Source organism: Klebsiella sp. Ech2A (assembly GCF_030078455.1).
GTDB lineage: Bacteria > Pseudomonadota > Gammaproteobacteria > Enterobacterales > Enterobacteriaceae > Klebsiella > Klebsiella terrigena.
Genome location: NZ_JAQGFU010000006.1, coordinates 1 through 83,947, shown reverse-complemented (window position 1 = coordinate 83,947; position 83,947 = coordinate 1). Strand labels below are relative to the sequence as shown.

General features: G+C 57.7%; 74 protein-coding genes and 4 tRNA genes. 27 read left to right on the top strand and 51 right to left on the bottom strand.

Annotated features, from left to right (window positions below; all coding sequences use genetic code 11):
* The coding region (locus tag PFH44_RS03135) for a DeoR/GlpR family DNA-binding transcription regulator (RefSeq protein ID WP_283824264.1) at positions 1–503 on the top strand (503 nt) is incomplete at its 5' end.
* 125 nt (positions 504–628) lie between these two features.
* Here PFH44_RS03135 and fdhF read toward each other — a convergent pair.
* Entirely contained in the window at positions 629–2,776 is a 2,148-nt protein-coding gene (fdhF, locus tag PFH44_RS03130; protein ID WP_283824263.1) for a formate dehydrogenase subunit alpha, read from the bottom strand.
* Between the two features lie 273 nt (positions 2,777–3,049).
* Here fdhF and PFH44_RS03125 point away from each other — a divergent pair, with 273 nt between their 5' ends.
* The gene (locus tag PFH44_RS03125) at positions 3,050–3,781 is read left to right on the top strand and encodes a response regulator (RefSeq protein WP_283824262.1); all 732 of its coding nucleotides are present in this window, start codon (positions 3,050–3,052) and stop codon (positions 3,779–3,781) included.
* A 53-nt stretch (positions 3,782–3,834) separates the two neighbouring features.
* On the opposite strand, the gene PFH44_RS03120 is transcribed toward PFH44_RS03125, so the two are convergent.
* The 3 genes from PFH44_RS03120 to PFH44_RS03110 are packed head-to-tail and all read right to left on the bottom strand — an operon-like array spanning position 3,835 to position 7,331.
* Positions 3,835–4,776, bottom strand: coding sequence for an ABC transporter substrate-binding protein (locus PFH44_RS03120; RefSeq protein WP_045853416.1), 942 nt, complete (start codon positions 4,774–4,776; stop codon positions 3,835–3,837).
* Positions 4,777–4,812: 36 nt separating this feature from the next.
* Entirely contained in the window at positions 4,813–5,814 is a 1,002-nt protein-coding gene (locus tag PFH44_RS03115) for an ABC transporter permease subunit (protein ID WP_041143647.1), read from the bottom strand.
* Complete coding sequence (locus tag PFH44_RS03110) at positions 5,811–7,331, bottom strand: sugar ABC transporter ATP-binding protein (protein WP_045853415.1); 1,521 nt, start codon at positions 7,329–7,331, stop codon at positions 5,811–5,813. Before PFH44_RS03110 ends, PFH44_RS03115 begins: the two co-directional genes overlap by 4 nt.
* Positions 7,332–7,516: 185 nt before the next feature.
* Between PFH44_RS03110 and PFH44_RS03105 the strand changes: the two genes are divergently transcribed.
* Entirely contained in the window at positions 7,517–10,090 is a 2,574-nt protein-coding gene (locus tag PFH44_RS03105) for an ATP-binding protein (protein WP_283824261.1), read from the top strand.
* A gap of 83 nt (positions 10,091–10,173) precedes the next feature.
* Positions 10,174–10,524 (top strand): DDRRRQL repeat protein YjdP, encoded by a 351-nt coding sequence (yjdP, locus tag PFH44_RS03100; protein WP_283824260.1) that lies wholly within the window; start codon positions 10,174–10,176, stop codon positions 10,522–10,524.
* Positions 10,525–10,546: 22 nt separating this feature from the next.
* Here the strand turns inward: yjdP and phnP are convergent, their stop codons facing one another.
* The 13 genes from phnP to PFH44_RS03035 form a co-directional block, all read right to left on the bottom strand.
* On the bottom strand, positions 10,547–11,305 hold the full coding sequence (gene phnP, locus PFH44_RS03095) for a phosphonate metabolism protein PhnP (RefSeq protein ID WP_283824259.1): 759 nt from the start codon (positions 11,303–11,305) through the stop codon (positions 10,547–10,549).
* Between the two features lie 9 nt (positions 11,306–11,314).
* On the bottom strand, positions 11,315–11,749 hold the full coding sequence (gene phnO / locus PFH44_RS03090; protein WP_045853411.1) for an aminoalkylphosphonate N-acetyltransferase: 435 nt from the start codon (positions 11,747–11,749) through the stop codon (positions 11,315–11,317).
* Positions 11,736–12,302 (bottom strand): ribose 1,5-bisphosphokinase, encoded by a 567-nt coding sequence (phnN, locus tag PFH44_RS03085; RefSeq protein ID WP_045853410.1) that lies wholly within the window; start codon positions 12,300–12,302, stop codon positions 11,736–11,738. Before phnN ends, phnO begins: the two co-directional genes overlap by 14 nt.
* On the bottom strand, positions 12,302–13,438 hold the full coding sequence (phnM, locus tag PFH44_RS03080; protein ID WP_045853409.1) for an alpha-D-ribose 1-methylphosphonate 5-triphosphate diphosphatase: 1,137 nt from the start codon (positions 13,436–13,438) through the stop codon (positions 12,302–12,304). The genes phnN and phnM overlap by 1 nt, the downstream gene beginning before the upstream one ends.
* A complete protein-coding gene (gene phnL, locus PFH44_RS03075; RefSeq protein WP_045853408.1) occupies positions 13,435–14,121 on the bottom strand; it encodes a phosphonate C-P lyase system protein PhnL in 687 nt (228 codons plus the stop codon). Before phnL ends, phnM begins: the two co-directional genes overlap by 4 nt.
* Before the next feature lie 85 nt (positions 14,122–14,206).
* Positions 14,207–14,965 (bottom strand): phosphonate C-P lyase system protein PhnK, encoded by a 759-nt coding sequence (phnK, locus tag PFH44_RS03070; RefSeq protein WP_041143662.1) that lies wholly within the window; start codon positions 14,963–14,965, stop codon positions 14,207–14,209.
* Entirely contained in the window at positions 14,962–15,810 is an 849-nt protein-coding gene (locus tag PFH44_RS03065; RefSeq protein WP_041143663.1) for an alpha-D-ribose 1-methylphosphonate 5-phosphate C-P-lyase PhnJ, read from the bottom strand. The genes phnK and PFH44_RS03065 overlap by 4 nt, the downstream gene beginning before the upstream one ends.
* Entirely contained in the window at positions 15,803–16,867 is a 1,065-nt protein-coding gene (locus tag PFH44_RS03060; RefSeq protein ID WP_283824258.1) for a carbon-phosphorus lyase complex subunit, read from the bottom strand. Before PFH44_RS03060 ends, PFH44_RS03065 begins: the two co-directional genes overlap by 8 nt.
* The gene (gene phnH, locus PFH44_RS03055) at positions 16,867–17,451 is read right to left on the bottom strand and encodes a phosphonate C-P lyase system protein PhnH (RefSeq protein ID WP_041143665.1); all 585 of its coding nucleotides are present in this window, start codon (positions 17,449–17,451) and stop codon (positions 16,867–16,869) included. The genes PFH44_RS03060 and phnH overlap by 1 nt, the downstream gene beginning before the upstream one ends.
* A complete protein-coding gene (phnG, locus tag PFH44_RS03050) occupies positions 17,448–17,900 on the bottom strand; it encodes a phosphonate C-P lyase system protein PhnG (RefSeq protein WP_283824257.1) in 453 nt (150 codons plus the stop codon). The genes phnH and phnG overlap by 4 nt, the downstream gene beginning before the upstream one ends.
* A complete protein-coding gene (gene phnF, locus PFH44_RS03045; protein WP_041143667.1) occupies positions 17,901–18,626 on the bottom strand; it encodes a phosphonate metabolism transcriptional regulator PhnF in 726 nt (241 codons plus the stop codon).
* A 161-nt stretch (positions 18,627–18,787) separates the two neighbouring features.
* Positions 18,788–19,222 (bottom strand): VOC family metalloprotein YjdN, encoded by a 435-nt coding sequence (yjdN, locus tag PFH44_RS03040; RefSeq protein WP_045853405.1) that lies wholly within the window; start codon positions 19,220–19,222, stop codon positions 18,788–18,790.
* Between the two features lie 231 nt (positions 19,223–19,453).
* Positions 19,454–19,789, bottom strand: a complete 336-nt coding sequence (locus PFH44_RS03035; RefSeq protein WP_041143668.1) for a zinc ribbon domain-containing protein YjdM — start codon at positions 19,787–19,789, stop codon at positions 19,454–19,456.
* Between the two features lie 542 nt (positions 19,790–20,331).
* On the opposite strand from PFH44_RS03035, the gene proP reads away from it, so the two are divergent.
* Positions 20,332–21,834 (top strand): glycine betaine/L-proline transporter ProP, encoded by a 1,503-nt coding sequence (proP, locus tag PFH44_RS03030; RefSeq protein ID WP_045853404.1) that lies wholly within the window; start codon positions 20,332–20,334, stop codon positions 21,832–21,834.
* A gap of 65 nt (positions 21,835–21,899) precedes the next feature.
* Here proP and melR read toward each other — a convergent pair whose 3' ends face one another.
* Entirely contained in the window at positions 21,900–22,838 is a 939-nt protein-coding gene (melR, locus tag PFH44_RS03025) for a transcriptional regulator MelR (protein WP_283824256.1), read from the bottom strand.
* Positions 22,839–23,078: 240 nt separating this feature from the next.
* Between melR and melA the strand changes: the two genes are divergently transcribed.
* The 3 genes from melA (at position 23,079) to PFH44_RS03010 (ending at position 26,187) form a co-directional block, all read left to right on the top strand.
* On the top strand, positions 23,079–24,425 hold the full coding sequence (gene melA / locus PFH44_RS03020) for an alpha-glucosidase/alpha-galactosidase (protein WP_045853400.1): 1,347 nt from the start codon (positions 23,079–23,081) through the stop codon (positions 24,423–24,425).
* A gap of 424 nt (positions 24,426–24,849) precedes the next feature.
* Complete coding sequence (gene parM / locus PFH44_RS03015) at positions 24,850–25,806, top strand: plasmid segregation protein ParM domain-containing protein (protein WP_045853399.1); 957 nt, start codon at positions 24,850–24,852, stop codon at positions 25,804–25,806.
* A gap of 9 nt (positions 25,807–25,815) precedes the next feature.
* Entirely contained in the window at positions 25,816–26,187 is a 372-nt protein-coding gene (locus PFH44_RS03010) for a plasmid partitioning/stability family protein (protein WP_283824255.1), read from the top strand.
* A gap of 101 nt (positions 26,188–26,288) precedes the next feature.
* Here the strand turns inward: PFH44_RS03010 and cbpM are convergent, their stop codons facing one another.
* The 3 genes from cbpM to PFH44_RS02995 all read right to left on the bottom strand — a co-directional run bounded on the left by cbpM (position 26,289) and on the right by PFH44_RS02995 (position 28,313).
* A complete protein-coding gene (gene cbpM / locus PFH44_RS03005; RefSeq protein WP_041143674.1) occupies positions 26,289–26,594 on the bottom strand; it encodes a chaperone modulator CbpM in 306 nt (101 codons plus the stop codon).
* Positions 26,594–27,511 (bottom strand): curved DNA-binding protein, encoded by a 918-nt coding sequence (gene cbpA / locus PFH44_RS03000; protein ID WP_283824254.1) that lies wholly within the window; start codon positions 27,509–27,511, stop codon positions 26,594–26,596. Before cbpA ends, cbpM begins: the two co-directional genes overlap by 1 nt.
* 139 nt (positions 27,512–27,650) lie before the next feature.
* Positions 27,651–28,313, bottom strand: coding sequence for a TerC family protein (locus tag PFH44_RS02995; protein ID WP_283824253.1), 663 nt, complete (start codon positions 28,311–28,313; stop codon positions 27,651–27,653).
* Positions 28,314–28,548: 235 nt separating this feature from the next.
* Between PFH44_RS02995 and PFH44_RS02990 the strand changes: the two genes are divergently transcribed.
* Positions 28,549–29,340, top strand: coding sequence for a DsbA family protein (locus PFH44_RS02990; protein ID WP_283824252.1), 792 nt, complete (start codon positions 28,549–28,551; stop codon positions 29,338–29,340).
* 119 nt (positions 29,341–29,459) lie between these two features.
* Here PFH44_RS02990 and PFH44_RS02985 read toward each other — a convergent pair whose 3' ends face one another.
* From PFH44_RS02985 to PFH44_RS02935, 11 genes are all read right to left on the bottom strand, one after another.
* A complete protein-coding gene (locus PFH44_RS02985) occupies positions 29,460–31,475 on the bottom strand; it encodes a TonB-dependent copper receptor (RefSeq protein ID WP_463671532.1) in 2,016 nt (671 codons plus the stop codon).
* A 132-nt stretch (positions 31,476–31,607) separates the two neighbouring features.
* Positions 31,608–32,048, bottom strand: coding sequence for a DUF2946 domain-containing protein (locus tag PFH44_RS02980; protein WP_283824250.1), 441 nt, complete (start codon positions 32,046–32,048; stop codon positions 31,608–31,610).
* Between the two features lie 104 nt (positions 32,049–32,152).
* On the bottom strand, positions 32,153–33,160 hold the full coding sequence (locus PFH44_RS02975; protein WP_283824249.1) for a FecCD family ABC transporter permease: 1,008 nt from the start codon (positions 33,158–33,160) through the stop codon (positions 32,153–32,155).
* Between the two features lie 2 nt (positions 33,161–33,162).
* On the bottom strand, positions 33,163–33,912 hold the full coding sequence (locus tag PFH44_RS02970; RefSeq protein WP_283824248.1) for a class I SAM-dependent methyltransferase: 750 nt from the start codon (positions 33,910–33,912) through the stop codon (positions 33,163–33,165).
* Positions 33,909–34,856, bottom strand: a complete 948-nt coding sequence (locus tag PFH44_RS02965; protein ID WP_283824247.1) for an ABC transporter substrate-binding protein — start codon at positions 34,854–34,856, stop codon at positions 33,909–33,911. The genes PFH44_RS02970 and PFH44_RS02965 overlap by 4 nt, the downstream gene beginning before the upstream one ends.
* Positions 34,856–36,943: a TonB-dependent siderophore receptor gene (locus PFH44_RS02960; RefSeq protein ID WP_283824246.1), complete on the bottom strand. Its 2,088-nt coding sequence runs from the start codon at positions 36,941–36,943 to the stop codon at positions 34,856–34,858. Before PFH44_RS02960 ends, PFH44_RS02965 begins: the two co-directional genes overlap by 1 nt.
* A 684-nt stretch (positions 36,944–37,627) precedes the next feature.
* Positions 37,628–41,785, bottom strand: a complete 4,158-nt coding sequence (locus PFH44_RS02955) for a non-ribosomal peptide synthetase (protein ID WP_283824245.1) — start codon at positions 41,783–41,785, stop codon at positions 37,628–37,630.
* A complete protein-coding gene (locus tag PFH44_RS02950) occupies positions 41,782–45,591 on the bottom strand; it encodes an AMP-binding protein (RefSeq protein ID WP_283824244.1) in 3,810 nt (1,269 codons plus the stop codon). Before PFH44_RS02950 ends, PFH44_RS02955 begins: the two co-directional genes overlap by 4 nt.
* Position 45,592: 1 nt before the next feature.
* Positions 45,593–46,045: a toxin-activating lysine-acyltransferase gene (locus tag PFH44_RS02945; RefSeq protein ID WP_283824243.1), complete on the bottom strand. Its 453-nt coding sequence runs from the start codon at positions 46,043–46,045 to the stop codon at positions 45,593–45,595.
* 18 nt (positions 46,046–46,063) lie between these two features.
* Positions 46,064–47,593: a hypothetical protein gene (locus PFH44_RS02940; protein ID WP_283824242.1), complete on the bottom strand. Its 1,530-nt coding sequence runs from the start codon at positions 47,591–47,593 to the stop codon at positions 46,064–46,066.
* Positions 47,594–48,085: 492 nt separating this feature from the next.
* Positions 48,086–48,331 (bottom strand): bacteriocin, encoded by a 246-nt coding sequence (locus PFH44_RS02935; protein ID WP_123709929.1) that lies wholly within the window; start codon positions 48,329–48,331, stop codon positions 48,086–48,088.
* 435 nt (positions 48,332–48,766) lie between these two features.
* Here PFH44_RS02935 and PFH44_RS02930 point away from each other — a divergent pair, with 435 nt between their 5' ends.
* The gene (locus PFH44_RS02930) at positions 48,767–49,099 is read left to right on the top strand and encodes a hypothetical protein (RefSeq protein ID WP_283824241.1); all 333 of its coding nucleotides are present in this window, start codon (positions 48,767–48,769) and stop codon (positions 49,097–49,099) included.
* A 545-nt stretch (positions 49,100–49,644) separates the two neighbouring features.
* Here the strand turns inward: PFH44_RS02930 and PFH44_RS02925 are convergent.
* The 7 genes from PFH44_RS02925 to aspA all read right to left on the bottom strand — a co-directional run bounded on the left by PFH44_RS02925 (position 49,645) and on the right by aspA (position 57,659).
* Positions 49,645–49,720: transfer RNA gene (locus PFH44_RS02925), tRNA-Phe, on the bottom strand.
* A 115-nt stretch (positions 49,721–49,835) separates the two neighbouring features.
* A complete protein-coding gene (locus PFH44_RS02920) occupies positions 49,836–51,923 on the bottom strand; it encodes a DUF1176 domain-containing protein (protein ID WP_283824240.1) in 2,088 nt (695 codons plus the stop codon).
* Between the two features lie 68 nt (positions 51,924–51,991).
* Positions 51,992–52,567 (bottom strand): transcriptional regulator, encoded by a 576-nt coding sequence (locus PFH44_RS02915; RefSeq protein WP_045853507.1) that lies wholly within the window; start codon positions 52,565–52,567, stop codon positions 51,992–51,994.
* 35 nt (positions 52,568–52,602) lie between these two features.
* Positions 52,603–54,411: a protein-disulfide reductase DsbD gene (locus tag PFH44_RS02910; protein WP_283824239.1), complete on the bottom strand. Its 1,809-nt coding sequence runs from the start codon at positions 54,409–54,411 to the stop codon at positions 52,603–52,605.
* Complete coding sequence (gene cutA / locus PFH44_RS02905; protein ID WP_041143683.1) at positions 54,387–54,710, bottom strand: divalent cation tolerance protein CutA; 324 nt, start codon at positions 54,708–54,710, stop codon at positions 54,387–54,389. Before cutA ends, PFH44_RS02910 begins: the two co-directional genes overlap by 25 nt.
* 94 nt (positions 54,711–54,804) lie before the next feature.
* Complete coding sequence (locus PFH44_RS02900; RefSeq protein ID WP_045853385.1) at positions 54,805–56,106, bottom strand: anaerobic C4-dicarboxylate transporter; 1,302 nt, start codon at positions 56,104–56,106, stop codon at positions 54,805–54,807.
* Positions 56,107–56,222: 116 nt separating this feature from the next.
* A complete protein-coding gene (gene aspA, locus PFH44_RS02895) occupies positions 56,223–57,659 on the bottom strand; it encodes an aspartate ammonia-lyase (protein ID WP_045853384.1) in 1,437 nt (478 codons plus the stop codon).
* A gap of 339 nt (positions 57,660–57,998) precedes the next feature.
* Between aspA and PFH44_RS02890 the strand changes: the two genes are divergently transcribed.
* The gene (locus tag PFH44_RS02890) at positions 57,999–58,469 is read left to right on the top strand and encodes an FxsA family protein (RefSeq protein ID WP_045853506.1); all 471 of its coding nucleotides are present in this window, start codon (positions 57,999–58,001) and stop codon (positions 58,467–58,469) included.
* Positions 58,470–58,539: 70 nt separating this feature from the next.
* On the opposite strand, the gene yjeH is transcribed toward PFH44_RS02890, so the two are convergent.
* The gene (gene yjeH / locus PFH44_RS02885) at positions 58,540–59,802 is read right to left on the bottom strand and encodes an L-methionine/branched-chain amino acid transporter (RefSeq protein WP_283824238.1); all 1,263 of its coding nucleotides are present in this window, start codon (positions 59,800–59,802) and stop codon (positions 58,540–58,542) included.
* Positions 59,803–60,032: 230 nt separating this feature from the next.
* On the opposite strand from yjeH, the gene PFH44_RS02880 reads away from it, so the two are divergent.
* The 3 genes from PFH44_RS02880 to PFH44_RS02870 all read left to right on the top strand — a co-directional run bounded on the left by PFH44_RS02880 (position 60,033) and on the right by PFH44_RS02870 (position 62,504).
* Positions 60,033–60,326 carry a co-chaperone GroES gene (locus tag PFH44_RS02880; RefSeq protein ID WP_003855929.1) on the top strand — a complete coding sequence of 98 codons (294 nt, stop codon included), beginning with the start codon at positions 60,033–60,035 and terminating at the stop codon, positions 60,324–60,326.
* Between the two features lie 44 nt (positions 60,327–60,370).
* The gene (gene groL / locus PFH44_RS02875; RefSeq protein WP_045853382.1) at positions 60,371–62,017 is read left to right on the top strand and encodes a chaperonin GroEL; all 1,647 of its coding nucleotides are present in this window, start codon (positions 60,371–60,373) and stop codon (positions 62,015–62,017) included.
* Positions 62,018–62,150: 133 nt separating this feature from the next.
* Positions 62,151–62,504, top strand: coding sequence for a DUF4156 domain-containing protein (locus PFH44_RS02870; RefSeq protein WP_041143690.1), 354 nt, complete (start codon positions 62,151–62,153; stop codon positions 62,502–62,504).
* 44 nt (positions 62,505–62,548) lie between these two features.
* Here PFH44_RS02870 and epmB read toward each other — a convergent pair whose 3' ends face one another.
* A complete protein-coding gene (gene epmB, locus PFH44_RS02865; protein ID WP_283824237.1) occupies positions 62,549–63,577 on the bottom strand; it encodes an EF-P beta-lysylation protein EpmB in 1,029 nt (342 codons plus the stop codon).
* A 40-nt stretch (positions 63,578–63,617) separates the two neighbouring features.
* Between epmB and efp the strand changes: the two genes are divergently transcribed.
* From efp to sugE, 4 genes are all read left to right on the top strand, one after another.
* Positions 63,618–64,184, top strand: coding sequence for an elongation factor P (gene efp, locus PFH44_RS02860; protein WP_041143692.1), 567 nt, complete (start codon positions 63,618–63,620; stop codon positions 64,182–64,184).
* 77 nt (positions 64,185–64,261) lie between these two features.
* Positions 64,262–64,393 (top strand): entericidin A/B family lipoprotein, encoded by a 132-nt coding sequence (locus PFH44_RS02855; RefSeq protein ID WP_041143693.1) that lies wholly within the window; start codon positions 64,262–64,264, stop codon positions 64,391–64,393.
* A gap of 147 nt (positions 64,394–64,540) precedes the next feature.
* A complete protein-coding gene (ecnB, locus tag PFH44_RS02850) occupies positions 64,541–64,687 on the top strand; it encodes a lipoprotein toxin entericidin B (RefSeq protein WP_004097935.1) in 147 nt (48 codons plus the stop codon).
* A 139-nt stretch (positions 64,688–64,826) separates the two neighbouring features.
* A complete protein-coding gene (gene sugE, locus PFH44_RS02845; protein WP_041143694.1) occupies positions 64,827–65,144 on the top strand; it encodes a quaternary ammonium compound efflux SMR transporter SugE in 318 nt (105 codons plus the stop codon).
* Here the strand turns inward: sugE and PFH44_RS02840 are convergent.
* The 5 genes from PFH44_RS02840 to frdA all read right to left on the bottom strand — a co-directional run bounded on the left by PFH44_RS02840 (position 65,141) and on the right by frdA (position 69,076).
* On the bottom strand, positions 65,141–65,671 hold the full coding sequence (locus PFH44_RS02840) for a lipocalin family protein (protein WP_283824236.1): 531 nt from the start codon (positions 65,669–65,671) through the stop codon (positions 65,141–65,143). The two genes, sugE and PFH44_RS02840, sit on opposite strands and share 4 nt — an antisense overlap.
* Before the next feature lie 111 nt (positions 65,672–65,782).
* Positions 65,783–66,142, bottom strand: coding sequence for a fumarate reductase subunit FrdD (gene frdD, locus PFH44_RS02835; RefSeq protein WP_045853378.1), 360 nt, complete (start codon positions 66,140–66,142; stop codon positions 65,783–65,785).
* Positions 66,143–66,152: 10 nt separating this feature from the next.
* A complete protein-coding gene (frdC, locus tag PFH44_RS02830) occupies positions 66,153–66,548 on the bottom strand; it encodes a fumarate reductase subunit FrdC (RefSeq protein ID WP_283824235.1) in 396 nt (131 codons plus the stop codon).
* A gap of 10 nt (positions 66,549–66,558) precedes the next feature.
* A complete protein-coding gene (frdB, locus tag PFH44_RS02825; protein ID WP_045853376.1) occupies positions 66,559–67,293 on the bottom strand; it encodes a fumarate reductase iron-sulfur protein in 735 nt (244 codons plus the stop codon).
* A complete protein-coding gene (frdA, locus tag PFH44_RS02820; RefSeq protein ID WP_283824234.1) occupies positions 67,286–69,076 on the bottom strand; it encodes a fumarate reductase (quinol) flavoprotein subunit in 1,791 nt (596 codons plus the stop codon). The genes frdB and frdA overlap by 8 nt, the downstream gene beginning before the upstream one ends.
* A 273-nt stretch (positions 69,077–69,349) precedes the next feature.
* Here frdA and epmA point away from each other — a divergent pair, with 273 nt between their 5' ends.
* Positions 69,350–70,327, top strand: coding sequence for an elongation factor P--(R)-beta-lysine ligase (gene epmA / locus PFH44_RS02815; protein WP_045853374.1), 978 nt, complete (start codon positions 69,350–69,352; stop codon positions 70,325–70,327).
* 81 nt (positions 70,328–70,408) lie between these two features.
* On the opposite strand, the gene mscM is transcribed toward epmA, so the two are convergent.
* From mscM to rsgA, 3 genes are all read right to left on the bottom strand, one after another.
* A complete protein-coding gene (gene mscM, locus PFH44_RS02810) occupies positions 70,409–73,735 on the bottom strand; it encodes a miniconductance mechanosensitive channel MscM (protein WP_045853373.1) in 3,327 nt (1,108 codons plus the stop codon).
* 23 nt (positions 73,736–73,758) lie between these two features.
* The gene (gene asd / locus PFH44_RS02805; RefSeq protein ID WP_283824233.1) at positions 73,759–74,685 is read right to left on the bottom strand and encodes an archaetidylserine decarboxylase; all 927 of its coding nucleotides are present in this window, start codon (positions 74,683–74,685) and stop codon (positions 73,759–73,761) included.
* Positions 74,686–74,891: 206 nt separating this feature from the next.
* Positions 74,892–75,953, bottom strand: a complete 1,062-nt coding sequence (gene rsgA, locus PFH44_RS02800) for a small ribosomal subunit biogenesis GTPase RsgA (RefSeq protein ID WP_045853371.1) — start codon at positions 75,951–75,953, stop codon at positions 74,892–74,894.
* A 94-nt stretch (positions 75,954–76,047) separates the two neighbouring features.
* Between rsgA and orn the strand changes: the two genes are divergently transcribed.
* Entirely contained in the window at positions 76,048–76,593 is a 546-nt protein-coding gene (orn, locus tag PFH44_RS02795; protein ID WP_041143704.1) for an oligoribonuclease, read from the top strand.
* A 52-nt stretch (positions 76,594–76,645) separates the two neighbouring features.
* Here the strand turns inward: orn and PFH44_RS02790 are convergent, their stop codons facing one another.
* Entirely contained in the window at positions 76,646–77,377 is a 732-nt protein-coding gene (locus PFH44_RS02790) for a transporter substrate-binding domain-containing protein (RefSeq protein WP_133601097.1), read from the bottom strand.
* 287 nt (positions 77,378–77,664) lie between these two features.
* Here PFH44_RS02790 and PFH44_RS02785 point away from each other — a divergent pair.
* The 3 genes from PFH44_RS02785 to PFH44_RS02775 all read left to right on the top strand — a co-directional run bounded on the left by PFH44_RS02785 (position 77,665) and on the right by PFH44_RS02775 (position 78,001).
* Positions 77,665–77,740: transfer RNA gene (locus PFH44_RS02785), tRNA-Gly, on the top strand.
* 86 nt (positions 77,741–77,826) lie between these two features.
* Positions 77,827–77,902 (top strand) — tRNA-Gly (locus PFH44_RS02780).
* Positions 77,903–77,925: 23 nt separating this feature from the next.
* Positions 77,926–78,001: transfer RNA gene (locus PFH44_RS02775), tRNA-Gly, on the top strand.
* A 271-nt stretch (positions 78,002–78,272) separates the two neighbouring features.
* Here PFH44_RS02775 and queG read toward each other — a convergent pair.
* Complete coding sequence (gene queG / locus PFH44_RS02770; RefSeq protein ID WP_045853369.1) at positions 78,273–79,412, bottom strand: tRNA epoxyqueuosine(34) reductase QueG; 1,140 nt, start codon at positions 79,410–79,412, stop codon at positions 78,273–78,275.
* Between the two features lie 13 nt (positions 79,413–79,425).
* Between queG and nnr the strand changes: the two genes are divergently transcribed.
* From nnr to mutL, 4 genes are all read left to right on the top strand, one after another.
* Positions 79,426–80,937 carry a bifunctional ADP-dependent NAD(P)H-hydrate dehydratase/NAD(P)H-hydrate epimerase gene (nnr, locus tag PFH44_RS02765; RefSeq protein ID WP_283824232.1) on the top strand — a complete coding sequence of 504 codons (1,512 nt, stop codon included), beginning with the start codon at positions 79,426–79,428 and terminating at the stop codon, positions 80,935–80,937.
* On the top strand, positions 80,930–81,388 hold the full coding sequence (tsaE, locus tag PFH44_RS02760) for a tRNA (adenosine(37)-N6)-threonylcarbamoyltransferase complex ATPase subunit type 1 TsaE (protein WP_041143708.1): 459 nt from the start codon (positions 80,930–80,932) through the stop codon (positions 81,386–81,388). Before nnr ends, tsaE begins: the two co-directional genes overlap by 8 nt.
* An 11-nt stretch (positions 81,389–81,399) precedes the next feature.
* Positions 81,400–82,737, top strand: coding sequence for an N-acetylmuramoyl-L-alanine amidase AmiB (gene amiB / locus PFH44_RS02755; protein WP_283824231.1), 1,338 nt, complete (start codon positions 81,400–81,402; stop codon positions 82,735–82,737).
* 10 nt (positions 82,738–82,747) lie between these two features.
* Positions 82,748–83,947, top strand: a 1,200-nt coding sequence (mutL, locus tag PFH44_RS02750; RefSeq protein WP_283824230.1) for a DNA mismatch repair endonuclease MutL, incomplete at its 3' end; no start/stop codon positions are given.

Sequence of the window (83,947 nt, the reverse complement as noted above, 5' to 3'; positions counted from 1 at the left end):
CAAGGCTGGTCAAGCCCGGCGGCTGCATTTTTACCGATCCCGGCCCCACTAACCTGGCGATGGCCGAGGCGCTGCCCGCCGAGCTGGCGCTGACAGTGGTGACGAACTCGCCGGAAATAGCCGCCGTATTGCTAAAAAAACCGCTCTATGACGTGGTTATCCTCGGCGGACAGATACAGCGGGCGTCCGGGGGATGCGTCGGCACCTCGGCGGTGGCGCAGCTGCAGGGGATTCTCTTTGACCAGGGGTTTATCGGCGGCTGCGCGATGGCGCCGGAGTCCGGCCTAACGGGATTTGACTACGCGGACTGCGAATTTAAGAAAGCGGTTATCAGGCAGTGTAGCGAAATTATCGTTGGCCTGACGTCTGACAAGATCCCGGCGGTGGCCCGCTTTGTGGTGGTTGAAAGCGGCGCTATCGATGTGCTGGTAGTGGAAGAAAACGTCAGCCGCGAGTACAGCGCCACGTTTCGCGAGCACGACATCCGCATTTATACGGTGTAATGGCCGGCCGGCGGCGGATGAAATCCGCGTTCTTCTGAGGGCGTTCTTCGCAGGCGGTGACGCATTCCCGACGACCCCGCCACCGGGCAGGGCTTTGACGCCGCTACCCGGGAACGCGGTCTGACTTAGCCCATCGCGCTTTCGCGCAGGCGGGCTTTTAGCTTACTGTACTCATCGATGACGTACCGTTCGGCGGCGCGCTGGTCGGCAATCCGCTCAACGTTAACCGCGCAGTACTTGTACTCCGGCGTTTTGGTTATCGGGCTCAGGTTCTCGGTCACCAGCTCGTTGCAGGCGCCAATCCACCACTGGTAGGTCATATAGACCGCCCCCTTATTCGGCCGATCGCTAACCTGCGCGCGGGTGATGATGCGGCCCTTACGCGAGTTAACCCACACCAGCGCCTCATCCTCGATACCCAGACGCGCGGCGTCGGCGGTATTGATTTGCGCATAGCCCGGCTCGTCCGCCAGCGCCGCCAGCGCCGCACAGTTACCGGTCATCGAGCGGCACGAGTAGTGGCCGACTTCACGCACCGTTGAGAGCACCATCGGATATTCCCCGGTGAGTCTGTCGATCGGCGCAACCCAGTCGCAGGTGTAGAACTGCGCCAGCCCGTTGGGGGTAGCGAATTTCTCTTTGAACAGATAAGAGGTCCCCTGGTCGGCGGCGGATTCGTCGCGGCACGGCCACATGATGTAGCCCAGCTCGCCCATCTTCTCGTAGGTGGCGCCGTAAAAGTCCGGACACAGATGGCGCAGCTCGTCCCAGATCTCCTGGGTGTTGCTGTAGCGCATCGGGTAGCCCATCCGGGTGGCGATCTCGCTGATAATCTGCCAGTCGGTTTTCAGATCCCACTGCGGCTCCACCGCCTTAAAGAAGCGCTGGAAGCCACGGTCCGCTGCGGTATAGACGCCTTCATGCTCGCCCCACGAGGTGGAGGGCAGGATGACGTCCGCCGCCGCCGCGGTTTTGGTCATGAAAATATCCTGCACGATAACCAGCTCAAGCTCTTCAAAGGCTTTACGCACCGCCGAAAGCTCGGCATCGGTCTGCAGCGGGTCCTCGCCCATAATATAGGCCGCCCGCACTTCGCCGTGCGCCGCCCGGTGCGGCAGCTCGCTGATGCGGTAGCCGGCGTGCGCCGGCAGGCTCTCCACGCCCCAGGCTTTGGCAAACTTCTCCCGGTTTTCCGGGAACTTAACGTACTGGTAGCCCGGATAGGTATCCGGCAGGGCGCCCATATCGCAGGCGCCCTGGACGTTGTTCTGCCCGCGCACCGGGTTGACCCCGACGCCCGGTCTGCCGAGGTTGCCGGTCATGATCGCCAGGCTGGTCAGCGAGCGCACGGTTTCCACGCCCTGATAGAACTGGGTGACGCCCATGCCCCACAGGATGGCCGCGGATTTGGCGCTGGCGTACATCCGGGCGCAGGCGCGGATCTCCTGAGCGCTGACGCCGGTTATCTCTTCCACCGACTCCGGCGTATAGCCTTCAACAATTTTGCGATACTCCCCGAAGCCTTCCGAGCGGCTGGCGACGAAGGATTTATCGTAGAGATCCTCTTCAATAATGACGTGGCCGATGGCGTTGAGCAGGGCAATGTTGGAGCCGTTTTTCAACGCAATATGCATATCGGCAATGCGCGCGGTTTCAATTTTGCGCGGATCGCAGACGATAATCTTCGCCCCGTTGCGTTTGGCGTTAATCACGTGATTCGCCACGATAGGGTGCGAATCGGCCGGGTTATAGCCGAAGATAAACACGAGATCGGTATTATCAATCTCGGTGATGGCATTGCTCATAGCGCCGTTACCGACCGACTGGTGCAGACCTGCAACCGATGGGCCGTGTCAGACGCGAGCGCAGCAGTCGACGTTATTGGTGCCAATAACGGCGCGTGCGAATTTTTGCATCACATAGTTGGTTTCATTCCCGGTGCCGCGGGAGGAGCCGGTGGTCTGGATGGCATCCGGGCCGTATTTGGCCTTAATCGCGCTGAGGCGCGTGGCAACGTAGTCGAGGGCCTCATCCCAGGAGACGGACTCCAGCCTGCCGCCGCGCTGGCGGCGGATCATCGGGGTTTTCAGGCGCGGGGTGAGGATCTGGGTATCGTTAATAAAGTCCCAGCCGTAGTAGCCCTTCAGGCACAGGGTTCCCTGGTTGGTTTTCCCCTGTGCCGCCTCAGCCCGGACGATTTTACCGTTATCGACCACCAGGTTGATTTTGCAACCTGATGCGCAATACGGACAAACCGTGACGACTTTTTTCATCGGTCTTGCTCCCGTTAATCAGTTGGCGCATATGCGCTATCACGCCGTCACTATGCATCTTCTATGCCATATTTTCATTGTGGGTATTTCCCGATAATACGCCGGTTTTTTGGGCGAAGTGCTGACGAAAAGCAGGGCGTCGTCAGTTTTGACGTGTCGAAGCGGGCGGAGTTGTGACATGGGTTGAAGAAACGCTATCCGGCAATGGATTTGTCGGTGGTGGTTTGCTGAATTAATCAGACAGAGATCATCCCCGGCGGGCAGAGGCAAGCTATGAAACCGGTCATTTTGGTTGTTGATGACGACAGCGCAATCTGCGAACTGCTGTGCGACGTGCTCAGCGCGCACGTTTTTGACGTGCTGGTGTGCCAAACCGGCGGCGAAGCGCTGGCGGTAGCGGAGCAGCGGGCGGATGTTTCCCTCGTCCTGCTGGACATGATTTTGCCCGATACCAACGGTCTGCTGGTGCTGCAGCAGCTGCAGCGCAGCAGACCCGAGCTGCCGGTGGTGATGCTGACCGGCCTCGGGAGCGAAGCCGACGTCGTGGTGGGGCTGGAGATGGGTGCCGACGACTATATCGGCAAGCCGTTTAACTCCCGGGTGGTGGTGGCGCGGGTGAAAGCGGTGCTCAGGCGCAGCGGCGCGCTGGCGGCGGAGAGCAGCAGCGGCGGCGGTGCGGGACTCATTTTTAACGGCTGGCGGCTGGACACCGGACGCTGTGAGCTGTTTAACCCCCAGCAGCAGCCGGTGCCGCTGACCCAGGGCGAGTACGGCCTGCTGCTGGCGCTGGCGCAGAACGCCCGGCGGGTGCTGAACCGCGAACAGCTGCTGACGTTGACCCACAGCGAGAGCATTGAGGTGTTTGACCGGACGATTGACGTGCTGATCATGCGCCTGCGGCGCAAGATTGAGCTTAATCCGCATCAGCCGGCGCTGATCAAAACCATGCGCGGCTTGGGCTATGTGTTCGCCGCGGACGTTATCCACGGCGATAAGGCGGCGTAGCCGCGAAGGGGCTAACCCCGGAGGCTTCCCGGGATTAGCCTGACCGATGGCGTCTACTTCACGGTCCAGCCTTTATAGGTACCAATGTTGTTTTTATCGATCATCGTCACCGGGATCAGCACCGGTGCCGTTGGCGCCGGTTTGCCCTGCAGGATGTCGTAGCCAATCTCTACCGCCTTCGCCGCCATCACCTGCGGATCCTGGGCCGGGGTGGCGACAAACAGCGAATTCTTACGCTTCAACGCTTCTTCCCCGTCCGGACTGCCGTCGACGCCGACGATAAAGAACTCGTTGCGCTGGGCCTGTTTGGCCGCCAGGTCCGCGCCGATAGCGGTCGGGTCGTTAATCGCGAATACGCCGTCGATTTTCGGATTGGCGGCCAGCAGCGAGGTCATAATTTCCAGGCCGCCTTCGCGGCTGCCCTTGGCGTTCTGGTTATACGACAGCACTTTGATATCCGGGTGGCGCTTGAACTCCGTCTGGCAGCCTTCGACGCGGTTCTGCACCGCAGAAACCGGCGGCCCGTTGATAATCACCACGTTGCCTTTCCCTTTCAGGCGGTCGGTGATGTATTTACAGGCCATTTCGCCCGCCTGGGTGTTATCGGAGGTAATGGTGGCGTCCGCGCCTTCGGCGGCCACGTCCACCGCCACCACCACGATGCCCGCGTCTTTCGCCCGCTTCACCGCCGGGCCGATGCCCTTGGAGTCGGCGGCGTTAAGGATAATCATGTCGACCTTCGCGGCGATAAAGTTATCGATCTGCGCCACCTGCTGACCGAGATCGTAGCCGCTGGAAACCAGCGTCACTTTGACGCCATCCCCGGCCAGCTTGCGGGCTTCCAGCTCGGCGCCTTTGGTTATCTGGACGAAGAACGGGTTGGCCAGATCGCCGACCGTCACGCCGATAGATTTGAGTTCTTTAGCCTGGGTGAACGGCGCTGCGGCAAGCAGCGTGCCGGCACAGAGCGCGATCGCTAACGGTTTCAAACGCATATTGTCTTCCTCACTCGTAGGGTATTGGTATTGTTGTTATGCACTTTGATGGTGTCGGGTACGGTATTTGTCGATCAGTACCGCAATGATGATCACCGCCCCTTTGATCACCAGTTGCCAGAAATAGGAGACGCCCATCAGCGTCATGCCGTTATTGAGGGTGGCGATAATCAGCGCCCCCACCAGGGTACCGGTGATGGTGCCGATACCGCCGACGAAGCTGGTGCCGCCGAGGATCACCGCGGCGATGGCGTCCAGCTCATAGCCCACGCCGAGGTTGCCGTTGGCGCTGTAGAGCCGCGAAGCGCTCATCACCCCGCCCAGCCCCGAGAGCAGCCCGCTCATGCCGTAGACGAACAGCAGCACCAGCCAGACCTTGATGCCGGTGAGCCTGGCGGCCTGCATATTGCCGCCCACGGCGTAGATGTGCACGCCGAGCGTGGTGCGGCGCAGAATGAACCAGCACACCGCGATCACCGCCAGGGCGATCACCACCAGCCACGGCACCGGCCCGAGGTAATCGTTGCCGATCCATTCGAAGCTGATATCGGAGTTAATCACCGTGGTGCCGTCCGCCAGCAGATAGGCGGCCCCGCGCAGCGCCGTATAGGTGCCTAGCGTAACGATAAACGGCGGCAGCCCGGCGAAGGCGACCAGCGCGCCGTTAAACAGCCCCAGCAGCAGCCCGAGCATCAGCGCCGCCGGAATGGAGAGCAGGGAGAGCTCCGGCATCAGCGAGACCACCATCGCCGCCACCGCGGTGGTGCCGAGGATAGACCCCACCGACAGGTCGATCCCGCCGGTCAAAATGATAAAGGTCATGCCCGCCGCGAGCACGATGTTGATGGAGGCCTGGCGGGTAATGTTTAGCAGGTTGCTCTCGGTAAAGAAGTTCGGCGCGATAAAGCCAAATACCGCGACGATCAGGATTAGAATCGGCAGGATGCCGACCGTTTGCATCAAATCGCCCATCAGCATTTTTTTCGCCGACGCTGATTTTGCCACCGGCCGGGCGGCGGTCTCTTTTTGCGTTGTCATGGTTGTTCCGCCTTAAGGTGAGAGTCGTTAACGCCGGTGGCCAGCGTCATAATGCTTTCCTGGCCGATCTCGCCGGCCTGCAGTTCGCCGACGATAGCGCCTTCGCGCATCACGTAGACCCGGTCGCTCATGCCGACCACTTCCGGTAATTCGCTGGAGATCATCAGAATGGCCACGCCCTGACGCGCCATCTGGTTCATGATGCGGTAAATTTCGCTTTTGGCGCCGACGTCGACGCCGCGCGTCGGTTCATCGAGGATCAGAATGCGCGGGCCGATCGCCACCCAGCGGGAGATCAGCAGCTTTTGCTGGTTGCCGCCGGAAAGGCCGCCCGCCCGCACCTGCGAATGCGGGACGCGAATATTGAGCAGCGAGATGGCGTCATCGGAGATGGTCTGCGCCTTCTTGCGGTTGAGCATCCCCCAGCTGGCGTCGCGCTCCAGCGTCGCCATGGTGATATTTTCCTGCGCCGCCAGCTCGAGAAACAGCCCCTGCTCCTTGCGGTTCTCGGTAAGGAAGCCGATGCCGAGATCGATGGCTTCGCGCGGCGAGTGGATAACCACCGGCTCGCCGTCGACTTCAATCACGCCGCCGCTCGCCTTGCGCACGCCGAAAACCAGCTGCGCCAGCTCGGAGCGGCCGGCGCCGACCAGCCCGGCGAGGCCGACGATCTCCCCGGCGTGCACCACCAGGCTGCTCGGCTTCACCTTGCTGCCGTCGGTCAAATCCTGCACCCGCAGGCGCGGCTGGCCGAGGGGGATATCGCGCTCTTTATTGAACAGATCGCTGAGCGGGCGGCCCACCATCATGCGCACCAGCTCGGAGGCGTTGAGCCTGTCGCGGGTCAGGCTGCCGACGTACTGGCCGTCGCGCAGGACGCTGACGCGATCGGACAGCTCATAAACTTCCGCCATGCGGTGGCTGATATAGATAATCGCCATGCCCTCGTCGCGCAGGCGCAGAATCAGCTCAAACAGGCGCTGGGTTTCACGCGAAGAGAGGGCGGCGGTCGGTTCATCCATCACCAGAATTCGGCTGTTACGGTGCAGGGCGCGGGCGATCTCCACCTGCTGCTGCTCGGCGATGGTCAGCTTCATCACCCGATCGCTGGCCTTAAACTGGGCGCCAAGACGGTCAATCACCGCCTGGGCCTGGCTGTGCATCTCTTTGCGCTGCACCAGCCCGCCGCGCGCCAGCTCGCTGCCGAGGAAAATATTTTCGGCGACGGTGAGGTTGGGCGCCAGCTGCATCTCCTGATAAATCAGCGTGATGCCTGCCGCCAGCGCGTCTTTTGGCCCTTTGATGGCGTGCGGTTTACCGTCGATCAGGATCTCGCCGCTGGTGGCGGTATAGGCGCCGGCGAGGATCTTCATCAGCGTGCTTTTTCCGGCGCCGTTCTCGCCCATCAGGGCGTGGATCTCGCCCGGCCAAACCGTCAGATCGACGCCTTTCAGCGCATAAAATTTGCCAAAGGCTTTGGCAATGTTGCGCATGGATAGTACCGGCGTTGCTGGCATACAGGGTCTCCTGCGAGAGCGGTCGATAGCAGCAGTGGACCACGGATTGATAAATGCAAAATGTCAGAAGCCGTTCATATTTGTCATATTGATGAATAGTTAATCTTGATCACAATTACGCAACGTTACTCTCCCCGTTGCCGCCGCCAGCCGCCAGGATAAACAAAAATAGCGCGGAGCCGACCATGCCATCCCATCGTTATCCGTTTTTCACCAGCGCCCGCGGACGCCTGCTGTCGTTTAACCTGCTGATGGTGGCGGTGACGCTGATGGTCGCCGGGGTGGCGATACTGGGTTTTCGCCACGCCAGCCTGCTGCAGGAGCAGGTACAGCGGCAGACGCTGGACGATATGACCGGCAGTATGAACCTGGCCCGCGATACCGCCAACGTCGCCACCGCGGCGGTTCGGCTCTCGCAGGTGGTGGGCGCGCTGGAGTATAAAAGCGAGGCCGAGCGCCTGCTGGAGACGCAGCAGGCGCTGAAGCACTCGCTGTCCCAGCTTGCCGCCGCGCCGCTGGCGCAGCAGGAGCTGACGCTGGTCGCCAGCATTACTCGCCGCAGCAACGAGCTGCAGCAGAGCGTAGGCGGAATGCTGGTGCGCGGCCAGCGGCGCCATCTGCAGCGCTATGAGCTGCTCAGCTCGCTGTATCAAAATCAGAGCTATCTGCTCCATCTGCAGGATCTTAGCGATCGGCCCGGCGCGCCGGCGATCGCTCCACAGCGGCTGGTGGAGATGGATCGGCTGATTACCGCCGCCATCCACACCTCAACGCCGCGTTCGATAGTGCAGCAGCTGGATGAGGTGATGGGCTTCCTGCCGTCGACCAGCGCCGACCCGACGCAGGCTGCGATCCTCGCGGATTTTAAGGCCGAGCTTGCCCGGCTGGAGCCGCTGTCAGCCCAGCTGGAGGAGAGCGATCTGGCGATCGGCTGGTATATGTTCCATATCAAGGCGCTGGTGGCGCTGCTGAACAGCGATATTAATCAGTATGTCGCCAGAGTGGCGCAGGCGTCGGAGCTGCGGGCGGCGCAAAGCCATCAGGAGCTGCGCTCCATCAGCATGTTTATTCTGCTGTCGGCGCTGCTGGCGCTGGCGATCACCGGCTGCGCCGGCTGGTATATCTACCGCAATCTTGGCTCCAACCTGACCGCTATTTCACGCGCCATGTCGCGGCTGGCCCACGGCGAGAACCACGTCTCGGTGCCCGCGCTGCAGCGGCGCGATGAGCTGGGCGAGCTGGCGCGCGCCTTCAACGTCTTCGCCCGCAATACCGCCTCGCTGGCCCACACGTCCCAGCTGCTGAAGGAGAAAAGCACCCTGCTGGAGACTACCTTTCACGCGATGCGCGACGGCTTTGCCCTGTTTGATAATCAGGGGCAGCTGGTGGTGTGGAATCCGCAGTATCCGCTGCTGCTCGGGCTGGCGGCACAGGAGCTGCAGCGCGGCATGCACTACCAGCAGCTGCTGAGCCGGGCGGCGCCCCTGGCGGAGCACGTGCGGGCCAACCTCGCTTCACCGCTGCCGAAGCCGCAGGAGCTGCAGCTGGCGAACGACCGGACGATTGAGCTGCGCTTCAGCCCGGTGCCGGGGCGCGGTCTGGTCAACGTGGTGCTCGATCGCACCGAGCGCAAGGGGCTGGAGCAGGCGCTGGTCCATAGCCAGAAAATGAAGGCCGTCGGCCAGCTGACCGGCGGCCTGGCGCATGATTTTAATAACCTGCTGGCGGTGATAATCGGCAGCCTTGAGCTGGTTCAGCCCCACGAGGGCGACGCGGCGCGCATCTCCAGGGCGCGCAAGGCCGCCGAACGCGGCGCGCTGCTGACCCAGCGGCTGCTGGCCTTCTCGCGCAAGCAGTCGCTGCACCCGCACGCCGTTGAGATGAAGCCGCTGCTGGAGAACCTCGGCGAACTGATGCGCCACTCTCTGCCCGCGGCGCTGAGCCTCGAGATTGAGGCGCAGTCCCCCGCCTGGCCGGCGTGGATTGACGTTGGCCAGCTGGAAAACGCCATCATCAACCTGGTGATGAACGCGCGGGACGCGATGGAGGGGCGGCCCGGGGTGATAAGAATACGCAGCTGGAACCAGCGCGTGGCGCGCAGCGACGGGCGGCGGCAGGATATGGTGGCGCTGGAGGTGGTCGACCACGGCTGCGGGATGTCGCTGGAGGTGAAAGCGCAGGTCTTTGAGCCCTTCTTTACTACCAAACAGACCGGCAGCGGCAGCGGCCTCGGGCTGTCGATGGTGTATGGCTTTGTGCGCCAGTCCGGGGGAAGGGTGGCAATTGAGAGCGCGCCGGGTCAGGGGACGACGGTGCGCCTGCAGCTGCCGCGCGCGGCGGTACAGGCGACGGCCAGCGGGCTGCTGCCCGAGGCCGAGCAGGAAACTGGCGCCGAGCGGCTGGCGCTGGTGCTTGAGGATGAAGCGGACGTGCGCCAGACCCTGTGCGAGCAGCTGCACCAGCTTGGCTGGCTGACGCTGGAAACCGCCAGCGGCGAGCAGGCGCTACAGATGCTCGAGGCTTCGCCGGATATCGCGCTGCTGATAAGCGATCTGATGCTGCCGGGAAGGCTGAGCGGCGCGGAGGTCATTAACGAAACGCAGCGCCGCTTCCCGACGGTGGCGCTGCTGCTGATCAGCGGTCAGGATCTGCGTCCGGCGCATAATCCCGCGCTGCCGGACGTCGAGCTGCTGCGTAAGCCCTTCACCCGCGCCCAGCTGCAGCAGGCGCTGCGGAGCGCCGTGGTTGCGCCCCGCTAGCGGCATCTAATTGAGATTCCTCCGCTACTCGTAGCGGCGGGCGTTGATTACCGTAGGCCCAGCCCCCCGAAGAGACTGGCCCTATGAAACGCTATTTGACCGCTTTGATCCTCTGCACCCTGTCGCTGGGCAGCCAGCTTGCGCACGCCGATCTTATTGACGACGCCATCGGCAATATTCAGCAGGCGATTAGCGACGCTTACCGCCCTGGCGATAACCGCTCCGATGACGACGATCGCTATAGCGACGGCCGCGATGATGACGGGCGCTATCAGGAGAGTCGTCAGCAAAGCCGCGATCGCCAGCGGCAGTACGACGATCGGCTGCGTCAGCTGGACGATCGCCGCCGACAGCTTGACGATCGCCAGCGCCAGCTGGATCAGGATCGTCGGCAGCTGGAAAACGATCGCCGTCGGCTGGACGACGACTACTGATCCTGCCCCGTTTGCGCGATGCCTAATCCAGCACGATCTCCATACCGTCATAGCCCGCTTCGAACCCCGGCGGCAGGGCGTTGTCCATCATCCAGGCATCAAACCGGTGGTCGATATGGGTGAGAATGACCTGCGGGCAGCCCACGATCAGGTTGATGGCCCGCACCGTATTTAAATCGCAGTGGTTGCGCGGAGTTTGCGGACGCGGCTCGTGGCTGCAGTCGATAATCATCGCCTGCGGCTGGTTATTCAGCAGGAACTTCAGCGTCTTCTCCGGCAGCCCGGCGGTATCCGACAGCCACGCCACGCGGCTGTGCGCCGACTCCAGCAGATAGCCGAACGTCAGCCTGGAATGGTTTAGCGGCAGCGGGGTCACCCTTAGCCCCTGCAGCTCGAACATCACAAAGGGCGCAACGGTATGGCTAAAATCCAGCAGCCCGGGATGCTTAAATAGATCGTCACAGCCCGCTTCGTCCGGCGGACCAAAAACCGGGATCCGCGCCCCCACGCCCCAGCGTAGCGGGAACAGCCCCTGGACATGATCCATATGGTAGTGGGTGAGCAAGATCTGCTGAAAGGTCCCGGCGGGCCAGCGCTCCATCAGGTCCGGAAGGCCGGCGTCCAGCAGGGTTACGGCGTGGTTGAACTTCACCGCCGCGCTGCAGGGGCGGCGGCGGTGGGCCTCATCAGCGCGGGCGCGGCGACAGGCGGCGCAGTCGCAGCCGAAGACCGGCACCAGCTGGGCGCCGCCGGTGCCGGTTAAGCGGATAGTCAGGCTCATACCTCCTCCTCACAGCGCTTTTTTAAAACGAAGATGACTTTGTGCGTACCCTTCGCGCAGATAGAAGCGGTGGGCGTCGGGGCGAGCTTTCCCGCTGGAGAGCTCAACCATGGTGGCGCCGCGGCTGCGGGCTTCCTGCTCGGCCCACGCCAGCAGCGCCTGGCCCACCTGCAGACCGCGCATTTGCGGCAGAACCACCAGCTCCTGTACTTCGCCGATCCAGGCGTTGAAATTGAGCGGAAACTGCAGCTGGAGCCCAATGAGCCCGACGGTTTCGCCATCCACCTCCGCCAGCTGATAGCGCAGGGTGGGATTTTGCAGGTTCATGGCAAAGCCGCGGGCGAAAGCGTCGCGATCGTAGGTTTTTTGCTTTAATTCGCAAATTAACGCATAGACGGCGGGGCTGTCGTCGAGGGTCGCCTCGCGTAGCTTACAGGTCGGCATGCTGGTGCTCGCGCTGGCGGTGAGTACGAATCAGCGAGACCAGGGTGTCCACCGACTGCGGCAGCGTACCGTCGTTATTTAAGGTCAGGCAGTCCGTTGGCGCGTAGCGCGCGGCGCGCTCAAGCCGCTGGGCGATCTCCGTTTCGTTCTCCCGGCCGCGCTGCTGCAGACGCTGGCGCAGCACGTCCGGCGTGACCTGCAGGCAGATAGGCAGCAGGGCGTCGGCGTAGCGCGCCCGGGCCTGCGCCAGATGCGCGCGGGAGCCGTTGGCCACCACGTCGAAACCGGCGTGCAGCCAGAGGTCAATTTCGATGCCAATGCCGTAGTAATTGTTATTGGCGTGCCAGCTCAGCGCAAACAGCTGGCGCTCGGCGCGGCTAAAAAACTCCTGCTTGCTGAGGGCGATATGGTTTTCGCTCCCGGCGTTAAAGGGGCGCGTAATATAGCGATGCGCAACCAGCAGCTGCGAGTGCTCGCGCTGGCGGAGCGCCGCCAGCAGGCTATCTTTTCCTGAGCCGGAAGGCCCCACCAGCCAAATCAGTTTCCCCGACATTAGAAGACCCTCTTTCCTTGACGCCAGACGTGGTCGATATGCACATGCTCCCCGCGGCGATGGGCCAGCACGAGGTCGGCGCGTTTACCTTCGGCAATGGCCCCGCGGTCGCCTAGACCCAGCGCCTGCGCCGGATTTTTGCTCACCAGGCGAATCGCCTGCGGCAGCGTGAAGCGGTTGCCGTCGTCATCGGCGATGCGGAAGGCGGCATCCAGCAGGCTGGCGGGGTAGTAGTCGGATGAGAGAATATCCAGCAGATTGTCGGCCGCCAGCCGGTGGGCGGCGACGTTGCCGGAGTGCGAGCCGCCGCGCACGATGTTCGGTGCCCCCATCAGCACGTTCATGCCGTGCTGACGCGAGGCCTCCGCGGCGGCTAAGGTGGTGGGAAATTCGGCGATTACGCTGCCAAGCTGATGCGATTCGACGACGTGCTCGCGGGTGGCGTCATCGTGGCTGGCGAGGGCAATCTTACGCTCGCGGCAGATGGCGGCGATGGTTTCGCGGTTCGGCTGCGACCAGGTCGCCGCCAGCGCCATCTGCTCCTCTTCGAAGCGGTCCATCTCTTCGTTGGTCAGATGATATTTCCCCTGGTAGTAATCGCGGTACTTGCTGCGGTCGGCGTACTGGCGCTGGCCCGGAGAGTGGTCCATCAGGGAGACCATGCTCACCGGCTCGCGGCCAACCAGCTTCTCAAACAGCGGCAGGGTGGTGTGGTGCGGCAGCTCGCAGCGCAGGTGCAGGCGGTGTTCGGCGCGGTTAACGCCGCGCTTTTGCGTCTCCTCGATGGCGTTGATCATCTTTTCCAGATTCTCCAGCCGGTCGCCGCCGTCGCGGACGTCGCCGATGGCCACCGCATCCAGCACGGTGGTGATCCCGCTGGCGATCATCAGCGCATCGTGGCTGCTCATCGCCGAGTGGGCGGGCCAGTCAACCTTCGGGCGCGGGGTAAAAAACTTGTCCAGATTATCGGTATGCAGCTCGATGAGCCCCGGCAGCAGCCAGCCGCCCTCGCCGTCGATCGCCTGCGGCAGCTGGCTCTGGCTTTCGGCAAACGCGTAAATCATGCCCTCCTGCACCTCCAGCGAGCCGTTCACCACTTCATCTTCGAGAACCAGTTTTACGTTATTGATAATCATGCTGTTATTCCCATCGGATGCAGCCGGTCGGCCACCAGGTTGCGTATCGTTTCATCATGGAAAATGCCGACGATAGCCGCGCCGCGCGCTTTAGCCTCGTTAATCAGCTCCACCACCGCGGCGCTGTTTTTGGCGTCGAGGGAGGCGGTAGGCTCGTCGAGCAGGAGGATCGGATAGTCAACGGCGAAGCCGCGGGCGATGTTGACCCGCTGCTGCTCGCCGCCGGAGAAGGTGGACGGGGCAAGGTGCCACAGGCGTTCCGGGACGTTCAGGCGCGTCAGCAGGCGCGCGGCCTTGGCGGCGCACGCTTCGCGCGGGATGCCGAGATCCAGCAGCGGCTGCATCACCACTTCCAGCGCAGAAATGCGCGGAATGACGCGTAGAAACTGGCTCACCCAGCCGATGGTGGTTTTACGCACCTCCAGCACCTTGCGCGCCGGAGCGCTCACCAGGTCGACCCACTCCTCGCCGTGGCGGACGTGAATATGCCCGGTATCCGGCAGGTAGTTGGCGTACAGCGAGCGCAGCAGGGTGGATTTACCGCTGCCGGAGTGGCCGTGCAGCACCACGCACTCTCCGGCGTTAACCGTTAGCGAAGCGTCGGCGAGCACCGGCAGGCGGACGCCGTTTTGCTGATGCAGGACAAAGGTTTTATGTACGTTTTCAACGCGGATGGCGTTCATTTGTTGCCTCATAGTGCCTGAGTTTTCCCGGCGGCGACGCGACGCGCCCGTCCGGGCTACCTGACCCAGCGAATGGGGTCGCGGGCTAGTTCTGCAAGACCGACGACACCAGCAGCTGGGTATAGGGATGGTGCGGATCGTCGAGTACCCGGTCGGTTAAACCACTTTCCACCACCTGACCCTGCTTCATCACCAGCAGGCGGTGAGCCAGCAGGCGCGCGACGCCGAGATCGTGGGTGACAATCACCACCGCGAGGTTCAGCTCCACCACCAGGCCGCGCAGCAGGTCGAGCAGGCGCGCCTGCACCGACACGTCCAGTCCGCCGGTGGGTTCATCCATAAACACCAGCTTCGGCTGGGTGACGAGATTGCGGGCGATCTGCAGGCGCTGCTGCATGCCGCCGGAAAAGGTGGTCGGCAGGTCGTCGATGCGCGACGCCGGGATCTCCACCTCTTCCAGCCAGCGTCCGGCGGTGGCGCGAATATTGCCGTAATGGCGCGCGCCGGTGGCCATCAGCCGTTCGCCGATATTGCCCCCCGCTGAGACCTGGCGGCGCAGGCCGTCCATCGGGTGCTGGTGCACCACGCCCCACTCGGTGCGCAGCAGGCGGCGGCGATCCGCTTCGCTCATCGCGTACAGCGAGCGGCTGTGGTACAGCACTTCGCCCTGCTGCGGCGCGAGGCGCGCGGAGATGGCCTTCAGCAGGGTGGTTTTGCCGGAGCCGGACTCGCCGACGATGCCCAGCACTTCTCCCGGGAACAGCTCAAAGGAGACGTCGCTGAAGCCTTTGCCCGGCGCGTAGAGGTGGGTCAGGTTATTGACCGCAAGTAACGGTTGGCTCATTTTTGTTGCGCCTCGCTCTGTTGGCGGCAGTAGTCGGTATCGGAGCAGACAAACATGCGTTTGCCGCTGTCATCCAGCACCACTTCATCAAGATAGCTGTGGCGCGAGCCGCAGATGGCGCAGGGCTCATCCCACTCCTGGACGGTGAACGGATGATCGTCAAAATCGAGGCTTTCCACCGGCGTATAGGGCGGGACCGCGTAGATGCGCTTTTCGCGCCCGGCGCCGAACAGCTGCAGCGCCGGCATCATGTGCATTTTCGGGTTATCGAATTTCGGGATTGGCGACGGGTCCATCACGTAGCGGCCGTTGACCTTCACCGGGTAGGCGTAGGTGGTCGCAATGTGGCCGAAGCGGGCGATATCTTCATACAGCTTGACCTGCATTACGCCGTACTCTTCCAGCGCGTGCATGGTGCGGGTTTCGGTTTCGCGCGGCTCGATAAAGCGCAGCGGTTCCGGGATCGGCACCTGGAAAATCAGGATCTGATCTTCCGTCAGCGGCGTTTCCGGGATCCGGTGGCGGGTCTGGATCAGCGTCGCGTCTTCGGTGCGCTCGGTGGTGGCGACGCCGGTCACGCGGGTGAAGAACTGGCGAATCGATACCGCGTTGGTGGTGTCGTCGGCGCCCTGGTCAATCACCTTCAGCACGTCGTTCTCGCCGATCACGCTGGCGGTCAGCTGGATACCGCCGGTCCCCCAGCCGTAGGGCATCGGCATTTCGCGGCCGCCGAACGGCACCTGATAGCCGGGGATGGCGACGGCTTTCAGAATGGCGCGGCGGATCATGCGCTTGGTTTGCTCATCAAGATAGGCGAAGTTATAGCCGGAGAGGGTATTAGCCACGTTCGTTCTCCCGTTGCAGGCGTTTCAGCAGCGCCAGTTCGGCCTGGAAATCGACATAGTGGGGCAGCTTAAGGTGCGACACGAAGCCCGCGGCCTCGACGTTATCGGCATGGGCCAGCACAAACTCTTCGTCCTGCGCCGGGCCGGCCGCCTCCTCGCCGTAGTCCGGCGCCTGGAGCGCGCGGTCAACCAGCGCCATCGCCATCGCTTTGCGCTCGCTCATGCCGAAGGTCAGGCCGTAGCCGCGGGTGAAGTGCGGGGGCTCGTCTTGCGGGGCAACGAAGCCGTTGACCATTTCGCATTCGGTCATCAGCAGCTCGCCAATATTGACCGCAAAGCCCAGCTCCTCCGGAACGATCTCTACCGCCACGTAGCCGCTGCGTATTTCGCCGGCAAACGGGTGGTTGCGGCCGTAGCCGCGCTGGGTCGAGTAGGCCAGCGCCAGCAGATAGCCTTCGTCGCCGCGCACCAGCTGCTGCAGGCGCGATGAGCGCGAGCAGGGGTAAACCGGCGGGCTGCGGGTAATATCGTCAGGCTCGGCGAGGGTCTGCTGCTCTGCTTTCGCCAGCCCCTGCTGGACCAGCAGGTTAAAGACGTGCGGTGTGGCTTCCGGCGGCTGCTCGGCGGTTTTCAGAGCCGGCGCCTCGCCGTTGGCCAGCAGGGTAAAATCGAGCAGGCGGTGGGTGTAATCGTAGGTCGGGCCGAGCATCTGGCCGCCGGGAATATCTTTATAGACCGCCGAAATGCGCCGCTCCAGACGCATTTCGGCGGTATTTACCGGCTCACTCACCGCCAGCCGCTGCAGGGTGGTGCGGTAGGCGCGGAGTAAAAAAATGGCCTCGACGCTGTCGCCGCTGGCCTGCTTGAGCGCCAGCGCCGCCAGCTCGCGATCGGCGATGCCGCCTTCGGTCATCACCCGGTCAACCGCCAGGTTCAGCTGCTGGGTAATCTGTTCAACGCTAATTTCAGGAAGCCGTCCATCGCCTCGTCGTTTGTGTTCCTGAAGGGCGTGAGCGGCGACTATCGCCTTCTCACCGCCTTTGACGGCAACGTACATTAGCAAACCTCCACGTGGGTGGTGCGCGGGATGGCCAGCAGACGTTCTCCACAGGTGAGGATCAGGTCAATGCCTAAGGGGAACGGGTGCGGGCGCTCGGTCAGCTCATCAATGATGCAGTCCGGCAGCTGCGGGGCGATCATCCGCTCTTCGGCAATGCCGGCGCCGGTCAGACGCAGCATGCGCCCGCCGCTGAGGCTCGGGAGCTGGACGATCAGCGTTACGCCGGTTTCCGGAGCGACAACGGTGCCGGCGGAGAGCTCGTTGAGCTGTTCGGCGCTGATGCGCTCGTTGGTGACGGCGAAGACCGCCTGCTGCGGCTGCTCAACCAGCGGCGCGCCGGTATGAAAGCGCAGGTTCTGGCCGACAAGGTCGTTATGCAGCGCGGCGGTAAACCAGACCGGCGTGTCGCGATCGGCAAGGGTCAGCAGGAGGCTGGTAGAGGCGACGTTCAGCGGCTGCCAGCCGTGCTGAAGCTGCTGCAGGGAGACGATCACCCCCGGCTCGCTCATGGCCTTCAGCAGGCGACGAAAGCTGTGTTGGGCATCCTGCGCCGGTAGGGTAAAGGCGGTTTGTAAGGTCATGCGTTATCTCCGCGAACCAGAGTAAAGAAGTCGACCCGGCTGGCGTTGACCTCGGCGCGTCGGGCTTCAATGCGCGCGCTTCGTTGTTCTTCCAGCGGGGTAATCAGGGTTTTCATTAAGGAATGAAAGTGGTGTGGCGACTGCATCAGGGCGTCGATGGCCGCGCAGCGTTCGGCATGGGGGCGATCGCGCCCCAGTATCCAGCTGTAGCCGAGCGTGCCGTCGGCGAGGCGGATCGCCGCCCGGGTCAGAGTGGCGTCACCGGCGAAGAAACGATCGCCGATGCCCCCCATGCGCGCCTGGAGCTGCACGAGGCCGGTCTCCGGAGCGCGAATGGATTCGTACTGCGGCGCCAGCTGCAGGGTCTGCATCCGCGCCAGAAGCTCCTGCGGTTCACTGTGGGCCAGCACGGACATCCAGCGCTGGCGGGTTGCGGTATCAAAGTGCATTCAGTGCTCCATGGTGAATTCGATCATGTCCGCCCGGGTCAGGCTGACGGAGTACTCCGTCGCGTTCTGCTCGCCGGGACGGTGGTTGAGGGTTCTTACGCACAGCAGCGGCGCCATGTTGGGGATCCCCAGAATGTTGCTCTCTTTGGCCTGCGCGCGGCGGGCGCTGATTTTGGTGCGCGCGCGGGTAAGCTCGACGTCCAGCTGCTGGCGCAGAAAATCGTGCAGTGAGCCCTGGCTGAAGGTTTGCAGCGCGGGCCAGAAGCGCAGGTCGGTGAAGTAGTGGTCGATCAGGCACAGCGCGACGCCGTTCACCCGGCGCAGGGTGCGCAGATGGATGACGTTATCGCCTTCGTTGATCGCAAAGGCCTCGGCGACGTGGCTGCTGGCCGGGCGCAGCACCGACAGCAGCTTTTCGCTGGTCGGATGGCTTCCCTGCTCGAGTAGGTTCTGGCTGAAGCGCGCCTGGGCGTTCAGCGGATAGTCGATCGGCCGCATCAGCACCAGCACGCCGACGCCCTGACGGCGCTGAACCCAGCCGCGTTCAACCAGCTGGTCTATCGCCCGGCGCAGGGTATGGCGGTTGACCTCAAAGCGGGTGGCCAGCTGCTGCTCCGCGGGCAAATAGTCGCCGCAGCGGTAGTGGTGACGAAGCTCTTGCTCAAGCCTGGCGGCAATTTCCTGATACCGGGTAGGATAACTGGTCGGATGTCTGGATAAGTACATGTCAGTCGAGCCTCACTAAGCAGAAGAAGGGATTTCCCTCTGAGAGTGGCCCGATCCTGACCTGTTTTTGTTACATTTCGGTTAAAACATAATGACCGCAGGATGAAGAGTTAGCGCCAGGGCGATGACAGGGCGGGAGAGCCCGCCCGGAGGGGGAGGCGTTAAGGCTGCTTGACGACGTTCACCATCCACGGGATGCCGAAGCGATCGAAAACTTTGCCAAAGCCGTGGGCCCAGAAGGTTTCCTGCCAGGCCATTTCGATACGTCCTTCTGCGGCGAGGCTGTCAAACCAGCGTTTACCTTCATCCAGGTCCTGAGTATCCAGCACCAGCGTGAAGCCGGCATAGCGTTCGCTGTCGCTGGTGGGGCTATCGCCCAGCATCAGCTCGCTGCCCGCCACGCGCAGGCTGGCGTGGGCGATGCAGTCGGCGGCGAGATGCTGACCGGAGGGGCAGCCGTCCTCGGCGTCCTGCATATTCTGCGGCATCTCGCCGTAGGTGATCTGGTGGACAAGCTCTGCGCCCAGGGCCTGCTGGTAGAACGCGATGGCCGCAGCGCAGTTGCCGCCGAAGGCGATATAGGGGCTTAAAGACATAGTCATGACCTCAGATAACGATTGACCCATTAAGCGTAGAGGGTGCCAGGCGATTTAAGCCAGGCGGCGGCGTCAGTCAGGAGGTGGATGAGGACAATATCTGACCTGCGCCAGCAGTTCTCGCCGATGAGGCGGGAAATAGGGGGACGATGGCGCGAGGATATGTTCGTTCATTTTCCCGACCGGCGGCTGTGGTCGGGAAAATAACGATTCAGCGAAAAGGAAATAGCGTTAGTTCTTTTTGACGAACTCGGATTTGAGCTTCATCTGACCAAAACCATCAATTTTGCAGTCGATGTTATGATCGCCTTCTACCAGGCGGATATTCTTCACTTTAGTGCCGATTTTCAGCATAGAAGAGCTGCCTTTAACCTTCAGATCTTTAATCACGGTGACGCTATCGCCGTCGACGAGTAAATTGCCGTTGGCATCTTTCACCGTCAGCGCATCATTATCTTCAGCCGGCTCGGCATTGTTCCATTCATGGGCGCATTCCGGGCAGATAAACATGCCGTTGTCTTCATAGGTGTACTCAGAATGGCATTTAGGACACTGTGGGAGTTGCATGACGTTCCTCATGATTACTGTATAAAACAGGCCGTTGGCCCGTTAAAAGGCGGCTGATAGCCGAAAGTGATTGCTATTATAGCGCAATGGCGGCCATTTGTCGGCCACTTTTTCCTATAGTACCGCGGCGGGAATATTCTCTTTTTCGAGCAAAATTCAGCAATATTCGATGTGCTGCCGGAGGCGGGATATCCAAAAATAAATCACTGCCTGTGCATATTCATTGAACTTATTAATGCCGCCTGGCTCTGTAATATGGCGAACAAATTTTCGTGAAGTTGATCCCAAATTTAAACGCTGTTAGGGTAAAAAGGCGAGTTGGTAAATTCATCAGGTTTATTCGTCGCCCCATTTATTGATTAATTTACGCCAGAGCAGGCGTCAACAGGTTCGGTTGTACGGACTGTCAGCAGACAGTGCAGGCAAACCTGCTACGCTTGAAAAGAGGAGCCCGGCAATTGGCCGCTCCCGACGCACAACGCAAACGGTATTGCCGTTTGGCGGAGAACCGTGCGCTCACGGCGAAGCTTTAGAGGAAAAATATGCTTAAAAGGAAAAAAGTAAAGCCAATCACTCTGCGGGATGTGACCATCATTGACGATGGCAAGCTGAAAAAAGCGATCACCGCAGCGTCGCTGGGTAATGCGATGGAGTGGTTCGATTTCGGCGTGTACGGCTTCGTGGCCTACGCCTTAGGTAAAGTCTTCTTCCCCGATGCCGATCCCAGCGTGCAGATGATTGCCGCGCTAGGGACATTCTCCGTTCCGTTCCTGATTCGTCCGCTAGGCGGCCTGTTCTTCGGCATGCTCGGCGATAAGTACGGTCGACAAAAGATTCTGGCGATAACCATCGTTATCATGTCGATAAGTACCTTCTGTATTGGTCTTATTCCGTCGTACGCCTCGATTGGCATCTGGGCACCGATTCTGCTGCTGCTGTGTAAGATGGCGCAGGGCTTCTCGGTGGGCGGAGAGTACACCGGCGCGTCGATCTTCGTCGCCGAATACTCGCCTGACCGTAAGCGCGGCTTTATGGGCAGCTGGCTGGACTTCGGTTCCATTGCCGGGTTTGTCCTCGGCGCGGGCGTGGTGGTGCTGATTTCAAGCATCGTCGGTGAGGAAAACTTCCTCAGCTGGGGCTGGCGCCTGCCGTTCTTCCTCGCGCTGCCGTTAGGGCTTATCGGCCTCTATCTGCGTCACGCCCTGGAAGAGACTCCGGCGTTCCAGCAGCACGTTGACACCCTTGAGCAGGGCGATCGCGAAGGGCTGCAGGAAGGGCCTAAGGTCTCGTTCAGAGAGATTGCCACCAAGCACTGGCGTAGCCTGCTGACCTGTATCGGTCTGGTGATTTCCACCAACGTGACCTACTACATGCTGCTGACCTATATGCCGAGCTACCTGTCGCATAACCTGCACTACTCGGAAGATCACGGGGTGCTGATTATTATCGCGATTATGGTCGGGATGCTGTTTGTGCAGCCGGTTATCGGGATGCTCAGCGACCGCTTCGGCCGTCGTCCGTTTATCCTGATTGGTAGCGTGGCGCTGTTCTCGCTGTCGATTCCGGCCTTTATCATGATTAACAGCGACGTTATCGGCCTGATTTTCGGCGGTCTGCTGCTGCTGGCGGTGGTGCTTAACTGCTTTATCGGGGTTATGGCTTCTTCGCTGCCGGCGATGTTCCCGACCCATATCCGCTTCAGCGCGCTGGCCAGCGCCTTCAACATCTCGGTGCTGGTTGCCGGTCTGACGCCAACTCTGGCGGCCTGGCTGGTGGAAACCACGCAGAACCTGATGATGCCGGCCTACTATCTGATGGTGATTGCGGTGATTGGCCTGATGACCGGCCTGACGATGAAGGAGACGGCGAACCGTCCGCTGAAAGGGGCGACGCCTGCGGCTTCGGATATCCAGGAAGCGAAAGAGATCCTCGGCGAGCACTACGATAACATCGAAAACAAAATCGAAGATATCGATCAGGAAATTGCCGATTTGCAGGAAAAACGTTCCCGTCTGGTGGATCAGCACCCGCGAATTAACGACTGATTCATTCGCCTGCAATGTGAAAAATGCCGCCGGGGGCCTCCTCCGGCGGCATTTTTTATGGCCGTTTAGGTCTCATTCGGCGGCAGGCTTTGCCGGCGCTGCTGGCTGAGCCGGCGGTACTGCTGCGGCGGCATGCCGACGTACTTGCTAAAGGTGCTGTAGAAGCGGCTGCTGGAACGAAAGCCGGCGGTCAGGGCGATATCAAGGATGGTTTTGTCGGTATCGCTGAGCAGGGCGCGGACGTGGTTAATGCGCATGGCGGTGATGTACTGCTTCATGGTCTGCTGCATCACCCGTTGAAAAATGCCCATCGCGTAGTTGGGGTTGAGCTTAACGTGTTCGGCAACCGCATCGACGGTCAGCGCCCGATCGTAGTGCGCGGCGATAAATTCGAGCATCTGGCTGACGTAAAACTGCGCATGCCGCGAGACGCTGTGCTTGTGCGTGCGCGAGGTTTTGTTGACCAGAATCGGCTGCCAGCCGGAGAGGCTAAAGCGCTTGAGCATCAGGGCGATCTCTTCGATAGCCAGCTGGCGGATCTGCTCGTTGTCGCTGGCGAGCTCCTGCTGCCAGCGCTGGACTTCAAAGACGCTGAGCTGCTGCGCCGCGAGGGATTTAATGACCATGCCGTGGGTGACGTTATTGATAAGCTCCCGGTCCAGCGGCCAGGACAAAAACAGATGCATCGGCAGGTTAAAGATGGCCATCTGCCGGCAGCTGCCGGGACGGGTGAGCTGATGCGGCGTACAGGCCCAGAACAGGCTGATATAGCCCTGCCTGATGTTCACCACCTCGTTGTTAATCAGATACTCCACGTCGCCGTCGAAGGGGACGTTAACCTCTACCTGACCGTGCCAGTGGCTGGTGGTCATGGCGTGCGGGGTGCGCAGCTCGATATCCATGCGCTGATACTCCGAATAGAGCGCCAGCGGGCTGCGGGTATTTTGCTCGTCGCTGCTGCTCATATGCGGGTCGGGAGGCTGCGGCGTAAGGTTTTTTTCCATAGGGCTTCGGATTCCTGAATCGTCATAGCTGCTGTTTTTTGCACCGATATACGCCTATCTTAGCGGATTCAACCGCCCGTTTTCTCTGCTTTTTCGCCATTTTATTCCCGAAATCTCAGATTTTGTGGTCGGTAACGGTCGATCTGAGTTTCCGGGAATGCTCCGTCGGGAAGAGGGCAGCGCGCGGCGCGTCCGGCGTGCCACTCTGCGGGTGTCTAATGACTTAACGGAGAGAGCACTATGTCTGCCCCAAAAATTACCTTTATCGGCGCCGGCTCAACGGTTTTCGTTAAAAATATTCTCGGCGACGTTTTTCAACGCCCGGCGCTGAGATCGGCCCATATCGCGCTGATGGATATCGACGCCAACCGGCTAGAAGAGTCGCATATCGTGGTGCAAAAGCTGATGGACTCGGTTGGCGCTCACGGAGAAATTAGCTGCCATCGCGACCAGAAAGCCGCGCTGATGGACGCGGATTTTGTGGTGGTCGCTTTCCAGATCGGCGGCTATCAGCCGTGTACGGTAACCGATTTTGAGGTCTGCAAGCTGCACGGGCTGGAGCAGACCATCGCCGATACGCTCGGGCCGGGCGGGATCATGCGGGCGCTGCGGACGATTCCGCACCTGTGGCGCATCTGTGACGATATGACCGAGGTCTGCCCGAACGCGACGATGCTGAACTACGTCAACCCGATGGCGATGAACAGCTGGGCGATGTACGCGCGCTATCCGCATATCAAGCAGGTCGGCCTGTGCCATTCCGTGCAGGGAACGGCGGAAGAGCTGGCGCACGACCTCGACCTCGACCCGGCGGATCTGCGCTACCGCTGCGCCGGGATTAACCACATGGCGTTCTACCTGTCGCTGGAGAAAAAGACGGGGGACGGCAGCTACGTCAGCATCTATCCGGATATGCTGCAGGCCTTTGCCGAAGGGCGCGCGCCGAAGCACCGCGAGAACTCGCGCTGCCAGAATATCGTTCGCTATGAGATGTTCAAAAAGCTGGGCTACTTCGTGACGGAATCGTCGGAGCACTTCGCGGAATATACCCCGTGGTTTATCAAGCCGGGGCGTGAAGACCTGATCGCCCGTTACCAGGTGCCGCTGGACGAATATCCGAAGCGCTGCGTGGAGCAGGTGGCGAACTGGCATAAAGAGCTGGAGACGTATAAAACCAGCGATCGCATCGACATTAAGCCCTCGCGGGAATATGCCAGCACGATTATGAACGCGATCTGGACCGGCGAGCCGAGCGTGGTGTACGGCAACGTGCGCAACGACGGGCTGATCGACAACCTGCCGCAGGGGTGCTGCGTGGAGGTCGCCTGCCTGGTGGACGCCAACGGTATTCAGCCCACTAAAGTTGGCAGGCTGCCCGCGCACCTGGCGGCGATGATGCAAACCAACATCAACGTTCAGACCCTGCTGACCGAGGCGATCCTCAGCGAAAACCGCGATTACGTCTACTACGCGACGATGATGGATCCGCACACTGCGGCGGTGCTGGGAATCGAGGAGATCTATGCGCTGGTGGACGATTTGATTGCCAGCCACGGCGAGTGGCTGCCGGAGTGGGTCCGGCGTTAATACCGCCTCCGCCGTCGGGCCGCCCGGCCCGACGATATCCGCCGCGATGTCATTTTCCTCGACCTCTGCCCGACATCCTGAACGCGCCGCGGCATCATAAAAGATGCCGCGGCGCGCTATGGCCGACGCCGCCGCTGATGATAAAACCCGTGGATTTTGCGTGAGCGTAGGCGAAAATTAGATGACTTAGCGCGGGTTTTTCCTTCATTTTTCGACAAAAAGCGTAAGAAAGTTATCTCTGATAATTATCTATTTGTTCTCAATTTATTCTCTTTTTTAAGTCTTTGATTTTTATTTTATCTTATTTGTCTCTTTTATTTCTCGGAATTGTCTCTTTTTTGCGCTATTGCGCGGTCGTTTTACGCTTGCTACTCTTTTGTAGTCTTATTTTTTCTCTTATTTGTCGCAGAGACGGAGCGATACGATGCGCATTTTTATCGATGATGGTTCAACCAATATCAAAATGCTGTGGGAACAAGATGGTGAAACATTGACCCATATCAGCCCGAACAGCTTCAAGCGTGGATGGTCTGCCACCTTCGGTACCGGGAAGCCCTATAACTACACCGTGGATGAGGAGAAGTACTCCTTCGATCTGATTACGCCGGATGCGTTACCGACCAACAATATCGAATGGCAGTACAGCCCGCTGAACTCCATCGCCGTGCATCACGCGCTGCTGACCAGCGGTATTGAGCCGCAGGATGTGGAGATCGTGGTGACGCTGCCGCTGACCGAGTTTTACGACGAAGATGCCCAGTACCGCCTCGACAATATCGAACGCAAGAAAAAGAGCCTCCGCCGCGCGGTCAAACTGAACAAAGGCGAAGTGTTCAATATCACCAAAGTCACCGTGCGTCCGGAGTCTATCCCGGCCGGTATCAGCCTGTGTGATGAGCTTAAACCGTCACACTCCGTGCTGATTGTCGACCTGGGCGGTACCACGCTGGATATCTCCATGGTGGCCGGTCAGATGACCTCGGTTTCGCGCATTTTTGGCGACCCGAAGCTGGGCGTGTCGCTGGTGACCGATGCCGTGAAGCTGGCGCTGGCCAGAGCGAATACCGATACCTCCAGCTACAACGTCGATCAGATCATCATTAACCGCGATGACGATGCCTATTTAGCCGACAACATCAACGATCCGGATGCGGTCTCCGATGTGAAAAAGGTGATTGCCGGAAGCATCGAGCGCCTCACCACGCGCGTGCTGACGACCATTGATAGCTTTAAGGGCTATTCTCACGTGATTGTGATTGGCGGCGGCGCGCCGCTGGTGGCGGACGCCATCCGCGCGCGGGTTGGCCTGCGCGACGATCGCTTTGTGGTTGCTGACGAACCGCAGTTTGCGCTGGTTCGCGGTCTGAAAATCATAGGCTAAGGAGCGGGTATGACTCTGGAACGCAGAAAAGTTCTGATTTACCTGCGCCCGGATATCAGCGCCAGCGAGCGCTTTGCCGATGCCAAAATTGAGGCCCACCATCGTGGCGATCGCGGCGAAATGTCGCGTACTGCGTTGCTGGCCGGCCTCGCGCTGGGGGAAATTGACGGCCGCTTGCCGTCAATGCTGGCGGCTTTACTGGCGGAAGATACCCGGCCGGAGATGTTGCGTACGATGCTGGCATCATTTCTGGAAATTCAGCCCGCAGCCGCGGTCTCTGCGCCGAGCGTTGCGCCTGCGTCACCGGCACCGGCGGCTGAAGAGGTGAAGGAGACGGAGAGCATTTCCGCCCGTAATCTTGCCGGCTCGCTGCCGGATTAGGCGCCCGCTTTCGCGGAGAGCGGCTTAACGCCTTAGTCGGGCGGCGAGAGAAGTTCATTTCGTCGCCCGACTCAGCCTGGCGCAGGCCGGGAATGGGCGGATCAGCTGTGGGTCAGAAAGCGCGCCAGCTGCTGGTGCAGCAGCCGGTTTTCGCGGGTCAGGCGCGCGTTCTCATCCAGCAGCGTCAGCGCCACGGCGATGCCGGGCCAGTCCAGCTCCAGCTCGCGGCGCAGGCGCACCGCGCGGTGCATTATCGTTACCGCGCTGTCATCGAACAGCCAGACCTCGGTTTGCGGCTGGCGCGGTTCAATCATCCCCAGACCGACAATTTCGCTAAGCTCGTCCTCAGAAATACCGGTGTGCAGACAAAACTCGGTGATTGAGAACGTCACTGTCATCTTAGCCATTATGCTTTCCCCCATGTTTTACGCGGCTCAAAGCTCGCCTCTGCTTCCGCGAGCTGCTGCCAGAGCGCGCTGGCTTTTTCATTTGGTTTCGGCGGCATAACGATTTTTATTACCGCAAACAGGTCGCCGGTGGCGGTTTTGCTCGCCAGCCCCTTGCCTTTGATCCGCAGGCGTTGCCCCGGCTGGCTGCCTGGGGGGATTGTCAGCAGGATGCTCTCTTTGAGGGTGGGGACCGTCACCTTTGTGCCGAGCGCGGCTTCCCACGGGGCCAGCGGCAGGACGATTTCCAGGTTATGGCCCACGATATCGAACAGCGGATGCGGGGCCAGATGGATAACCAGCCACAGGTCGCCATTCGGGCCGCCGTTCTCGCCCGGCGTACCCTGGCCCTTCAGGCGGATGCGTTGGCCGTCGCTGACGCCGGCGGGGATTTTTACGTTCAGCGTTTTAGGCGTCTCGCTCTCGACCATGCCGAAAATGTTATACACCGGCAGCCTGTAGCTGATGGTTCTGTTCTGCTCGGCGAGCGTCTCTTCGAGGAACATCGCGACTTCGATTTCTAAATCGTGGCCGCGTGCGGCCTGCTGGCGCCGGGCGTGGTGCGCCTGCTGGCCAAACATCGATGAGAAGATGTCGTCGAAGTCCTGCTGGCTGTAGTTCTGCTCGTGGGAGGCCTGCTGTTGGCCAAAGTGCGGGTCGTTGCGGTGCTGCCAGAGCTCGTCGTATTCGGCACGGCGCTGCTCATCTTTCAGCACCTCCCAGGCTTCGGCAAGATCTTTAAACTGGGCTTCAGCATCGCTCTCTTTGCTGACGTCGGGGTGATATTTACGAGCCAGGCGACGGTAGGCGGTCTTAATGGTTTTGAGATCGTCCGTTGGCTTAACCCCTAAAATGGCATAATAATCCTTTAATTCCATATCGTTATCTCATCTTTACAGAATGGGGTGGTAACAACTTTCCCATTAAGCTTAGGGCAAATGAGCAGGCGCGTGAGAGGAATGTGCCTGAAACTTGACGCCGTCGGGATCGACGGCGAAAGAGGGGGTGGCGGGTGGCCTAACGTCGGCGCAGCCCGGCGGCGATGACCAGCGCGGCACCGGCGGCCCCGGCGATGGTCGGGAGCGCGTCCGGCGCCACGGGGAACAGGCGAATAATGGTCGGATCGGTGACCAGCATGGCGCCGGCAATCCAGCCGATGAGCGCGCCGCCCAGCAGGACGACGGGCGGAAAACGATTCAATATCGCCAGCACCAGCTTACTGCCCGCGACGATGATCGGAATGCTGATCAGCACCCCCAGCGCCACCAGCAGCAGGTGGCCTTTGCCGGCGGCGGCCACGGCCAGGACGTTATCGAGGGACATAATGACGTCCGCCACCGTGATGGTGACGGCGGTGCGCCACAGGCTGCCGGAACTGCTGACCTCTTCGTTCTCCTCCTGATTGGCGACCAGCTTGATGCCAATCCACAGCAACAGCAGCGCGCCGACGATTTTTAGCCACGGTAAGGAGAGCAGATAGATGGCCACGGCCAGCAGCAGCACGCGGGCCACGATGGCGCCAAAGGTGCCGATAACGATCGCTCTGGTGCGCAGGTGCGGCGGCAGCTTGCGGCAGGCCATGGCAATCACCACCGCGTTATCGCCGCCAAGCAGCAGGTCGATAGCGATGATTTGCAGCAAAATGACGGTAAAATCCCACTGAATAACTAGCTCGTTCATGCCTGACTCATCTAACCGGGAATACGCCCTTCCCAAGGGTAAAAGGAGGGAAAAGGGTACCCCCGTTCGTCCGCGTTGACCACCGTTAGGGAGCATATGAACGGCGGCGCGGCTGCCCAGGATTGAAAAATAAAGTTACGAATCAATGCATCGCCCGATGATTATTCGCCGGTAAAGGATGCTACTTTGTCTCAACAGACTTACCTGCCATTTACCTATCGCAAGGATCATTCTCATGTCCGGCTCTAAAAAAATAGTCACCATCGCCTTGATTAGCGCCACGCTGCTTCCGGCCCTGGCTATGGCGGCTGACGCCCCCGCTGCCACCTTTACGCCGGAGCAGGAAGCCCGTATCGGCAAGATTGCGGCGGATTATTTAGTCGCCCATCCGGAGGTGCTGCTGCAGGCAAGCCAGAAGCTGCAGCAGATTCAGCAGGAGCAGCAGGCCAGCGCCGCGACCCAGGCGGTGATTAAGAATCAGGCCGCGCTGACCCAGGATAAAAATACGCCGACCTACGGACCGGCGGATGGCAAGGTCACGGTGATCGAATTCTTTGATTATCAGTGCATTTACTGTAGCCGTCTGGCGCCCGTGATGGAGCAGGTGATTAAGGAAAATCCGCAGACCCGTTTTGCCTTTAAAGAGTGGCCTATTTTCGGCAGCCGCTGGGAAACGTCGCTGACCGCGGCGAAAACCGGGATGCAGATTTATCAGCAGCTGGGGGCGAAAGCCTACCTGACCTACCACAACGGGATTTATGCCACCGGTCATAACGAGGGCAAGCTGACGGCGGCGGATATTCAGCAGCAGGTGAAGAAGGTCAACTTCGACGCGAAGAAGGCCGCGGACGTTGAGCCAGCGCTTGAGGCGACTAACGAGCTGGCGCAGGCCATCGGCCTAAGCGGCACGCCGGGCGTTATCGTGATGCCGACGACCGGCGCCACGGAGGCGAATATTACCGTCTTCCCGGGCCTGGCGGATAAAGACTCGCTGGATGCGGCGATTAAGAAAGCCGGCGGTAGCTGATTGCCGGGCGTGGATGAGGTTAATAAACCCCGGATGACCGGGGTTTATTAGCGCTGAGACTCGCTGGCGGGATAGCGGACGCGGCACGGTTTTCCCGGCCCGTAAGGGCCGGTAGCCTGTCAGAACGTGACGTTCAGCTTGCCCCAGAACGTTCTTCCTGGTTCGTTTACCGACGTATTTGCTGAGTAGCCAAAGCTGCTGTTCCCGGCCAGATTTAAATGCTCGCTGTAGGCCTTGTCGAACAGGTTATCCACGCCCGCGCTCAGCTTAACCGACTTGTTGACCCGATACGCCGCGTTAGCTGAAAAGACCGCAAAACCGGCGCTGTTGGCAAAATCCTTGCCGACGACGTTGCCTTCGTTGATGGCGACGCGATGCTGGCTGCTAACCATACGCAGCAGCCCGGTGCTGCTCCAGTCGCCGCGTTCCCAGGTGAGCCCCAGCCGCGCCTCCAGCGGCGGGATTTGCGGTAGCGGCTGATGGTCAGCGGTATTTTGGCCCCATGAATAGGCCAGGCTGGCGTCGGCTTTCCAGGCGTCGCTGAGCTGGTAGCTGGCGCCGGCTTCGCCGCCCATAATGGTGGCATTCACGTTATCGACCTGGCTGATATAGGCGTTGCTGGGGTCATAGCGGAAGAGAATAAAATCGTTCACCCGCCCAACATAGGCCGACACCCAGCCGTTAAGCCGCTCCCCTTTGTACTGCGCGCCGATATCAATCTGCGTCGTTTTTTCCGTTTTGACCTTATCAAAGGCGTCGCTCGAGCCGTCCGGTCCGTAGGTTGGCGAGAACAGCTCCCAGTAATCGGGGAAACGCTCGGTGTAGCCGATACCTGCATAGAACATGACCGGCATCCGCGCCAGGTTGTGCTCGAAGCGGGCAAAACCGGCGGGCAGCGTATCGGTTCGCTCCGCGGACCCCGTGCCGCTAAAGTTGTCGACCAGCACCCGATCCAGCCGCGCGCCGCTGACCACCTTACTCTGTTCCGTGGCGTTCCACGTCAGCTCGCTGAACAGACCGTAATCATGGAAACGGGCGTCTTTCGCCCAGCCGTCGTCGCCCTTGCTGCGGTGGGTATTGAGCTGCGTATCGGCGCCGCTGCGTAGCTCAAAATCAGACCACAGCCAGGTCCCCATCATCCTGCCGCCTACGGTTCTGCGGTCCAGCTCCATCGCCATCGGCATGCTCATATTCATCGAGGAGTCGGAATCCATCCCGCCCCCCATGCCGCCCATCCCGCCGGACATATCCATACCCGACATGCCGCCGCCGGGCGAGCGCAGGGAGTAGTTGTCCATGACATGATCGGCGTAGTTGTAATAGATATTGGCTTCGAACTTGTCGAAGACCTCGCCAATATTGGACTTTTCGACGCGCATGCCGAGGCTTTCGCGTTTGAAGCGGGAGCCATCCATGCTGCGCCCGGCGTAGCGGGCTTCGCCATCCCCTTTGCCTGCCGTGAGCTCGGCCAGCGTATCTTTGTCCGGCGTCCAGCCAAGCGCCATATCGCCGTTCCACTTATCCCATTTTGCCGGGACGCGATCGCCATTCCCGTCCTTGTAGTCATCCGCGCGCGATTTATTCCCCGTCAGGCGCAGGTAGCCCAGCTCGCTCCCCAGGCTGAGGTCCGCATTCTCATCCCAGCGGTTATTTGAACCGGCCAACAGGCTGGCCGTGCCCTGAATGCCAGGCTTGTCGAAACGAGGCGGCTCGCGGTCAAAGCGCAGGGTTCCGGCTGAATTTCCCGCTCCCCACAGTACGGTTTCCGGCCCTTTAATCAGCGTCAGGAGATCGTAGCTTTCAGGGGAAATATAGGAGCTGGGCGCGTCCATGCGCGCCGGGCAGGCGCCCAGCATTTCGCCATTATTGGTCAGGATGCGCAGGCGCGATCCGAACATGCCGCGGAAAACGGGATCGCCGTTGGTCCCGCCGTTACGAATCTGCGAAAAGCCGGGGATCGTTTTCAGGTAATCGGAGCCATCGCTGGCGGGGACCGGCTGACGCGGCGTTTTGGGCGAGGTGACGATCTCCAGCGGAGAGGAGACCGGCGCCGTGACGATCATGACGGCGTCATCTTGCATCGTATCCTGATGGTGCTGTTCATCCGCGGACGCCGCGTTTGCATGCAGCGTCATCAGGATCAGAGAGGCGAGCGGAGTGCGCCCGAGAGTAAGTTTTTTCATTACATGGCCTGCTGTTTTTCTGGCGTAGCAATACCCTGCCCATCGGGTGAGGGGCAAAAGCTGCGCAATATCGGTTATTAGTGATTAAACGAAGCGAGAAAAACCGCAGGGGGGCGCGCGGGCGCGCTGGGGCGTCCAGGCGCGGAAAATAGGCGCGCAGGCGATCGGAATTAGCGGCGTACTGACCACAAAAAGCAGCAGCAGCCAGAGCAGCATCGCCAGCAGTAGCTGGACAAACGGCAGATGGACCAGCAGCTGACAGTAGCCGCAGGCGATCTCCTCCATCGGCGACATCGCCTGACCGGACATCATCTGGTGATCCATGGCGGCAGTTTCTTCGCAGCGTGACGGCATCGGCATGTCATGGTGCATACCCGGCATGGACATGGAAGAGATGGCGGAGGAGTGCTGGCAGGCGGCCTGGCGGGCAATGGACTTCGAGATGACGGGGGCAACGAACAGCATCGCGATGGCAAGCAGCGCCAGCCATGCAGCGATGGGATAAGTTCGTGTGCGTTCGTGCAAAATGCAGCCAGATGTCAGAGTAATTTGACTGAGTGTATCTCATTCGCATTTTGAATGTTACAAAAATCCAGGACGCTTATTGCGCGGCTGCTCTGCGCCGCCGGCTATCGCGACGTACGGGCGATCAGAAAAAGAAATACCGGCACCCCGAGCATCGCCGTCAGGATGCCGACGGGGAGTTCGCGCGGCGTAAACAGCGTGCGGGCGAGGGTATCGGCCAGAACGCTAAAGATAGCACCGCACAGCATGGACGCCGGCAGCAGCGCGCGATGGCGGTATCCAATGAACATGCGGGCGATATGTGGCACGGTCAGCCCAATAAAACCGATAGCCCCACAGCAGGCGACAACCACCGCCGTTAACAGGGTCAGCAGGCAGTACATCGCCAGCTTGATAGTACCGACCTCCACGCCGAGCGACACCGCCGTCGCGCTGCCGAACGTCAGGACATCCAGCTCTATTGCCCGCCACCAGCAGATGAGAAATATCGGCAGCAGCGCCGTAGTGCAAAGCGCTACCTGCAGCCAGGATGCCTGAGCGAAGCTCCCCAGCAGCCAGAACATCACGCCTCGCGTGGTATCGGCATCCGTTTTCCAGAGGGTAATCAACGACGTGGCCGCAGAGAGCAGCTGCGTCACGGCGACGCCGGTCAGCACAAAGCGGCTGGACTGGCCGGATAGCGATTTACGCGCCATCAGCAGCACCAGAGAAAAAGCCAGCATGGCGCCGCAGAAAGCGCCGACAGGCACCGCGGCCCAGCCCACGCTGAGGCCGAGCGCAATGACCAGCACCGCCCCGAAGCCCGCGCCGGATGAAATGCCCAGCACCCAAGGGTCGGCAAGAGGATTGCGGGTCAGCGACTGGAGAACCGTCCCGGCCAGCGCCAGCGCCGCACCGGCGAGGGCCGCCAGCAGAGTCCGCGGTATGCGCAGCGACCAGACGATTCTTTGATGAAGCGTTCCCGCCGTATCGCTATGCCAGTAGCCAGCCAGCACGGCGTGCGCCACCTCCTGCATGGAGAAGGTCACCGGGCCATACATTACGGCAATGCACAGGGCCAGCAGCAGCGCCGGAAGCAGCATGGCGAGACGCAAAGCGGGGGAACGCAGCATGATTATTTCCAGCCGGCGACGATATAGTCATCGAGGAATTGCCAGAGCGTGCCGGTTTCCGTAAAACCGGCCTGACGCAGGGCGGCAAGCTGGAATTCTACCGTGGTGGCCAGCGGCGTCGGGCGGTCGGCAAAAATGGCGGCGCGCGCATCGATGACCTCGGCCAGCTCGGGATAGCGGCTGGCCGCGGTAAACCAGCTGTCCCAGTCCTGCACGCCGGCGGCCCATGCCTTTTCCTGGGTGCTGTCGTCATGAGTCCTGGCAAGCAGCGCCTGACGCGGGTTACGCTGGTCAAAGCGCTGGTGGTCGGCGTTCATGAACATCCCACCTTCATCCAGCAGGTTAAAGACGTTGCGATAAAGCGCTACCTGCTGCTCCGGCAGCAGCCAGTGGATGGCGGTGCTGGAAACCACGGCCTGGGGTTTACTGGCGATGACGCTGAAGCAATCTGCGGCTGCCATATCGCCGCTGAAGAACTGAATGCGCCCCCGGTATTCCGCCAGCGCTTCTTTAGCCAGCGTCATCAGCAGCGGATCGAGGTCAATAGCCGTGACGGTTGCCGCCGGAAAACGTTGCAGAAGACGCAGGCTGAACGAGCCCGGGCCGCAGGCCAGATCCACCACGTGGAAGGCTTCTCCATAGCTCATCGCCAGCACATCCAGCGCGGCGTTATAACGTGCTTCACGGTGGGCGATGTAGGCGCTTTGTTGTTGATCCCAGTTCTTGAGTAATTCGCGGGCGGGAAAGGTCATGGTTGTTCCTTAGCGTGTATTTGCGTGACAAGCCGATGTAGGGCCAGAACCGAACGCGCGGAGGCGTCCATGTCATAGCCGGGTAAGATGATGTAACGCTTTGCTTTCACCGCCTTCATGCCGGCGGTGAGCGGGTGATGCTCAAGAAAATCAATTTTGCTGCGGGCGCTGTCGCCGGCTCCGCCTCTGCGCAGGTCGCCAAGAATCAGGTAGTCAGGATCTCGTTCGGCGACGACTTCCCAGTTCATGGCGGGCCACAGCTCCTTGCTATCGGAAAAGATGTTTTGGCTGCCAATGGTCCGGGTTAATAGCTCCGCCGCGCCATGACCGCCGGCCACGTAAGGGGTCGCCGTCCCGGAGTACCACCACATCAGCGTTCTCGGCGGCAGCGTTATGCGGCTGTCGGCGGCAACCCGCCGCTTCAGCTCAGCGATCAGCACCTCGGCGCGCGGCTCTACGGCATAAATACGCGCAATATTGCGCAGCTCGGCATAGATGCTGGCGAAGGTGGCGGACGCAGGGGAAGCGCTTTGCAGGCCATTGCACATCCCTTCGATCAGCCAGCTTTTGATTCCCCATTCGGCCATCCTTTCACGACCGGCGGTTTCCGGGCTGTTAAACCAGTAGTAGCTGCCGGAATAGATAAAATCGGGCCGGGAGGCCAGCAGGGCTTCCGCCGACCAGGGTGCATCATCGAGACGGGCGGTTAGCGGTTTGTACCAGGGAGACGGCGCGGTATCTTCATCCGGCCGATAGCCGACGGCGCTGATAATGGCATCGCCCAGACGCAGTGCGAGCATGTTTTCCATCGCGGTCGGCATATAGACCACGGTCCGCTGTGGGGCTCGTTCAAACGTCCAGGCGTGCCCGCAGTTTTGCAAGGTCACGGGATGGGCAAAGCTGGCAGAGGCTGCCAGCAGGGCGAGGGCGGCAAGGCGTCTCATCAGAAGCGCATATTGATATAGGCTTCATAGGTGCGGCCTGGTGCAATCATCTCCTGTCCGGCATAGGTTCGCTGCCAGGTGTAGAATCGATCCGTCAGGTTGCGCACGCGGGTGCCCACGATGACGTCCTTCAGCACGGCATAATCGGCGTTCAGGTCGAGAGTGGTGTAATCACCCATTTTGTTGGTGTTGGCGTCATCGTTATAGCTGCTGCCCACATAGTGGAGCTGCGCGCCGAGGCCCAGCCTGTCGGTCGGCATATAGCGCCCGGCAATATTTGCCGTCCACTCCGGAACGTAGCGCGGCCGGTTGCCGGAAAGGTCCTGCGCACCCTGTTTGAAATCGTCGAAGCGGGCGTGGGTATAGGCGGCATTACCTGTCAGCGTGACGTTATCCAGCGGCTTAAGCGACCCGCTCAATTCGATGCCGCGAGAGGTCTGCTTGCCAACCGCGTTCCAGACCTCCGCCTGGGTTGCCGACTGCTGGTAAAGATTCTTTTTCTGCAGATCGTAAACGGCGAGCTTTATTGCGCCGCGGGCGAACGTCCCCTTTACGCCCGCTTCGTACTGCCGAACGTCGGTAAGGGGCAGCGACGTCTGTTCGGGGCTGATAAAGAAGATATCGCTGCCGGGTTCTTTACCCGTTGCGTAGTTGGCATACAGCGTCCAGCTATCGTTAATGGCCCAGCTCGGCCCCAGGCCAAAGCTTATGAAGCTATAGTTCCGAGCACGGGTTTGATTATCCTGCTGATAGTGCCAGTGCGTGTCCAGATTGGTGTAGCGTGCCTGGCTTAGCAGGGCGACGGCGTCGGTGATATTCAGGTTGTCTTCCAGCAGCAGGGCGTACTGGTTCTGGGTTATGTGGCGGACGGGCGAGCGCATCCTGCCGCCGGCGCCGGTGCGGAAATCACCGGCAGCCGGGTCGGTCAGGAGAACATCTTCCCCGCCCGGAAAACCGTTGGAATAGTACTGGAACTCACGCTTTGAAAAATCGACGCCGGCGGTCACGCGGTTGGCGAATGACGCAATCGGGCGATCCCAGGTGACCATGGTCCGGTTGCCCGTCAGCTTGTCATCGTGCGCAAGATCGCCATAAGAATCGCGGGTCACGTAGCCTGCTTTCTGCGCCGGATAGTAGCGCTCAACGTTCTGCCATTCGCGGAAGCCTTTGTAATAGTAGAACTGGTTTTCAAAGGTTAAATCAGGCGTCGCGTACCAGGACTGGGTCGACTGGAACGAGGTCGCCTGGCTGCGGATATGCGCATCCTGAAGGTTGTTGTAGTTCAGGTGACGTAAATCGCGATCGACTTTGCCGTTGATCACCGGCGTGCCGAAGTAGGGATTGCGCATGTCCGTTAAGCTACGGTCGATATCAAAGGTTATCTGGGTGTTAGCGGTCGGCGTCAGCAGAAGCTGCGCGCTGACGCGCTCCGGACGGCTGCGCTCTTTCTCAACCTGGGTGCCGGTACTGGACGCGCTGACGTCCACGCGGCCGGCGGCCATCCCCTCAACCAGCGTGCCGCCCGCGCCGATATGGGCGCGATGGCTGTTATAGCTTGACCAGCTATAGTCGGCCTCCACCGGCTGGCGGCCGAAGGTGGCTTTGCGTGAAGTCAGGTTGACGCTGCCGCCAGCGGAGCTCAGGCCGTTCAGAACCGAGCCGGTGCCGTAGAGGATGTCGACGTTTTCGTAATGCACCGGATCGGCTATTTGAATCGTGCTGCCGGGTACCGCCACGCCGTTTAGCAGCCAAGAGACGCTCGAGAAGCCGCGCAGCGAAACGCTGTTTGAGAGCGTTGGCGAGCTGGTGCCGGACATTCCCGGCGCGCTCTCGACGACTTCGGTGAGGGTCCGTTTGCCCTGTGCCTGGATAGTTTTCGCGCTGAGGGTTTCCGTATGGCGCGGCGTCTGTTTATCGCTCAGGCCGAGGCGAGAGGCCGAACCGGATGAGAGAAGCGCCGAATCGGCCAGGGCGGCATCGTCGGACGCACCGCTACCGGTGACCACCAGGGTTTCATCTGCGGCATAAGTCAGAGGTGCAATGTTTACTGCGACTGCGAGAGCCAGCAAAGAGGGCTTAAGTTTCATCGTTCGCCATTAAATTATTAAATGTTATGTTATAACGTAACATTTAATGTGAGAGAAAAAAAGTAGGTCAATGCGATTGGGTGGGGAGGGGGCTTTTGAGGCAGCTTTATGAAAAGTGCACGGTGGCTGCAGTTGCGAGGATGTTCCGCGCCGGACGTGCGGGCTTGTTTAACACGGTTGCGTTTAGCGGTGCAGGGCTCGGAATCATTTCCACGATTAACATTCTGTTTGCTATGAGTTCCAGTTTTTCTGTGTATTTGTTGGGTGAATAGCCGCAGACGCTTTAAAAGCGTCAGTGGCTATCCCTCGGTTATTAATAATAATGTAACGGTCCGATCGGCTGAGGAAATGTGGAAGGGCCGTGCGCTATGATAATGTAGGTAATATTCAGCCATGCAATTACGCTATTGATATGTGCTTCTTATATTACGCTAGTCCTTTTTCTAAGGAATAATTAATCGTTAATGTCAGGTGTTGTACTTTTCCGATAGCAGAAAAATGCAACAAGTAAGGTTGAAAAAATAACAGACTGAATTAATGTTGCAGTAAACCTCTTTTCTTCGGGATAACAGAGTGAAAAAATATATCCACTAGCGAGTAGTAAGTGAAAAACGAATAAAACCAGCATTGCCATAGTTTCATTTTTACCCTTTAGTATTGTTGTTTCATTTCTTCTTCATCAATTTATTCACGAAATGCAGATGTTGATAAGGTGTCAAGTATTTCGTGCAATTTCTGCTGAAGCCCGGAGTTATTTAGGATACTGTAATGGTTTTCCTTGCACCAGTGAACCTGAACGTTACATGAAGATTGCTTTTTCCATCTTTGTATAAGATCGGGATGTTTACTCCGCCGATTTTCACTTAGCCACAACGTTAATGGAATCGAGAGTTCGGGAAGAGTCCCTGCATTTTCTGTAAGTTCGAACGATCCTTTTATCGCGCGACAAAAAGCTACGGCATGCTCAAGATTAATTTTATCGCCAACAATTGACTGATTCCTGACGTAGTATTCCCTGACTTCGTCAGTAAAGCTGTTTTGGGTATCCTTTGCTTTACGCTGACACAAATCACGTGCAATTCCCAGGGAGTCAAAAAGGTTCAGGTAGCACTGCGCAATGCTGAAGCGGCGTTTTTCCAACGGATTAGAAGAAGGCAGGGGACTGTCGATGGCGATAGCATGAGCAAAAGGTGAGCCTTGTTCTGAAGCCAGTGCGGCCATATGAACTGCGAGCTGTCCGCCTAATGACCAGCCAGCGATTATGGCTGTGCCGCGCTCATTTCTCGATATGGAAGCCAGATGGGAGACTGCCAACTGATACAGGGACAGTGCATCGTGGGCCTCATACTCCGCCAGACATGGGCTGGCGATTGTTATGACATTAGCCCGGGAACCCAGCTTTTTGATTAAGCTGGAATACTGATGGACGTGGCCCCCTGCGCCGTGGACCAAATAAAGTGTAGCCAGTGAAGGCTGGTTCACTATTTCTGACGGCATTGACAGCGCCAGTGGTCGATTTTGGTGGATACGTTCAACCAGCGACGAAAGCTGCTGATAACCGAGTATCTCCGCCAGCGACAACTCAACGTCCAGTGTTCGCTTAATTCTTCCCTGTAATATGATCCCTGAGAGTGAGCACCCACCGTTATCAAAAAAACTGGCGTGTAGATTAATCTGGTCCGGAGAACAATCCAGGACCTCTGCCAGTAACCTTCGCAGGTTCAATAGCTTGGGTGTGGCAACAGCATCGAGAAGAGGACGGGCCTGATGCGTTGCTATAACCTGAGATAACTGTGAGCGATCGAGCTTACCATTACGTGAAAGCGGGATACGTTCCAGGATATGGTAGTGGGCTGGGGCCATGTAAGCGGGTAAGAGAGCCATCAAATGTTTCCGTATCTGCTCTTCTGCATAATTGATAGATTTTCCCATCGACGTCAGCGTGATATAGGCGTCCAAATGACGGGTATTATTGCCATTGCTGTGACAAACAACGCAGGCTTCTGCAACCAGTTCGCTGCTTTTGAGTGCGGATTCGATTTCGCCCAGTTCAATACGATAACCCTGTACTTTTACCTGCTGGTCTTCGCGTCCGAGAAATTCGATGTAGCCGCTGCGGTGCCAGCGGCCACGATCGCCCGTACGATACAGGCGTTTGCCAGACTCTGGGCAGAGCACAAAGCTCCTGTCGGTGGCCGGCCGATCGCGCCAGTATTCCCGGGCAACACCTGCGCCGCCGATAAAAATACCACCGGTTACGCCATAACCGCATGGTGCCAGTTCTTCATTCAGTACCCACATGCTTTGGTTAGGCAGTGCAATGCCATAAGGGATGGCATTTCTGTATTGTGTATCTCGCGTCAGAGGATAGTGTATTGACCAGATGGCACCCTCGGTTGCGCCGCCAAGACTGATGATGGTCGAATTAGGGAATAACCTATGAGCTTGTACGACCAATTGCGGCGAAATGCGATCCCCACTTAGCCATATCTGCTTTAATCCAGGTAAGGATATGATGTTTTTCTGCTCGCAATATTGCACCAGCATCTGCAAAACAGCGGGAACTGAATTCCAAATGCTAATTTGCCGTTGTCGTATCTCGTTCAACCATGCAGCCGGCTCTCGAGATGATATCGTTGGCAGGGTAACTACCGTGGCGCCAGCGAGCCAACTACCGAACAGATCGTAAACTGAGAGATCGAAAGACAAATCAGCGATGGCTAATACATTATCCTGAGGTGAAACATTAAAAATCCGGTTCATTGTTAGTAGGGTATTGGCGATAGCTCCGTGCTCAACTGCAACGCCTTTAGGCGTTCCCGTCGTCCCCGACGTATATATAACATAGGCCAGGTCGTCAGTATTCCCTGGGGTGAAATGAAATTCATCGCGCTGGTAAGCCGTGGAAAAAATCGTTTTCAGAGCCTGAGTGCGAAGCCCGGACGGGTAGCGGGAATGCGAAGATGAGGCGTTATTCAGGACGCAGTCGCAGCCTGAGAGATGGAGAATGTCTGCGGCGCGTTTATTAGGTAGCCCATCGGTCAGTGGCAGATAAGCGCGTCTGGCTAAAATGATACCCAGCGTGGCGATAGCCTGCTGAGCACCGCGAGGAATATCGATAGCAATCAGTGCTTGTCGGGTCGTGTGTATTTTCAGCCACTGCGCAATTATGCTGGCGCGCTTTAGCAGTTCGTCATAACGCCACACGCGAGCCCCTTCAGTCAGTGCAGGCAGGGCTGCATATTTCTCACCCGCATGCCATAACCACTGCGCTAAGTTCTGGTGAAGAAATTGCGGCATCTCCGTTCCCACGGAAAGAGTATGAAGTTGTAGGGTATCGTTAGCAGCTGACAGGATATATCGGTCAACGGGTTGTTGTGGATTGTGAGCTATTTGTTGAAGTAGCAGGGCATAGCTCTCCGCCAGGGCTCTAATACGCTGAGGTGCGAATAATCTATTATTGTATTGCCATTCCAACTGAATCCCCTCTGCGGTGGAGATGACTTCCAGCACCAGGTCAAACTTAGGTGGAACGTAACTTCTCGGTAGTGCTGAAACTTGTGCTGAGCCAAAATGCAGTTCATTAGTTTTCCGATGCTGGCAGACAAACATAATCTGGAAAATGGGATGAAACTTACCGCGAGCAGGTCTAAGTTGCTCTATCAGAAAAGAAAATGGCAATCCCTGATGTTTAAACGAACGCGCGAATTTACAGATACTCTTTTGTAATAACGTACAAAAGCTCTCATCAGAGTTGATTTGGAACTGCCAGGCAACGGTATTGACGAAACTACCTATAGCGGTGTTTAACCCGGGATCGCTCCTGTTGGCGACCGGACTCCCTATGACCACTCGTTCAGAGCCAGATTCTCTGGCGATCAGTAAAGCAAAGGCCGTATGTAGAAGGGTAAACAGCGATGTACCGGTACGCCGGGAAAGCTGTGTCAACGACTGCTGTAATGCCTCTGCCATGGATGCCCTGACGATATTCTCCGTTTTGTTCGCTGAACTGATGGCGATATCGTATTCCAGAGAGTGTTTTGCTGGTGCGTGATGGAGCTCATCACGCCAGAATTTGAGGCTGTCGGCGACATTCCCGACGGTAAAAAAAGGATCCTCTAGAAAACGAAAGAATGCGTGGCTGCTGTCGGAACGGGTGACCCCCTCTCTGGAGTTGTAGTTACAGCTGAGTTCATCGAGCAGTAAATTGGCTGTCCAGCCATCTACGACGCAGTGATGAAAGGTCAAAAACAAACAGTGATGTTGTTCGCTTTTCTTCAGAATCAGACAACGTAGCGGCAGTTCACCACTGAGGTCGAACGGAACACTGCATTGTGCCTTCAGGGCTTCTGTTACCCTTTTTTTCTGTTCCTCTTTATCAGCGGTGCTAATGTCTTCCTGATGTACTTCAATAGTGACAGAATTGGGATTGGCGATGTCGACAGAGATCTCTGCGTCATTCAGCCGGTAAAGACCACGAAGCGCGACATGGCGTTTAAACAGTGTTTCCAGAGCAGAAAACAAACGTTCCGGTTCAAAGTGGCCGACGATCTCTCTGGCTATCGGGATATTATACACGGCGCTGTTTTTGGTAAAATTCTCATATAGCCACAAATATTGTCCAGCATAACGGCTAACGCTATAACCTGATTTTTTTATCCTGGGCTGGACAGATTTTGTTGGTGCACAGGTGGAAAGGAATTTGGTGATATCCGACTGTGCCGCACTGATTTCGGCACCCTCTATATTTTCGATCTCCGGCCGTTCAGGTGATAACCTGCCGAATTTGGCACCTTTTTTCGCCATGTCTATAAGTTTGACCAAACCAATCATCACACTCATGAAATTAATCCTTTTTCTTTTATACCAGAGACTGTGAACACGGATTCTGTCTGACTGCGAGCGGAAACCTTGTTAAGCCAGTCAGAGAGCTCGCAGAGTTGCATTCCGGGGTTCTTTGCCTGTGCAGTAGCGAAAGCGGTATGATTGTCGATATTTTCAGCATCTTCAATACCTGCGCTTTTTAGCACGCAGCAGCTGAGTTGTTCGTAGGCGGTATCAAACCGGATGTGTGGGAAAAATCCCAGCTGGATACTGAGAGCGATTAATTCGGTTATACCCTCATTAATTTTCAGAAGATGAGGGCCCGCCTTTTGTATTAATTGTACCCTTTCGTTTTGGTAACCGTGTAACAGGTCCTGATCCAGTCTGCCGCTAATTCCTGCGTCGTGCAGGATAATTATTTGCTGAACCCGGCCTGACAGCATGAACAACAGGGAAGGTAGGGAATGGAGCCAGGCTGCATATTGCGATGGTACTTCCGGTACGTTGAAAACGGCAGAGGCCAGAGGCTGACCTTTTGTCAGGCGAATCTCATTTTCCGATGAGATAATTCGAACTTCATCCCCGGTGGCAATGCGGTCCAATAAATACCTTTCATCCGTTCCGTCAGGTTTCTGGATAAAGATCGTAGGGGGAAAGGGGGTATTAATAACAGTGGTCAGACAGCGGCTAATGGCACAGCGTATGTCCAGGTGGCGTTGACTAAGTCCGTAACGAGAGTGAGCCAGTTGAGCCAGGTGGTGATAAAATACCGTAAGCTGCGGATTTTCAAAAATATCGCGCATATTCAAATCAAGCCGGCAGACGCTGTTTAAAGTATTAATAATTTTGATGGCTTGAAGTGATTCTCCTCCGAGAGAGAAAAAGTCTCCTTCATCGCTGCCCAATGTTTTCATCCATGTGTCATGTACCAGGGACCTGAAAGTTGCTGGAGGTAGCTCGCTTTCTTGCGTAAGTCCGGGGGGGTGCCTTTCAAGAGTCCGGTAATCAATCTTGCCGTTAGCCAGCTTTACCAGCGGCATATGATGATAGACAAAATGTTTTGGTATGTGAGAATTGGGCAGTTTTCCGTACAAAGTGTGTCGCACTGACCCATCCAGCGGATGCGGGCTATGATAATGCGCGATAAGCGCGACGCCTGTATCAGTGCTGTTGGACAGCACGGCGACTTCGACAATATTCGGTAGCTTAGCGATGCAACTTTCTGTCTCGCTCATATTGACACGCTGGCCGGCAATTTTTGTTTCTCGCACCTTTCGTCCCAGAAAAAGTAACTGCCGGTCGTTACCCATACAGGCAATGTCTCCGGTGCGATAAGCAGGAATTTTTTGCTTATTAACTTCAAGCAACACGAATTTTTCGGCTGTTAGCTTCGGTTGGTTCAGGTATCCCATACTGACGGTAGGCCCGGCTATTAGTAGTTCCCCGGTATTACCGAGAGGGACGGGTATGAGGTTTTCACCAACGATAGCGGTAAGGATGCCATCGAGAGGGGTACCAATCGTAATAGGAGTATCGTCGTTTTTGGCTTCCGCTGTTGTTACTACTACCGTTGCCTCAGTTGGGCCGTAGGAGTTGATCAATCTTCTACCACTCGGATTGTGTAAAAACCAGAGTGACCGGGCACGTTCCGAAAGGCTTTCTCCGCCAACTATCACAGTCGTTATGGTTGGCGGTAACTGTAACTTGCTACCGAGCGCAAACAGCATTTCGTTAAAGTAGGCTGTAGGAATATCAAGCAGGTTGATGCGATGCGTTTCGCAAAAGTTAAACAACGCCGAAAAATTATACACTGTTGCATCAGGCGGGATGTACAGGCTGGCACCCGATGCGAGTGTTACGAAGATTTCCTCTATGCTGGCATCAAAAAAGAACGGAGCGAACTGTAATACACGCTCGGATGGAGTGAAGCCGTAGCGTTCAATTGCCGCGGAAATAAAAGCATTCAGCGAATGCCTACTGCACATCACACCTTTAGGGGCACTGGTGGAGCCTGACGTAAACATGATATAGCCGATCCCTGGCGGCAGTTTTGTGTAATTATCGGGTTCCCGGTGCCGATAAATAGTTAATAACGGATTATCGAATTCCAGTTTCTGCCAGTGGGTTAAGCTATTGAGGAGATTCTTGTGTTTAAACGTCTGTCCGGTGATTAAAATTGCATCGTTGAATTGTTCGAGAAAACGCCGATATTCCACATCATCGGCTCCAGAGTTCAAATTAACGAATGGTATATTCAGTCGCAGTGAGGCTAGCATGCAGATGATGGCTTCCGGACTTTTAGGCCAATCAATTAAAACCACCGTATTTGGCGTAATTAGCGCGCCTAAGCTCTCGGAGCAGGTAATGATATACTGCTGCAACTGTGCATAGGATATCTGGCTAAGCGACGCCGAAGTGTGTTCTGGTGTACAGATGGCAAGGAGTTCCGGAGCATGATTTACGGTATGTTCAATACAATGGAGAACATCACTGACCTCACTATTGCTTAGGTTACCACTGAGTGAAAGTGCAAAGTGCTCTCTTAACTGCTGAAGAGAAGTGCTCCCTTTCTTTGCATGCAGCAACCTGTAAAGCTTCTGTATTGCCTGACAGTGCTGGATAAGGTTCGCCCGATCGTAAAGCCCTGAGTCAGCGTCAATTTCAAAACGAAGCATTTCATTATCAATATCTGGACGAATATTAAAGACCAAATCATGAGCGTTCCCGGATCGCAAGTTGCGCACCAGACTATGTTGCTCCGATGAAAACGAGGTTACAGATTCGAAGGGAATAATATTCACGACGATATTAAATAATGGTGACAGGTTGAAGTGGCTCCGCAGATTTTTTATTTCTTCATAACGAAAGTCCTGATGCTTCTTGATCTGTTTGAGTTCACGTTCAATTTCGCACGCCAGCTGCCGGCCAGTGGTATTTTCATCCAGAGTGAGCGTCAGCGGAAGGACATTGGTTTTACATATCAGCGCATGTCGCATAAGATGCCCTGTACGTGCCATCATTGGGATACCGATGACCTGTGATTTTTCCCCTGAGCATAAATACATATATACCATCACGGTCGCAATGAGTTCCGTTAACCACGATGGCTGGTTATCTTCTGAAGAAAATAATCCCGTAGGGCACGCAAAAGAATCTGCATAACGAATTACACGTCCCGAGGACATATTTTGGCGAGCAAGTGTTGTCGGATCGGGTAGGCGAGGAACAATGCTTTGCCAGAACTGTTTGTCCGACTTATAGTTTACAGACTCGCGGTAATCCGACTCTACCCTTAACAGAGGGTCTATTGCCGAAAGTAGGGTCACATCAGTTTGAATTGATAGCTGACACCGGTAGGCCTCCGCGACCTGATGAATAAACAGATAGGTACCATACCCATCAAGCAGAATATGATGACTACAGAAATACCATAGGACATGGTTTTCTCCCAGAATGATAATTTTCTGTCTGAACAATGGAGGATTGCTCAGAGAGAATGGGAGTTCCGCATCTTGCTCCATCATCATTATAGCATTGAATATACCGTCGTCGTTATGTGATAGATCCACCGTTTCCAATGGAAAATCGCATGAAGAGTCATATTGATAAGGAATGCCATTATTCTCTGCGAATCCAAAGTTCAGTGTTGGGTTTTGGCTTATGACCATAGAAATAGCGCGTTTTAGGCGGTCTATTTCTATAGGGTGAATGATTTCAACATATTCTGATATATTATAGGTGGACTTGTTTTCGCCGATTTTGCTACCATAGTAAAAACCAGATTGTGAATCCAGTAATTTATTTTTTATCATTTTTTCACCCAAGCTACACTTTTCTGTTTTTTTTCATTGTCATCAATTTGCCCGATTTTTTAGCGCGCCAGACAATGTGGTTGCTTTCAATAAATGGTGATACATCTTTCAAATAATCCATACACAATCTGGCGCTTCCTGGCTGGCAGCAAAAATCCAGAATACAAAGCGTACCTCCTTCATTCCATTCGGATGTATGGGGTAAGAATAAAGGGTCGTAAATAAGACGATTCAGCGTATCATTCCTGAACCACGCCCAGGTTATATATCCTATGGGATTTTCTTTATGGTCGAATAACACTTTGAACTGGTTAAGATTAATGGCTTTGTGGGTCCACAGCTGAAGCGTTTTAACATGGTAGAGGCTGTAATTATTGTTCATTAACATACAACTGACGGCAAAGCCAAGATTTTCAAACTGGCTAAATTTATTTTTACCATTCTGACTTTCTGTAATAAAGCTCACAAAATATCCTCAAGTTTATTATTTCAGAATTTGTAACGCCAAACGTTCGAAGCGAATCTGGTATGTATGTAGTCGTTCAGAAATTGCCTCAGGTTCACCTTGCCAACTTGCAATCTCCTGGCTGATGGCCCCACGACTCATAAAAGCGCGGGAAGCCAGCTTCCTGGCAACAGTACGCTTCATCGCTTTTCGTAACTCTTGAGCTGTTTTCCCCTGTGACAGATATTTATGAAGGTAATCTGTGTAAAGCTGATGGAATGTCAGCGAAAACCGTTCTCCTGCAGTTTTGGGGTTCTTTTCTGGTGCGGCATTTGATGAATCATCTATCAGTTGATGTAGCAGGGAGATGGCAGGGTGCTCATGCCCGTAGGACAGGCCCAGGCGCTGAGTGAACATACCCGCTGAGAGGTCGAATATGCGTTGTAAACGATCGGCCAGGGCAACCATTTCGTCGTTAAGATGAAGAGAATGTAAAAATTCTTTGTCAAAACCCACCGTTCCCAGATTCTCCAGAAAGCAGGTTTTTCTGTATGCGAGACTGAAAGACTTATCGATGGCTTGTTGTGCAGTGGCGAGAAATCCAGCACCAAACAGGAACTTAGCTAGGTAAAAACTGAGATCCTGAACACCTTGCAGCAGTAGTGGCGCATCTTCGCTCAATTTATTGTACTGGACGTAACTGCTACCGGCTTCACGACGCTCGACAGGGAAAACGCTGCGTACGCCATGGAAATCGAGTAACCGGCCCTGTATGTCGCAATTGGAAGGTGAAGTCATCATGACTAAATGTCGGCTGCGGCACCAGGCTATCTGCGTGGCAAGTCGTTGTGCTAATTCACAAAGTCCATACAGAGCACGCTCGTCCTGCTTCAGAGCTGCCCATTGTTCATCTTCAAACTTAGCAGGACGTGGTAACAATGAGGGGGCTATCGCGATTTGCTTTTCAACCCGCGCACTGTCTGTTTGCTGTAAGCGCATGTCGGCATGAGGCTGATAATAGGGGGCCCGGCAAAAATGTGCAGGGCGCACTACTGATTCGCGAACCAGCAAGACTCGATGGGAATGGACCGATGATGAAACCGATGTCGTTTTGCTGGCGAGAGCAATTTTAGTTAGCAAGATTGCCTTGTTTGGCACCACGCCATATGGCAGAAGTTTAGCTAATAAGCCACCCCAAATAGCTTCCAGCACTGCGCCAGTCAACGTCAACTCACCGTCGACCTGTTTGGCTCCTTGGCCAACAAGTGCGTTGGCCCCGATACCTTTAACTTGCCAGCGACCATCGAAGCCGCAGCGTGCCCCCCCGCCGTTAAACGAAATTGCGTCACCGCCGTAGCGTTCGGCATAAAATATTTTTTCGTCGTTCAATATAGGGACGCGAGCGTCAAAAACTGAATGCCGTTGGTTCTCCGGTATAAGGTAACTCGTCGCCTGTATGACTTCCTTCAGTTGAGCGTTATCTAAATTATTAGTCCAGAGCAGCCGGGTAGTCACTTTTTTTGCGATGAAAGGGACCAGACATTCGGTAAGAGCTGATAGATTTTTCATTTTATTTTATATCCGTTCAGGAATATCTGATGTTATCTGGGTTTTGTATGTATATAGCGATCCTAACGCTGATGCGATAATGCCACTAGTGGTCTACTATTCATTTTCGGCGGCTTATAATTGTATTCACAGATAAAATATATGCCTGTATAAAGTAGAATAAGAGCCTATCCTATTAGGACTATTTTATTTGCCATTTTGGCCCTGGACACTGCTCAAAATCCCCACGTACTAGATGTACGCTCCGGTTTCTGCGCGCTGTCGGTGTTCAAACTGGCTACGCCAATAACTCCGGCCAGGATAGGCGCTAACATCTTTTTGTTGATTATCCGGTAAAAGTTAGATCATTTATTTCTTGAGAACAAGAATAATCCACCACCAAAAATCAAGGTGGAAATGATTGATTGAATGACCGGTTTTATTAACCCCTTTTCTTCATTGAAATAAATATTAACTAGTAGTGTGAGAATAAAAAGAATCAGGCTTGTCAGACTAATTCTGAGTATTGTTATTCCACCAACATGTCCCAGCATAACCTGCTGCTCCCCCAACTGTACCAAGGATTCCTCCGCCCACCCAACCAGCAACAGTACCGAAGACAGGCAGCGTCATAGTGCCGGTTGCCATCCCGGCAACTGCACCGGCAATACCAACGCTCACTGCAGACTGTCCAAGTCCATTAAGGGTGCATTCAGCACCAGCAATGGTATTTATTTCCTCAATAGCCAATTCTCTCATGCGCTATTTCCCTTGTTAATTATTTGTCTTTTCTACCTATACCCAATAAACCTGTATGTTGAGGTTTATTGGGTGTAGGGAACATATGAATTACTATTACCTACAGCGTCGCCATACGACTCGCTGATTTTGTTCCTCAGATATGATGTATTAGTCATTCAGCATATTGATAATACAGGCCGAGAATATACTATTTATCCGTAAGTAGCATACGAACCACTGATATCTCCTTTAAAGATGAATGCTTCTCATTTATCCCTTTGATTAAAAAATTGTCATATTTAACATGCATAGTCAATGGTTAATTTTTAATGAGCTTTATGTTTATAACTTAAATAAATCCAAACTATAGTTTTGATATAGATGTATATGCTGTTATTGTGTTCTTAAAAAGAGTATTTGGCAGATGATGACTGTCGAATAAAGAATAAAATTATGAAAATTAAAAATAATATGAAGATATCAGACAAATATTTCAAAATAAAAACTCTCGGGCAATACCCCGCTTGGGGTGAAAGGAATAAAAAAATAAGTACGAAACCGCTTCGGTTGATCGTTCGCGCTATTTTTTTCATTCATCCCATAAATATCTTTGCTGTAGTTTCTTACTTCATCATTGTTCATTTTTATTTCTGCCCGTCAGTGTCTTATACATGGCGCAAACGGGGCTGGAATCGGAGAGGTGTTATGTTTAACGCGACCTGTATCGTTTCCGATGGCGGAGGGTTTGCTCTATATATCAAGGGGAAAGCGAGCTCCAGTCATTGATAAATCTAGCTGGAATGAGGGCGATGATATACGATCTTATCTACCCGGAAAAGAAGAGGGGAAAGGGCGGTGGATATATGGATCCCGGATTTAATATATAAATCAACAGAATGGGTATTCCACCGTTTTGATTCAAACTGTCTGAAAATGTAGTCTGGTACATGGGTTTACCAGCTGCCCGGCGCTGAATGAGGACGATGAAGAGTATCTGATCTGGTCGGCACTCTCTGGTTCAACAGCAACTTACTGTTTCCGGCCTGCAATTTTAGCTGTTTCAGCACCGTGACCGCCTGTTTTGACAGCGGCACCAGATGCGGCGTTGGTTTCTTTTACCGAGTTCTTTTTAACGTTTCAGGGCGTTCTGAGACACCATTAAATTGAATTTTGTGCCCGGCTCGGACTAACGCCGAAGGCGTTGAACGGCGCGCCTGTCGCGCCGGCCCCGAAGGGGTGAGCCGCTAGCGGCGAATAATCGAACGCAGTTTGATGGAGAGTCCGGCTGCAGAAACGCAAAAACCCGCCTTTTGGGCGGGTTCTCTGAATAGTGGTGCCCGGACTCGGAATCGAACCAAGGACACGGGGATTTTCAATCCCCTGCTCTACCGACTGAGCTATCCGGGCAACGGGGCGAATTAAACCGTAATCCACCCCGCGCGTCAACCACATTTCTTGAATTTCCTGCCGATTGCTTAACTTTACGGCAGTTTTGCATCAAAAGCCGCGTTTTGGCCATAATTCACATCATCCCGTTGTCGCCCTGACGGATTTTCCAGCCGCTGACCGCAGAGATGACGTGGCGTAAACCGGAAAGGGTATAGTCGCCGATCACCTCTTCGTCTTCGCGCGGGGAGCTGATGGTAATCTCCGCATCGACGCCGTGGCGGTAGGTCCCGTGGTGGCTAAAAATCGTGCCGATGAAGCATTTATCGTTCAGCCAGACGGGAATATAGGCCACCGTTTCATAGATATAGTTTGAGGGGACGCCGCTGTAGTAGTTATCCGCATCGTCGGAGGAGGTGCCGGGAGGAATGGGGCAAATCGGCGCGTCGCTATCGGTTTGCGGCTTATCTTTCAGCAGGGTACCCTGCATAACCTCCAGCGACTTGAGTAAATCCGCCTTATCTTTGGCATTCAGCGCCGGGGTTAACGGCTGGTCTTTCTCCGGCGAGCTGATGGTATTCAGCGTGTAGCGGTAGCGAATTGTCACCGCGGGGGTCCTGTCCGTCGGGCTGAAGGGACGCAGCAGATACAGATTATCCTCGCCGAACTGGCCGTTGTACCAAAGCGCATACACCTGACCGTTAATTCTGACCCACTGGCTCCACTGGTTGGCCCCGCGCCCGTTGAGGGAGTACAGCGCGCCGGGTACGCCGGCGTCAAAATCATCGTCGTCATCGCTATCGCTGCCGTTGACGCTATCAAAGGTGTCATCGCCGCGTTTTAAGACCCCGGTATAGCTGAACAATCCGGTTCCGCCGACGTAGCTGTCGATAATCAAATCGCGCCTGCCGTCGTTATCGAGGTCGATAAGCGTAAAGCTGACCTTGCCATTTTCTGAATCAGCGCTGATATCGGAATGGAGAAACGCCTGCCACTCATCGTCGCTGATATCGGCGGAAGGCTTGTTTGTTGACACTAAGGTATCGTCGGCATAGGTCAGCGTAAAGTTGGTGACGTGTCCGGTGAGCGGGAACTGCTCGGCGATCTTATTTAGCTCCAGCTCCGGGTTGGCCTTTTGCTCTTTCAGCACGGCGCTATACAGCGCCTTGAGCGCGAGATTATCGGCATCTTTCTGCTGCTTAGGACGCACCTGGCTGACGAAGGTCGGCAGCATCCAGGTCCCGCCGGGGGTAATTTCGCGGCACATGCCGGTGGTATATTTCAGGCTCTGGACGAACGCTTTGCCGTCCCAGACCCGCTCCTCCCCGCTCACGCAGTCGGCGATGCCGCGGCCCTTGTTGAAGAACGCAATGACGCCATCGGCATAGCTGGAGGCATCGGTGGAGATCGGCTGAGGTTTAGCCTGCGGGGCGCTGTCCACCACCCACATGGCGTAACCGTCGTTATAGGCGGCTCGCCAGCACAGCGCCTGGATAAGCCAATGGCTTTTATCGATGGCGGTGGCGGTGATTTGTCGTTCCTGGGCGGGAATATCTTTGTTTTGCCAGTCGTCACAGCGGCTATTCAGCAGCGGGACCAGCTCCGGGAGGAAGCGCTGGCGCTGTTTGGCGGTCAGCGGTTCGGGCTGGGCGTTGTGGAGCGTTGGGGCGGCGATAATCTCCGGGGCGGGCAGCGCGTTCAGCGTATTGCTATCGTCGGCATCGCCTTTGCGCAGCAGCGCATCCGCAGTGCCCAGGCGCTGCTGAAATTCGTCGATCTTGAGAAATACCGCGCTGCTGCCCGCGCTGGAGAGCGTCTTGCGCTCCCCGTTGAGCGAAATCTCAATGCGGCTTTCATGCTCCAGGGCCTGGATCAGCGCGGCCGTTTGCGTGCTGTCGAAGCGGAAGTGGCTGTCGTCTTTGGCATCCAGCGTCCCGCGATCCTGATTGTCGATCAGCAGGCGCACGGTGGCGTCAGGGGGAATATCGCGATCGGTCTGGGCAAAGGTCACCTGGCCGCTCACCCGCTGATCCGGGCCGGCGCTGCGGGTCAGCAGGACGCTGACTTCACCGAGGTTGACGCCGTAGCCCGCGGCCCGGCAGGTGCCGGTATTATCACAGGCGACTTCCCAGTCTTTATACGCGAAAGAAAAACCCTGTACGGGAGCCGCCAGTAGCGATATCGGATATAGCCCGATGATGGCAACCCAAAGGAGAGAACGCATATAAAACCCTGTCAGCATGTCGGTGAGAGGGAAATTATATGCGCGAAGGATCGGTTAAGATATCGGAATCAGGTTAACGCGCCGCCCATTCGACACTGGGCAAAACGCAGGATGTCTTCCGCCAGGCGCTGGGCGGTGTCGACGTCGGCCTGGCTGCGCTTCACCAGCAGGCGGCTCAGACAGCCCTCGATGATAAGCTCCATCTGTTTGGCGACCATCGCCGGATCGTCCACTTCCAGCTGGGTCAGCAGCTCGTGCGTATAGGCGAGCGAAGCCTGCTTCTGCTGTTCAGCCAGCTGATGAATCGGGTGCTGTGCATCCGGATAGAAAGTACAGGCCGCAATAAACAGGCAGCCGGGATAGCGGTGATTGCTCACGCACCGGGTCAGCGCCGCATAGCGCGCCAGCAGCTTTTGCTCCGCCGTTAGCGTCTCGTCCAGCAGCAGCTGGCGACGCCATGTATCAACCTGATGGCTGAGATAGCGGAGGGCGTCATACAGGAGCGCTTCGCGGTCTGGCCAGAAGCGCTTGAGGTCATCGATCGGATAAGCAACGCGCTCGGCGACCATCTCCAGCGTGGTGTTAGCAATACCTTCGATTTCAAGAATTTGTATGGCTTCACCCAGAACATCTTCACGTTGCACGGTTTTCTCCTCCATTTTACCTCCTAAAGTGTCGCTCACGGTTGCCGATCGCGCAAATGAGCGCTGAATGCCGCGGCATCCATAAAGCCGGTGACGCGCTGCGCGGGCTGCTCCTCTCCCTGCGCATTAAAGAACAGAATCGTCGGCAGGCCGAGCACCCGCAGATGCTTCAGCAGGGCGACGTCCTGCGCGCTGTTCTTTGTGACGTCTACCTGCAACAGAACGGTATCTTTCAGGGCCTGTTGCACTTCCGGTGTGCTAAAGGTGTATTTTTCGAACTCTTTACAGGCCACGCACCAGTCAGCGTACAAATCTAGCATAACCGGCCGGCCTTTAGCCTGCGCCAGCGCCCGATCGAGCTCATCGACGGTGCTGACGCGGGTAAACGCCAGGTGCGCCTGCTGCTGCGCCGTCGGCGCGCTGAACGCCCAGTCCTGCAGCGGACGAACGCTCACCAGCGCGGCGGCCAGCAGCACGATCTGCATGATGCGCTGCCACGGACGCGTGGTGCCAAGGGAGGTGATAAAGGCCCAGCTAAAGAAGGCCACCGCCAGCAGCGACCACAGGCGTAGCCCCCATACCTCGCTCAGGATACGCTCCAGTAAAAACACCGGCAGCGCCAGGATGACAAAACCGAACGCGGTCTTCACATGGGCCATCCACGGGCCGCTCTTCGGCAGCAGACGGTTGCCAAACACGGTGACCAGAATCAGCGGTAGCCCCATGCCCAGCGCGTAGAGATACAGCGTGCCGCCGCCCAGCCACAGGTTACCGCTTTGCGCGATGTACAGCAGAATCGCGCTCAGCGGCGCCGTTGTACAGGGCGAGCAGATAAGCCCGGCGATGGCGCCCATGGCAAACACGCCGCCGGCGGAACCGCCCCGTTGGGTATTGCTCATCAGCGTCAGGCGCGTCTGCAAGGATGACGGCAGCTGCAGGGTAAACAGGCCAAACATCGACAGCGCCAGCAGAATAAAGACCGCCGACAGGCCGATCAGCACGTACGGATGCTGCAGCGCCGCCTGGAACTGCAGGCCCGCGGCGGCGGCCACCATACCCAGCGCGGTATAGGTCAGCGCCATCCCCTGGACATAGATAAACGCCAGCAGCAGCGCGCGGGCGGTGGACAGCTGGCGTTCGCCCCCGAGCACGATACCCGAGATCAGCGGATACATCGGCAGCACGCAGGGCGTAAACGCGATACCGATACCAATTAATAGCGCCCAGAGCGCGGAGAACGGAAGCTGGCTGCCATCCGTCGCGGCTGCGGGCCGCTCTGGTGCGGGGGTCGCAGCCGGCGGCCGTTCCGCGAGCGCCAGCGCCGGACGCGGTTCTACCGGGAGCGGCGGGTTAAGCTTCGGCGCGCCAGCGACGGGAAGCGCCGGGCGCCCGGGAGCCTGCTCGTCGCTGGAGAGCGCCAGCGCCGCGCTGAGCGGCACCACTTTAGTTTCCGGCGGATAGCAGAAGCCGGCGTCGGCGCAGCCCTGCCAGGTCACGGTCAGCGTGGCCCCTTTGGCGGCCTGGGTGAGCGTAACCGGCACGGTTAGCCGCTGGCGATAAATCTCACTTTTGCCGTAAAACTCATCGTCGTGCCATTCGCCGGACGGCAGAGATGGCTCAAGGAAAGCGGCGTCTGCGGCGCTGAGCTTGATCTGTTTGCGGTAGAGATAGTAACCCTCCTTGATTTGCCAGGTTAGGTTTATCTCGTGCTGGCTCTGCTGAAAATCAAAGGCAAAAGCCTGGTCAGCAGGCACAAAATTTGAGCGGCCGGGAGTATCAAATAGCCCGGCGAATGCGGATGTACTGCAGAGCAGCAGAATCAGCGTAATGATGCGTTGAGCCATGAGAGGTAATCAGTGTCTCCGTGAGTGACGGGTAAAACCAGTAATTCGGGGGTTTGATACGGGTGATGGGACTTCAGGCACTCCAGCAGCGCCTGCTGATGGGCGCGGTCGGTTTTCAGCAGCATCTGCACCTCATACTCCTGCTCCAGCTTGCCTTCCCAGTAGTAGAGGGAGGTCGCGCCCGGCAGGAGAGTGGCGCAGGCGGCCAGCTTTTCTGCCAGCACTTTGGCCGCTAAATCCTGGGCGGTCGCTTCATCCGGCGCGGTGCAGAGTACAACAACGGCATCAGGCGTAGTCATCGTGAACCTCGTATCAGCGAAAAGAGGCACTATAGCACGCAAGATGCGGGGGATTAATCAAACGGGCCACGATGTGGCCCGAATTTAAGCAGTTTTACAGCACGATGCCGCCGATGATGAACCCCAAAATAACGCACAGGGTAATGGCGATCACCCCGGGGATCAGGAAGGCGTGGTTGAAGACGTATTTGCCGATGCGGGTAGAGCCGGTGTCATCCATTTCGACCGCCGCCAGCAGCGTCGGGTAGGTCGGCAGGACGAACAGCGCGGAGACCGCGGCAAAAGAGGCAATGGCGGTCAGTGGACTCACGCCAAGCAGCAGCGCCGCGGGCATCAGCGCCTTGGTGGTAGCGGCCTGGGAGTAGAGCAGGGTTGCGGCGAAGAACAGCACTACCGCCAGCAGCCACGGGTAGTTGTGCAGCAGATCGCCCGCCACCGCCTGGATATCAGAGATATGTGCCTTCACGAAGGTATCGCCCAGCCAGGCAACGCCCAGCACGCAGACGCAGGCGCTCATCCCGGATTTAAAGGTGCTGGCGTTGAGCACTTCGCTGGTATCGATCTTACAGGTGATGCTAATCAGCGTGGCGATGGTCAGCATGAAGACCACGATCGCTTCGTTGCGCGGCAGTACCGGGTTCTGAATCAGCCCGACGGTATCGCTGATGGCGGTAGCGTAGAACATGACCGCGACGATCCCGATCAGGAACAGCAGCACGGAGCGTTTGGCGTGCGGCTTCAGCTGGAACACCTGGCTTCCGCGCAGTTTGACTTCCCCTTTTGCCAGTCGCTCCTGGTAAACCGGGTCATCTTTCAGCTCGCAGCCGAGGAAGTTACACACCACGGCGGTGATCATCACGGCAATCAGCGTCACCGGAATACAGATAGCCAGCAGCGTCAGGTAGCTGACGCCCAGCGGCTCCAGAATGCCGGCGAAAAACACCACCGCGGCGGAAATTGGCGAGGCGGTAATCGCAATCTGCGAGGCCACGACGGCAATCGACAGCGGGCGGGAGGGGCGAATGCCCTGTTCCTTCGCCACTTCGGTGATCACCGGCAGAGTTGAGAAGGCGGTATGGCCGGTTCCCGCGAGGACCGTCATAAACCAGGTGACCAGCGGGGCGAGAAAAGTGATGTACTTCGGATGACGGCGCAGCAGGCGCTCTGCAAGGCTGACCAGGTAGTCCATGCCGCCGGCAACCTGCATGGCGGCAATCGCGGCGATGACCGCCATGATGATCTCAATGACGTCGAAGGGGATCGCGCCGGGCTTGATTTGAAAGATTAAGGTCAGGACGAGGACGCCCAGACCCCCGGCGAAGCCGATACCGATACCGCCCAGCCTGGCACCCAGGTAAATAGCCAGCAGGACAATGACGAGCTCTGCACCAAACATATGTTCCTTCCTTGTTTTTTAACAAGTTGATATTGAATTGTTGTGATTTCGTAAACCCAGAAAAGCAAAAAGGCATGTCATTGCTGACATGCCTTCGTTGAGTTTAACCTGAAAGCTTACTGTTCGCTTTCATCGGTAAAACGCTTTGCTTTATAGGCCGGGTGCATCAGGTTGTGCGGAGAGAAAATATCGTCCAGCTCCGCTTCGGTGAGCAAACCTCGTTCCAGCACCACTTCCCGCACGCTCTTACCGGTTTCGGCGCAAATCTTGCCGACGATATCGCCATTGTGGTGGCCGATAAACGGGTTGAGGTAGGTGACGATGCCGATGGAGTTGTACACATAGCTTTCGCACACCGCTTTGTTAGCGGTAATGCCGTTTACGCATTTTTCCAGCAGGTTGTAGCAGGCGTTGGTCAGGATATGAATGGACTCGAACAGCGCCTGGCCGATAACCGGCTCCATCACGTTCAGCTGCAGCTGGCCGGCTTCGGAGGCCATGGTGACGGTGGTGTCGTTGCCGATCACCTTGAAGCACACCTGGTTGACGACTTCCGGCACCACCGGGTTAACCTTGGCCGGCATGATGGATGAACCCGCCTGCAGCTCCGGCAGGTTGATTTCGTTCAGACCAGCGCGCGGGCCGGAAGAGAGCAGGCGCAGGTCGTTACAGATTTTAGACAGCTTCACCGCCAGGCGTTTCAGCGAGCTATGCACCATGACGTAGGCGCCGCAGTCGGAGGTGGCTTCAATCAGGTCTTCCGCCGGAACAACCGGCAGGCTGCTGACTTCCGCGAGTTTTTGTACCGCCAGCTGCTGATAGCCGTCCGGGGTATTCAGGCGCGTGCCGATGGCGGTGGCGCCGAGGTTCACTTCCAGCAGCAGCTCTGCGGTACGCAGAATGCATTTTGTTTCTTCGTTCAGCAGAACGTTGAAGGCGTGGAACTCCTGGCCGAGGGTCATCGGTACCGCATCCTGCAGCTGGGTACGACCCATTTTCAGGACGTCCTGGAACTCAACGGCTTTGCTCTGGAAGCCTTCGCCCAGCTGGTTAATAGCGTCGGTTAATTTCAGCAGGGAGGCATACACCGCGATGCGGAAACCGGTCGGGTAGGCATCGTTAGTGGACTGACATTTGTTAACGTGATCGTTGGGGTTCAGGTACTGGTATTCGCCTTTCTGGTGGCCCATCAGCTCAAGGCCGATGTTCGCCAGCACCTCGTTGGTGTTCATGTTGACGGAAGTACCCGCGCCACCCTGGAACACGTCAACCGGGAACTGATCCATGCACTTGCCGTTATTCAGCACTTCATCACATGCGGCAATAATGGTATTCGCGACGCCTTTAGGAATGGTTTGCAGCTCTTTGTTGGCCATGGCTGCGGCCTTTTTCACCATCACCATGCCGCGTACAAACTCGGGAATATCGCTGATTTTGCTATTGCTGATGTAGAAGTTTTCAATCGCTCTCAGAGTATGAACGCCGTAGTAGGCGTCAGCTGGAACTTCCCTGGTACCCAACAGATCTTCTTCGATACGAATGTTGTTTAACATGTGAACCTTCTTTTTCAAGCTGCCAATGAATTCACCAAATACGCAGAATTTATAGGGTTTAGCGCATTTTCTCGCCGAAGATTATTTCCTTAATCGGCCTGGTGCCCACGATCATATGCTGATGATAGCGAATATCAGTAATCTTGATCACTTATTATGTAGTGGGGTCTATAAGAATTATTAATCTGTGAAATGAGTCACCGCTTTGCAGTTCTTGAAAAAAATAAGCGTTTCCGCTGATTGAAAAGTCCCGCGTTAGCCCAATATTGATGGGATGCGAATAGCACATCTTATAGCTGCGGGTGCCGATAGCGGCGCACGCTAATGAAGGAGACGCCGGTGCGTTGGATTCCGTTTTTTGCCTTTTTTTTATACGTTTACGTTGAAATCTCGATCTTTATCCAGGTTTCCCATGTCCTGGGCGTGCTGCTGACGCTGATTTTAGTGATCTTCAGCTCGGTGGTCGGGATGTCGCTGGTGCGCAACCAGGGTTTCAAAAACCTGATGCTGATGCAGCAAAAAATGGCGGCCGGCGAAAGCCCGGCGGCGGAAATGATCAAAAGCGTATCGCTGATTATTGCCGGCCTGCTGCTGCTGATACCGGGCTTCTTTACCGACTTCCTCGGCCTGCTTCTGCTGCTGCCGCCGGTGCAAAAACACCTGACCCTCAAGCTGATGCCGCATCTGCGCTTTAGCCGGATGCCGGGCGGCGGGTTCAGCGCCGGAACCGGGGGCGGCGATACCTTTGATGGTGAGTATCAGCGTAAAGATGATGAGCGCGACCGTCTGGACCACAAAGACGATCGCTAATCCAGCCAGCCCGGCAGCCGCCGGGCGCGTGGAGTGACAGGCCGGATACGCGCAGCGCGTTCCGGCTTTTTTATTGGCGAGCGCCCGGGGTTTCGCTCAGCGACCGGCGCCGGGGTAAAAGCAGCCACAGCGCCGCCAGCACCACCAGCGCGTACAGGCTTTTCCAGCCGACCATCGCCAGTAGCAGTAGGCACAGCAGGCTGCCGATCGCCGCCAGCACCCGATAGCGCCCCTGCAGCAGCCGGCAGCCCGCCAGCATACACAGCAGATAAATCATAATAAAAATGCCGTTGGCGTAGACGATCAGCGCGTCGAGGTTGATATCGAGCCAGTAAATGCACAGGGTGCTGATGACGCAGCAGGCCAGCACCGCATTGAGCGCGTTGCGCGGGATTTGCCGGGCCGACAGGCGGGCGAGACGGCTCTCAGGCCTGTACTGCGCCTGCGACCAGACCAGGCGGGCAAAACTTTGAATATAGATATTGAGGCTGGCGAAGCAGGCGAGGTAGCCAATGACGCAGGCGACCCACAGCGCCTGGACGCCGAACAGGCGCACCACGATATCAGGCAGCGACGCGGCGGCGGCAATGTCCTCGCCGAAGGCGTGAAAATGCAGCACCAGCACGGTGCAGGCCCAGTAGACCGTACCGGCCAGCAGCAGGCCAATCATCAGCGCGCGCGGAAAATCGCGCTCCGGGGATTTAAATTCCGAAGCCAGGTGGGCAAAGGCCTCGAGGCCGACAAAGCACCAGAACATGACCGACAGCGCGGCAAAAAGCTGCGAGCGATCGACATCCTGCGGCGCCGGGAAGGGGATGTGCGCCGGATCGATACCGCCGCGCCACCAGATAGCGACAATCAGGGCAACAATCAGGATCGCCACCAGCGTTTGCAGATTGGCGCTGGAGCTGGCTCCGCGCGAACCCACCCACCAGATAATGGCCAGCGTCCCCAGTTCGGCGAGCAGCAGCTGGCCGTCGTGCCAGCCAAACAGGGCCTGGCTGAAGCCGGTGGCGATATGCAACGCGGCGGGTAATCCCACCGGGATGACCGACAAAAACAGCCAGCCGGTCACGCGCTCCATGCGGGGGCCGAACGCCATATTGACGAAATGCGCCACGCCGCCGGCGCTGGGATAGTGGCGGCCGAGTACGGCAAAGACGATGGCTATCGGGAAAACCAGCAGGATCAGCGCCGGCCACGCCCACAGGCTGTTATCGCCCGCAACCAGCGCGGCCAGAGCGGGAACGGCGAAGACGCCGGTGCCCAGTAATGATGTGGAGAGGAGGCCCACTCCCTGAGCCAGACCTAACTCCTGCTTCAAACCACCCATGATGCAACCCTGTCTCGGACAAAACCCGAATGGTACCACAATCGTTTTTGCTTATGACGTCCGGGCGACGCGCCGGGAGTGTGCGCCCGGGCACGCGAAAAAACTTTTTTTCAATTGGCCCCTTGAAGCGGTAAAACTCCATCCCCATCTCTCAGGTCACTAGCCGGAAAACCGTATACGGGCCGGTGTCATCCATAACTGATAATGACTTTCTCAAAGGAGAGCTATCAATGAGTATTCGTCCGTTACATGATCGTGTGATCGTCAAACGTAAAGAAGTTGAAACCAAATCTGCTGGCGGCATCGTTCTGACCGGTTCTGCGGCAGCCAAATCAACTCGTGGCGAAATCATCGCTGTCGGTAAGGGCCGCATCCTGGAAAACGGAACCGTGCAGCCGCTGGACGTGAAAGTGGGCGATATCGTCATTTTCAACGACGGCTACGGCGTGAAATCTGAAAAGATCGACAATGAAGAAGTGTTGATCATGTCCGAAAGCGACATCCTGGCAATTGTTGAAGCCTAATCTGCGAACGACACTGAACATACGAATTTAAGGGAAAGATTAAAATGGCAGCTAAAGACGTAAAATTCGGTAACGACGCTCGTGTGAAAATGCTGCGCGGCGTAAACGTACTGGCAGATGCAGTTAAAGTGACCCTGGGCCCGAAAGGCCGTAACGTGGTCCTGGACAAATCCTTCGGTGCGCCGACTATCACCAAAGACGGCGTTTCCGTCGCGCGTGAAATCGAGCTGGAAGACAAGTTCGAAAACATGGGCGCCCAGATGGTGAAAGAAGTTGCCTCTAAAGCGAACGACGCTGCAGGCGACGGTACCACCACCGCAACCGTACTGGCTCAGGCGATCATCGCTGAAGGCCTGAAAGCCGTTGCTGCGGGCATGAACCCGATGGATCTGAAACGTGGTATCGACAAAGCCGTCGTTGCTGCCGTTGAAGAGCTGAAATCCCTGTCCGTACCGTGCTCCGACTCTAAAGCGATTGCTCAGGTTGGTACCATCTCCGCTAACTCCGACGAAACCGTAGGTAAACTGATCGCTGAAGCGATGGATAAAGTCGGTAAAGAAGGCGTGATCACCGTTGAAGACGGTACCGGTCTGGAAGACGAACTGGACGTGGTTGAAGGTATGCAGTTCGACCGCGGCTACCTCTCCCCGTACTTCATCAACAAGCCGGAAACCGGTGCCGTTGAGCTGGAAAGCCCGTTCATCCTGCTGGCTGACAAAAAAGTTTCCAACATCCGCGAAATGCTGCCGGTTCTGGAAGCCGTAGCGAAAGCCGGCAAACCGCTGGTTATCATCGCTGAAGACGTGGAAGGCGAAGCGCTGGCAACGCTGGTGGTTAACACCATGCGCGGCATCGTTAAAGTGGCTGCGGTTAAAGCACCGGGCTTCGGCGACCGTCGTAAAGCTATGCTGCAGGACATCGCGACTCTGACCGGCGGTACCGTTATCTCTGAAGAGATCGGTATGGAGCTGGAAAAAGCGACTCTGGAAGACCTGGGTCAGGCAAAACGCGTTGTGATCAACAAAGACACCACCACCATCATCGATGGCGTGGGTGAAGAAGGCGCTATCCAGGGCCGCGTGACTCAGATCCGTAAGCAGATCGAAGAAGCGACTTCTGACTACGACCGTGAAAAACTGCAGGAACGCGTTGCTAAACTGGCAGGCGGCGTTGCGGTTATCAAAGTCGGTGCAGCTACCGAAGTTGAAATGAAAGAGAAGAAAGCGCGCGTTGACGATGCCCTGCACGCGACCCGTGCTGCGGTAGAAGAAGGCGTGGTTGCCGGTGGTGGCGTCGCGCTGGTGCGCGTTGCGGCTAAACTGGCTGGCCTGACTGCTCAGAACGAAGATCAGAACGTCGGTATCAAAGTTGCGCTGCGCGCAATGGAAGCTCCGCTGCGTCAGATCGTTTCCAACGCCGGTGAAGAACCGTCTGTGGTAACTAACAACGTAAAAGCGGGCGAAGGTAACTACGGTTACAACGCGGCGACTGAAGAATACGGCAACATGATCGACTTCGGTATCCTCGACCCAACTAAAGTAACCCGTTCTGCTCTGCAGTACGCGGCCTCCGTTGCTGGTCTGATGATCACTACCGAGTGCATGGTTACCGATCTGCCGAAAAGCGACGCAGCTGATTTAGGCGCTGCTGGCGGCATGGGCGGTATGGGTGGCATGGGCGGCATGATGTAATCATGTGCTCTACCCCTTAGAAACAAAGAAACCCCCGGGCAGAAATGCTCGGGGGTTTTTCTTTTTTCCGGCTTTTTAGTATAAGGTGTACATCCGGGCCAGCGCGTCCAGCTCATTGATCATGGGGAATAACATGCAGGTAAGATATTTAGCAGGGATTGTCGGCGCAGCACTACTGTTAGCGGGTTGCAGTTCCAGCAACGAACTGAGCTCAGGCGGGCAGAGCGTACGCTTTGTTGAAGATAAGCCGGGTGCGGATTGCCAGCTGTTGGGAACCGCTAGCGGCAAGCAGAGCAACTGGCTCTCCGGGCAGAACGGCGGTGAGGGTGGCTCTATGCGCGGCGCGGCTAATGCGCTGCGTAACCAGGCTGCAGCAATGGGCGGCAACGTGATTTACGGCGTCAGCAGCCCGACGCAGAACCTGCTGTCGAGCTTTGTGCCGACCGATAGCGAAATGAACGGTCAGGTCTATAAGTGCCCGAACTGATCGCTTTCCCCTCTCTCCGGTGGGGAGAGGGGAAAGAACGCTAGCTAGCTCTGTCGTAGCTGCAAATCCAGCGGCGTCTTGCTCGGCTCTCCGCCGATTTCTCGCGCCAGCTTCGGTACCATATAGCCTGATACCAGCGTCAGCAGCTCGCGCATGATGGCCCGGGCTTCTTCATCTTCGACCATAAAGTGGGCCGCACCCTGGACCTTATCCAGCACGTGCAGGTAATACGGCATCACCCCCGCATCAAATAGCGCATTGCTCAAATTAGCCAGCGTCTGCGCGCTATCGTTGACCCCACGCAGCAGTACGCTTTGGTTCAGCAGGGTGACGCCAGCGAGGCGTAAACGCGCCATCGCTGCGCGAAACTCAGCGTCGATTTCATTGGCGTGGTTGATATGGTTCACCAGCAGTATCTGCAGCGAAGAGCGGGTGAAACGCGCCGCCAGCGCCTCGGTGATGCGCGCCGGGATGACGATGGGCAGCCGGCTGTGAATACGCAGACGCTTGACGTGCGGGATAGCTTCCAGCTGGGTGAGCAGCCAGTCGAGTTCATGATCTTTCGCCATCAGCGGGTCGCCGCCGGAAAAAATAATCTCATCGAGCTGCGGATGGGCGGAAATATAGTCCATCGCCGCCTGCCAGTTGCGCTTATTGCCCTGGTTATCGGCGTAAGGGAAGTGTCTGCGGAAGCAATAACGACAATTTACCGCGCAGCCGCCTTTAACCAGCAGCAGCGCGCGGTTGGCGTATTTATGCAGCAGTCCGGGCACCACGCTGTGCTGTTCCTCCAGCGGATCGGTGGAAAAACCGGGGGAGGCGATAAACTCTTCTTGCGAAGTAAGTACTTGACGCAGAAGAGGATCGTTAGGATTTCCTCGCTCCATACGGGCGATAAAAGCCCGGGGAACGCGCAGCGCAAAGAGGCGCTTCGCATCGCGCCCCGCCAATAGGTTTGCATCAGCGTCTACATTTAAAAGATGCAGCAGTTCATCAGGACTGGTCACAACATCGGCAAGTTGCGTTAACCAATCTTCTCTGGATGGGGTATTTAGGGTTACAATATGCGCCATTTTGTGGCTTAGCTACCAATTAACAATTTCAGAGGGCCTTATGGCGACTTACTATAGCAACGATTTTCGTGCTGGTCTTAAAATCATGATGGACGGCGAACCTTATGCCGTTGAAGCGAGTGAATTCGTAAAACCGGGAAAAGGCCAGGCTTTCGCCCGCGTTAAGCTGCGCCGCCTGCTGACCGGCACCCGCGTAGAGAAAACCTTCAAATCTACCGACTCCGCTGAAGGCGCAGACGTTGTAGATATGAACCTGACTTACCTGTACAACGACGGTGAGTTCTACCACTTCATGAACAACTCCACCTTCGAACAGCTGGCCGCTGACGAGAAAGCCGTTGGTGAAAGCGCTAAATGGCTGCTGGATCAGGCTGAGTGCATCGTGACTCTGTGGAACGGTCAGCCTATCTCCGTGACTCCGCCGAACTTCGTTGAGCTGGAAATCGTTGAAACCGATCCGGGTCTGAAAGGCGACACCGCGGGTACCGGCGGTAAACCGGCAACCCTGACCACTGGCGCAGTGGTTAAAGTTCCGCTGTTTGTACAGATTGGTGAAGTGATTAAAGTGGATACCCGCTCTGGCGAATACGTATCCCGCGTGAAGTAATTCACGTCTCTGACGGTTGGCGCAGCGCGCTGCTGCGCCCCCTATAGCGCGCAAGGTATCGATAGCAGGCAGGGAAGATGAACAACACCTTAAAGCTTGTGGTATTGCTGCTGCTCAGCGGCGCCCTGCTGGCCGGCTGTCATACGGTCCACGGCGTGGGTGAAGATATCCGCAGCCTGGGGCACGCCATCTCTCACGCCGCCAGCTAAGCACCGCTTTCCCCCTCTTCTGATTCCTGTCTCCCGACGTCGCGCATCGCTTTTTGTCTTAAAAAACGCTGAGATCCCTTCATCCCGGGTCAGTTTGTCTATGCTTATAGGGCACGATAACTAAAACTGGTAAATAAGGATGACATTATGGTGAAAAAAGCGATTGCAGCGTTCTTTACGGTTTTGGCTCTTTCCTCTGTGCTGACCGCATGTAATACAACGCGTGGCGTCGGTCAGGATATTTCAGAAGGTGGTAGCGCCATTTCCGGTGCCGCGACTAAAGCTCAGCAATAGCCCCTGACGGTACGGCTGACGGTCGTACCGTTCTTCCCATCTCTCGCGCCGTTGTTTATAATATCCGCGCTTTTTCACCCACCTTGCGGGACGACCCGTAAGCGTACCGCATCCGGGGACGGCCCCATCAAGGAGCCTTATGTCCTGGTTAATTTTGTTTATCGCCGGTCTGCTGGAAGTGGTCTGGGCGGTTGGTCTGAAGTACACCCACGGTTTTAGCCGCCTGATACCCAGCGCCATCACCATCGTGGCGATGGTGGTCAGCATGGCGCTGCTGTCATGGGCGATGAAAACCCTGCCGGTAGGCACCGCTTACGCGGTGTGGACGGGGATCGGCGCCGTCGGCGCGGCGATTGCCGGTATCGTCCTGCTGGGCGAGTCCGCCAGCCCGATGCGTATTGCCAGCCTGGCGTGCATCGTCATCGGTATTATCGGCCTCAAGCTCAGCACCCACTAATAGCGCTGGTTGACCCAGATAAGCTTGCTCACGTCGAAGCCCTGCCGGGAGGCGATATCCAGCATCTGCTGCTTCACTTCCGGCGCGATTTTCGGCGTGCGCGCCAGCAGCCAGAGATAATCCCGGTCCGGTCCGCACACCAGCGCGTAGCGATAATCTTTATCCAGCGCAATCACGTTGTAGCCGCCGTAGAAGGGGCCAAAAAAGGAGACTTTTAGCGCCGCCCGATTGGTCTCGCCGGTGAAGTAGGCCACGCCATCCGTTTTTTGCCACATCCCGCGATCGGGGTTATAGCCCTTATTGACGACGTTCAGTCCGCCGTCGTCGCGCAGGCTGTAGGTTGCGGTGACCTTTTCCAGGCCGCGCTCAAAGCTATGGTCGAAACGGGCGATTTCATACCAGGTGCCGAGATAGCTCTGGGTATCAAACGGGCTGATCACCGTCACGCCCTGCGGAGGCGTCGGGGTGCTACAGGCAACAACCAGAAACGAGGCGGCAACAGCGGCAATCATTGGCAGCAGACGCATACTATTTTCCTTACTGGTTTTTTGCTAAGTGTAGATTCTGGCGGGAAAAAAACGGGAAAATATTCTGCAAAAGAGAGCCCGGTAACACTCCGCTACCGGGCATCGGGAGGTTTAGATAAATAATACGCCGACCAGCGTGACCGCGCTCAGGATGGCGGCCAGGCCGTAGAACACCCACTTCCCGTTCGGGACGTGAATTTTCAGGTCGTGCATGGCGTGATGAATGCGGTGGAGCCCGCACCACAGCGGCAGGACGATCATCAGGAAGAGAAATGCCCGGCCAATAAAACTCTGGGCAAAGCCGAGCACGCGTTCGTAGCTGAAGGCGTCAGCGGGCGCCAGGCCCAGCGGCAGCAGGATACCGACCAGCAGTATCATCACCGGAGCAATAATGGCGCTCCACATGCCGCCGGCGCCAAACAGCCCCCAGAATACCGGTTCATCGGAACGTTTTGGGTTGGGATTGATCATTCCAGCCTCCTTACCAGAACAGGGCGATACACAGGATCACCACCGTTGCTACCGCAGTCACCGCCCATAGCCCTTTAATAACCGGCTCTGGCCCCATTTTCTCGCCTTTGACAATAATATTGGCGGCTTTCGGCGCCAGCTCAAACCAGGTTTTGGTGTGCAGCAGCGCTGCGCCGAGGGCGATCAGGTTGAGGATCACCACCACCGGATTTTGCAGAAAGCCAACGTATCCCGCCCAGCTTTCCGCCCCGTGCTTGAGGGAAAACAGGCCATAAATCAGGATGATGCTGAACCAGACTGCCGGTACCGCCGTTCCTTCACGCAGCATGTAGAAGCGATAAAACGGCAGCTTCTTCCACCAGGTGGACGTCATCGGCCGCACGTAGGGCTTGCGTTTAGTCGTCATAATGCACTCCTTAGCGTGGTTTCAGGGTGGCGATAAGAAAGTCTTTCGAGCTCTCTACCTTGCCCTGCTGAATGGCGGCCGCCGGGTCGACGTGCTTCGGACAGACTTCCGAGCAGTAGCCCACGAAGGTACAGGTCCAGACGCCATTCTGACCGTTAAGCTGCGCCATGCGCTCCTTTTTACCGTGGTCGCGGCTGTCCTCGTTGTAGCGATGGGCGAGGGTGATGGCCGCCGGGCCGATAAACTCAGGGTTAAGGCCAAACTGTGGACAGGCGGCGTAGCACAGGCCGCAGTTGATGCAGCCGGAGAACTGATGGTACTTCGCCATCTGCGCCGGAGTCTGCTTGTTTGGCCCCTGATCCGGGGTACGCGGGTTGCCGATAATATAGGGCTTAATCGCTTCCAGGCTCTCGATAAAGTGGGTCATATCGACCACCAGATCGCGCTCGATCGGGAAGTTAGCCAGCGCTTCGACCTTAATGCCTTTGGTGTATTCGCGCAGGAAGGTTTTACACGCCAGCTTCGGCACCTTGTTGACCATCATCCCGCAGGAGCCGCAAATCGCCATCCGGCAGGACCAGCGGTAGCTGAGATCCGCTGCGAGGTTGTCTTTGATATAGCCTAACGCGTCGAGCAGTGAGGTCTGCTCGTCGTAAGGAACCTCATAGAACGCGCTGTGCGGTGCGGTGTCCACTTCCGGGTTGTAGCGCACCACCTCGATTTTCAGGGTCTTCATCTCAGCCATTGCTCGTCTCCTTCTTCTCGGCTGCTTCCGCTTCTGCGCCGTATACGCGTTTTGCTGGCGGCAGAGTGGTGATCTTCACATCGCCATACTCAAGGCGCGTGGCGCCATCGGCATCGCGGAATGCGAGCGTATGCTTGAGGAAATTGACGTCGTCACGCTCGGTGCAGCCCTCATCCAGGCGCTGGTGCGCGCCGCGGGACTCTTTACGCGCAAGGGCAGAGTGAGCCATACATTCCGCCACGTTCAGGCCGTGACCCAGCTCGATGGTATACAGCAGGTCGGTATTGAAGACGCTGGAGCTGTCGGTAATGCGTACGCGCCTGAAGCGCTCCTGCAGCTCGGCCAGCTTATCGACGGTTTTCTGCATTAGCTCCGGCGTACGGTAGATCCCGCAGCCTTCTTCCATCGACATGCCCATCTCGTCGCGAATCTTCGCCCAGTTCTCATTGCCTTCCTGATTGATGAGGTCTTTCAGGCGTTTTTCGACGTCGGCGGTCTGCGCATCCAGCGCGCTCACGTTGGCTTCTTTAGCCTCCGCTGCCCGCCTGATGGCCTGCTCGCCGGCGAGGCGGCCAAAGACCACCAGCTCTGCCAGCGAGTTGGAGCCAAGGCGGTTGGCGCCGTGAAGGCCGACCGACGAGCATTCGCCCACGGCGAACAGCCCCTTGATGCGGGTTTCACAGCTCTGGTCGGTTTCGATGCCGCCCATGGTGTAGTGCGCGGTTGGGCGCACGGGAATGGGTTCTTTAACCGGATCAACGCCGACGTAGGCCTTCGCCAGTTCGCAGATAAACGGCAGACGCTCCAGCAGCTTTTTCTCACCTAAGTGGCGCAGGTCGAGATAAACCACGTCGCCGCGCGGCGTTGGAATAGTGTTGCCTTTACGCCATTCGTGCCAGAAGGCCTGGGAGACCTTATCGCGCGGGCCGAGCTCCATATATTTGTTTTTCGGCTCGCCGAGCGGCGTTTCCGGGCCCATGCCGTAATCCTGCAGGTAGCGGTAGCCGTCCTTGTTGACCAGAATACCGCCTTCGCCACGGCAGCCTTCCGTCATCAGAATACCGGAGCCGGGAAGGCCGGTCGGGTGATACTGCACGAACTCCATATCGCGCAGCGGAACGCCGTGGCTGAGCGCGATGCCCATCCCATCGCCGGTGACGATGCCGCCGTTGGTGTTGTAGCGATAGACGCGTCCTGCGCCGCCGGTGGCCATCACCACCGCGTTAGCGCGGATTTGTACCAGCGAGCCTTCCATCATATTCATCGCCACCAGGCCATGCACCTGACCATCGTCGACCAGAATATCGAGGACGAAATGCTCGTCGAAACGCTGGATTTGCGGGAACTGAAGGGAGGTCTGGAACAGAGTGTGCAGCATATGGAAGCCGGTTTTATCCGCGGCAAACCACGTGCGTTCGATCTTCATCCCGCCGAAGCGGCGGACGTTGACGCTCCCGTCCGGACGGCGGCTCCACGGGCATCCCCACTGTTCAAGCTGGGTCATTTCCTTCGGGCAATGATGGACGAAATAGTCGACGACATCCTGCTCACAAAGCCAGTCGCCGCCGGCGACGGTGTCGTGAAAATGGTACTCAAAGCTGTCATGATCCTGCGTCACGGCGGCGGAGCCACCTTCCGCCGCAACCGTGTGGCTGCGCATAGGATAGACTTTTGAAATCAGTGCGATTTTGGCATTTGGATTAGCCTGCGCTGCGGCGATTGCAGCGCGAAGACCCGCTCCGCCAGCGCCAATTACGGCAAGATCGGCTTGAAAAGTTTGCACGACATTCCTCCAGTTTTTGTTTATTTCGCCGCCGGGCTGGCGAAAATGTGTCACCTCTCCTTTATAGGTAAAGAAGTATAGCCCTATGGTCGATAGGGAAAATTGACGTGTTCGATTTTTTTATCGATATGTGCGGTGATTTATCAGCGCTTTTTATGCGTCCCAATGGTTAATAAATTTTCGGTATGGGTTAGGGCCCGCGGGCACAAAATTTGTCTCACTCGCCGGTTACGAGTAGACTTCGTGCCCTTGTATGAAATCGGAGAAAGTACCATGAGTGAAACGGCAACCTGGCAGCCGAGCGCATCGATCCCAAACCTGTTAAAACGCGCGGCTGTGATGGCGGAAATTCGTCGTTTCTTTACCGACCGCGGCGTGCTGGAGGTGGAGACGCCCTGCATGAGTCAGGCAACGGTAACGGATATTCACCTGTTTCCGTTCCAGACCCGTTTCGTCGGCCCCGGCTACTCTCAGGGGATGGATCTCTATCTGATGACCAGCCCGGAATACCATATGAAGCGGCTGCTGGCCGCGGGCTGTGGCCCGGTATTCCAGCTGTGCCGCAGCTTCCGCAATGAAGAGATGGGGCGTCACCACAACCCGGAATTCACCATGCTGGAGTGGTATCGTCCGTGCTATGACATGTATCGTCTGATTAACGAGGTCGATGATTTACTGCAGCAGGTGCTGGAGTGCCAGCCGGCGGAAAGCCTCTCCTATCAGCAGGCGTTCCTGCGCCATCTTGAGCTCGATCCGCTGTCGGCCGATAAGACGCAGCTGCGCGAAGCGGCGGCGAAGCTCGACCTGAGCAATATCGCCGATACGGAAGAGGATAAGGATACGCTGCTGCAGCTGCTGTTTACCATGGGCGTCGAGCCGCATATCGGCAAGGACCGTCCGACCTTTATCTACCACTTCCCGGCAAGCCAGGCGTCGCTGGCGCAGATCAGCACCGAAGATCACCGCGTTGCGGAGCGCTTTGAGGTCTATTACAAGGGAATTGAGCTGGCGAACGGCTTCCACGAGCTGACCGACGCCCGCGAACAGCAGCAGCGTTTCGAGCAGGATAACCGCAAGCGTGCGGCCCGCGGCCTGCCGCAGCAGCCGATTGACGGCAATCTGCTGGAAGCCCTGAAGGCGGGCCTCCCGGACTGCTCCGGCGTGGCGCTGGGCGTCGATCGCGTGGTGATGCTGGCGCTGGGTGCCGAAAGCATCGGCGAGGTGATCGCCTTTACCGTCGATCGCGCCTGACCGGCCGAATACCTCTCCCTGGCCGCCCAGGGCCAGCGCGCAGACCTGACCCGGCGCATGAGCCGCCTGCCAGGGCTGAACCTACAGGCTGCCCGCCGTTCGGCTGGATTTCCCGGCTGAGGTCATCGCTCTGCTGCTCTTCCTGCCGTCAATGCTCTCCAGACGCATCTGGAACGGCGGGAACGGCATATCGATACCGTGTTCGCGATAGCCTGCCAGAATCAGCTTATGGATCTCGTGGCGCAGCGGCATGCGGTGACCCATCTCGGCGGCGTAAATACGCAGCTCGAAAATCTGAATCCCCTGCTGCAGATCGACGAGGAAGGCCTCCGGCGCCGGCGTATCGATAACCAGCGAACAGCGGTGGGCGGCGCTAATCAGGATCTGCGTGACCTCTTCGGTATTCGCATCCGCCGGGGCCGGCACCGTCAGCACCACGCGGGTGACGGAGTCAGACAGCGACCAGTTGATAAACTGCTCGGTGATGAACGCCTTATTCGGCACGATAATCTCTTTCCGGTCCCAGTCGCTGATGGTCGTGGCGCGGGTGTTGATGCGGGTGATGCTGCCGGTCAGATCGCGGATGGTCACCGTATCGCCAATACGTATCGGCTTTTCAAAGAGAATAATCAGGCCCGAGATAAAGTTGGCAAAGATCTCCTGCAGGCCAAAACCGAGGCCGACGCCGAGAGCCGCGACCAGCCACTGCAGCTTCGCCCACTCAATGCCAATCATCGAGAAGCCCACCAGGCCGCCAATCAGCATCAGCAGGTATTTGGTAATGGTGGTGATCGCGTAGCCGGTGCCCGGCGTGAGGTCCAGGTGTTGCAGAATCGCCAGCTCCAGCAGGGCGGGGAGGTTGCGCACCAGCTGGGTGGTGATAATCAGCACCAGAATCGCGATCAGCACCGCCCCAAGCGTAATCGGCTCGATGCTTTCAACGCCCTGTACCGTTGAGGTCGCGTCCCACAGCGAGATATTCTCGAGGAAGCCAAACGCCGAATGGATTTCTGACCACAGGACGATCACCGAGACCAGGGCGATCAGCATCAGCAGCGAGCGTACCAGCCGCAGCGAGCGGATACTGATCGCATCGAGATCGATTTCACTGACTTCGATTTCCGCAGACCCTTCCGGGCTGCTGGAGTGCGCGGCCTCGTCTTCGCCGCGCGCGCGTTGGGCGAGGATTTCCGCCCGGCGATGCTTGGCGCGATCGAAGGCCAGCCGGCGGCGCTGGATCAGCATCCAGCGGCGGATGATGTGATAGACCACGAGCAGCAGGAACCAGATCGCCACCGACGTTTCCAGCCTGGCCAGCAGCGCCTGGGCGGTGGCCAGGTAGCCAATGGCCGCCGCCAGCATGGCAATCAGCGGCGCGCCCAGCAGCAGGTTCCACAGCATGCGGTTAACCATATTATCGCCGCTTCCCGACTTATCGAGATACAGCGGAATACCGGCATGCTTGAGGCTCAGGGTGACCAGCGCCAGCGCCCCGCAAATCAGCAGGAAGCACAGGCGGCCGAGGGAGGCCGAGAACTCACGGTCGTTGAGGTTATCGAACATGATCAGCGCGATAATCAGCGGGACGATCAGCCCGATGCTCATCAGGTAGTAGCGCATGGCCTTGGTGACCCGGCTACGCGGCCAGCCGAAGTGGGCGATAAACAGGCCGTTCGGACGCGCAAAGGTCGCACAAACCATCACCACCCACAGCAGCGGCACCGTGGCGGTGACGCTTTCGCCGATGGCGACCGCCAGCGGGAAGGGCCAGGCGGACTGCAGGCCATAGCCGAGCGTCATCCACAATACCGGCAGCGGCGAGGCCACCAGAATCGACCAGAACACGGTGCGCAGGGTGAGCCAGAAATGGTCCTGGGTCACTTTGCCCACGCGGGCGCTGGAACGCTCAAGGAAGTGGGTGAAGTGGCGACGCGAGCTGATGCTGAAACCGACCAGAATCAGCGCGCCAAACAGCGGCAGCAGCGTCTCCTTGCTGGTTAACATCATCGCGCTGGCTTTGCCCAGCTGGCTGACGGTATCGAGAGAGACCAGGCGGCGCAGATCGTGAGCAATTTCCAGCGGCCATGAAAAACTGATAGGGCTGACGTCCGAGGTCCAGAACAGATAGCGGTGGGTCGCTTCGTTCATCTCTTTCAGGGCGTCCTCAAGCTGACCGTTGGCCACCTTGAGCTTGGTCAGCTCCAGAATCAGCGTATCGCCGCCCTGCAGCAGCGAGTTGAGCAGCTCGCTTTGCGTGCGCAGCTGCGCCTCAAGAATGCGATTCTGCTCGCTGGTCAGCTCCTGGCCGTCGGCCTGGCGCAGCTGGCGGAGCTGCGTCTGGCTGCCGAGCAGGTCCTCAAAGCGCAGCCGCTGCACCCGCAGCTGGGCCATCTCGGTATCCAGCTGCTGGGGTTTTGGCGTCTCCGGCAGGCGGGCGACCTGGGCGCGTAGCGCTTCGCCCAGCAGGCTGGAAGCGCCCAGCCACTGCGACTGCTCGCGTAGCGTATTGAGCGCCTGGCGCACCTGGAGCGTCTGGTTGGAGGCCTGACGCTGCTGGGAAGCCACCAGGTCCATGCGCTGGGCCTGCTGGTTGAGGGCCTGCGACAGCTCGCGGTTAACTTTAAACTGGGCCACCAGCTCCGGCGGCAGGTTTTCGCTGTTCTCCGCCAGCAGCTCGGTGCTTTCCAGCGCCTTTTCGGCTTCGCGCTGGCGCTGGCTATTGAGCTGATTACGCAAGGCCTGCAGGTAGCCGTCGAGCAGTTTGCTCTGCTTTTGCGCCAGATCGGCGCGCATGCGCGACAGCTCCTGGCGATTGTTGGCGGAGAGCTGCGCCAGATCCAGCTCGTTGACCAGCGCCTTCAGGCGCGCGGATTCCGCCTGCAGGCTGAGATTTTGCGCCTGCGCCAGCGGCGTATTGCTGGTCTGGGTGCCCACGCGGCGCTCAACCTCGTTCAGCTGACGGCGGGCGTCGGTTTGCTGCTGGGGAAGCTGGTTTAGCGAATCGGCGATATCGCGGGCGCGCTCCTGCTCCTGCTGGGCCTGACGGCTGGCTTCGAGCAGCTGGCTGCTGACCTGCAGGATTTCCTGATTCAGGGCGTCGGTGGAGAGCGTCGTAGATACCTGGCGCGGTTCATCGGCCAGGTTGTTGATCTGCGAGCGCAGGGTCTGGAACAGCTTGGGGAAGTTATCGATAACCTGCTGGTACTGGCGCGTACGCTCGAGGGAGGCGCTACGCTCCTCGAGCGCGTTCAGCGCGGACTGCAGCGCTTCAACGGTACCAGGCTGGGCGGGTTTTGCCGCCTTCGCCTGTTCCAGTTCCTGAGCTATCTGTTTAGCGTCGGGGGCTGTCGCTGCGTACGCCCCCAGACTGAGGCTCCAGGCCAGCAGGAAAATATATATCAGGCGCACGGCATAACCCTTTTTGTCAGCTATTAACCTTCGTCTTGCGAATCGTCGCCCAGAATGCTGGCGGCGCCTTCGGTCGTGGACATGGTCTCAACGGCGGTCGCCAGCGGCTGACCAAGCTTAGTGACGGAAAGGTTCTGCAGCTGCTCGAGCAGCTTAACCTTGCCCGGCGCAAACAGGTTGATCACCGTCGAACCGAGCTTGAAGCGACCCATCTCCTGGCCTTTCAGCAGGGCAATGGCGCCTTCATCGTCTCCCGCCGGCCAGGTCCAGCGCTTAATCACGCCTTCACGCGGCGGAGTCACGGTACCGGACCAGACGGTTTCAATGCTGCCAACGATGGTCGCACCGACCAGAATTTGCGCCATTGGGCCAAATTCAGTATCGAACAGGCAGATGACGCGCTCGTTGCGGGCGAACAGATTCGGCACGTTCTGCGCGGTCAGGTGGTTAACGGAGAACAGATCGCCCGGAACGTAGATCATTTCGCGCAGAATACCGTTGCACGGCATGTGGACGCGGTGGTAGTCACGCGGCGACAGATAGGTGGTGGCGAAGTTGCCGTTGCGGAACAGCTCTGCCATCTGGTAGTTGCCGGCCAGCAGCGCTTCCAGGGTGTAGTTGTGGCCTTTGGCCTGCAGGATTTTATCGTCTTCGATAGCGCCCAGCTGGCTAATGGCGCCGTCGGCAGGCATAACCAGCACGTTCGGATCGGTGTTCAGCGGACGCGCTTCATCACGCAGCGGGCGCACAAAGAAATCGTTAAAGGTGCGGTAGCTGGCGGTATCAGGCTTCTGCGCCTCTTTCATATCGACCTTGTAGCACTTCACGAACAGGTCGATGACCAGCTTCGTCAGCCAACCCGCTCGTTTGCTCGCACCCCAGCCTGCGAGGCGGGTCAGCCACAGTTTAGGCAGAATGTATTGCAGCGAAAGTTTCAGATCGTTTAACAAGGTAGCCTCCAGGCCATTATTTATCGTTCCTGACCCCCGCAACGCGTCGGGGATCTGAAAAAAGGGTCGATTCTATACGTAAACTCATCCGGGTTGCATTGCGGCGGCCGGTCTGCGAATCCCCGGCAGCATAGCCGGGGAGACGGGCGCCGCCAGCGCAGAGGCAGCCTGAAGGATGAAGCGTATAGCGATGCTCAGCTTAAATGTCAGTCATCGGATGATGAAAAGCTTTTACGCGTTTTTACCTGCACTTCGTTCATGCTTTCCAGAATGCGGTGGTAGTTTTCAAAACGGCGCTCGTTGATGCTGCCGTTTTCAACTGCTTCGCGAATCGCGCAGCCCGGATCGGTATCATGCTTGCAGTCGCGGTATTTGCAACGGCCTAAATAATCGTGAAATTCGACAAAACCGTGGGTGATTTGTTCCGCATCAAGGTGCCACAGGCCAAATTCGCGCACGCCGGGGGAGTCGATCACGTCGCCGCCGTGCGGGAAGTGGTAGAGGCGCGCGGCGGTGGTGGTGTGCTGGCCGAGGCCCGAGTTGTCAGAGACGTCGTTGGTCAGGATCAGATCGTCGCCGAGGCCCAGCAGCGCGTTCAGTAGGCTGGATTTACCCACCCCTGACTGCCCGGCAAAGATGCTGATGCGGCCGGTGAGTGCCTCTTCAAGCGGCTTCAGCCCGTCCTGGGTCCGGCTCGATACCATCAGCACGGGATAGCCAATTTTGCGGTAGATGTCCATCTGCTCGTTGACGAACGCCAGGGCGTCCTCGTCCAGCAGGTCAATCTTGTTGAGCACAATCAGCGGCTCGACGTCCAGCGCTTCGCTCGCCACCAGATAGCGGTCAATAATGTTTAACGACAGCTCCGGTAAGATCGCGGAAACAATGACTATCTGATCGATGTTGGCGGCGATGGGCTTCACGCCATCATAGAAATCCGGACGCGTCAGGACCGAGGTCCGCTCGTGCACGGCCTCAACGATACCTTTTACTCTAACGCCGTCAGCGGCATCTTTGCCCGGGCGCCAGACCACGCGGTCGCCGGTGACCAGCGAACGGATCGTCCGGCGAATGTTGCAGCGGTGAACGCCACCGTCAACGGATTCAACGTCGGCATGCATACCGAAGCGGCTGATGACGACGCCTTCGGAGGTCTCGCCAAACAGATTGTCATCGTAGTCGGCCTTCTCCGAAGTCGTTTTCAGGCGGCGCTGGTGGTTGGCCTTCACGCGGCGCTGTTGGCCTTTGGAGAGTTTATTTTTACTCAATCGAACTGGCTCCTGGTCGCCCTGTAGGGGCAAAACCTCTATGATACACGCTATTTTAGATGAATATAGTCACGCAAGAAGGGTGGAAAATAGCATGAGTGCAGATGAAAACAACCTGATTTGGATCGATCTTGAAATGACGGGGCTGGATCCGGAGCGCGATCGCATTATCGAAATCGCCACCCTGGTGACCGATGCAAACCTGAACATTCTGGCGGAAGGGCCGACCATTGCGGTACACCAGTCTGACGCGCAGCTGGCGCTGATGGACGAGTGGAACGTGCGCACCCATACCGGCAGCGGGCTGGTAGAGCGCGTCAAGGCCAGCACCCAGGGCGATCGCGAGGCCGAGCTGGCGACTATCGAATTCCTCAAGCAGTGGGTCCCTGCGGGTAAATCGCCGATTTGCGGCAACAGCATTGGTCAGGACCGCCGCTTTCTCTTTAAGTACATGCCCGAGCTGGAAGCGTACTTTCACTACCGCTACCTCGACGTCAGCACCCTAAAAGAGCTGGCGCGCCGCTGGAAGCCGGAAATCCTCGATGGCTTTAAAAAGCAGGGCACCCATCAGGCGATGGATGACATTCGCGAATCGGTGGCGGAGCTGTCCTACTACCGCGAGCACTTTATCAAGCTGTAACGTTAAGCTCTAACCTTGCCGCCGGGGCCACCGGGCCCGGCGACAGGCCCGGCTATTTAAACCACTTCAGCTCCATTTGCCCGAATTCAGGGGAGGCCTTGACGACCTCCAGCGCGGCGTTCAGCGCGTTGAGCAGTTCCGGGTCATCCTGGCGCACCGCGATTGCCAGCTGCTTACCATAATATTTGGCGTCGGTTGCCTGCTCGTCGATGATGGCGTAGTCAGGATTCTCCTGCAGCCACGTCTCGGCGTCGGCGCGGTCGCTCATTACCCCGTTAACGCTCCCCTCTTTCAGCGCGCTGAACGCGGCTGCATTGCTCTCGTAAGCGACGACGTTCACCTGTTTTTGCTTATCGTGCAGGTAGCGCTGATGAATGCTGCCTTTAGCGACGCCGATCTTTTGACCCTTCAGGTCAGCAAAACCCTGGGCGCTATTCTTAGCGCTGACAACCACGCCGGAGAGCTGCTGGCGATAGGGCTGAGTGAAGGCGACCCGCCTTTCGCGCATCGGGACGATCTCAATGCCGGCGATGATGGCGTCGAATTTCTTAAAGCGCAGCGCCGGGATGAGGGTATCGAAGCTTTGCGGCGTAAACGTGCACTCGGCCTGCATCTGTTTACAGAGCGCCCGGGCAAGATCGATATCAAAACCGGCCGGCTGGTTTTTCGCGTTGACGGTTTCAAAGGGCGGATTGGCCGTCGTAGTGCCAAAATGCAGCGTCGTTGCCGATGCCGTTCCCATAGCTAGCGCGATCAGCAGCAGGACGGAGAGCGTATTTTTCATTTTAATTTCCCTGTTTGTCATTGTTGTTGACCGTCTATGGGGTGATCATACCCGCAGAGCGGGGCGATTTTGCGCCTTTAACAAGGTCGGAAAAAGTTATTTTGCCTTATGCGCTGCTTATTTATACAATTCAGGACGCTATCTGGCGATAAAATGTCCATTCAGACAAAAATAGAAAAAAAGTGCTCGCAGGGGGGTTGCAGCTAAATCGAATTCTCGTATAATGCGCCTCCCGTGACGAAGCAGAAATGCAAATCACGACGCCATAGAAATATGGCAAGAAGTACGCGGGAATAGCTCAGTTGGTAGAGCACGACCTTGCCAAGGTCGGGGTCGCGAGTTCGAGTCTCGTTTCCCGCTCCAAAATTTGAAAGGCACTATCCTAATCACAGGATTTCGGCTTGCGGTAAAGCTACTCAGGTAGCGGCAGGTTGAAAGACGAAGATTAAGCGGGAATAGCTCAGTTGGTAGAGCACGACCTTGCCAAGGTCGGGGTCGCGAGTTCGAGTCTCGTTTCCCGCTCCAAATTTGATAGTTACCACACCCAAGCGGGAATAGCTCAGTTGGTAGAGCACGACCTTGCCAAGGTCGGGGTCGCGAGTTCGAGTCTCGTTTCCCGCTCCAAATTTCTTCCTCATGCTCAATTTATCCACAGTGCAATAGCGCGCCGGGGATGCCTTCCGTTGAATACCGGAAAATACTGTGAACAGAGTTATCCACAGGTTAAATGCAAACGACGCGTTGCGGAAAAACTTCAACTTTTGAATAGTATCAATCCATCTCATTGAAATTTAACAATAAAATTTCATTTCAAAGTGTTAATACGATCACTTGACGTTCGTGTGCATGTTGAAACGCAATGTGTTTTTGTTTTTATTCACAGCCTGTGAATGAATCAGGCGTCTCGCGGAAGACCTTTTTCGACCACCCTGACCAGCCGCTGTTTCTTCGGCAGCTGCACGTCAACCGCGCCGGCGCTGCGCCTGGCGATTTGCTGATCTATTGCCCACTCGATATGCTCATCGAGAAGCGGATGCTCGCCCCGACGGCTTTCCAGCGCCTTAAGATGCGCTTCATCCCATGGCGCATTTCCCAGCGCCACGGCAATATTGCGTAGCCAGCGCAGATGACCGATGCGGCGAATTGCCGATCCTTCGGTCACCTTCAGAAAATGACTCTCACTCCAGGCAAACAGCTCCACCAGCGGCGGCGCATGCAGCGCTTTGCGCGGGCTGAAATCCTCTTCATCGGTAAGCTGGGAAAAGCGGTTCCACGGGCAAATCAGCTGGCAGTCGTCGCAGCCGTAAATGCGGTTGCCGATCAGCGGGCGGAACTCGGTGGGGATCGCGCCTTCCAGCTCAATGGTCAAATAGGAGATGCAGCGGCGGGCGTCGACGGTATAGGGCTCGACGATGGCGCCGGTCGGGCAGATCGTCATGCAGGCGACGCAGCGCCCGCACTCTTCGGCGACCGGCCGATCGACGGGCAGGGGAATATCCACCAGCAGCTCGCCGAGGAAAAAGAACGACCCGGCGTCGCGGTTAATAATCAGCGAGTGCTTGCCCGTCCAGCCAAGACCCGCTTTTTCCGCCAAAGGACGCTCCAGAACAGGCGCGGAATCGACAAACGGTCTAAAATTGAGCGAAGCACACTGTTCCTGAATCATCTCACCGAGTTTTTTCAGGCGGTTACGTAGCAGCTTATGATAATCACGCCCAAGGGCATAACGGCTGACGTAGCCAAGCGCGGGATCTTTCAGGGTGCGGGCAAAAGCGGCATTCGCGGGCAGGTAGTTCATCCGTACGCTGATGACGCGTAACGTACCGGGAAGAAGCTCATGAGGGCGCGCGCGCATCATGCCGTGGCGCGCCATCCACTCCATCTCTCCGTGGTACTGTTTGTCCAGCCATGCCTGCAGTTTGGGTTCGCTGACGCTGAGATCGGTATCGGTGATACCCACCTGCTGGAACCCGAGTTCAGTGCCCCATTGCTTGATTTGTTGCGCTAACTTATTGAGATCGAGGGGCTGTAACATGATGGACCATACAATGACGAAAAACCCTGTCAGTATACCACACTTCATCTGCCCTGCAGAGGCGCTCCGGCGGGTCGAAAAAGAGGCTGCCGATAGCCTCGGGCTGACCCTGTTTGAGCTCATGCGCCGGGCCGGCGAAGCGGCTTTCCAGCTGGCGCGCAGCCGCTACCCTGCCAGCCAGAACTGGCTGATTCTTTGCGGCCACGGCAACAACGGCGGCGACGGCTACGTCGTTGCGCGCCTGGCGCAGGCTGAAGGAATTGAGGTGACGCTGCTGGCGCTGGAGAGCGAGAAGCCGCTGCCGGAGGAGGCGCACGCCGCACGCGAAGAGTGGCTCAACGCCGGCGGGACGATCCACGCGGCGGATATCGCCTGGCCGGAAGCGATCTCGCTGATTATTGACGGACTGCTGGGCACCGGACTGCGCAGCGCTCCGCGCAGGCCTGCCGCCGAGCTTATCGCGCGCGCCAATGCGCATCCGGCGCCGATAGTCGCGCTGGATATCCCCTCCGGGCTCAACGCGCAGACCGGAGCCACACCGGGGGAGGTCGTCCATGCGGCCCACACGCTAACCTTTATCGCCCTCAAGCCGGGGCTGCTGACCGGTAAAGCCCGCGACGTGGTGGGTCAGCTGCACTACCACTCCCTGGGCCTCGACGGCTGGCTTGCCGGACAAACCTTCCCCCTGGCACGCTTTGACGCCTCGCAGCTGGCGGGCTGGCTGCCGCCGCGCCGCGCGACCTCCCATAAAGGCGATCACGGCAGGCTGGCGATCGTGGGTGGCGACCGCGGCACCGCTGGCGCCATCAGGATGGCAGGAGAAGCGGCGCTGCGGGCGGGAGCGGGGCTCGTGCGGGTGTTGACCCATCCGGAAAATATTGCGCCGATTATTACCGCCAGGCCGGAACTGATGGTGGATGCGCTCACGCCGCAGAGCCTCGATGACAGTCTGCAGTGGGCTGATGTGGTGGCGATCGGTCCGGGACTCGGCCAGAGCGAATGGGCGACGCGGGCGCTACGCCAGCTGGAGAGCTTTGCGAAACCGATGGTGTGGGATGCGGATGCGTTGAACCTGCTGGCAATCAATGCCGATAAACGTCACAATCGCGTGCTGACGCCACACCCCGGCGAAGCCGCCCGTCTGCTTGACTGCAGCGTGGCAGAAATTGAAAGCGATCGCTTACATTCTGCTCAACGTCTGGTAAAACGTTATGGTGGCGTGGTCGTGCTGAAAGGCGCGGGGACGGTGGTGGCCAGTGAAGCAGGCGAGATGGGTATTATCGATGCCGGCAATGCCGGTATGGCCAGCGGCGGAATGGGCGATGTGCTCACCGGTATTATTGCCGCTCTGTTAGGGCAAAAGCTGACGCCGTATGATGCTGCCTGCGCCGGTTGCGTGGCGCACGGCGAAGCCGCAGACCGACTGGCTGCCAGAGATGGCACTCGTGGGATGCTGGCGACCGATCTTTTTTCCACGCTCAGGCGTGTTGTTAACCCGGATGTGATTGACGTAGACCATGATTAACCGAGTGATTCCTTTACCCGACGAGCAGGCAACCCTGGACCTTGGCAACCGTATTGCACGGCTCTGTACGGGCGCCACGGTCATCTATCTGTATGGCGATTTAGGCGCGGGTAAAACGACCTTCAGCCGCGGCTTTTTACACGCACTCGGCCACCGCGGGAATGTCAAAAGCCCTACCTATACGCTGGTGGAGCCGTACACCCTCGAAAACCTGATGGTGTATCACTTTGATCTCTACCGCCTGGCGGACCCCGAAGAGCTCGAGTTTATGGGGATCCGTGACTATTTTACTGACGATGCTATCTGCCTGGTTGAATGGCCGCAGCAGGGCGCGGGCGTGCTGCCCGAGCCGGATGTCGAAATTCATCTTGAGTATCAGGCACAAGGGCGTGAGGCGCGCGTAACGGCAGTCTCCTCATTGGGTGAGTCTTTACTGGCGCGTTTAGCCTGAAGGATCGCGGGATGAAATATCGCATAACCCCTTGGCTGGCCGCTGCGCTGATGCTGTTTAGCATGCAGACCTTTGCGGCAAGTTTATCCGATATCCAGGTCTCTAACGGAGATCGGCAGGCCCGTATTACCATTAGCTTTATCGGCGATCCTGAATATTCCTTTAGCCCGCAGGGCAAACGCACGGTGGCGCTGGATATCAAGCAGACCGGCACCCTGCAGGGATTACCGCTGCTGTTTAGCGGCAGCAACCTGGTGAAAAGCATTCGCGCGGGCGCCGCGCAGGATACCCAGTCTCTGCGCCTGCTGGTGGACCTGACGGAAGACGGTAAAACCCGCGCGGTGAAGCAGCAAAACGGCTCTAATTATACCGTGGTGTTCACGATTAACGCCGACGTTCCGCCGCCCCCTCCACCGCCTCCGGCGGTCGTGAAGCGGGTGGAAACGTCGACGATCGCCCCACGTCCGGTGCCGGTGGCGCCGGCGCGCAACCCGTTTAAGTCATCGGGTAACGAACGGCAAACGGCGATGACCGAGAGCCATCCCGTGACGCGCCCGGCCGCGCGCGCGGTGGCGACGGACGATAAGGTCATTATTGCGATCGATGCCGGCCACGGCGGCCAGGATCCCGGCGCGATCGGCCCGGACGGCACCAAAGAGAAGAACGTGACCATCTCTATTGCCCGCAAGCTGCGTACGTTGCTGAACGCCGACCCGATGTTCAGGCCGGTCATGACCCGCGACGGCGACTACTTTATTTCGGTGATGGGCCGTTCTGACGTCGCCCGTAAGCAGAATGCCAACTTCCTGGTGTCGATTCACGCCGATGCGGCGCCGAACCGTGACGCTACCGGCGCGTCGGTATGGGTGCTGTCCAACCGCCGCGCCAATAGCGAAATGGCGGGCTGGCTCGAGCAGCATGAGAAGCAGTCCGAGCTGCTCGGCGGCGCGGGCGACGTGCTGGCGAACAGCCAGTCGGATCCCTACCTGAGCCAGGCGGTACTGGATTTACAGTTCGGCCATTCCCAGCGCGTCGGGTATGATGTGGCGACTAACGTATTGAGCCAGCTGCAGCGGGTCGGCGATCTCCACAAGCGCCGTCCGGAACACGCCAGCCTCGGCGTGCTGCGTTCGCCGGATATTCCGTCGATCCTCGTCGAAACCGGCTTTATCAGCAACACCGGCGAAGAGCGGCTGCTGGCCAGCGACAACTATCAGCAGCAGCTTGCCGAAGCAATTTATAACGGTCTGCGTAATTACTTTATGCAGCACCCGCTGCAATCAGCCCCGCGCGGCGAGTCCGCACAAACGGCCAGCGCCGCGTCGCCTGGCAGGACGTTGATAAATTAAGGAGTCAGTCATGCCGATTCAGGTTCTGCCGCCGCAGCTCGCCAACCAGATTGCCGCAGGTGAGGTGGTGGAACGTCCGGCGTCGGTGGTTAAGGAGCTGGTCGAAAACAGCCTTGATGCCGGCGCGACCCGAATTGATATTGATATCGAACGCGGCGGCGCGAAGCTTATCCGCATTCGGGACAACGGCTGCGGCATCAAAAAGGACGAGCTGGCGCTGGCGCTGGCTCGCCACGCCACCAGTAAAATTGCCTCCCTCGACGATCTGGAAGCCATCATCAGCCTCGGCTTTCGCGGGGAAGCGCTGGCCAGCATCAGCTCGGTGGCGCGGCTGACCCTCACCTCCCGCACGGCGGAGCAGCAGGAGGCCTGGCAGGCCTACGCCGAAGGGCGCGATCAGGATGTGACCGTCAAGCCGGCGGCGCACCCGGTCGGCACCACGCTGGAAGTGCTGGATCTGTTCTATAACACCCCGGCACGCCGCAAGTTTATGCGTACCGAAAAGACGGAATTCAACCACATCGATGAAATCGTCCGCCGCATCGCGCTGGCGCGTTTCGACGTCACGATTAATCTCAGCCATAACGGCAAGGCGATGCGCCAGTATCGCGCCGTACCCGCGGGCGGACAGCGCGAGCGGCGGCTGGGGGCTATCTGCGGTACGCCGTTCCTCGAGCAGGCGCTGGCGATTGAGTGGCAGCACGGCGATCTGACCCTCAGCGGCTGGGTGGCCGATCCGCTGCACACCAATCCGGCGCTGGCGGAGATCCAGTACTGCTACGTCAACGGCCGTATGATGCGCGATCGGCTGATCAACCACGCTATTCGCCAGGCCTGTGAAGATAAGCTCGGGGCCGATCAGCAGCCGGCTTTTGTCCTGTACCTTGAGATTGACCCGCACCAGGTGGATGTCAACGTCCATCCGGCGAAGCACGAAGTGCGTTTTCACCAGTCCCGGCTGGTCCATGATTTTATCTATCAAGGGGTGCTCAGCGTCCTCCAGCAGCAGCTCAGCGCGCCGCTGGCGGAAGAGGGTGAGGAGCCGCCGCGTCTGCAGATTCCGGAGAATCGGATCGCGGCCGGCGCTAACCATTTTGCACAGCCGATCCCCGCGCGTGAGCCAGCCGCCGCGCGCTACGGCCGCGAAACGCCGCGCGAGCCTTCCAGCTCGTCCGGCGGAGCCGGCGCCGGCTGGCCGCATGTTCAGCCG

Coding starts and splice junctions, on each gene's coding strand:
- PFH44_RS02790 (WP_133601097.1), bottom strand. CDS start 77,377: ATGAAAAATACGCTCTCCGTCCTGCTGCTGATCGCGCTAGCTATGGGA.
- cutA (WP_041143683.1), bottom strand. CDS start 54,710: ATGACTACGCCTGATGCCGTTGTTGTACTCTGCACCGCGCCGGATGAA.
- PFH44_RS02920 (WP_283824240.1), bottom strand. CDS start 51,923: ATGCGTTCTCTCCTTTGGGTTGCCATCATCGGGCTATATCCGATATCG.
- PFH44_RS02965 (WP_283824247.1), bottom strand. CDS start 34,856: ATGAGACGCCTTGCCGCCCTCGCCCTGCTGGCAGCCTCTGCCAGCTTT.
- PFH44_RS02985 (WP_463671532.1), bottom strand. CDS start 31,475: ATGACGCTGCATGCAAACGCGGCGTCCGCGGATGAACAGCACCATCAG.
- phnG (WP_283824257.1), bottom strand. CDS start 17,900: ATGCACTTTGATACCGCAACCCGCCAGCGCTGGATGTCCGTGCTGGCC.
- phnM (WP_045853409.1), bottom strand. CDS start 13,438: ATGATTATCAATAACGTAAAACTGGTTCTCGAAGATGAAGTGGTGAAC.
- PFH44_RS02995 (WP_283824253.1), bottom strand. CDS start 28,313: ATGAACGAGCTAGTTATTCAGTGGGATTTTACCGTCATTTTGCTGCAA.
- PFH44_RS02990 (WP_283824252.1), top strand. CDS start 28,549: ATGTCCGGCTCTAAAAAAATAGTCACCATCGCCTTGATTAGCGCCACG.
- PFH44_RS03125 (WP_283824262.1), top strand. CDS start 3,050: ATGAAACCGGTCATTTTGGTTGTTGATGACGACAGCGCAATCTGCGAA.
- PFH44_RS03105 (WP_283824261.1), top strand. CDS start 7,517: ATGCCATCCCATCGTTATCCGTTTTTCACCAGCGCCCGCGGACGCCTG.
- frdB (WP_045853376.1), bottom strand. CDS start 67,293: ATGGCTGAGATGAAGACCCTGAAAATCGAGGTGGTGCGCTACAACCCG.
- epmA (WP_045853374.1), top strand. CDS start 69,350: ATGAGTGAAACGGCAACCTGGCAGCCGAGCGCATCGATCCCAAACCTG.
- parM (WP_045853399.1), top strand. CDS start 24,850: ATGCGCATTTTTATCGATGATGGTTCAACCAATATCAAAATGCTGTGG.
- phnP (WP_283824259.1), bottom strand. CDS start 11,305: ATGAGCCTGACTATCCGCTTAACCGGCACCGGCGGCGCCCAGCTGGTG.
- ecnB (WP_004097935.1), top strand. CDS start 64,541: ATGGTGAAAAAAGCGATTGCAGCGTTCTTTACGGTTTTGGCTCTTTCC.
- PFH44_RS02940 (WP_283824242.1), bottom strand. CDS start 47,593: ATGAAAAATCTATCAGCTCTTACCGAATGTCTGGTCCCTTTCATCGCA.
- cbpA (WP_283824254.1), bottom strand. CDS start 27,511: ATGGAATTAAAGGATTATTATGCCATTTTAGGGGTTAAGCCAACGGAC.
- PFH44_RS02880 (WP_003855929.1), top strand. CDS start 60,033: ATGAGTATTCGTCCGTTACATGATCGTGTGATCGTCAAACGTAAAGAA.
- nnr (WP_283824232.1), top strand. CDS start 79,426: ATGACGAAAAACCCTGTCAGTATACCACACTTCATCTGCCCTGCAGAG.
- yjdN (WP_045853405.1), bottom strand. CDS start 19,222: ATGTCTTTAAGCCCCTATATCGCCTTCGGCGGCAACTGCGCTGCGGCC.
- PFH44_RS03010 (WP_283824255.1), top strand. CDS start 25,816: ATGACTCTGGAACGCAGAAAAGTTCTGATTTACCTGCGCCCGGATATC.
- PFH44_RS03060 (WP_283824258.1), bottom strand. CDS start 16,867: ATGTACGTTGCCGTCAAAGGCGGTGAGAAGGCGATAGTCGCCGCTCAC.
- PFH44_RS02960 (WP_283824246.1), bottom strand. CDS start 36,943: ATGAAACTTAAGCCCTCTTTGCTGGCTCTCGCAGTCGCAGTAAACATT.
- proP (WP_045853404.1), top strand. CDS start 20,332: ATGCTTAAAAGGAAAAAAGTAAAGCCAATCACTCTGCGGGATGTGACC.
- PFH44_RS02955 (WP_283824245.1), bottom strand. CDS start 41,785: ATGAGTGTGATGATTGGTTTGGTCAAACTTATAGACATGGCGAAAAAA.
- PFH44_RS02870 (WP_041143690.1), top strand. CDS start 62,151: ATGCAGGTAAGATATTTAGCAGGGATTGTCGGCGCAGCACTACTGTTA.
- PFH44_RS03035 (WP_041143668.1), bottom strand. CDS start 19,789: ATGCAACTCCCACAGTGTCCTAAATGCCATTCTGAGTACACCTATGAA.
- PFH44_RS02935 (WP_123709929.1), bottom strand. CDS start 48,331: ATGAGAGAATTGGCTATTGAGGAAATAAATACCATTGCTGGTGCTGAA.
- PFH44_RS02840 (WP_283824236.1), bottom strand. CDS start 65,671: ATGCGTCTGCTGCCAATGATTGCCGCTGTTGCCGCCTCGTTTCTGGTT.
- PFH44_RS02930 (WP_283824241.1), top strand. CDS start 48,767: ATGAAAATTAAAAATAATATGAAGATATCAGACAAATATTTCAAAATA.
- frdC (WP_283824235.1), bottom strand. CDS start 66,548: ATGACGACTAAACGCAAGCCCTACGTGCGGCCGATGACGTCCACCTGG.
- PFH44_RS03110 (WP_045853415.1), bottom strand. CDS start 7,331: ATGCCAGCAACGCCGGTACTATCCATGCGCAACATTGCCAAAGCCTTT.
- melR (WP_283824256.1), bottom strand. CDS start 22,838: ATGGAAAAAAACCTTACGCCGCAGCCTCCCGACCCGCATATGAGCAGC.
- cbpM (WP_041143674.1), bottom strand. CDS start 26,594: ATGGCTAAGATGACAGTGACGTTCTCAATCACCGAGTTTTGTCTGCAC.
- frdD (WP_045853378.1), bottom strand. CDS start 66,142: ATGATCAATCCCAACCCAAAACGTTCCGATGAACCGGTATTCTGGGGG.
- efp (WP_041143692.1), top strand. CDS start 63,618: ATGGCGACTTACTATAGCAACGATTTTCGTGCTGGTCTTAAAATCATG.
- PFH44_RS02910 (WP_283824239.1), bottom strand. CDS start 54,411: ATGGCTCAACGCATCATTACGCTGATTCTGCTGCTCTGCAGTACATCC.
- epmB (WP_283824237.1), bottom strand. CDS start 63,577: ATGGCGCATATTGTAACCCTAAATACCCCATCCAGAGAAGATTGGTTA.
- phnO (WP_045853411.1), bottom strand. CDS start 11,749: ATGCCGACCTGTAAGCTACGCGAGGCGACCCTCGACGACAGCCCCGCC.
- sugE (WP_041143694.1), top strand. CDS start 64,827: ATGTCCTGGTTAATTTTGTTTATCGCCGGTCTGCTGGAAGTGGTCTGG.
- phnN (WP_045853410.1), bottom strand. CDS start 12,302: ATGTCGGGGAAACTGATTTGGCTGGTGGGGCCTTCCGGCTCAGGAAAA.
- PFH44_RS02900 (WP_045853385.1), bottom strand. CDS start 56,106: ATGTTTGGTGCAGAGCTCGTCATTGTCCTGCTGGCTATTTACCTGGGT.
- orn (WP_041143704.1), top strand. CDS start 76,048: ATGAGTGCAGATGAAAACAACCTGATTTGGATCGATCTTGAAATGACG.
- amiB (WP_283824231.1), top strand. CDS start 81,400: ATGAAATATCGCATAACCCCTTGGCTGGCCGCTGCGCTGATGCTGTTT.
- phnL (WP_045853408.1), bottom strand. CDS start 14,121: ATGAACGCCATCCGCGTTGAAAACGTACATAAAACCTTTGTCCTGCAT.
- phnF (WP_041143667.1), bottom strand. CDS start 18,626: ATGTACTTATCCAGACATCCGACCAGTTATCCTACCCGGTATCAGGAA.
- phnH (WP_041143665.1), bottom strand. CDS start 17,451: ATGACCTTACAAACCGCCTTTACCCTACCGGCGCAGGATGCCCAACAC.
- queG (WP_045853369.1), bottom strand. CDS start 79,412: ATGTTACAGCCCCTCGATCTCAATAAGTTAGCGCAACAAATCAAGCAA.
- PFH44_RS02855 (WP_041143693.1), top strand. CDS start 64,262: ATGAACAACACCTTAAAGCTTGTGGTATTGCTGCTGCTCAGCGGCGCC.
- groL (WP_045853382.1), top strand. CDS start 60,371: ATGGCAGCTAAAGACGTAAAATTCGGTAACGACGCTCGTGTGAAAATG.
- aspA (WP_045853384.1), bottom strand. CDS start 57,659: ATGTTAAACAACATTCGTATCGAAGAAGATCTGTTGGGTACCAGGGAA.
- PFH44_RS02970 (WP_283824248.1), bottom strand. CDS start 33,912: ATGACCTTTCCCGCCCGCGAATTACTCAAGAACTGGGATCAACAACAA.
- tsaE (WP_041143708.1), top strand. CDS start 80,930: ATGATTAACCGAGTGATTCCTTTACCCGACGAGCAGGCAACCCTGGAC.
- phnK (WP_041143662.1), bottom strand. CDS start 14,965: ATGAGCCAACCGTTACTTGCGGTCAATAACCTGACCCACCTCTACGCG.
- melA (WP_045853400.1), top strand. CDS start 23,079: ATGTCTGCCCCAAAAATTACCTTTATCGGCGCCGGCTCAACGGTTTTC.
- yjdP (WP_283824260.1), top strand. CDS start 10,174: ATGAAACGCTATTTGACCGCTTTGATCCTCTGCACCCTGTCGCTGGGC.
- PFH44_RS02975 (WP_283824249.1), bottom strand. CDS start 33,160: ATGCTGCGTTCCCCCGCTTTGCGTCTCGCCATGCTGCTTCCGGCGCTG.
- PFH44_RS03115 (WP_041143647.1), bottom strand. CDS start 5,814: ATGACAACGCAAAAAGAGACCGCCGCCCGGCCGGTGGCAAAATCAGCG.
- PFH44_RS03120 (WP_045853416.1), bottom strand. CDS start 4,776: ATGCGTTTGAAACCGTTAGCGATCGCGCTCTGTGCCGGCACGCTGCTT.
- yjeH (WP_283824238.1), bottom strand. CDS start 59,802: ATGGGTGGTTTGAAGCAGGAGTTAGGTCTGGCTCAGGGAGTGGGCCTC.